At 67.4% G+C, this 114,402-nt stretch carries 108 protein-coding genes and 1 tRNA gene (2 of these 109 cut by a window edge); 32 read left to right on the top strand and 77 right to left on the bottom strand.

Going from position 1 to position 114,402, the window contains the following annotated elements; genetic code table 11:
- The 6 genes from MJ603_RS01705 to MJ603_RS01680 all read left to right on the top strand — a co-directional run.
- Positions 1–458 carry the end of an extracellular solute-binding protein gene (locus MJ603_RS01705; RefSeq protein WP_243061930.1) on the top strand. It extends 1,213 nt beyond the left edge of the window, so only the last 458 of its 1,671 coding nucleotides appear in the window; its start codon lies beyond the left edge, outside the window; it ends in the stop codon at positions 456–458.
- A 34-nt stretch (positions 459–492) separates the two neighbouring features.
- A complete protein-coding gene (locus tag MJ603_RS01700) occupies positions 493–1,143 on the top strand; it encodes a DUF624 domain-containing protein (RefSeq protein WP_243061929.1) in 651 nt (216 codons plus the stop codon).
- Positions 1,140–3,218 carry a beta-galactosidase gene (locus tag MJ603_RS01695; RefSeq protein WP_243061928.1) on the top strand — a complete coding sequence of 693 codons (2,079 nt, stop codon included), beginning with the start codon at positions 1,140–1,142 and terminating at the stop codon, positions 3,216–3,218. Before MJ603_RS01700 ends, MJ603_RS01695 begins: the two co-directional genes overlap by 4 nt.
- A gap of 70 nt (positions 3,219–3,288) precedes the next feature.
- Positions 3,289–3,951, top strand: a complete 663-nt coding sequence (locus tag MJ603_RS01690; RefSeq protein ID WP_243061927.1) for a DUF402 domain-containing protein — start codon at positions 3,289–3,291, stop codon at positions 3,949–3,951.
- A complete protein-coding gene (locus MJ603_RS01685; RefSeq protein WP_243061926.1) occupies positions 3,948–4,337 on the top strand; it encodes a hypothetical protein in 390 nt (129 codons plus the stop codon). Before MJ603_RS01690 ends, MJ603_RS01685 begins: the two co-directional genes overlap by 4 nt.
- A gap of 74 nt (positions 4,338–4,411) precedes the next feature.
- Positions 4,412–5,308, top strand: a complete 897-nt coding sequence (locus tag MJ603_RS01680) for a DMT family transporter (RefSeq protein ID WP_243061925.1) — start codon at positions 4,412–4,414, stop codon at positions 5,306–5,308.
- Positions 5,309–5,388: 80 nt separating this feature from the next.
- Here the strand turns inward: MJ603_RS01680 and MJ603_RS01675 are convergent, their stop codons facing one another.
- The gene (locus MJ603_RS01675) at positions 5,389–5,865 is read right to left on the bottom strand and encodes a hypothetical protein (protein ID WP_243061924.1); all 477 of its coding nucleotides are present in this window, start codon (positions 5,863–5,865) and stop codon (positions 5,389–5,391) included.
- 202 nt (positions 5,866–6,067) lie between these two features.
- Between MJ603_RS01675 and MJ603_RS01670 the strand changes: the two genes are divergently transcribed.
- Both MJ603_RS01670 and MJ603_RS01665 read left to right on the top strand, forming a co-directional pair.
- Positions 6,068–7,717 carry a SulP family inorganic anion transporter gene (locus MJ603_RS01670; protein ID WP_243061923.1) on the top strand — a complete coding sequence of 550 codons (1,650 nt, stop codon included), beginning with the start codon at positions 6,068–6,070 and terminating at the stop codon, positions 7,715–7,717.
- A gap of 57 nt (positions 7,718–7,774) precedes the next feature.
- The gene (locus MJ603_RS01665) at positions 7,775–8,374 is read left to right on the top strand and encodes a dihydrofolate reductase family protein (protein WP_243061922.1); all 600 of its coding nucleotides are present in this window, start codon (positions 7,775–7,777) and stop codon (positions 8,372–8,374) included.
- 18 nt (positions 8,375–8,392) lie between these two features.
- On the opposite strand, the gene MJ603_RS01660 is transcribed toward MJ603_RS01665, so the two are convergent.
- From MJ603_RS01660 to MJ603_RS01645, 4 genes are all read right to left on the bottom strand, one after another.
- The gene (locus MJ603_RS01660) at positions 8,393–9,328 is read right to left on the bottom strand and encodes an LLM class F420-dependent oxidoreductase (RefSeq protein ID WP_243061921.1); all 936 of its coding nucleotides are present in this window, start codon (positions 9,326–9,328) and stop codon (positions 8,393–8,395) included.
- A 49-nt stretch (positions 9,329–9,377) separates the two neighbouring features.
- Entirely contained in the window at positions 9,378–10,205 is an 828-nt protein-coding gene (locus tag MJ603_RS01655) for a hypothetical protein (protein ID WP_243061920.1), read from the bottom strand.
- Positions 10,206–10,464: 259 nt separating this feature from the next.
- A complete protein-coding gene (locus tag MJ603_RS01650) occupies positions 10,465–11,826 on the bottom strand; it encodes an LLM class flavin-dependent oxidoreductase (protein ID WP_243061919.1) in 1,362 nt (453 codons plus the stop codon).
- Between the two features lie 40 nt (positions 11,827–11,866).
- A complete protein-coding gene (locus MJ603_RS01645) occupies positions 11,867–13,255 on the bottom strand; it encodes an O-acetylhomoserine aminocarboxypropyltransferase/cysteine synthase (protein WP_308220554.1) in 1,389 nt (462 codons plus the stop codon).
- A gap of 131 nt (positions 13,256–13,386) precedes the next feature.
- Here MJ603_RS01645 and MJ603_RS01640 point away from each other — a divergent pair, with 131 nt between their 5' ends.
- A complete protein-coding gene (locus MJ603_RS01640; RefSeq protein ID WP_243061918.1) occupies positions 13,387–13,740 on the top strand; it encodes a hypothetical protein in 354 nt (117 codons plus the stop codon).
- Complete coding sequence (locus tag MJ603_RS01635) at positions 13,689–14,198, top strand: YchJ family protein (protein WP_308220553.1); 510 nt, start codon at positions 13,689–13,691, stop codon at positions 14,196–14,198. Before MJ603_RS01640 ends, MJ603_RS01635 begins: the two co-directional genes overlap by 52 nt.
- A gap of 143 nt (positions 14,199–14,341) precedes the next feature.
- Here MJ603_RS01635 and MJ603_RS01630 read toward each other — a convergent pair whose 3' ends face one another.
- The 11 genes from MJ603_RS01630 to MJ603_RS01580 form a co-directional block, all read right to left on the bottom strand.
- Positions 14,342–15,088: a PadR family transcriptional regulator gene (locus MJ603_RS01630; RefSeq protein WP_243061917.1), complete on the bottom strand. Its 747-nt coding sequence runs from the start codon at positions 15,086–15,088 to the stop codon at positions 14,342–14,344.
- Positions 15,089–15,635: 547 nt separating this feature from the next.
- On the bottom strand, positions 15,636–16,802 hold the full coding sequence (locus MJ603_RS01625; RefSeq protein ID WP_243061916.1) for a hypothetical protein: 1,167 nt from the start codon (positions 16,800–16,802) through the stop codon (positions 15,636–15,638).
- Between the two features lie 107 nt (positions 16,803–16,909).
- Positions 16,910–18,223: an RNA polymerase sigma factor gene (locus MJ603_RS01620; RefSeq protein ID WP_243061915.1), complete on the bottom strand. Its 1,314-nt coding sequence runs from the start codon at positions 18,221–18,223 to the stop codon at positions 16,910–16,912.
- A 2-nt stretch (positions 18,224–18,225) separates the two neighbouring features.
- The gene (locus tag MJ603_RS01615) at positions 18,226–18,561 is read right to left on the bottom strand and encodes a YciI family protein (RefSeq protein ID WP_243061914.1); all 336 of its coding nucleotides are present in this window, start codon (positions 18,559–18,561) and stop codon (positions 18,226–18,228) included.
- A 169-nt stretch (positions 18,562–18,730) separates the two neighbouring features.
- Complete coding sequence (locus MJ603_RS01610) at positions 18,731–20,176, bottom strand: MATE family efflux transporter (protein ID WP_243061913.1); 1,446 nt, start codon at positions 20,174–20,176, stop codon at positions 18,731–18,733.
- A gap of 98 nt (positions 20,177–20,274) precedes the next feature.
- Positions 20,275–20,718, bottom strand: coding sequence for a MarR family winged helix-turn-helix transcriptional regulator (locus MJ603_RS01605; RefSeq protein ID WP_243061912.1), 444 nt, complete (start codon positions 20,716–20,718; stop codon positions 20,275–20,277).
- A 108-nt stretch (positions 20,719–20,826) separates the two neighbouring features.
- Entirely contained in the window at positions 20,827–24,315 is a 3,489-nt protein-coding gene (locus MJ603_RS01600) for a DEAD/DEAH box helicase (RefSeq protein ID WP_243061911.1), read from the bottom strand.
- A gap of 57 nt (positions 24,316–24,372) precedes the next feature.
- A complete protein-coding gene (locus tag MJ603_RS01595) occupies positions 24,373–25,080 on the bottom strand; it encodes a purine-nucleoside phosphorylase (RefSeq protein ID WP_243061910.1) in 708 nt (235 codons plus the stop codon).
- 44 nt (positions 25,081–25,124) lie between these two features.
- Complete coding sequence (locus tag MJ603_RS01590; protein ID WP_243061909.1) at positions 25,125–25,817, bottom strand: NAD(P)H-hydrate epimerase; 693 nt, start codon at positions 25,815–25,817, stop codon at positions 25,125–25,127.
- Between the two features lie 43 nt (positions 25,818–25,860).
- Positions 25,861–27,009, bottom strand: coding sequence for a class I SAM-dependent methyltransferase (locus MJ603_RS01585; RefSeq protein WP_243061908.1), 1,149 nt, complete (start codon positions 27,007–27,009; stop codon positions 25,861–25,863).
- Positions 27,006–27,386, bottom strand: a complete 381-nt coding sequence (locus MJ603_RS01580; RefSeq protein WP_243061907.1) for a helix-turn-helix domain-containing protein — start codon at positions 27,384–27,386, stop codon at positions 27,006–27,008. Before MJ603_RS01580 ends, MJ603_RS01585 begins: the two co-directional genes overlap by 4 nt.
- Positions 27,387–27,484: 98 nt before the next feature.
- On the opposite strand from MJ603_RS01580, the gene MJ603_RS01575 reads away from it, so the two are divergent.
- Positions 27,485–28,336, top strand: coding sequence for an NAD(P)H-binding protein (locus MJ603_RS01575; protein WP_243061906.1), 852 nt, complete (start codon positions 27,485–27,487; stop codon positions 28,334–28,336).
- 7 nt (positions 28,337–28,343) lie between these two features.
- Here MJ603_RS01575 and MJ603_RS01570 read toward each other — a convergent pair whose 3' ends face one another.
- From MJ603_RS01570 to dnaK, 9 genes are all read right to left on the bottom strand, one after another.
- A complete protein-coding gene (locus MJ603_RS01570) occupies positions 28,344–29,729 on the bottom strand; it encodes an LLM class flavin-dependent oxidoreductase (RefSeq protein WP_243061905.1) in 1,386 nt (461 codons plus the stop codon).
- Between the two features lie 54 nt (positions 29,730–29,783).
- On the bottom strand, positions 29,784–30,506 hold the full coding sequence (locus tag MJ603_RS01565) for a hypothetical protein (RefSeq protein ID WP_243061904.1): 723 nt from the start codon (positions 30,504–30,506) through the stop codon (positions 29,784–29,786).
- Between the two features lie 78 nt (positions 30,507–30,584).
- Positions 30,585–30,857, bottom strand: a complete 273-nt coding sequence (locus MJ603_RS01560; RefSeq protein WP_243061903.1) for a glutaredoxin domain-containing protein — start codon at positions 30,855–30,857, stop codon at positions 30,585–30,587.
- Between the two features lie 73 nt (positions 30,858–30,930).
- Positions 30,931–32,115, bottom strand: a complete 1,185-nt coding sequence (locus tag MJ603_RS01555; RefSeq protein WP_243061902.1) for a glycine C-acetyltransferase — start codon at positions 32,113–32,115, stop codon at positions 30,931–30,933.
- Complete coding sequence (tdh, locus tag MJ603_RS01550; protein WP_243061901.1) at positions 32,112–33,155, bottom strand: L-threonine 3-dehydrogenase; 1,044 nt, start codon at positions 33,153–33,155, stop codon at positions 32,112–32,114. The genes MJ603_RS01555 and tdh overlap by 4 nt, the downstream gene beginning before the upstream one ends.
- A gap of 142 nt (positions 33,156–33,297) precedes the next feature.
- The gene (locus MJ603_RS01545; protein ID WP_243062700.1) at positions 33,298–33,732 is read right to left on the bottom strand and encodes a heat shock protein transcriptional repressor HspR; all 435 of its coding nucleotides are present in this window, start codon (positions 33,730–33,732) and stop codon (positions 33,298–33,300) included.
- A 76-nt stretch (positions 33,733–33,808) separates the two neighbouring features.
- Positions 33,809–34,813, bottom strand: coding sequence for a DnaJ C-terminal domain-containing protein (locus MJ603_RS01540; protein WP_243061900.1), 1,005 nt, complete (start codon positions 34,811–34,813; stop codon positions 33,809–33,811).
- 118 nt (positions 34,814–34,931) lie between these two features.
- Positions 34,932–35,666, bottom strand: coding sequence for a nucleotide exchange factor GrpE (locus tag MJ603_RS01535; protein WP_243061899.1), 735 nt, complete (start codon positions 35,664–35,666; stop codon positions 34,932–34,934).
- Between the two features lie 2 nt (positions 35,667–35,668).
- Entirely contained in the window at positions 35,669–37,546 is a 1,878-nt protein-coding gene (dnaK, locus tag MJ603_RS01530) for a molecular chaperone DnaK (protein ID WP_243061898.1), read from the bottom strand.
- A 393-nt stretch (positions 37,547–37,939) separates the two neighbouring features.
- On the opposite strand from dnaK, the gene MJ603_RS01525 reads away from it, so the two are divergent.
- Positions 37,940–38,872: an alpha/beta fold hydrolase gene (locus tag MJ603_RS01525; RefSeq protein WP_243061897.1), complete on the top strand. Its 933-nt coding sequence runs from the start codon at positions 37,940–37,942 to the stop codon at positions 38,870–38,872.
- 82 nt (positions 38,873–38,954) lie between these two features.
- Here the strand turns inward: MJ603_RS01525 and MJ603_RS01520 are convergent, their stop codons facing one another.
- Positions 38,955–39,857 carry a helix-turn-helix domain-containing protein gene (locus MJ603_RS01520; protein WP_243061896.1) on the bottom strand — a complete coding sequence of 301 codons (903 nt, stop codon included), beginning with the start codon at positions 39,855–39,857 and terminating at the stop codon, positions 38,955–38,957.
- 145 nt (positions 39,858–40,002) lie between these two features.
- On the opposite strand from MJ603_RS01520, the gene MJ603_RS01515 reads away from it, so the two are divergent.
- On the top strand, positions 40,003–40,950 hold the full coding sequence (locus MJ603_RS01515) for an MBL fold metallo-hydrolase (RefSeq protein ID WP_243061895.1): 948 nt from the start codon (positions 40,003–40,005) through the stop codon (positions 40,948–40,950).
- Positions 40,951–40,983: 33 nt separating this feature from the next.
- Here MJ603_RS01515 and MJ603_RS01510 read toward each other — a convergent pair whose 3' ends face one another.
- Entirely contained in the window at positions 40,984–41,286 is a 303-nt protein-coding gene (locus MJ603_RS01510) for a putative quinol monooxygenase (protein ID WP_243061894.1), read from the bottom strand.
- 37 nt (positions 41,287–41,323) lie between these two features.
- Positions 41,324–41,758: a hypothetical protein gene (locus tag MJ603_RS01505; protein WP_243061893.1), complete on the bottom strand. Its 435-nt coding sequence runs from the start codon at positions 41,756–41,758 to the stop codon at positions 41,324–41,326.
- 71 nt (positions 41,759–41,829) lie between these two features.
- Here MJ603_RS01505 and MJ603_RS01500 point away from each other — a divergent pair, with 71 nt between their 5' ends.
- Positions 41,830–42,003, top strand: a complete 174-nt coding sequence (locus MJ603_RS01500; protein WP_243061892.1) for a hypothetical protein — start codon at positions 41,830–41,832, stop codon at positions 42,001–42,003.
- On the opposite strand, the gene MJ603_RS01495 is transcribed toward MJ603_RS01500, so the two are convergent.
- Positions 41,984–42,940, bottom strand: coding sequence for a ketopantoate reductase family protein (locus MJ603_RS01495; RefSeq protein WP_243061891.1), 957 nt, complete (start codon positions 42,938–42,940; stop codon positions 41,984–41,986). The genes MJ603_RS01500 and MJ603_RS01495 overlap by 20 nt on opposite strands.
- A 77-nt stretch (positions 42,941–43,017) precedes the next feature.
- Between MJ603_RS01495 and MJ603_RS01490 the strand changes: the two genes are divergently transcribed.
- Positions 43,018–43,662, top strand: coding sequence for a TetR/AcrR family transcriptional regulator (locus MJ603_RS01490; RefSeq protein ID WP_243061890.1), 645 nt, complete (start codon positions 43,018–43,020; stop codon positions 43,660–43,662).
- Between the two features lie 373 nt (positions 43,663–44,035).
- Here the strand turns inward: MJ603_RS01490 and MJ603_RS01485 are convergent, their stop codons facing one another.
- The 4 genes from MJ603_RS01485 to MJ603_RS01470 form a co-directional block, all read right to left on the bottom strand.
- Entirely contained in the window at positions 44,036–45,112 is a 1,077-nt protein-coding gene (locus tag MJ603_RS01485; protein ID WP_243061889.1) for a DNA polymerase IV, read from the bottom strand.
- A 161-nt stretch (positions 45,113–45,273) separates the two neighbouring features.
- Positions 45,274–47,040, bottom strand: coding sequence for a hypothetical protein (locus MJ603_RS01480; protein ID WP_243061888.1), 1,767 nt, complete (start codon positions 47,038–47,040; stop codon positions 45,274–45,276).
- Position 47,041: 1 nt separating this feature from the next.
- Positions 47,042–49,879, bottom strand: coding sequence for an MMPL family transporter (locus tag MJ603_RS01475; protein ID WP_243061887.1), 2,838 nt, complete (start codon positions 49,877–49,879; stop codon positions 47,042–47,044).
- Positions 49,880–50,062: 183 nt separating this feature from the next.
- Positions 50,063–50,704 carry a TetR/AcrR family transcriptional regulator gene (locus MJ603_RS01470; RefSeq protein ID WP_243061886.1) on the bottom strand — a complete coding sequence of 214 codons (642 nt, stop codon included), beginning with the start codon at positions 50,702–50,704 and terminating at the stop codon, positions 50,063–50,065.
- Between the two features lie 91 nt (positions 50,705–50,795).
- Between MJ603_RS01470 and MJ603_RS01465 the strand changes: the two genes are divergently transcribed.
- Positions 50,796–53,039: a glycoside hydrolase family 3 N-terminal domain-containing protein gene (locus MJ603_RS01465; protein ID WP_243061885.1), complete on the top strand. Its 2,244-nt coding sequence runs from the start codon at positions 50,796–50,798 to the stop codon at positions 53,037–53,039.
- Between the two features lie 29 nt (positions 53,040–53,068).
- Positions 53,069–53,872, top strand: coding sequence for a sugar phosphate isomerase/epimerase (locus tag MJ603_RS01460; RefSeq protein WP_243061884.1), 804 nt, complete (start codon positions 53,069–53,071; stop codon positions 53,870–53,872).
- Positions 53,873–53,969: 97 nt separating this feature from the next.
- On the opposite strand, the gene MJ603_RS01455 is transcribed toward MJ603_RS01460, so the two are convergent.
- Both MJ603_RS01455 and MJ603_RS01450 read right to left on the bottom strand, forming a co-directional pair.
- Positions 53,970–54,692, bottom strand: coding sequence for an ABC transporter ATP-binding protein (locus MJ603_RS01455; protein ID WP_374230777.1), 723 nt, complete (start codon positions 54,690–54,692; stop codon positions 53,970–53,972).
- A 97-nt stretch (positions 54,693–54,789) separates the two neighbouring features.
- Positions 54,790–56,265 (bottom strand): ABC transporter permease, encoded by a 1,476-nt coding sequence (locus tag MJ603_RS01450; protein WP_243061883.1) that lies wholly within the window; start codon positions 56,263–56,265, stop codon positions 54,790–54,792.
- Between the two features lie 251 nt (positions 56,266–56,516).
- Between MJ603_RS01450 and MJ603_RS01445 the strand changes: the two genes are divergently transcribed.
- The gene (locus MJ603_RS01445) at positions 56,517–57,284 is read left to right on the top strand and encodes an alpha/beta fold hydrolase (RefSeq protein WP_243061882.1); all 768 of its coding nucleotides are present in this window, start codon (positions 56,517–56,519) and stop codon (positions 57,282–57,284) included.
- 31 nt (positions 57,285–57,315) lie between these two features.
- Here MJ603_RS01445 and MJ603_RS01440 read toward each other — a convergent pair whose 3' ends face one another.
- From MJ603_RS01440 to MJ603_RS01425, 4 genes are all read right to left on the bottom strand, one after another.
- Complete coding sequence (locus tag MJ603_RS01440) at positions 57,316–58,584, bottom strand: alpha/beta hydrolase (protein WP_243061881.1); 1,269 nt, start codon at positions 58,582–58,584, stop codon at positions 57,316–57,318.
- Between the two features lie 9 nt (positions 58,585–58,593).
- A complete protein-coding gene (locus MJ603_RS01435; RefSeq protein ID WP_243061880.1) occupies positions 58,594–59,841 on the bottom strand; it encodes an MFS transporter in 1,248 nt (415 codons plus the stop codon).
- Positions 59,842–59,960: 119 nt separating this feature from the next.
- On the bottom strand, positions 59,961–60,494 hold the full coding sequence (gene pyrE, locus MJ603_RS01430; RefSeq protein WP_243061879.1) for an orotate phosphoribosyltransferase: 534 nt from the start codon (positions 60,492–60,494) through the stop codon (positions 59,961–59,963).
- 72 nt (positions 60,495–60,566) lie between these two features.
- Positions 60,567–61,337, bottom strand: a complete 771-nt coding sequence (locus MJ603_RS01425; protein ID WP_243061878.1) for a ferritin-like domain-containing protein — start codon at positions 61,335–61,337, stop codon at positions 60,567–60,569.
- Between the two features lie 214 nt (positions 61,338–61,551).
- Here MJ603_RS01425 and mraY point away from each other — a divergent pair, with 214 nt between their 5' ends.
- A complete protein-coding gene (gene mraY, locus MJ603_RS01420; protein WP_243061877.1) occupies positions 61,552–62,631 on the top strand; it encodes a phospho-N-acetylmuramoyl-pentapeptide-transferase in 1,080 nt (359 codons plus the stop codon).
- Between the two features lie 29 nt (positions 62,632–62,660).
- Here mraY and MJ603_RS01415 read toward each other — a convergent pair whose 3' ends face one another.
- The 7 genes from MJ603_RS01415 to MJ603_RS01385 all read right to left on the bottom strand — a co-directional run bounded on the left by MJ603_RS01415 (position 62,661) and on the right by MJ603_RS01385 (position 71,918).
- Positions 62,661–63,431, bottom strand: a complete 771-nt coding sequence (locus MJ603_RS01415) for an alpha/beta fold hydrolase (protein WP_243061876.1) — start codon at positions 63,429–63,431, stop codon at positions 62,661–62,663.
- A 64-nt stretch (positions 63,432–63,495) separates the two neighbouring features.
- Positions 63,496–64,491: an ABC transporter ATP-binding protein gene (locus MJ603_RS01410; RefSeq protein ID WP_243061875.1), complete on the bottom strand. Its 996-nt coding sequence runs from the start codon at positions 64,489–64,491 to the stop codon at positions 63,496–63,498.
- The gene (locus tag MJ603_RS01405; RefSeq protein ID WP_243061874.1) at positions 64,488–65,516 is read right to left on the bottom strand and encodes an ABC transporter ATP-binding protein; all 1,029 of its coding nucleotides are present in this window, start codon (positions 65,514–65,516) and stop codon (positions 64,488–64,490) included. Before MJ603_RS01405 ends, MJ603_RS01410 begins: the two co-directional genes overlap by 4 nt.
- Positions 65,509–66,474, bottom strand: coding sequence for an ABC transporter permease (locus MJ603_RS01400; RefSeq protein ID WP_243061873.1), 966 nt, complete (start codon positions 66,472–66,474; stop codon positions 65,509–65,511). The genes MJ603_RS01405 and MJ603_RS01400 overlap by 8 nt, the downstream gene beginning before the upstream one ends.
- Positions 66,474–67,517: an ABC transporter permease gene (locus MJ603_RS18695; RefSeq protein ID WP_243061872.1), complete on the bottom strand. Its 1,044-nt coding sequence runs from the start codon at positions 67,515–67,517 to the stop codon at positions 66,474–66,476. The genes MJ603_RS01400 and MJ603_RS18695 overlap by 1 nt, the downstream gene beginning before the upstream one ends.
- Positions 67,505–69,193: an ABC transporter substrate-binding protein gene (locus tag MJ603_RS01390; RefSeq protein ID WP_243061871.1), complete on the bottom strand. Its 1,689-nt coding sequence runs from the start codon at positions 69,191–69,193 to the stop codon at positions 67,505–67,507. Before MJ603_RS01390 ends, MJ603_RS18695 begins: the two co-directional genes overlap by 13 nt.
- 64 nt (positions 69,194–69,257) lie before the next feature.
- Positions 69,258–71,918 (bottom strand): glycoside hydrolase family 27 protein, encoded by a 2,661-nt coding sequence (locus MJ603_RS01385; protein ID WP_243061870.1) that lies wholly within the window; start codon positions 71,916–71,918, stop codon positions 69,258–69,260.
- Positions 71,919–72,222: 304 nt separating this feature from the next.
- Here MJ603_RS01385 and MJ603_RS01380 point away from each other — a divergent pair, with 304 nt between their 5' ends.
- Positions 72,223–73,311, top strand: coding sequence for a LacI family DNA-binding transcriptional regulator (locus tag MJ603_RS01380; RefSeq protein ID WP_243061869.1), 1,089 nt, complete (start codon positions 72,223–72,225; stop codon positions 73,309–73,311).
- 4 nt (positions 73,312–73,315) lie between these two features.
- Here the strand turns inward: MJ603_RS01380 and MJ603_RS01375 are convergent, their stop codons facing one another.
- On the bottom strand, positions 73,316–74,599 hold the full coding sequence (locus MJ603_RS01375; protein WP_243061868.1) for an ROK family transcriptional regulator: 1,284 nt from the start codon (positions 74,597–74,599) through the stop codon (positions 73,316–73,318).
- A gap of 179 nt (positions 74,600–74,778) precedes the next feature.
- Between MJ603_RS01375 and MJ603_RS01370 the strand changes: the two genes are divergently transcribed.
- Complete coding sequence (locus MJ603_RS01370; protein ID WP_243061867.1) at positions 74,779–76,179, top strand: MFS transporter; 1,401 nt, start codon at positions 74,779–74,781, stop codon at positions 76,177–76,179.
- 63 nt (positions 76,180–76,242) lie between these two features.
- On the opposite strand, the gene MJ603_RS01365 is transcribed toward MJ603_RS01370, so the two are convergent.
- From MJ603_RS01365 to dcd, 4 genes are all read right to left on the bottom strand, one after another.
- Positions 76,243–76,794: a PH domain-containing protein gene (locus MJ603_RS01365; RefSeq protein ID WP_243061866.1), complete on the bottom strand. Its 552-nt coding sequence runs from the start codon at positions 76,792–76,794 to the stop codon at positions 76,243–76,245.
- Positions 76,791–76,958, bottom strand: a complete 168-nt coding sequence (locus MJ603_RS01360; protein WP_243061865.1) for a hypothetical protein — start codon at positions 76,956–76,958, stop codon at positions 76,791–76,793. The genes MJ603_RS01365 and MJ603_RS01360 overlap by 4 nt, the downstream gene beginning before the upstream one ends.
- A gap of 112 nt (positions 76,959–77,070) precedes the next feature.
- Complete coding sequence (locus tag MJ603_RS01355) at positions 77,071–77,589, bottom strand: hypothetical protein (RefSeq protein WP_243061864.1); 519 nt, start codon at positions 77,587–77,589, stop codon at positions 77,071–77,073.
- Positions 77,586–78,224 (bottom strand): dCTP deaminase, encoded by a 639-nt coding sequence (dcd, locus tag MJ603_RS01350; protein ID WP_243061863.1) that lies wholly within the window; start codon positions 78,222–78,224, stop codon positions 77,586–77,588. Before dcd ends, MJ603_RS01355 begins: the two co-directional genes overlap by 4 nt.
- 228 nt (positions 78,225–78,452) lie before the next feature.
- Between dcd and MJ603_RS01345 the strand changes: the two genes are divergently transcribed.
- A complete protein-coding gene (locus MJ603_RS01345; protein WP_243061862.1) occupies positions 78,453–78,935 on the top strand; it encodes a DUF6790 family protein in 483 nt (160 codons plus the stop codon).
- Positions 78,936–78,981: 46 nt separating this feature from the next.
- Here the strand turns inward: MJ603_RS01345 and MJ603_RS01340 are convergent, their stop codons facing one another.
- Positions 78,982–79,611, bottom strand: a complete 630-nt coding sequence (locus MJ603_RS01340) for a TetR/AcrR family transcriptional regulator (protein ID WP_243061861.1) — start codon at positions 79,609–79,611, stop codon at positions 78,982–78,984.
- Positions 79,612–79,744: 133 nt separating this feature from the next.
- On the opposite strand from MJ603_RS01340, the gene MJ603_RS01335 reads away from it, so the two are divergent.
- Together MJ603_RS01335 and MJ603_RS01330 are read left to right on the top strand one after the other, a co-directional pair.
- Entirely contained in the window at positions 79,745–80,500 is a 756-nt protein-coding gene (locus MJ603_RS01335) for an SDR family NAD(P)-dependent oxidoreductase (RefSeq protein ID WP_243061860.1), read from the top strand.
- Positions 80,501–80,680: 180 nt separating this feature from the next.
- Positions 80,681–80,751 (top strand) — tRNA-Gly (locus MJ603_RS01330).
- Positions 80,752–80,817: 66 nt separating this feature from the next.
- On the opposite strand, the gene MJ603_RS01325 is transcribed toward MJ603_RS01330, so the two are convergent.
- Both MJ603_RS01325 and MJ603_RS01320 read right to left on the bottom strand, forming a co-directional pair.
- Positions 80,818–81,831, bottom strand: a complete 1,014-nt coding sequence (locus tag MJ603_RS01325; RefSeq protein ID WP_243061859.1) for an aldo/keto reductase family protein — start codon at positions 81,829–81,831, stop codon at positions 80,818–80,820.
- A 183-nt stretch (positions 81,832–82,014) separates the two neighbouring features.
- Entirely contained in the window at positions 82,015–82,635 is a 621-nt protein-coding gene (locus tag MJ603_RS01320) for a TetR/AcrR family transcriptional regulator (protein ID WP_243061858.1), read from the bottom strand.
- A 159-nt stretch (positions 82,636–82,794) separates the two neighbouring features.
- On the opposite strand from MJ603_RS01320, the gene MJ603_RS01315 reads away from it, so the two are divergent.
- Positions 82,795–83,820, top strand: a complete 1,026-nt coding sequence (locus tag MJ603_RS01315; RefSeq protein ID WP_243061857.1) for an aldo/keto reductase — start codon at positions 82,795–82,797, stop codon at positions 83,818–83,820.
- 21 nt (positions 83,821–83,841) lie between these two features.
- Here MJ603_RS01315 and poxB read toward each other — a convergent pair whose 3' ends face one another.
- From poxB to MJ603_RS01290, 5 genes are all read right to left on the bottom strand, one after another.
- Positions 83,842–85,575 carry a ubiquinone-dependent pyruvate dehydrogenase gene (gene poxB, locus MJ603_RS01310; protein ID WP_243061856.1) on the bottom strand — a complete coding sequence of 578 codons (1,734 nt, stop codon included), beginning with the start codon at positions 85,573–85,575 and terminating at the stop codon, positions 83,842–83,844.
- A 95-nt stretch (positions 85,576–85,670) separates the two neighbouring features.
- Complete coding sequence (locus tag MJ603_RS01305; RefSeq protein WP_243061855.1) at positions 85,671–85,976, bottom strand: helix-turn-helix domain-containing protein; 306 nt, start codon at positions 85,974–85,976, stop codon at positions 85,671–85,673.
- Positions 85,973–86,335, bottom strand: coding sequence for a type II toxin-antitoxin system RelE/ParE family toxin (locus tag MJ603_RS01300; protein WP_243061854.1), 363 nt, complete (start codon positions 86,333–86,335; stop codon positions 85,973–85,975). The genes MJ603_RS01305 and MJ603_RS01300 overlap by 4 nt, the downstream gene beginning before the upstream one ends.
- Before the next feature lie 133 nt (positions 86,336–86,468).
- Positions 86,469–87,638 carry a hypothetical protein gene (locus tag MJ603_RS01295; RefSeq protein ID WP_243061853.1) on the bottom strand — a complete coding sequence of 390 codons (1,170 nt, stop codon included), beginning with the start codon at positions 87,636–87,638 and terminating at the stop codon, positions 86,469–86,471.
- Positions 87,639–88,061: 423 nt separating this feature from the next.
- Positions 88,062–89,312 carry a GAF domain-containing protein gene (locus MJ603_RS01290; RefSeq protein ID WP_243061852.1) on the bottom strand — a complete coding sequence of 417 codons (1,251 nt, stop codon included), beginning with the start codon at positions 89,310–89,312 and terminating at the stop codon, positions 88,062–88,064.
- Positions 89,313–89,492: 180 nt separating this feature from the next.
- Here MJ603_RS01290 and MJ603_RS01285 point away from each other — a divergent pair, with 180 nt between their 5' ends.
- Positions 89,493–91,895: an HAD-IC family P-type ATPase gene (locus MJ603_RS01285; RefSeq protein ID WP_243061851.1), complete on the top strand. Its 2,403-nt coding sequence runs from the start codon at positions 89,493–89,495 to the stop codon at positions 91,893–91,895.
- A 7-nt stretch (positions 91,896–91,902) separates the two neighbouring features.
- On the opposite strand, the gene MJ603_RS01280 is transcribed toward MJ603_RS01285, so the two are convergent.
- A complete protein-coding gene (locus MJ603_RS01280) occupies positions 91,903–92,364 on the bottom strand; it encodes a hypothetical protein (protein ID WP_243061850.1) in 462 nt (153 codons plus the stop codon).
- Between the two features lie 627 nt (positions 92,365–92,991).
- Between MJ603_RS01280 and MJ603_RS01275 the strand changes: the two genes are divergently transcribed.
- The 4 genes from MJ603_RS01275 (at position 92,992) to MJ603_RS18690 (ending at position 96,319) form a co-directional block, all read left to right on the top strand.
- Positions 92,992–93,693: a hypothetical protein gene (locus MJ603_RS01275; RefSeq protein ID WP_243061849.1), complete on the top strand. Its 702-nt coding sequence runs from the start codon at positions 92,992–92,994 to the stop codon at positions 93,691–93,693.
- A gap of 131 nt (positions 93,694–93,824) precedes the next feature.
- Positions 93,825–94,229 (top strand): hypothetical protein, encoded by a 405-nt coding sequence (locus MJ603_RS01270; RefSeq protein ID WP_243061848.1) that lies wholly within the window; start codon positions 93,825–93,827, stop codon positions 94,227–94,229.
- 9 nt (positions 94,230–94,238) lie between these two features.
- The gene (locus tag MJ603_RS01265) at positions 94,239–95,087 is read left to right on the top strand and encodes a hypothetical protein (RefSeq protein WP_243061847.1); all 849 of its coding nucleotides are present in this window, start codon (positions 94,239–94,241) and stop codon (positions 95,085–95,087) included.
- Positions 95,088–95,137: 50 nt separating this feature from the next.
- Positions 95,138–96,319 (top strand): OmpA family protein, encoded by a 1,182-nt coding sequence (locus tag MJ603_RS18690; protein WP_243061846.1) that lies wholly within the window; start codon positions 95,138–95,140, stop codon positions 96,317–96,319.
- Positions 96,320–96,396: 77 nt separating this feature from the next.
- Here MJ603_RS18690 and MJ603_RS01255 read toward each other — a convergent pair whose 3' ends face one another.
- From MJ603_RS01255 to MJ603_RS01200, 12 genes are all read right to left on the bottom strand, one after another.
- Positions 96,397–96,915 (bottom strand): DinB family protein, encoded by a 519-nt coding sequence (locus MJ603_RS01255; RefSeq protein WP_243061845.1) that lies wholly within the window; start codon positions 96,913–96,915, stop codon positions 96,397–96,399.
- 75 nt (positions 96,916–96,990) lie between these two features.
- Positions 96,991–98,349 carry a serine hydrolase gene (locus MJ603_RS01250; protein WP_243061844.1) on the bottom strand — a complete coding sequence of 453 codons (1,359 nt, stop codon included), beginning with the start codon at positions 98,347–98,349 and terminating at the stop codon, positions 96,991–96,993.
- A gap of 211 nt (positions 98,350–98,560) precedes the next feature.
- Entirely contained in the window at positions 98,561–99,844 is a 1,284-nt protein-coding gene (locus MJ603_RS01245) for an ATP-dependent RecD-like DNA helicase (protein ID WP_243061843.1), read from the bottom strand.
- Positions 99,841–101,865 carry a cytochrome c oxidase assembly protein gene (locus MJ603_RS01240; protein ID WP_243061842.1) on the bottom strand — a complete coding sequence of 675 codons (2,025 nt, stop codon included), beginning with the start codon at positions 101,863–101,865 and terminating at the stop codon, positions 99,841–99,843. The genes MJ603_RS01245 and MJ603_RS01240 overlap by 4 nt, the downstream gene beginning before the upstream one ends.
- A gap of 172 nt (positions 101,866–102,037) precedes the next feature.
- On the bottom strand, positions 102,038–102,325 hold the full coding sequence (locus MJ603_RS01235; RefSeq protein ID WP_146321257.1) for an HU family DNA-binding protein: 288 nt from the start codon (positions 102,323–102,325) through the stop codon (positions 102,038–102,040).
- A 477-nt stretch (positions 102,326–102,802) separates the two neighbouring features.
- Complete coding sequence (gene rpsN, locus MJ603_RS01230) at positions 102,803–103,108, bottom strand: 30S ribosomal protein S14 (protein WP_243061841.1); 306 nt, start codon at positions 103,106–103,108, stop codon at positions 102,803–102,805.
- 2 nt (positions 103,109–103,110) lie between these two features.
- Positions 103,111–103,278: a 50S ribosomal protein L33 gene (rpmG, locus tag MJ603_RS01225; protein WP_146321261.1), complete on the bottom strand. Its 168-nt coding sequence runs from the start codon at positions 103,276–103,278 to the stop codon at positions 103,111–103,113.
- Positions 103,278–103,514 (bottom strand): 50S ribosomal protein L28, encoded by a 237-nt coding sequence (rpmB, locus tag MJ603_RS01220; RefSeq protein WP_243061840.1) that lies wholly within the window; start codon positions 103,512–103,514, stop codon positions 103,278–103,280. The genes rpmG and rpmB overlap by 1 nt, the downstream gene beginning before the upstream one ends.
- A gap of 160 nt (positions 103,515–103,674) precedes the next feature.
- A complete protein-coding gene (locus tag MJ603_RS01215; protein WP_243061839.1) occupies positions 103,675–104,091 on the bottom strand; it encodes a Fur family transcriptional regulator in 417 nt (138 codons plus the stop codon).
- Positions 104,088–105,008: a metal ABC transporter permease gene (locus tag MJ603_RS01210; protein ID WP_243061838.1), complete on the bottom strand. Its 921-nt coding sequence runs from the start codon at positions 105,006–105,008 to the stop codon at positions 104,088–104,090. Before MJ603_RS01210 ends, MJ603_RS01215 begins: the two co-directional genes overlap by 4 nt.
- Positions 105,005–105,985 carry a metal ABC transporter ATP-binding protein gene (locus tag MJ603_RS01205; protein WP_243062698.1) on the bottom strand — a complete coding sequence of 327 codons (981 nt, stop codon included), beginning with the start codon at positions 105,983–105,985 and terminating at the stop codon, positions 105,005–105,007. The genes MJ603_RS01210 and MJ603_RS01205 overlap by 4 nt, the downstream gene beginning before the upstream one ends.
- 112 nt (positions 105,986–106,097) lie before the next feature.
- Entirely contained in the window at positions 106,098–107,024 is a 927-nt protein-coding gene (locus tag MJ603_RS01200) for a metal ABC transporter solute-binding protein, Zn/Mn family (protein ID WP_243061837.1), read from the bottom strand.
- 213 nt (positions 107,025–107,237) lie between these two features.
- Between MJ603_RS01200 and MJ603_RS01195 the strand changes: the two genes are divergently transcribed.
- Positions 107,238–108,206, top strand: coding sequence for a 5'-3' exonuclease (locus MJ603_RS01195; protein ID WP_243061836.1), 969 nt, complete (start codon positions 107,238–107,240; stop codon positions 108,204–108,206).
- Positions 108,207–108,352: 146 nt separating this feature from the next.
- Here the strand turns inward: MJ603_RS01195 and MJ603_RS01190 are convergent, their stop codons facing one another.
- The 4 genes from MJ603_RS01190 to MJ603_RS01175 form a co-directional block, all read right to left on the bottom strand.
- Entirely contained in the window at positions 108,353–109,777 is a 1,425-nt protein-coding gene (locus MJ603_RS01190; RefSeq protein WP_243061835.1) for a dihydrolipoamide acetyltransferase family protein, read from the bottom strand.
- 58 nt (positions 109,778–109,835) lie between these two features.
- Positions 109,836–110,795: an alpha-ketoacid dehydrogenase subunit beta gene (locus MJ603_RS01185; RefSeq protein WP_243062697.1), complete on the bottom strand. Its 960-nt coding sequence runs from the start codon at positions 110,793–110,795 to the stop codon at positions 109,836–109,838.
- 86 nt (positions 110,796–110,881) lie between these two features.
- Complete coding sequence (gene pdhA / locus MJ603_RS01180; RefSeq protein WP_243061834.1) at positions 110,882–112,075, bottom strand: pyruvate dehydrogenase (acetyl-transferring) E1 component subunit alpha; 1,194 nt, start codon at positions 112,073–112,075, stop codon at positions 110,882–110,884.
- A 5-nt stretch (positions 112,076–112,080) separates the two neighbouring features.
- Positions 112,081–113,187, bottom strand: coding sequence for a histidinol-phosphate transaminase (locus tag MJ603_RS01175; protein ID WP_243061833.1), 1,107 nt, complete (start codon positions 113,185–113,187; stop codon positions 112,081–112,083).
- Between the two features lie 110 nt (positions 113,188–113,297).
- Between MJ603_RS01175 and MJ603_RS01170 the strand changes: the two genes are divergently transcribed.
- The gene (locus MJ603_RS01170) at positions 113,298–113,690 is read left to right on the top strand and encodes a phage holin family protein (RefSeq protein ID WP_243061832.1); all 393 of its coding nucleotides are present in this window, start codon (positions 113,298–113,300) and stop codon (positions 113,688–113,690) included.
- A gap of 24 nt (positions 113,691–113,714) precedes the next feature.
- On the opposite strand, the gene MJ603_RS01165 is transcribed toward MJ603_RS01170, so the two are convergent.
- Positions 113,715–114,402 carry the 3' end of a hypothetical protein gene (locus tag MJ603_RS01165; protein ID WP_243061831.1) on the bottom strand. 704 nt of this gene lie beyond the right edge of the window, so the window shows 688 of its 1,392 coding nt (coding positions 705–1,392); the start codon falls outside the window, past its right edge; its stop codon occupies positions 113,715–113,717.

The following is a 114,402-nucleotide window of genomic DNA, read 5'->3' as shown; positions in this document are numbered from 1 at the left end:
AGGACGAGACCTACACGTACAAGAACGGAAAGTACGACGTGGCGTCCGGGTACAAGCTCGCAGCCTACGGATTCGGTGATCCCAACGCCAAGAAGGACATCCGTATCGACATGGGTTACAGCGGCGGCAACTTCATGTACGGCGGCACGACGCAGATCGTGCAGTCGACCATGGTGCCAGAGGAGCTCGCATGGCAGAAGACCCTCACCGACTACAAGCTCGCGAAGCCGTCGCCCGGAGTTCCGTACACGACGATCGAGGCCCAGCAGGCCGCACTCAAGCAGACCGCGATCATCGACTCGACCAACACGTGGACCCTCAACTTCATCCTCGGCAAGAAGTCGGTGTCGTCGGACTGGGCGGACTACGTCTCCGAGCTGAACGGCAAGGGTCTGAAGGCCTATGTCGACGGTGCCAACAAGGCGTGGTCAGACGCGAACTCGAAGAAGAAGGGCTGAGAGCACAGTGAGTGGGCAGGCGTCAAGGGAGTTCATGAGCGGACCGCTCTACCGGGCATCCGCCGCGGTGTACGACGTGCTAGGTCCCACCGCGTGCTTTCTTCTCGCCTGCCTGCCGTTCGCCCTTGCGATCGTCGTCGCGCCCAGCGCCGTGACGATCGCGGTGGCCGGCATTCTGATCGGTCCTGCGTGGACCGCTCTGCTCTATGCCACGAGCGTTCTGCGTTCCGACCGTGACCGCGGCCCTGTGCGCTCGTTCTGGCGCGGATACCGCCTGAACTGGCGTCAGACCTGCATGGTCTGGGTTCCGTACTGGCTGCTCCTCGTGGTCGCCGGCGCGGATGTCGTCACACCGACCACACCCACCGTGCTGCGCTGGGGCGTCGGGATCGTCGCAGCGCTGTCGATGGTCTGGATGAGCGCGGCTCTGCTGCTGATCAGCCGCTACTCGTTCCGCACCAGGGACGTTCTGCGGCTCGGGCTGTACGTGGTGGTGGTCGCCCCCCGCTCGACGACCACCAACCTCGCCCTGCTCGTGCTGGCCGGCGCGACCGTGTACTTCACATCCGAGTCCGTGCTCGGACTCCTCGCAGGGGTCTTCGCGTTCGTGACGGTGACCGCGGCGCGCGGCGCATTCGACCTCGTGGATGCCCGCTTCACGGTCGACACGGACGCGACCCGATGACGGCCACAGGCTCCGCGGCCGAAGCCGACGCATCCGGCCGCGACCGTATGGATGCCCTGCGCCGCCGCCTCGGCGGATTCGCATTCGGAGGCGACTACAACCCCGAGCAGTGGGACAGTGCGGTCTGGCGCGAGGACGTCGACCTCATGCGCCGTGCCGGCGTGAACCTGGTGACGGTCGGTGTGTTCGCCTGGGCGGCCCTCGAGCCGGAGCCCGGCGTCTTCACGTTCGAGTGGATGGACGAGGTGCTCGACCTGCTGCACTCGGCAGGCATCAGCGTCGACCTCGCGACGCCGACCATGGCGCCTCCCGCCTGGTTGTCGCAGAACTTTCCGGAGACACTGCCGATGATGGCCGATGGCGAGACGTTCGGGTTCGGCAATCGGCTGCACTACGACCCGTCGTCCCCGGTGTACCGCGAGCGAGCGGCGATCATCACGCGCGCGCTCGCCGAGCGCTACTCGGGGCATCCAGCCCTGGCGATGTGGCACATCAGCAACGAGTACGGGCCGACCGCCTACAACGAGCAGAGCTCCGTCGCCTTTCGTGCCTGGCTGCAACGACGCTACGGTTCGCTCGAGGCGCTGAACGACGCCTGGTACACGCGGTTCTGGAGCCAGACGTACACCGACTGGGCTCAAGTCGACGTGCCGGCGGTTCCGCGTTCGTGGATGAACCCGGCCCGCCAACTCGACTTCAAACGTTTCGTGTCGGATGCCCTGCTCGAGTGCTTCGTCGCCGAGCGCGACATCGTGCGCGAGTATCGCGACGACATCCCTGTCGTCACCAACTTCATGCGGTTCTACCGCAACGCCGACTACTGGAAGTGGGCGCGCGAGGAGGATGCCGTCGCCCTCGACATCTATCCCGACCCCGGCGACGAGGACTCCTGGGTCTCGGCCGCGCTGAACTTCGACCTGATGCGATCACTCAAGGGCGAGCCGTGGGTGCTCATGGAGCAGGCGGCGAGCGCGGTGTCGCAGTGGAAGGTGAACAACGTCAAGCGGCCCGGGATGATGCGCGCCGGCTCGTATCAGGCGATCGCGCACGGCTCCGACACAGTGCTCTACTTCCAGTGGCGGGCGAGCCGCGGCGGCCACGAACGCTTCCACTCGGCGATGCTGCCGCACTCGGGGACGGCGTCCCGCACGTGGGGCGAGGTCGAGGCGCTGGGCAACGAGCTGCCGCTGATCAAGGACGCGCTCGGCTCGAGTGCGCCAGCCGATGTGGCCGTGCTGTTCGACTGGGATGCCTGGTGGGCGCTCACAGAGACCCACGGTCTGCCGCGCAACGACTTCGACTACCCCGGGCTCGTGACCGACCACTATCGGCCGCTGCTCGAGGCGCACCACGCGGTGGACTTCGTGTCCTTCGACTCGGATCTGTCGCGGTACCGGATGCTCGTGATCCCGAACGCCTACCTCGTGCCCGACCGCTTCGTCGAGGCTCTGACCCGGTACGTCGAAGGAGGCGGGGTCGTCGTCTGCTCGTTCTTCTCCGGCGTCGTCGACGAGACCAATCAGGTGAGGCAGCCCGCCTACCCCGGCGGACTGCGGACTCTCATCGGCGGTTACATCGACGAGTATTTGCCGGCGCGGGCCGGCGAGACGTTCGAGGTGCAGTTCACCGGCGCCGCTGACGACGGTGCCGCAGGCGCCGTGACCGCCAATTGGTGGCAGGACAGCGTGCACGTCGAGTCCGCCACGGTTCGCGCGGTGTACGCATCCGGATTGCTGCAAGGACGCCCGGCCATGCTCGAGAACACCGTGGGCGAGGGGCGCGTCGTGTACCTCGGCACTCGGCTCGAGCCGGCCGCGCTGACACGGGTTCTGCTGGGCGAGGCGCAGCGGTCGGGCATCCGTGCGCTCGTGACGGATGCCCCGCCAACCGTCGAGGCGACGCTGCGCGAGGCGGACGGCGTGAGCTTTCTCTTTCTGCTGAACCATTCCGAGTCGCATGCCGCCGAGGTGCGGTTGCCCTTCGAGGGTCACGACCTGCTGACCGGTGCCTCGGTGACGGATGCCGTGACCCTCGGCCCGCTCGGGGTCGCGGTCGTGCGCGCTGTCACGCCGTGAATCAGCACTCAGCGTGCGAGGCGCTCCGAGGTTCCGCGCCTATGGAGAGTGACGCCCTAGGCTTTCGCGCATGACTCGGCACGAACCATGGAAACGCGGTGATGTCGTCGTGCACCGCAACGTCATCGAGGCCGACCCTGGACACCACGAGCGTCACGCCGGCTACGCGCACACGGCCCGTGTGATCACCGACGAGGACGACCTCGTTGTCCTGTACCAGCCGCCGAAGACCCCGCATCGCGAGCGCAACGGCGAGCGCGGCGGCCTGCGCGGACGCAACATGGTGCGCGGCGGGTGGGCCGGCACGCACTCCGAACGCGAGTGGGAGGGCGACGGCGTGATCTTCGTTCATCGCCGGCCGCAACCGTGGTCGGTGTGGCGCTGGGTGGATGACGTGGGCACCTGGTCGTCCCACTTCTACGTGAACTTCGAACGGCCGTGGACACGCACCCGCCTGGGCTTCGACACCGAGGATTGGGTGCTCGATCTCGTGGTGACAGGCGACGACCGCACGGTGACGGTGAAGGATGCCGACGAGCTCGAGTGGTGCGTCGCCGCAGGCACGATCTCCATCGAACAGGCCGAACTGACCAGGAGAGCTGCCGAGGAGATGACCGCGGTGGCCGCTGAGAACGCGTGGCCGTTCTCAGCCGACTGGTCGCTGTGGCTTCCGGATGCCGAATGGCGGGCGGCGCCGCTCCCCGACGACTGGGCCGAGCTGGAGACGCCGTGAGCGAGCCGATCCGTCGCGCCCACGTGAAGAATCTGCTTCCGCGCAACCAGTTCCTGGTCGTCGAGGAGGTGCCCGCATCCGCTCTGCGCGGCGGGCGATGGGTCGACGGCGAGCTGGGACTCACGGAGGAGTGGCTGGTCTTCGCGTCGGGTGACCCGCACGACGCACCGGACTTTCTGCTGCTCGACGCGGAGGTCGATGCCGAAGTGGTGGACAGCGCGGGCACGGGCATCCTCACCGTGGCCATCGCGCGAAGCGTGCACCGGTACCGAGCGGATGTCTCCACCTTGCGGCCGTTCGTGGAGGCGCTCGCGCGGTTGCGGACCGAGCCGCCGAGCGGCACGCGCCTCTGGCGCGGCGATGCCGGCGATATCCGAGCTCCCTGAGCACCCCAGTCCCCTGAGCGAGCGCTGGGGGGCTAGGCGACGGTGGGACTGCCGGGGACGAGTACGGTCGAGTGGTGACGGAACGACCGGGCAGCGACACCAGCGGTGACTCCCGGTTCGCGGCGCTCGTCGTCGCAGGCCTGATCTGTCAGGAGGTCGGCGCATCCATCGCGGTGCTGCTGTTTCCGCAGGTCGGAGCGCTGGGCATGGTCTTCCTGCGCGTGCTGTTCTCGGCGGTGATCCTGCTGCCGATCGCGCGGCCGACGCTGCGGGGCATCCGCGGCACGGCATGGCTCACGGTGATCGGCTTCGGCCTCGTGCTCGCGCTGATGAACGGCCTCTTCTATCTGTCGCTGGATCGCATTCCGCTCGGCGCTGCCGTGACGATCGAGGTGCTCGGTCCACTCGTGCTCTCGGTGGTCGCCGCCCGGCGGGCGATCGCGTGGCTGTGGGCGGGCCTTGCGGCCATTGGAGTCGCTCTGCTCGGCGAGGGCAGCTTCGGCGCCCTCGATCTCGTGGGCGTGGCCCTTGCTGCGGGCGCGGGAATCGCGTGGGCGTTCTACATCCTGCTGTCGCGCCAGACCGGACGCCGCTTCGCCAGGTTCGACGGACTCGCGATCGCGATGGCGATCGGGGCTGTCGCGTCCGCGCCGTTCGGCATCGCATCGGCGGGCGGCGCGCTTCTGCACCCCGAGGTGCTGCTGCTCGGCGCGGCGGTCGCGCTGCTCTCCTCGACCGTGCCGTACGGGCTGGAACTGCTCGCGCTGCGACACCTGCACCCATCGGCGTTCGCGATCCTGCTCAGCCTCGCACCGGCCATCGCCGCGCTCGCCGGACTCGTGCTGCTGCGGCAGACGTTCGACTGGGTGGGGGTGATCGCTGTCGTGCTCGTCATCTCGGCGAGCATTGGCGCGGTGTGGTCGGCGCGTGCACACGAGCCGGCACCGGAGTCGCCAGACGAGGTGGCGTGACGAGCCGGCTCCATCCCCGCTACTGCGCCAAATGCGCTTAACTGCGCCAGTACGAGTGGCGCAGTTAAGCGCATTTGGCGTTATTTCGGGGGTGGGGTCGAGCGCGCCCAGGCCTTCAGTCGCAGGTACTCCTCGTCGACGTGCTTCACGACCGCGGGCGCCGTGCCCACTCGATTGCCGAGGTTGAGCGCGGTGATGCGGGTGCTGCGGGGCCGGCCAGAGGCATCCGTCCACTCGATCGACGGCCGGTTCGTGACCTTCTGGATGCCCGCCCTCGGAACACTCGTCGTCACGAGCAGTCCGTGCACGATGGCGGCGTCCGCAGTGAGCTCGACGGCGAGCGACTGCCCGCGAACGGCCACGATCAGCCCGTACGCCACCAGCAGCACACCGATCACGGCCATCAGCCAGACAAGGGTCGAGCCGAATCCGACGATGAAGCCGAGCACCATGAGGAACGCGCCGATCACGGCGACGAACAGTCCGCCGACGAGGTAACCGCGACGCGTCACGGGCAGGGGGCGCAGCACGTCATCGTGCGGAACGGACTCGGGCACACGTGAACCCTACCCGGGCGGGCGAGCGTTGCCCGACGCGTCACCCATTCGCCCAGTACGGGCGAACTGCCGCGGCCGACGGATGCCCGCCACCATGCCACGACTAGCCTCGCGATCACACGGACCGGCCGGTCGTGGCCGCTGAGGGGCATCCGCGGTTCTGGCGATCCGGTGGCCGAGACCCGCGACGAGGAGCGAACCGATGCAGATCGTGCGACCGCTGTCCGGCCTCACTCCACACAATCTCGTGCGCGAGCTGCTCGCCGGCGTCACGTTGATCGCGATCGCCGTTCCGCTGAACATCGGGTACGCGCAGATCGCAGGGCTGCCGCCGACCGCCGGGCTCTATGCGCTCATCGTGCCCGCCGCGATCTACGCGCTCACCGTGTCGTCGCGCCAGCTGGTCGCGTCGCCGGATGCCGCGGCCGCCGCACTCGTGGCGTCCTCGGTCGGCGGGCTCGCCGCGGCAGGCAGCCAGAGCTACCTCACGATGGCGCTCGCGCAGGCGATCATCTGCGGCATCCTGTTCCTGCTGACGGCGGTGTTCCGGCTGGGATTCCTCGCGAACTTCTTGTCGAAGCCGATCCTGGTCGGGTTCGTCGGGGGCCTTGCGCTCGACATCCTGGTCAGCCAGATCGCCAAGATGCTCGGCGTCAAGATCGACTCGGGCGCCGAGTTCGTCGACAAGCTCGGCGACCTGTTCGGTCACATCACGACGCTGAACTGGTGGTCGGTACTGATCTCGGTGATCGCCGTCGTAGTGTTGATGGTCGGCAGGCGCATCGCGCGCATCGTGCCGTGGGCACTCATCGTTCTCGTTCTCGCGACCGTGGTGGTCGTTGTGACCCACCTCGACGCGTCAGGCGTTGCCGTGCTCGGCAAGGTGGATGCCGGCCCGCCCCAACTGACCTGGCCGATCCTGCCGTGGACGGCGTGGCTCAACCTGGTGCCCTCGGCCATCGCGCTGCTGCTGGTCACGATGGCCGAGGGGCTGCTCGTGGCCCGCAGCTACGGCGAGAAGCGCGGCTATCGCACGGAGCCGAATCAGGATCTGTTCTCGTTCGGCATCGCGAACGTCGCGGCCGGTGCCACAGGAGGGTTCGTCGTCGGCTCGTCCACATCACGCACCGCCGCGATGGACCAGGCCGGATCGCGCACCCAGCTGCCCTCCATCGTCACCGCCGTCGGCACACTGCTGCTCGTGCTGTTCGGCACAGCGTTGCTGGAGAAGATCCCTTCGCCGGCGATCGGTGCGATCGTGGGCGTCGCGGTGCTGCCGCTCTTGGGCATCCGCGATTTCGCACGGCTCTGGAAGCAGGACAAGGTCGAGTTCATCATCGGCGTCGTCTGCTTTCTCGTCACGCTCTTCGTCGGTGCGATCGCCGGCATCGTCGTCTCGTTCGTGCTCGCGCTCATCAACCTCGCGAGCCGGGCATCCAAGCCCGCGATCGACGTGCTGGCGGCGGACGACAACCCGAAGGACTCGCTCCTCGATGCCGCGCCCAGCGGCCAGGAGACCGCTCCGGGCATCGTCGTGATCCGGCTCGCGGCGCCACTGTTCTTCGCCAACGGAACCGTGTTCGCGGATGCCGTCAAGCGGGCCGTGCAAGCGGGCGAGCACCCTCCGGTCACTCACGTCGTGCTCGACCTGGAATCCGTGACGGATGTCGACGTGACCGCCGCCGAGACCTTCGAGGCTCTCAAGGACTGGCTGCGCGACAACCACGTGACTCTCGGCTTCAGCCGTGCAAGGCTGCCCCTGGTGAACCGGATGCGCCAGCTCGGCTTTCTCGACGACGAGACCTTCTACAACACGAACCGCGCCGCGCTGACAGCACTGGCCGGCTCGTAGGGATCTGGAGTAACGCAAAGATCTGGAGAAACGCGAAGATCTGGAGAAGGAGTACGCATGTCCGCTCGATTCGTTTACTGGATGAACGTCTCGCTCGACCTCTTCATCGAGAGGAAGGCGAAGGAGCACACTGACCTCGGTGGTCCCGAATGGGTCAGCATCGACGAGCAACTGCATCGCGAGTTCAACGCCCGCGCACGCGCGATGTCGATGCTGGTCGAGGGCCGCATCGTCTACGAGATGATGGATCCGTTCTGGCCGGATGCCCGCGCCGACGCATCCCTCCCCGACTACCTTCGCGAGTACGGCGAGATCTGGACGGACATCCCCAAGGTGCTCGTCTCGCGCACCCGCACAACGGCAGAGCACAACACGACCATCATCGGTGGAGACGACGCGATCGCGCAGCTGGCCGAGTTGCGTGAGGAATCCGATGGGGACATCGGGGTGGGCGGTGCGGCGCTTGCGACCCAGCTGCTGGCTGCCGACCTGATCGACGAGTTCCTGCTCTTCACCCATCCCGTGCTTCTCGGCGCAGGGCGACCACCGTTCGACTCGCTCGACCGCGAGCCGGTGTTTCTCGACCTGCTCGAGCAGAAGTCGTTCGACAACGGCGTGACGATGCACCGCTACGCCGTGCGGGGCGCTATCTCCTGACTGCTGACGCGATGAACTTCAGCGCACCAACGGTGAAAGAGCTTCGCCGATGGCCGTCACCACGCCGGGCACGTGTCCATTGAGCGGGGCATTGACGACGACGCCGTCGACACCCGCGTCCAGAATGGAGGCCTGGATGCGCTCGGCGATGACATCCGCCGTCCCGACGAAGGCGCGGTTGCGGCGGTCCTCCGGGATCCTCTCCAGGATCGCGTCGGCTTCGGCCTGGGTTTCCACGAGCCCGACGCTCGCCAGGTAACTCGTCCTCAGCGTCGACGGGTCGCGGTCGATCTCCTCAGCACGCTGGTTCAGGACCTGCACCTTGTGGGGCAGGTCCTCGATCGCACAGATGATGTTCATGTGGTCGGCATAGCGAGCCGCGAGGCGGAACGTCTTCCGTTCGCCCTGACCGCCCAGCATGATCGGGATGCTGTCGCGGAAGCGAGGCACATTCATCGCGCCGTGCGCGCGGTACCACTTGCCGGTGAAGTCCGGCCGTTCGTCGCGGAGCATCGGGTGGATGATCTGCAGAGCTTCGTCGAGCTTCTCGAAGCGTTCGGTGAAGGTGTCGAAATCGAAGCCGAGCTGCTGATGCTCGAGCTCGAACCAGCCCGCGCCGAGGCCGAGGATCGCGCGGCCGTGGCTGATGACATCCAGAGTCGTGACGGTCTTGGCCAGCAACGTCGGGTTGCGGTACGTGTTGCCGGTCACGAGTGCCGAGAGCTGGATGCTGCTGGTCGACGCCGCCAGCGCAGCCAGCGTCGAGTACGCCTCCATCATCGGCTGGTCGGGCGTGCCGATGCCGGGCAGCTGGTAGAAGTGATCCATCACGAGGACCGTGTCGAAGCCGCTGGCCTCGGCGTCGCGCGCCTGAGCGGCCACGGTGTCGAACAGTGTCTCCACGCCGCCGGGGTAGGTGAAGTTCGGGATCTGGTATCCGAGAGAAATCGTCACCCGACCGACGTTACGACACCGCCCCCGCGGGCGCGCGGCTCACCGCAATTCAGCCTGCGGTGGGGAGCACCTCCCAGCTGATCGTCCCATCGGTCTGCCAGGTCACGGTGACGATGGATGCCTTCCCGTCCATCGCATCCTTGGAGAGCGTGAGCCCCCTTCGCGCGATGTCGTCCAGGGTTCCGCACGTCTCGGCGGCCCTCTCGTCCTTCACGACCGCGACGAGACAGTACGTGTCATCGAGACGGTGAGCGGCATAAATGGAACTGCTCTCTTCTACCGTCACCGTGCCGGCCACCTCGTGGAACGAGGTCGCATCGAAACCTCTGGTCACGTCGGGAGGAAGGTTGTCCACACGTGGCGCACTCGCGAAGTAGTTGGCGACGGCCGCGAGCGTCGCTCCCTCGTCGCCCTGCCCTGAGCCCGCCGATGACACGGAGGCCGGGCCGGTTGTAGCCGGGCTCGCGCTGGGGACGCTCTGCAACGGCGATCCCAGGGCGCCCTCGATCCCGATCGCGACCGCGACGCCGAGCACCAGCCCGCCGACAGCCGCGAGGAACGGCAAAGCCTTGTTCATGCGGCGCGCCGGAGGCCTCGAGCCGAATGGCCGGTCATCCTCGGGGAGCGACCAGCCCTCTACGCCGACGCCGGGCGTCGCGGAATCGTGGTGGGCATCCGTCGACTCGGCGCGCGACTCGCCAGCCTCGGTGCCCTCATCATTGTGCGCACCGTGTCGACGGTCGTACTCGGCCAGCGCCCACTGGCTCGGCGTCATGCGGACGGTCTCGCCGGTGGCAGGATCGACGTGCTGCTCCGCGGGCTCGCTCGCACCCTCGCGCGAGTACGCGCGCTCGAGCAGCCGTCGTCGCTCGTCCATACTGCGCACCTCCGCCCCGAGGAACCGACCCGACCAGGCTAACCTCGCGGTCACGCTGCTGGTCGAGTGCACCGAACCCGCTGGTCGAGTGCACCGAACCCGCTGGTCGAGTGCACCGAACCCGCTGGTCGAGTAGCGCCGCCCGGAGGGCGACGCGTATCGAGACCGGGCGTGGGCCTCGATACGCGTGCCTGCGGCGCGCTACTCGACCAGCGGTTGCGGTTGGGAGCGGGTGCGGCGCTATTCGAATACCGCTGCGTCAGAAGTCGGTGAGGTTCACTCGCAGGCCACCCGGGGCGTAGGAGGTGCGCAGGATGCCGCGGCGACGCAGCTCGGGCACCAGATCGTCGAGCATGCGGTGCACCGTCACCGGGTGCAGGTCGCCGGAGAAGATGAAGCCGTCGTTGCCGGCATCCTCACCGAGCTCCTCGATGAAGTCGGCGAGCTGACCCGCCGTTCCGACGAATCCGGAGCGGTCCTCCACCGCGCCCTTGCGTGCCTTCTTCGCGAGCAGGTCGCGCAGCGGCTGCGCATCGAAGCCGGGCGCTCCGCCGAGCAGTCCGTTGATCGTGCCACGCGAGACGTGCGGTCCGAAGATCGACGGATCGAGCGGTTCGTCGAGGTCGAGTCCGGTCAGGTCGGTCTCGGAGTCGCTCGACTGTCCGAGGAGTACTGCGCGCAGCTCGTCGTCGGACGGATGCCTCGACGCCTCCACCACGCGGCGCGCTTCGTCTTCGCTCGCCACGACCTCCGGCTTGAACACGAACAGCGTCTTCACGTCGGATGCGCGCCGTCCGGCAGCCTCCGCCGCCTCGACGACCTTCGCGCGGTACGCCCGCACCGCGTCGACGTTCAGGAGCGCGAGGGCAAGCTGCACGTCGGAGTTCGCGCCAGCGAACCCGAGACCACGCCCGGACCCGCCGGGGGAGACGATCGCGGGGTCGCCGCCCGTGGTGCCGAAGGCATCCACTCCGGTGCCGGCCGACGGGCCGTCGAACGGGATCGCGTTCAGCGGCCCGTCGACCTTGAAGTACTCGCCGTCGTGGCGGGTGGGGCGGATGCGCGAGCCGTCCGCGAACCGCCCGGTGGCGGCATCCGCGATGTAGGCGCCGTCGTCCCAGCTGTGCCACAGCTCGCGCACGACGTCGAGCCACTCCTGCGCCCGGTCGTAGGCGGCGTCGTGGGCGAGCTCGTCGAGGCCGAAGTGCCGCGCGCTCTTCACGTCGGTGACGACGTTGATGCCGAAGCGTCCGTCGCTGAGGTGCTGCAGCGTCGCGGCCTGGCGGGCGGCGAGGTACGGAGGCGTCGCGCCCGCGTTGATCGTGGGGACGATGCCGATGTGGCTCGTCGCCTGGAACAGGTAGGGGGCCAGCAGCAGCGGGTCGTGCTTCGGACCGCCGTACGCCGAGCGCACACGCAGATCGAGGGTCTCCGGCGTGCCGATCGAGATGGCGTCTTCCATGATCACCAGGTCGAGGCCGGCTTGCTCGAGCTCGCGCACGGAGTGCTGGTAGAGGTCGGGCTTGGTCCAGTCGTATCCCCAACGCCAGTCAGGGCGACCCCAGCCTTGCGGACCGAAACCGCGCGAGAAGAACCAGCCGAAGTGCTGCTGTCGTGTCATGGTGTTTCCTGTCGTTGCGAGCCAGCGCCCTGAGTCGCAGTCATCCGGCCAGGGCCTCGGGTTGCGTGCGAGCGACGAGCGCTCGCACCGCGGCGAGGCCCCTGGCGAGGTCGCGGATCAGGTCGTCGGCATCCTCGATGCCGATCGAAAGGCGCAACAGACCTTGGCCGATGCCGGCCGCGAGCCGCTCGTCCTCGCTGAGCAGAGTGTGCGTGGTCGACGCGGGGTGCAGCACGAGGGAGCGCACGTCGCCGAGGTGCGTCATGCGGCTGAAGAGCCGCAGCTCGTCATAGAACGCGCGCGCCTCCGCCTCGCCGCCGACGAGTGTGAACGAGAACACGCTGCCCTGTCCGCGCGGCAGGTACGTCTCGGCGAGTCGCCGGTACGGGCTGGATGCCAGTCCCGAGTAGTCGACGGATGCCACCTCCGGCTGCACCTGAAGCCACGCCGCCACCGCGAGCGCATTGCTCGAGTGCTGGGCGACCCGCAACGACAGGGTCTCGAGACCCTGCTGCAGCAGGAACGCGTTGAACGGCGACAGCGTCGGACCGAAGCGGGATGCCACCACCTCGCGCGCGTACACGGCGTAGGCGGAGGGCCCGAACGCCTCGACGTAGCTCGTGCCGCGGAGAGCGCGCTGCGGGGAGTTCAAGTGGGGGAAGGCATCCGGGCGAGCGCTCCAGTCGAAGCGTCCGGCATCCACGATCACGCCACCGAGCGCCGCACCGTGCCCGGCGAGGAACTTGCTGGCAGAGTGCACCACGATGTCCGCGCCGAACTCGATCGGCCGAAGCAGGTACGGGGTGCCGAGGGTGTTGTCCACGATGAACGGGATGCCCGCCTCGTGCGCCACGGCCGCCACCGCTCGGATGTCGAGCAGGTCGTTCTTCGGGTTGGGGATCGGCTCGCCGAAGACGACTCTCGTGGTCGGGCGGATCGCGCGGCGCCAGGCATTCGGATCATGGGCATCCGTCACGAAGGACACCTCGATGCCGAGCCGGCCGAGGTTGTCGCGGAGCAGGCCGCGGGTGCCCTCGTAGATGCTGCTGGCGGAGACGACGTGGTCGCCCGCCTGCAGGATGCCCAGGAGCGCGACCGACAACGCGGCCTGCCCGCTGCCCACCACGATCGCTTCAGCGCCGCCCTCGAGCGCGGCGAGACGTCGCTCCACTGCGGCCGTGGTCGGGTTGCCGATGCGTGAGTACGTGTAGCCGTCGGCGTCGCCGGCGAAGCGGTCGCGGGCGTGGTCGAAGTCGTCGAAGACGAAGCCGGCGCTCAGGTAGATGGGCGGGATGCGCGCTCCGAAGCCGGCATCCGGCTCGACGCCGGCGTGGATCTGGGCGGTGGCGAAGCCGATGGGCTCATCGTCGAGCTCGGCATTGAGCTCGACGGGGTCTCCGGAAGCGGAGAAGGCGGATGTTGCGGTCACCGATCCATGGTGCGCGTGATCGAGCGATTCCCCTGCATCGGCATGAACCAGTGTTACCGCGCGCGGCGTAGGCTCGCTGCGTCGTCGCACCGAACGTCGCACCTGACGTCGCACGAAATGAAGGAGCAGCCGTGGCCGATCCGATCGCCTACACAGCCATCGAGAAGGGCGCCGTCGTGACCACGACCGGCGGCGAGCGCCTCGGCACCGTTGAGCACGTGCTGCAGGATGCCTCGCTCGACCTCTTCGACGGCCTCGCCGTGCGCACAGCCAACGGCCTGCGCTTCGTGGATGCCCGCAGCATCACCTCGATCACCACCGACGGGGTCGCCACGTCGATCGACCAGACCGAAGTGGCCGGCCTGCCCGCGCCGGACGGCACCGCCGTTCTGGATGCCGACCCCGAGCAGTACGAAGGCGAAGGACTGACCGCATGGTGGGGTCGCACCTTCCGCCGGTCGCACTGGCTGCGCGAGAAGGACTGACCGTGGCGGCCGACGCGGGAAGCATCGATTCCGAGTCCACCGCCTCCCACGTCGCCGACGCCGATCGCTGTCCCTGCCTGAGCGGCGACGCGTTCGGAGACTGCTGCGCTCCGCTGCTGCGAGGAGCGGCCGTCGCCGTGACGGCCGAGCGGCTGATGCGGTCGCGGTACTCCGCGTTCGCGGTGGGGGATGCCGTCTATCTGCTGGCGACGTGGCATCCGTCGACGAGGCCGGGCGAGCTGGAGCTCGACGCCGACGTGCAGTGGCGGCGGTTGGACATCCTGAACACGGTTCGCGGCGACGTCGCCGACGACACGGGCGAGGTGGAGTTTCGTGCCTACTGGCGCGTGCTTCGGCGGCCGGGTCGCGCACGCGACGGTGGTGTGCTGCACGAGCGCAGCAGCTTCCGCCGGGAGAACGGCAGATGGTTCTACGTGGACGGCACGATGCTCGGCTGACCTGCGCCAGCGCATCCTCACCCAGCCCACATGCGTCGAACCGGCACTGAATCGCCGAGCCCACCCCCGAATTCACGTGAATTCAGGGGCGGCCCGACGAGACAGTGCCGGTTCGACGAGATGACGCGGAGGCGACCCGGAGATCACTCCGCGAGGATGAGGTACAGCGCCTTGCGCAGCTCGTCGATCTTCTCGACGGCCTGCTTGCGCTGCTCATCGGTCGACGCGAAACGGAACTGGTGCACGACGCCCATCAGCTTGCCGATGGATTCGTGCAGCGCGGCATCCGCCTCGGTGCGTCCGGGGGTGGCCTTCCAGGCCGCGTCGAGCTCCGACTGGTGCTCGGCGACGTAGGCCTTGCCCGCATCGGTGAGCTCGTAGTCGGTGCGCCGGCCATCGCCGGTCGCCTCCACGAGCTCCTCGTCGACGAGCTGCTGCAGCGTCGGGTACACCGAGCCGGGGCTCGGCTTCCAGAGGCCGTCGGTCTTCTCGGCGATGGCCTTGATCAGCGCGTAGCCGTTCTTCGGTCCATCGGCGAGCAGGGACAGGATGGCAGCACGGATGTCTCCGCGCGACGCACGCTTGCGTCCGCGGGTTCCGAAGGCGGCGAGCACGGCGGGGTCGAACCCGCGCGGATCGAACGACGGACCGAATCCGCGACGGCCGAAGCCACCGGGGAAGGGGAAGTCGCCCTGGTCAGGCGACCCCTGACCGTCGTGACGCTCGTGGTGCTCGTGGGGTGCACCGTGACCGGAACCGTGGTGCCCGGCACCGTTGGCGTCGTCGTGGTGGAACCGGTGCGGCCCATGGCCGCGGCCGCACTGGTCTGCGCGGTCCTGATACGGGTGGTGGCGACGATGGGCGTCGCCGGGGAAATAATCGTCTCTCATGAAAACTCCTTATGTTGACTATCTAAGACAGGTCAACGATATATCGTTCAAAAGTATTCCGCAAGTGGTGCCTCGGGTTGGCGCTCTGCACCCGACGCGAGATCGGGACTGCGCCCGCCCCGATGGGGTGGCATCCCGATGCGACGGGTGGGCATCCCGCCCCGTCGGGCTGGCATGTTGGCGCGCAACCGCTTTTCAGGAGATCTCGGCCGTATGTCCACCTTTTGTCGATGCCTCGCCTCTGCGCCTGAAAACGGGTGGCTGCACCGAGTTGATGGGGCCGCGCCAGGCCCGTGCCCGGCACCCGCAGCACGCTCCGCTCCGCCGCGCTCTGCGGCTGGCTTCGCTCCGCTCCGTAGCACCAATTCAGGAGAAATCGGCAGTACGGCGACGCTACGTCGATGGGATGCCCCGCAGCCTGAATTAGTGCTGCGCGGCGGCGCGGGCCGCATCTGCGGGGCAGGTTGGTGGCGGAACGGGGCGAACGAGGAGTGGGATCGCCGGGCCGGAGTGGGGCCCCCGACCCGCATCGGGAACCGCGACGCGGTCAGCTGCCGAGCAGGCTGGTGCCCTCCGCGTTGCCGAAGTCGATGTGCACGTGGTTGCAGGTGTCGTCGATCTGCTGGAAGTGCGCGAACGACATGCTCGAGCGGCACTCCTCCTGGCCGACTGTCGAGTCCGTCGGCACGACGGCATCGAGGTCTTCGATCAGCTGCAGCGAAGCCGGGTCCCCGCCGGTGAGCGATTGGCCGTTGAGCAGGTAGAAGTCGACGGCGTGACCCCCGCCGTTCGTGTAGTGCGGCGAGTCGACACCGGCACCTTCGATCTGGCCGGTGCAGAGACGGTTGATGTCGCTGACACCCACCGAGTTGAACTTCGTGAGAGCGAACGCGATGGTCTGCAGCACGCGATAGTCGATGCCGCAGTCCGGTACGACCTGACCCTCTGCGAGGTAGCGGATCTCCGGGATGTGATCGGGTGTGCTCCCGACCAGCCTGCCCTGCGCGACGGCCGTCATGAGTTGCTGCGCGAGGGCCTGCACCTCGGGCGCAACGACCGTTCCGAGCGTCGAGTCGAGGGCAGCGGATTGCGTGTGGGCACCGTAGTTGTCGCGGGAGATGGAGCCCGACTGCACCGTGCCGACAGCGAGGGTCTGGGCGCGTCCGGCCGCGATGTCGACCACCGTCGGCACGTCGAGCCTCGCGTACGCGGGAACCGCTGTGGTGGCGACCATGCCGATGGCCGTGACCATGATGCCGACCTTCGCGATCACCCTCGCGAGCGCCGACTTGCGACGCCTCTTCGGGGCTGCGACCGGCGCTGGCCTCACGATGCGACGACGCGACGCGGATGCCAGTCGTGCGGATGCCGCCGATGCGGAAGCCCTCGAGACACCCGGCTGCACACCGGCGAGTCCCTCGGTGCGAACCCGCACCCGGCCCGTCTGCGGTGCGGCCTCCACCGGCTGCACACGATGGGAACGAGCGGCGTGGGTGGAGCGACGCGCCTCGTCGAGGCGGGCATCCGCTGCTCGAACGTCGTCGGCAGCGCCCTGTGTCTCGCTCAGCGCATTCGCCTGAAGGGTGCCGGCGGCCGCATCACGTGCTGCCTGCTGCGCCTCTTCGTATGCCCGGCGCTCTCGCCTGCTGCCGAAGGCCTGTTCGCCCGTGTTCGATGGCGCAGCCGAACCCTCTGGCGGGCGGGATGCAGACATCGAGTTTGACACAGAGGCGTTTTCGGGGGCAGAGACGTTCGGCGGGCAGTCCTATGACGCGGTTGGCGGCACGGCGTTGCCCATGTTATCCGTCTGTTATCTGGAAGTCATCCGAATGCAGAGAATCCGCCCGCTGCGCCCCGCTGTCTGCGCAAGTGGTCCTGCTCGCGTTTGTTGCCACTCAACGCGATCGCCTCGTCGTACGCCGCGACGGCTTCGTCGCGCCTCCCGAGCCTGACGAGCATGCCGGCACGCGCAGCCTGGAGATACGGATACCTCACGAGGCTCGGCTCCACCGCGAGCCCGTCGAGCAGGTCGAGACCGCTCTGCGCACTCTCGGCGAAGCCGATCGCGATGGCCCGATTGAGCTCGACGACCGGCGATGGCCACACCGCGAGAAGCGTGTCGTAGAGCAGGGCGATGCGGCGCCAGTCCGTCTGCTCCCAGGTGGGGCTGCAGTCGTGCACGGCGCCGATCGCGGCGAGCACTGTGAGGCGGGAGGGCGCTGCACCGTCCACAGCGGTCGCCAGCAAGGCGAGCCCTTTGTCGATGTACGCACGGTCCCAGCGCGATCGGTCCTGGTGCTCGAGCATGACCTCGTCGCCGTCGGCATCCGTTCGGGAGGCCCTGCGCGCCTCGGTGAGATAGATCAGCGCGAGAAGACCCGCGACATCCCGGTCTTTCGGGAGCAGCAGCCGCAGTAGTTCCGAAAGCTCGATGGCCCGTTCGGTCAGATCCCGCCGCGACAGCGAAGTGCCCTCCGGCGCGGTGTGACCGGTCGTGTAGACGAGATGCACGACGTCGATCACGCCGGCGACCCGCTCACGGATGTCCGCTTCCGCCGGCACCGCATACGGGATGCCGGCCGCCGCGATCTTGCGCTTCGCCCGCGTGATCCGTGCCGCCATCGTCGGCTCCGACACGAGGAAAGCCCGCGCGACCTCCGTCGTCGTGAGCCCGCACACCATGCGCAAGGTCAGCGCCACCCGCGCTTCGAACGCGAGCGCCGGATGGCAGCAGGTGAAGATCAGGCGGAGCCGGTCATCGGCGACGACGCTGTTCTCGGCGTCGTCGGCATCGGGGGCATCGCGAGCACCGAGCGGACTCGGCGGAGCGGATGCCGCGGCCCCCTCGATGCCGACCAGCTTCGGGAGCGCGCGGCGCGAGACATCCGCTCTGCGCAGCAGGTCGAGGGCCCGGCGCTTGGCAGCGGTCGTCAACCACGCCCCTGTGTTGGCCGGGATGCCGCGGGCCGGCCAGGTCTCGAGGGCACGGGCGTAGGCATCCTGCACCGCCTCCTCCGCGTCGTCGAGATCACCGGTGACGCGCACCGTCGCCGCCAGCACGAACGCCCACTCGCGTCGGTGCGCATCGGCGACAGCCGCTGCGACCTCTGCCGCGGTGTTCGCGCCGGCGGACACGGTCAGTTCCGCACCATGACGGGCCGGATCTCGATGCCTCCTCGGTAGGCCGGCACATCCTTCGCGACGGCGATCGCCGCATCGAGGTCGGGGACGTCGATGAGGTAGTAGCCGCCCATCACCTCTTTGCTCTCGGCGAAGAGGCCGTCCGTGACGACGGCATTTCCTGTGCCGTCGGTGCGCACGGTGGTGGCGGTGTCGGATCCGTACAGTCCGGCGCCTCCGAGGATCACGTCGGCGTGCCGCGCGCGGAACGCATCGTGGTCGGCAGTCATGTCGATGTCGGTCTGTGCGTAGACCGACTCGTCGGTGTTGATCAGGAGCAGGTATTCGGCCATGAGGTCATCCTCGTCTCTTCTGTGGCGAATGGGCCCGGTCTGGGCCTCACTCATACCGACGCGCACGGTGGCGCGAGATCGACAGCCGCCGGTTGCTTCTCACTTTGAGCAATCGCAGCGACTCGTGCTGGCTGCCGGCCGTCCGCAGACGGCCTGCGGCCGGGCGCCGTCAGCCCTCGGCCTGCTCGAGGGCGAGCTCGGCGCGCTCCGGGCTGCCGTCGGCGAGTCCTCGAACGATCGCCCCTCGCGATGCGAGCCACAGCACGATGCCGACGATGAGCACGATGATCTCGGTCACCGTGAGCGCCCAGATGATGCCGGTCAGCCCGAACCAGAGGTTCGCGACGATCACGATCGGGATGAACAGCACACCCTGCGCCATCGACAGCACGATCGCCGCGGTCCCTCGCCCGGTCGCCTGCAGCAGAGAGGTGATGAGGCCCGTGAAGCCGTTGCCGATCATCGCCACGAGCTGGGCGGTCAAGATCGTGACGCCGATACCGAGCAACGACTGGTCCGACGAGAAGATCGAGAACAGCTGATCACGGAACAGGAAGACCAGCACGAAGAAGAAGGCCGCTATGCCGCCGACGGCGACGGAGGAGGCACGCAGTGCAGACGAGAGTCTCTTGGCATCGCCCTTGCCGAACGAGTAGGCGAGCAAGGGCAGCACTCCGATCGTGATGCCCATGATCAAGAACTCGGGCACCTGTGCGATGCGTACGGCAACGCCCATGGCCGCAAGCGGTCCGTCTCCGTAGTGCACGGCGAGGTTGTTCAGCACCAGGCTGGTGACGATGAGGAAGGCCGACTGGAGCAGCTCGCCCATTCCGACGCTGAAGACCGGCTTCAACACGGATGCCCGCAGTGTGAACCAGCGCGGTGCCAGGTTGATGTGGTCGCTGTGGCGTTGCAGCCACGTCATGTAGTACACGACGCTGACGAGGTTCGACAGTCCGATGGCGAGCGCTGCACCGGCGACGCCCCAGTGCAGCACAAGGATGAAGAGCACGTCGAACACGAGGTTCGCGATCGTGGAGGCGATCAGGCCGATCATGGACTGCCGGGCTGCACCCTCGGCGCGCACGAGCTGTTCGAGACAGAACGCGACGGCGAGCACCGGCACGAAGCAGAGGAAGACGGCGACGTAGGCGCTCGTGGCGGGCACGGCGGCGGCATCCGCTCCGAGCAGCGACACCAACGGGTTCAGGAAGATCAGGCCGAGGATGCCGAGGATGACGCCGACGATGACCGAGCCCCAGACCGCGAACGACGAGACGTGCTTGATCTCGTCGGCCTGGGAGGCATCCTTCTCGGATGCCCCGAGCAGCCGCGAAATCAGCGCGCCGCCGCCGACGCCGAAGACGCCGCCGACCGCCATCACGAGGCCGAGCAAGGGGGTTCCGAACGTGATGGCCGCGAGCAGCACGGAGTCGTGCAGGGAGCCGATGAATCCGGCGTTGATGACGTTGTAGACGGCGCCGACGACCATTCCTGCGGCCATCGGCACACACAGGTGCACGAGTGCGCGAACGATCGGCGCGACGGAGAGGTACCAGCGGTTCGATCCGACGACGTCGGACTTCGGTGGGATTTCGATGGTTGCGGTGCTCATGATTGCTCCCTTCAGGGCATGACGACATGGCGTCGGAACGCGCCGACGCGACGAGGTGGGTGCGTGACTAGGTGAGTAGTTGGTGGACGGCTGCGCCGCTACGGGCGCTCGGGTTGCGGAAGCGCCGCCGTGATCTTCTTCAGCAGCGAGTCGAGCTGGTCGCGCTCGTCCTCGTTCAGGGGCGCGAGGATCGTCTCGTCGGCCGCGAGCATCGCGTCTTCGAAGCCCGCGATCAGCTCGGTGCCCGCCTCGGTGGCATAGACGCGTTTACTGCGCTCGTCGCCGTTTTCGGTACGTCGCTCGATGAGACCTCGGCGTTCGAGCCCTTGCAGCATGCTCGACACGCTGGCGGCGCTCGTGCGGGTCATCTTGGCGATGTCTCGCTGTATGGCACCGGGATCCTGCTCGAGATAGCCGAGCACGAAGCCCTGCTCCATGCTGATTCCGCGTTCGCGAACCCAGTCTTCGGCTGCCTTGCGCTGGGCCCAGCCGATCCAGCGCAGCAGCTGCAGACCGCTGAATCTCTCGTTCTCCCGTGCCATGTTTCAAACTCTAACAGTTAGAGCTCTAACAATCAACCATCTAACTAAAATTGCCGTCACGGGCGGTTGCAAACCGATTCGCGACCATCGGGTCGGCCGGGGTCGGGTTCACTCCAGCAGGGCGCGGATGTCGTCGGCCGAGAGCGTCGACGAGAAGGCGCCGTCGTCGTCGAGCACGGCGTCGAACAGCTCCGCCTTCTGCTGGGCGAGCTGCACCACCTTCTCCTCGATGGTGTCGGATGCCACCATGCGGTACACGATCACCTGCTTCGTCTGTCCGATGCGGTGAGCGCGGTCGATCGCCTGGGTCTCGGCAGCGGGGTTCCACCACGGGTCGAGCAGAAAGACGTAGTCCGCTTCGGTGAGGGTCAGCCCGAATCCGCCGGCCTTGAGGCTGATCAGGAAGACCGGGGCGTCGCCCTCGCGGAACCCGTCGATCACATCCGCCCGCCGCCGCGTCGATCCATCGAGGTAGGCGTACGGGATGCCCGCCTGATCCAGCCGCTGCTCGACCTTGCCGAGATACGACGTGAACTGGCTGAACACCAGGGCGCGGTGTCCCTCCGCGACGAGGTCGCCGAGCCGCTCGAGCAGCGCGTCGAGCTTGGCGGAGGGCACGTCGCGGGCATCCGGATCGATGAGCGAGACATCCAGCGCGAGCATTCGCAGCAGGGTGATCGATCGGTACACGATGAACCGTTGCCGGTCGAGGTCGTCGAGCAGCCCGAGCACCTTCTGCCGTTCGCGCTGCAGCCACGTGTCGTAGACGCGGCGGTGCTTCGGGTCGAGATCGATGCGCAGCACCTGCTCCTGCTTCGGCGGAAGCTCGGGCGCGACCAGGTCTTTGGTGCGGCGCAGCAGCAGCGGGCGGATGCGCCGCCGCAAGCGCCTGAGGCGGATCGCGCCGTGTGCGGCATCCGTTCCGTGCACGGGGCTGGCGGCCGCAGCGATCGGCTTGACGTACTCCTCGGTGAAGGCCCGCCGCGACGGGAAGAGCCCTGGCGCCACGATCGAGAACATCGCCCAGAGCTCGAGCAGGTTGTTCTCCAGCGGGGTACCCGTGACGGCGAGCTTGAACGGCGCGTTCAGGTCGCGCGCGAGGCGGTGAGCCTGCGACGCGTGGTTCTTCACGAACTGCGCCTCGTCGAGCACGAGGCCCGACCACGGCAGCGCGGCGAAGTCGGCGTTGTCGAGCCGGAAGACGGTGTACGTGGTGATCACGATGTCGATGCCGTCGGCCAGCTCGGCCAGCGGCGCGCCGCGCTTGCGTCCCGTCGCGGTGACGGATGCCACGCGCAGCCCCGGCGTGAACCTCGCCGCCTCGCTGACCCAGGTGCCCACCACCGACGACGGCACCACGACGAGAAAAGGCTCGCCCTTCGACTCGCTGCGCTCGCTCGGGGAGCTGGAGGGTGCGGACGCAGCCGACTCGCGGGCGTGAGCGATGAGCGCCAGGGTCTGCAGGGTCTTGCCGAGGCCCATGTCGTCGGCCAGCACGCCGCCGAGTCCGTGGTTCCAGAGGAACACCAGCCAGTCGTAGCCGTCGCGCTGGTAGTGCCGAAGGTCGGCGGCCAGCCCCTTCGGCAGCGGGGCGTGTTCGACCAGGGCGGTGCCGGCATCCGTGTCGGGCAACTCGCCGCCGGCCGGCCCAGCGGACAGCGCCAGCAGCCCCTCGACGCTCTCGCGCCACTCGACGGCGGGGAGCGAGGCATCCGCGAGGTCTTCGAAGTCGGCCCAGAGGGTCGCCTGGTACCGGCTGATGCGCGGGCCGGTCTCCCATTCGGCGAGTCCCTCCGCCTCGGTGAGCAGCTCCTTCAGCCGGTCGAACACCGGCTGCTTCAGCGACAGGTAGCTGTGATCGACGAGCAGCAGCTTCTGCCGTCCGGTCGCCAGAGCCCTGAACAGCGGCATGAACGGGATCGAACGCCCTGCGACCGTCACAAGCACGCCGAGGTCGAACCAATCGCGTTGATCGGTCGGCACCGTCGTCACGGTGAGCTCGGGCGTCTCGGTGAGCTCGGTGTAGTCGATGCGCTCACCGACGACGTCGATGCGGATGCGCTCCGCCTCGCCTTCCGGCACGCCGGCGATCATCGACTCGATCTCGGGCAGCACGTTCGCGACCCACTCGGCCGCGTCGATGCCGGTCAGCACGCGGTCGACCAGGGCTGGCTCTGCATCCGCCAACGCCTCGCCGAAGCCGTTCTCGATCGCGGCGCGCGGGGCCACCTGCGGCACGGCAGCGAGCAGCCCATCGACGGTGTCGCGCTCGGCGCGTTCGTCACGCAGACCCCGAGCGGATGTGCCTCCCGCCACCGGAATCGACGTCACCTTGCCGCCGGCGGCGTACTCCCACGTCCAGGTCAGTGCGACGGTCTGCCGCTTGCGGAATTCGGCGCTCAGCACGAGCGTCGGCGGGGCGAGTTCCGGGAGCTTGGTCGAGGCATCCGCTGCGCGCACGCCGACGGTGCGGGCCAGCGCGGGGTAGGCATCCCGCGTGAACTCGGCGACCTCGTCGGCCGGCACGTCGATCGTTCCGCCGCGCGCCAGCGCGAGCAGTTCGGGCGTGAGAGCGGCCGCGGTCGGCGCGAGCGTGATGCTTGCACCGGGTTCCGCGCCGGAGGGTGTCGAGTCGGTCGGCCAGTCGACGACGGCGATGCCGTGGTCGCCGATCGGATGCACCCTGGCGGCGTCCGTCTGCGCGCCGTCCACCACGATGCGCGGCCGCAGCGTCAGCGCTCCGTCGGCATCCGTGCTCGCCGCCAGCTCGAATTCAGCGTTCGCGGCGAGCGCGACCGCACCGTTCTTGTCGCCGGAGACGATGCGGATGCCGCGGGCCGGGGCATCCGCCAGCATCTTCCAGAGCAGGGGGCTGGCGAACTCGACGAGGGTCATCCGCGTGCCGTCGCCCGTGAAATAGCGGCCGGGGGCCGCGCGGGCGAGCGTCTCGAACTCGACGAACCAGCGCAACTGCGCAGGGTCGTAGCCGAACTCGTAGGTGCGGTAGTTGAGGCTTCCCCAGCCGACCTGCGCGTTCACCCAGCCGCGCTTGCCCGGGGCGCCGACGCGCACGGTGACATCCAACCGGTCGGATGCCCGTGTCGCCGCCTGGAACGCCTCCGCCGTTCGCGCCCAACGGCCCTGCGACCGGCGGCGAACCCGCTCGCGCACCTCCACGATCAGGGCGAGCGGTGTGAACTCTCGCGACGTGGCGGCGCCGGACGTGAGCGTGCGCACGGCCGACCGCCATCCGCCCCCGTCGGCGGTGAGAGCTTTCGTCGCCGCACTGGATCGTTCGCGGCTGGCGAGCATCGCGGCCGCCACGTGCTTGCACTTCGTGCCGACGGGGCACGAGCATCCGCTCGCCGTCGGCCGGTAGCCGGCTCCCTTCCCGGTTCCGGCAGGAGGAAGGAGCGTGACCCAGCAGCGGTAGGGACTGCTCGCCGTTCCGACAACGGTGGCCTCGAGAGTGCCGGCCTTCCACGCCAGCTCGAGGACGGCGTCTGACGCGTACGACCTCGCGCGTTGCAGCACCGCGTCGCCGACGTATGCACGCACTGCTCCCAGCTCCACGAGAGGAAACCAGGAGCCGGGCACTCGCACATGCTCTCACGGGGCGCCGACGGCGGCCGACCACTGCTCAGGCTGCCCCGCTCACGAGAACAGGGCCTCGACGGCGACCTCGACCATCGGCGCGTACCCGGTCTCGCGCTCCATGGCGCTCAGCTCGCCGCCGTCGAGCACGTGGTCGGTGACGGTGAGAACGGTGAGCGCCTCCCTGCCTTCCGCTGCCGCGATGGCATACAGCCCGGCCGATTCCATCTCGACGCCGAGCGTTCCCACGGCTGCGAGCGCCTCGAACTTGGCCCGACTACTGCCGTAGAAGGTGTCGGAACTCAACACCGGGCCGACCCGGAACCCGAGCGAACGGGTGCGCGCAGCGGAGACGGCGGCTTCGAGCATCCTGTAGCTGGGCGTGTGGCTGAGGTTCACACCGGGGATCTCCAGGCCGGGCAACGACGAGTCCGTGTGGGCGGATGACGCGATGATCAGTTCGCCGAGCGGCTGGCCGGGAGCCATACCTCCGGTCGTTCCGACCCTCACGATGCGCTGCACGTCGTAGAACCGGAACAGCTCTGTCGCGTAGATGCTCATCGACGGGATGCCCATACCCGACGCCAGTACCGTGACGGCACGCCCACGAATGCTTCCGGTCCAGCCCTCGATGGAGCGCACGTCGGTCACGAGCCGCGGCTCGTCGAAGAACTGCTCGGCGATGCGCCTGCCCCGTCGTGGGTCGCCGGGCATCAGTACCAGCGGAGCGATCTCACCGGATTCCGCGGCGATGTGGGGTGTGGACATGGCATCTCCTTCGATGGTCGCGGATGCAGGCGGGGCAGGCGAGTTCAGCCGACGATCAGCGGCTCGACACCGTCGAGATCGGGCAGCAGGCCGATGTCGACCAGCACGACGCGGCCGGCGTACATCGCGCCCGGGTTGCGCAGGAGCCCCGCCTTGTACGCACCGAACGTGACGGTCACATCGGCGGGGAGCACTGTCTCGTCGGGGAGTGCACCCGTGTCCGGATCGATTCCGCTCGGCAGATCGACCGCGACGACGCGTCGCCGAGGGGATGCCGCAAGCGGTCGCAGCGCTGCGACCGCCTCGCGCGCGATCCCTCGCAACGCCGGGCTGCGATACGCACCCGTGCCGAGGATGCCGTCGACGATCACGTCAGCATCCGTCGCTGCTTCGGTCACCGCTGTCACGGGGTCGTCGCCCAGGTCGACGATCGTGGCGCCGGCGTCGAGCGCGGCGGCCAGCCCGGCAGCGTGCGTGCGCGATCCGAGTTGCGCGAAGGCGACACGGCATCCGGATGCCGCCAGCTCGGCCCCGGCGAACAGCGCGTCGCCGCCGTTGTCACCCGATCCGACCAGGAGCAGCACGCTCGCGCCTGTGCTCGAGTCCTCCATCTCGGCGAACTCCTCGCGAATCGCGACGGCGAGCCCTGCCGCCGCGAGTTGCATGAGCGGTTCGCCCGCGGCCAGATGCGGCGCCTCCGCCGCCCGGATCTGTTCGGCCGAGTACCCCCACATCATGCTCGCGACGATACGCCGCGCACCGCGCGCACGCCCGGATTCACTACCGCTTCGTCGACGCCGCGATCGTGAACTTCGCGTTGCGGCCGACCTGGCGCGTGGGTCCGACCTCGGCGCGCAGCGCCGGCTTGTAGTCGAGGTGCGAGTTGTAGACGGTCCAGAGCTCGCCGCCGGGGGCGAGCAGGCGCGCGGCGGCGACCACGAGCATCCGTCCGACGCGCAGGTCGAGGGCCGCGCCGTTGTGGAACGGAGGGTTGAGCAGCACCAGGTCGGCGCAGGCATCCGGGATGCCCTCGCCCGCGTTCTCCCTGCGCACCTCGATGCGATCGGCGACATTGTTCGCGTTCGCGGTCGCCCGAGCGGATGCCGCAGCCACCGCCGACTGGTCGCTCGCGATCACGCGCAGGTGCGGTCGCCGCAGCGCGAGGGTCGCTGCCAGCGCACCGGTGCCGCATGCGAGGTCGATGGCGAGCGTGGCGCGCGGCGCCGCGTTGTCGAGGTGCTCGATCAGAAAGCGGGTACCGATGTCGATGTGCGCCCCAGCGAATGCCCCGCCGTGCGCGCAGACCCAGAGGCCGGGTGCGATGTCGGCGTGCATCTGCCGGCGCGGCCACTCGGTGGATGCCGCGCGCGCCGCCTCCGCCCTCGGCCCGGTGACGGTGAGCACACGGGCCTTCTGCCGTGCGAGCCCGACATCGATGCGCTCGAACCACCGCGCGAACACCTCGTTCATCGCCACGGCCATGTGCTTCTGCATGCCGCCAGCGATGACGGTTACAGATGAATCGGCGTGGGCCGCGACGAGGCGGGCGATCTCGTCGAGGGCATCGAGACTCTTCGGCAGTCGCAGTAGCACGACCGTCGCGCCGCGAACGAGGTCGGCATCCAGCGCAGACGACCGATACGCTCCGGCGAGCCCCAGCCTTTCGGCGTTGGCGGCGAGGGCCTGTTCGGCCACGACGGCATCCTGATGCACTCGGATCGCGCCGCCGACGGCACCCCGCACAACGGCGTCCGCGGCAGCCAACGTCAGCGCACCGTACACGTCACCCACCACGACGACGTCGCGGCCGATCGTGGCGCGGAGCGCGGATGCCGCGGTGTCGACGATCAGCCGATCCGCGGCATCCGATGCGAACAGGTTGTCGGCCTCGGCGTCGGGCCACCGGCGCAGTGCGGAGTAGTCGATCACGGCTTCGGCTTGCCAGCCACGTCGTAGTCGCCGCGGGCATCCGCGACCTGGTCGAGGTGTTCCTGCGCCCACACCGTCAGCGTCGAGAAGACGGGGGCGAGGCTTCTGCCGAGCTCCGAGATCTCGTATTCGACCCGCGGTGGCACCTCGGCATGGTAGACGCGGCCGACCAACCCGTCGCGCTCGAGTTGCCGCAGTCGTTGGGTGAGCACCTTCGGCGTGATGTCGGCCAGACGTCGTTCGAGCTCGACGAAGCGCTGGGTGCCGAACTCGTTCAGGGTCCACAGGATCGGCGTCGTCCATCTGCTGAACACGATGTCGACGACCGGCGAGATGGGACACGGTGCAGCCTCGGGATGCCCTGCCGAGCGCGCCATGCCGACCTCCTCGAGAGTCACTATCTTCTAGGTACCTACTATATGCACGATGGTAGCTTCGCGATCGTATCGAGAGCCCTTCAACGATCGGAGAGAACATGACCACCATCGCAATCACCGGAGTCACCGGTCAGGTCGGCTCCGCGCTCGCCGACCAGCTCGCTGCTGACGGGCATACGATCCTCGGGCTGGCGCGCTCGGCCACGTCGACCACGGCGCAGGGCCGCTACCTGCCGCGCGCCGTCGATCTCGACGATGCCGCGGCATTCTCGTCAGCCGTCGTGGGAGCGGATGCGCTCTTCCTGCTCGCAACGGGAGAGCACCCTGAACAGGTGGTCTCGGCCGCAGCCTCTGCGGGCGTGCGCCACATCGTGCTGCTGTCGTCGCAGGGCGCAGGAACGCGACCGGATGCCTACCGCGGCGCATCCGCATTCGAGTCGGCCGTGCGCGCTTCGGGCCTGTCGTTCACGATCTTGCGTCCGTCGGGTTTCGCCTCGAACTCCTTCGGGTGGGCGCAGCCCATCCGCGACGGCGGAACGGTTTTCGCCCCGTTCGGCGACACGGCGCTGCCCGTCATCGATCCGCGCGACATCGCGGCGGTCGCGGCCGCCGTGCTGTCGTCGCCGGATGCCCATGTCGGCGCCGTGTACGAACTGACCGGCCCCGAGGCGGTCACCCCTCGCCAGCAGACGGATGCCATCGCTGCGGCGATCGGCCGCCCGCTCGACTTCGTCGAACTCACCCGCGAGGACGCGCTCGCCCGGCTGAGCACAGTCATGCCAAGCGAGATAGCGGACGCGACCCTGGGCATCCTGGGCGGTCCGAGCGTGCGCGAGAGCTCACCGACGGATGCCGTCGAGCGGCTGACCGGCCGCCCCGCGACCCCGTTCTCCAGCTGGGCGGCAGACCACGCGACCGCCTTCGGCGGCGGCCTTCCCTCAGTCGCGTGAGGCGACCTCAGAGACTGCGCTCGAACTGGCCTACGCGGTAGCGGGCGCCGCGGTGGGCATCCGGCAGGCGGTCACCCGCGCCGTGCAGCTTGTTGCGCAGCGTGCCGTCGGCGTACTCCGTCGGGTAGGCGCCGCGCTCCTGCAGCACCGGGATCACGTGCTCCACGATGTCCTCGAACGTGCCGGGGGTCACGACATACGCCAGGTTGAAGCCATCGACGTCGGTTTCGTCGACCCACTGCTGCAGCGTGTCCGCGACCCTCTCGCCCGAGCCGACCACGAACGGGCCGAGGCCACCGATCGCGCTGTGCCGGGCGATGTCGCCCACCGTCCATTCGCGTCCGTTGTCGTTGGTCTCCTGAAAGCTCGCCACGACCGACTGGATCGCGTTCGACTTCACGTTGCCGATCGGCTCGTCGAGCGCGTACTGCGAGAGGTCGATGCCCATCCAGCCCGACATGAAGACGAGCGCGCCCTCCTCACTCGCGTAGCTGAGGTACTCCTCGTACTTCGCTTGGGCTTTCTCGTCCGTCTCGTCGGTGATGAGGGTGAGCAGGGTGTAGATCTTCGCGGCGTAACGGTCGCGACCGGCAGCCTCGAGGGCATCCCGGATCTTCTTCACGGTCGAAGCGACGACCGACTTCGTCGGGCCGGCGATGAAGATCGCCTCGGCGTTCTCGGCCGCGAAACGCATACCCCGCGAGGATGCCCCCGCCTGGTAGATCACGGGCGTGCGCTGAGGCGACGGCTCGGCGATGTGGATGCCCGGCACCGTGAAGTGCTTGCCCTTGTGGCCGATCTCGTGCACCTTCGCCGGATCCGTGAAGATGCCGCGCTCGGCATCCTTCACGACAGCGTCGTCTTCCCACGAGCCCTCCCACAGCTTGTAGAGCACTTCGAGGTACTCATCGGCGTGGTCGTAGCGGTCGTCGTGCTCCGCCTGGTCGTCGTGGCCCATGTTGCGGGCGGCGGACGGGAGGTATCCGGTGACGACGTTCCAGCCGACGCGGCCCTTGGTGAGATGGTCGAGCGTCGACATGCGGCGCGCGAACGGGTACGGATGCTCGTACGCCGTTCCCGCCGTCACCCCGAACCCGAGATGCTCAGTGACATATGCCATCGGAGGAATGACCAGCAACGGGTCGTTCACGGGCACCTGGGCGCCGTTGCGAATGGCCGCCTCGTTGTTGCCGCCATACACGTCGTACGTGCCGAGCACGTCGGCGATGAAGATGCCGTCGAACCTGCCGCGCTCCAGCAGCTTCGCGAGCTCGGTCCAGTACTCGATGTCCTTGTAGTGGTCGGCACGGTCGGCCGGGTGCTTCCAGAGCCCGGAGGTCTGGTGGGCGACGCAGTTCATGTCGAAGGCGTTGAAGCGGATCTGTCGTGGCATCCGTCCATGGTCGCCGAGGCAGGGCAAGAGTCCGTAACCCGGCGCAACACGGCGTCATACGCGCTCTCGTTGGTCGGGTAGCGCGATGGGGCGATCCGCGAACGCCAGCCGCAGATACGGCAGCACGTCCCGGTCGAACACGGCGGTGAGCATCCGATCGCCTAGGTCGGCTGCGACTGCATACACGTACGGATCCGTGTCGATGCGAATGCCGTCGACCGCCCGGCCGTTCACCTCAATCTCGAACCCGTGCTGAACGTGCGACTCGCGCACGCGCTCCCATGCCTCGCGCCGTGTCACGCCATCCGCGTCGCGGTCGCCGGGCTCGGGATGCTTGTTCACCAGAATGTTGTTCGCATGCTGCGCCAGTTCTTGCTCGAGAGCCGGTCGCCCGTTGTACCGATCGGGGGAGTACCAGGCTGTGCTGACAGCATCCCAGAGGAACGGGTAGCGCATGAGCCGCCGGGTCTTGACGATCCATTCGGGCAGCCGCACCGGCGGTGGGGTGTCAAGCGATCGTCGCATGTCGTCGGTCAGCTCTGCGAGGTTGCGGGGATCATCCTTGTCCTCCGGAAACCGCCACAGCGTGTATGAGATGCGCACCGATCGCTCCAGTGTCACGCCGTTGCTGGTCTGCGCGTTGCTACCACCGCCGAACTCTTCGACGGACGACTGTTGCACCAGCCCGAGCACCGGCACCGGGATGAGTGCCGCCCAGTCGTCGATCGATGGAGGTGGCGGACGATCTGCCGGGTCCTTGGTGCGATCTACCCACATGCGACCACACTGGCGCGCCGCCTTCAGGCGGTCAAGGGCTGCCTGGCCGCACCCCGTCGGTCGAGTAGCGGCGGGCGGCTACGCGCCGATCGCGTCGAGCTTCTGCTGCAGCTCGGCATCCGTCGGCTCGACGAAGTGCGTGCCGTCAGGGAAGACGACCACCGGGATGTTCGTGCGCCCACTGATCGCGTGCGCCTTGTCGGCCAGCTCAGGGGTCGCCTCGAGGTCGAGGTACTCGTAGTCGGCGCCGACCCGGTCGAGCAGCGACTTCGAGCGGCGGCAGTCGCCGCACCAGGCCGCACCGAACATGGTGATGCGGTCGACGGGGGCTTCGGTGAGGTTCTGAGGCATCACACCAGGGTAAGACGGATGCCTGAACTCGTCCTGGGCCTCGGCGCCCGTCTGCGCGCAGCAGCCCGCGGCCCTACGCCGCGACCGTCTCCCTCGAGTCGACGAACGCGCGCACGCACCGCTCGATCTGGTCGTGGGTGTGTGCCGCCGACAGCTGCACGCGGATGCGCGCCAGCCCCCGCGGCACCACCGGAAAGCTGAACGCCGTCACGTAGATGCCGCGCCGCTGCATCTCGTCGGCGACCTTGGCCGTGAGCGCTGCGTCGCCGAACATCACCGGAACGATCGGATGCTCGCCGGGCAGCACCTCGAACCCCGCCTCCGTCATCAGACGGCGGAACAGCTCGGCGTTGCCACGGAGGCGCTCGCGCAGCTCGCCTGATCCCTCGAGCAGATCGAGCGCGGCGAGCGTGCCGGCGACGATCGACGGAGCCAGCGTGTTGGAGAAAAGATAGGGCCGCGCTCGTTGCCTCAGCAGGTCGACGATCTCGCGATGCGACGACACGTACCCGCCGGAGGCCCCGCCCAGCGCCTTGCCGAACGTTCCCGTGTAGATGTCGACGCGTCCCTCGACGCCGCACAGCTCAGGGGTGCCGCGACCGTGCTCGCCGATGAAGCCGACCGCGTGAGAGTCGTCGACGAAGACGAGGGCGTCGTAACGGTCGGCCAGGTCGCAGATCTCCCGCAGCGGTGCGATGTAGCCGTCCATCGAGAACACGCCGTCGGTGACGATCACGCGGAACCGCGCGTCGGATGCCTCGACCAACTGCGCCTCGAGGTCCGCCATGTCGCGGTTCGCGTAGCGCAACCGCCGCGCCTTGGAGAGACGGATGCCGTCGATGATCGACGCGTGGTTCAGTGCGTCGGAGATGATGGCATCCTCAGCTCCGAACAGAGTCTCGAAGACCCCGCCGTTGGCATCGAAGCACGACGAGAACAGAATCGTCGCGTCCGTGCCGAGGAAGCGCGAGACACGACGCTCGAGTTCGAGGTGCTGCTCCTGCGTGCCGCAGATGAACCGCACGCTCGCCATGCCGTAGCCCCACGTGTCGAGAGCGTCTCGCGCTGCGGAGACCAGGCGTGGGTCATCCGCTAGTCCGAGGTAGTTGTTCGCGCAGAAGTTCAGAACCTGATCACCGTCCGCCACGATCTCGGTCTGCTGCGGGCCGCGGATGCCGCGCTCGCGCTTGGTGAGCCCCGCCGCCTCGATTCCGGCGAGCTCGTCGGAGGCGTGCTGTCGATATGCGCCGTACGTCACAGTTGCGTCCAATCCAGGATGACCTTGCCCGTGCCGCCAGCTGCGGCGGCCTCGAAACCGCGCTGCCAGTCGCGCGCGGGGAAGCGTTCGGAGATGACGGAGGCGATGGCATCCCGCAGCACCGAACTGGACTGCAGCATGGCGCCCATAGCATTCCACGTCTCGAACATCTCGCGACCGTAGATGCCCTTCAGCGTCAGCATGTGCGTGACGACCTTGCCCCAGTCGATGGAGAACGGTCCGGATGCCAGCCCCAGCATCGCGATGCGGCCACCGTGCGTCATGTTCTCGATCATCTGCGGCAACGCCGTCGGCGCTCCGCTCATCTCGAAACCGATGTCGAAGCCCTCGCGCATGCCGAGCGCGACCTGGGCGTCGGAGATCGGCGACGTCGAGACATCCACCGTGTAGTCAGCGCCCATCGAGCGCGCGAGCTCGAGCCTCGCAGGGCTGACGTCCGTGCCGACGATGAACCTGGCGCCCACGTGTCGGGCGACGGCGATCGCCATGAGGCCGATCGGTCCGCATCCGGTCACGAGCACGTCTTCGCCGACCAACGGGAACGCGAGCGCGGTGTGCACTGCGTTGCCGAGCGGGTCGAAGATCGCACCCACCTCGGGGTCGATCGACGAATGATGCACCCACACGTTGGCGCCCGGAAGCGTGAGGTATTCGGCGAACGCTCCGTCGCGCTGCACGCCGAGTCCTTCGGTGCGGATGCACATCTGGCGGCGGCCCGCGCGACAGTTGCGGCACATGCCGCACACGATGTGCCCCTCGCCCGACACCAGGTCGCCGATCTGCACGTCGTGCACGAGCGGCCCTACCTCGACGACCTCGCCGAAGAATTCGTGGCCAGGGATCAGTGGGGTGCTGACAGCGGATGCCGCCCAGTCGTCCCAGCGCAGGATGTGCAGGTCGGTGCCGCAGATTCCGGTGCGAAGCACGCGGATCGTCACCTCGTCAGGGCCTGCGATCGGGTCTGGCCGGTCTACGAGTTGCAGTCCCGCGCCGGGTTCGGGTTTGAACAGTGCTTTCATGCTGTGGCTTTCCGCTCTTGTGCTTCGGTCGTCCTCGCTGTGGCTGCGGCGTTGTGCGCCGCATGCCACGAGAGAATTGTGCCCCACCGAAGAGACCGAACACAGCGGCTGCGCGTCGTATTACGCACTGGCGCCAGCTCCCTCACCGATCCAGCGGCCGCCAGACCACCACCTGATTGCTGCGCCGCACACGAGTGCCGGCGCGCAACGACACGACCTCGCCCTCCGACCCGGCGGCGAACACGCGTCGCCCCGGACGGTTCAGCATCTCGTCGGCGAGCGCGGACTCGAGTTCGCGCACCCGATCCGTCAGGCGTCCGACCTGGTTCTCGAGCTGCAGGATGCGCCGGATGCCTTCCAAGCTCACGCCCTCGGCGCCCAGCCGCGCCACTTCGCGCAACTGAACGACGTCGCGCATCGAATACCGGCGCGATCGGCCGGCCGTTCGCCGTGGACTCACCAGCCCGAGTCGGTCGTACTGGCGCAACGTCTGCGGGTGCATGCCGGCCAGCTCGGCGGCCGCGGCGATCGCGAAGACCGGAGTCGTCTCATCCAGTTCCACTCTCACCACCCCCATCAACTCTGACGGCCGAAGCCGCGCTTGGTGCGTCAGCATGCCGCAGCCCGGTGCCTATCGTGCCGCAGCGCTGCGCCTATCGCGCCGCCGCTCTGGCCTTCGCCAGCAGATCCTCGCGCGGATTCTCGTCGGGAAGCGTCGCTTCGAACGCCTTGAGAGCCTCTTCGCCCTCCTTGCTGAGGTGCGACGGCACCGCGACCTGAACGACAGCGAGCAGATCACCCGTGCCCTTCTTGGTCGAGACGCCGCGACCCTTGACGCGCAGCACGCGACCGCTCGGCGTTCCCGGTGCCACCTTGAGGCGCACGGTGTCGCCGCTCAGCGTCGGCACCTCGATCGTGGCGCCGAGAGTCGCCTCGGCGAACGTCACCGGCACGTTGACACGCAGGTTCAGACCGTCGCGCTCGAACACCGGATGCTTGCGCACCGTCACCGTGAGATAGAGGTCGCCGCGCTCGCCGCCGTCCGGCGACCGCCGGCCCTTGCGCGGCACGCGGATGCGCTGCTTGTCGGCGACACCCGCCGGGATGCGCACCTTCACGGTCTCGCCGTCGACGGTGAGGTGCACCGTCTCACCGGAGACCGCGGTCTGGAAGTCAATGGTGGTGGATGCCGAGACATCCTGCCCTGGCGTCGGCCCGCCATATCCGCGGTACCCGCCGGTCGTCTGGCCGAAGCGCCCGTTGCCGAACAGGCCGCCGAGCAGGTCGTCATAGTCGGCGCCGCCACCGCCCTGCTGGTACGTGTAGCTCTGGCCGCGGCCGCCCTGGTTGAACATGCCGCCGAAGACATCCTCGAAGCCGCCGGCGCCTGCGCCCCCGCCCGGTGCCGTGAACCGGGCACCGGTGCCCATGGCGCGCACCTGGTCGTATTCCTTGCGCTGCTCCTCGTCGGAGAGCACGGAGTAGGCCTCGCTGATCTCCTTGAACTTGCCTTCGGCCTTGGCATCGCCCGGGTTCGAGTCCGGGTGATACTGACGCGCGAGCTTGCGGTAGGTCTTCTTCAGGTCCGCCTGCGGCACGTCTTTGGAGACGCCGAGCACCTTGTAGAAGTCCTTGTCGAACCAGTCCTGACTGGCCACCCGGCACCTCCTTTCTGTCTGTGTTGAACACCCCACCCACGTTCAGGTCGCAGAAACTGGGCGAATCGGGGGTCCCGAATACCAGTTTGTGCGACCTGAACGGAATGGTGATGCGACGTTACTGCGGAACCGCCACGACCACCTTGGCCGCACGCACCAACGTGGACCCGAGGGTGTAGCCGAGCTCGACCACGTCGATCACGGTCGGCTCGGTCACACCGGCCGTCGGCTGCTGGAAGATCGCCTCGTGCACGTTGTGGTCGAACGGCTCTCCAACCGCCCCGAACGATGCGAGCCCGAGCTTCTCGGATGCCGCACGCAGCTTGGCCGCGATCGTCGCGAACGGACTGTCGACGCCGAGATCACCGTGCTTCTCGGCACGGTCGAGGTCGTCGAGCACAGGGAGGATCGCCTTCGCCGTGTCGGCGACGGCGCGCTCCCGCTCCACCTCGCGGTTGGCCTCGGTGCGCTTGCGGTAGTTCGCGTACTCGGCCGTCACACGCTGCAGATCGGCGAGTCGCTCCGCAGCGAGCTCCTCGGCATTCGACTGTCCCGACAGGAAGTCGAGGTCGGCGTCGGAGAACGAGGTCTCGACATCCGGACCCTCGAAGCCCTCGCCGGTATCCACAACCTGCTCGTGCTCGAGGTCGGCTCCGTCCCCCGAGTCGGGGCCGGGGACCCCAGCCGAAGGGTCGCCATTCGCGGACCCTTCGACTGGCTCCGGGAAATCGGAACCCTGCGGCCGACGGACCTTGCCCGTCTCGGGATCGATCCTGCGCTTATCGCGCACGACCGGCTCGTCCGGCTGCTCGTCGGGCCCACGGCCCTTCGAAGGGTCGTCGTTCTTCGCCATGACTACTTGGCCTGCTCTGAGCTCGTCGAGGGGTCTTCGTCGTCCACGACCTCGGCGTCGACCACGTCGTCCTCCGACGGCGTCGACTCCGATTCGCCCGACTCCTCGGACTGCGGGGCGGAGCCTTCAGACTGCGCCGACTGGTAGATCGCTTCGCCCAGCTTCTGCTGGCTCGCGTTCAGCTTGTCGAACGCCGTCTTCACGGCCTCGTCATCCTCACCGGCGAGCGCGGACTTCAGCGAGTCGACATCACCCTGCACGTCGTCCTTCACGTCGGCGGGGAGCTTGTCCTCGTTGTCCTTGATGAGCTTCTCGATGGAGTAGACGAGCTGCTCGGCACCGTTGCGGGTCTCGGCGGACTCGCGGCGACGCTTGTCGTCTGCCGCGTGCTCCTCGGCCTCGCGCACCATGCGGTCGATGTCGTCCTTCGGCAGCGACGAGCCGCCGGTGATCGTCATCGACTGCTCCTTGCCCGTGCCCTTGTCCTTCGCGGACACGTGCACGATGCCGTTCGCATCGAGGTCGAAGGTGACCTCGACCTGCGGGATGCCGCGCGGCGCCGGCGCGATGCCGGTCAGCTCGAACGTGCCGAGGGGCTTGTTGTCGCGGGTGAACTCGCGCTCGCCCTGGAACACCTGGATCGCAACGGACGGCTGGTTGTCGTCGGCCGTGGTGAAGGTCTCGCTGCGCTTGGTCGGGATGGCCGTGTTGCGCTCGATGAGCTTGGTCATGATGCCGCCCTTGGTCTCGATGCCGAGCGAGAGCGGGGTGACGTCGATAAGCAGAACGTCCTTGCGCTCACCTTTCAGTACACCGGCCTGCAGAGCGGCACCGACGGCCACGACCTCATCGGGGTTGACACCCTTGTTGGGGTCCTTGCCCGTCTCCTGCTTCACGAGCTCGGAGACGGCCGGCATGCGGGTCGAACCACCGACCAGCACGACGTGTGCGATGTCGCCGACCTTGATGCCGGCTTCCTTGATCACGTCCTGGAACGGCTTCTTGGTGCGGTCGAGCAGGTCACTCGTCATCTGCTCGAACTGAGCGCGCGTGAGCGACTCGTCGAGGTTCGCCGGGCCGTTCTCGGTCAGTGACAGATAGGGGAGCTGGATGCTCGTCGACATCGAGCTCGAGAGCTCCTTCTTCGCCTGCTCAGCGGCTTCCTTGAGGCGCTGCAGCGCGATCTTGTCGCCCGAGACATCCACACCGGTGGTGTCCTTGAACTTCTTGATCAGCCACTCGACGACGCGCTGGTCCCAGTCGTCGCCACCGAGACGGTTGTCACCGGCGGTCGAACGCACCTGGATCGTGGAGAAGTCGTCGTCTTTGCCCACCTCGAGCAGCGAGACGTCGAAGGTTCCGCCACCGAGGTCGAAGACCAGGATGAGCTCGTCCTCCTTGCCCTTGTCGAGGCCGTACGCGAGAGCGGCGGCGGTCGGCTCGTTGATGATGCGCAGCACGTTGAGGCCCGCGATCTCACCGGCCTCCTTGGTGGCCTGGCGCTCGGCGTCGTTGAAGTACGCGGGAACCGTGATGACGGCATCCGTCACCGTGTCGCCGAGGTACTGCTCGGCGTCGCGCTTCAGCTTCTGAAGGATGCGCGCCGAGATCTCCTGCGCCGTGTACTTCTTGCCGTCGATCTCCTGGGTCCAATTGGTACCCATGTGACGCTTGACCGACGAGATGGTGCGGTCGACGTTGGTGACGGCCTGACGCTTGGCGGTCTCGCCGACGAGCACCTCGCCGTCCTTGGTGAAGGCCACCACCGACGGGGTGGTGCGGAAGCCTTCCGCGTTGGCGATGACGACGGGCTCGCCGCCCTCGAGCACGGAGACGACGGAGTTGGTCGTTCCGAGGTCGATTCCTACTGCACGTGACATGTGTGTGTTTCCCTTCCTCGGGTGCGTGTGACACCCAGATGGCCCGGCGCCTTCTGCACCTGCGGCCGAAGCCTGTGAGCGAGACTTGAGCCTCGCAGACTCAACTTATGCGAGCGCCCGGATGCCTGTCAAGTTCACCTCGTCAAAGTTGAGCACACTCATATCAACTTTGCAGCATGTCCCTCTATTCCTGGCGCGTGATCGGCGACTGCGCGCCCGCTGCCACACTCCGGGTGACCCCCGGAATCGACGGGGGAATCACGTCGGGGAGTCGGAGGGGCTGCCCCATCGTGCGGGCCGCCGTGTGCCGCGACGCTGGAGAACGTCGCAGATCCTCCTCGGATCGATGCCGTCGAAAGGCGACGCGACCCGTCACTCGAAAGGGCTCATCCCATGACCGACCACAACACACGTCCCCGTCGTCTTCGCCGCACCGCGTTCGCCGCAACGGCTGCTGCGCTCGTCGTCGGAGGGCTGGCCGCCTGCACCGCGTCGCCGGCATCCGCATCGACACCGGCATCCGGTCCGGCGCACAGCATCACCGCCAAGAGCGCCTCCGCAGCTCCCGGTCTGCACATGATCAGCCACGACGGACACAAGATCGCGTTCCACGTCACGGCCGGACACCAGCCGGCGATCGTGCTCGAGGCGGGTGGCGGCAACGACTCGACGTATTGGAAACACCTGGTTCCCACGCTGGCGAAGAGCACCGGCTCCGAGATCATCACGTACGACCAGGCGGGGATGGGCCGAAGCGAGGCGGTGCCCGGACCATACAGTGCCGAGGTCGCGGCATCCGATCTGGCTGCCGGGCTGAAATCGCTCGGCGTCACGCACGACGCCGTGCTGGTGCCGCATTCGGAGGCGGGGGAGGTGGCGACGTATCTCGTGAACGATGACCCCGGTCTCGTGGCCGGTGCCGTGCTCGTCGACGCGAGCCTCCCGCAGTTCTACACAGCGGACGAGACCGCACGCGTCGTGGCAGCCAACGCGCCGGGAGTCGCCGCCCTCGAGAAGCAGAAGAAGCTCACCAAGGCCGATCGTCAGCTCATCGCGATGGCCGCGAACTACGGTCCGGCGCACACTGCGTACCACCAGTTGTCGTGGCCGGCCGACGTTCCCGCGATCGCGATCGTGTCCGCCTCGACTCCGTTCCCGACGGCGCTCGACGCCGCCCGCTGGCGTGACGCGCAAGCGGAGTTCGTGAAGGCCGCGCCCGCCGATCGACGCCTGGTGACCGCGGCGCACAGCTCGCACGACATCCCACTGGATCGTCCCGCCCTCGTCATCGACGAGGTGAAGCAGCTGTTGAAGGAGGTGCGCTGACCGCTCGGATTCTCGAGCCGCGGATGCCCGGCCGCCGGATGACGATGTCGTCCGGCGGTCGTCGGCGCGCGGGCCTTCGCCTTCAGCCGGCCGACACGACGGGCGAGGGGTCACGGGCATCCGCTCGCGGGCCGCCCACGAGCTGGGCGAGGAGCGTCAGCCCCTCGGCGGACGGCGAGCCGGCCGGAACCGTGTGGGTCACCAACGCCTGGTCCGGCTGGTCGATCGACCGGAGCGTCTGCTGAGTCACGACGAGGTTTCCCACGAGTGGATGCCGCAGTTCGTAGACCGCCGTCGCGCACGGCCGCACCCTGTGGTCGGCCCACAGGGATGCGAACTCGGGGCTGGCGACGCTCAGCGAGCCGATCAGCGCGGCGAGCAAGGGGTCGTCAGGATGCTTCCCCGCGACGAGTCGCAGGTTGCCGACCACGGCGCGGCTCTTCGCCCGCCAGTCGACGTAGAGCTCGCGGGTATCGGAATCGAGGAAGACGAGGGTGGCCATGTTGGGACGTGTCGAGGAGACGAGCGGCGACGCCGGGTCGAGGTGCGGGGCGAGCAGCGCGTGCCCGAGAGCGTTCCACGCCAAGACGTCGCTGCGGCGGCCGAGGATGACCGACGGCACGTCACCGAGAGCGGCCACGAGTTCGAGGAGCGCGGCATCCGGCTTCTCCACCGGCGGCTTCTTCGCCGGCCTACGCTGCTCGCTCAACGCGGCGAGATCACGCAGGTGCGCGCGCTCGGTCTCGTCCAGTCGCAGGGCCGTCGCGATGGCATCCAGTACCTGCGTCGAGGCGCTGCGGGACTGCCCCTGCTCGAGTCGCGTGTAGTACGACGGGCTGATTCCGGCGAGCATGGCCAGCTCTTCGCGGCGGAGCCCCGGCACGCGGCGCCGGTCCCCGTAGAGCGTGAGGCCGGCCCGCTCGGGGGTGATGCGAGCGCGGCTGGCCTGCAGGAAGTCGCCGAGGACTCCGTTCTCGTGTGCCATGCGTACAGCTTCGTCGGCCGGCCACGCCTCTGCCTACCCCTGCCGGGGTCAGGAACGCGAGGGATAGGAAAACCCGGCGCTGTCACGCGCCGGGCCGCGCGACGACTCTGGTCTCCATCCCCACCGAACGAAGGACGACCACGACATGAGCACCATCGCACCTCCCGCCCTGACCGCACCCGCCCTCACGTTCGGCGACGTCAGCGTTACGCGCGTCGTCGAGAGCGTGGGCAGCATCGGCATGACGCCCGACCAGTTCTTTCCAGGCACCGACGAGTCGGCCTGGACCGATGACGTCGACGCGCTGCGCCCGCACTTCCTCGAGTCGGATGGCGCGACCCCGATGGCGAGCACGTCACGCGTCGCGATGCAGACGTGGGTGCTGCGCAGCGGCGACAAGACGATCCTCATCGATGCGGCCATCGGCAACGACAAGGACCGGCCGGATGTCCCCGCCTGGTCCCACCTGCAGACCGCGTTCCTCGAGCGCCTCGCCTCGGCGGGAGTCGCGCCGGAAGACGTCGACGTCGTCATCAACACGCACCTGCACGCCGATCACATCGGATGGAACACGCGGTTGGTGGACGGTGAGTGGGTTCCGACGTTTCCGAACGCGGAGTATCTCCTGCCCGCCGAGGACCTCGCGTTCTGGGATCCGGCGAACGGCAACGCGACGATCATGGGCGCCGGAGCGCACACCGCCTGGGCCGACAGCATCGCCCCGATCATCGCCGCCGGTCAGGTCACATCGTGGAGCGGGAGTCATCGCATCGACGACGCGCTGATCCTCGAAGCCGCCCCTGGGCACACGCCGGGAGCATCGATCCTGCGACTGGTCTCCGGCGGCGCGGAAGTGCTCTTCATCGGCGACACCCTGCACAGCCCGGCGCAGGTGCGTGATATCCACACGTCGAGCTGCTTCGATGAGGATGCTGTCGAAGCGCACCTCACGCGCGACCGGATCTTCTCCGAGGCGGCCGAGAAGGGCATCCTGATGTTCCCCGCGCACTTCGGCGGACACAGCGGCTTCAAGGTGGAGAAGCGCGACGGCGAGTTCCGGATCGTGGAGTGGGCGCCACTCGACGCGATCTGACCGTCGTCGCTTCGGCGGCGGCACGCGGCCCGTTCAGTCGCGCAGCGGCGACCCCACGACGTCGAAACGGAACCCGCCGAACGTTCCGGAGAGCAAGGGCCGCGCCGCAGCGATCGACGCCTGCACCTCCGGTCGCGTGAGCGACGCCTGGTGCGCAGCCGCGCTCTCCCACAGCTCGATGACGAAGACGGTGTCGGGTTCGTCGTCGTTGACTCCGACCTCGTAGGCGAGACACCCGATCTCTCTGAGGGTGTCGCTGTGCTGTGTCAGGTGCCGCACGAGCTCGTCGCGCTTTCCGGGAACCGTGCCCAATGAGCCGGCGTTTGCGAAGGTCATGGGGTCACCGTACCGAGCGCCTCCGTCATCGCGTACCTCAGGGTTCAAGCCGATACGACGCCCATTCCGCTTCGGAGTTGAACCAGATCACAACCTCGATCTCGGCACGCCCCAGAGCGCGCAGCGCCTCTACCCGGTGGCTGCCGTCGGCAAGCAGAAGCTCTGACTCGCCGACGTACTCCGCAATCAGCGGCGGGACATCCCATGCCGCCGCTATCGCGCGGATGTAGCTCGGCAACCCGGCCTCCCACTCGTCGGCAGGCACTCGGTACTCCATGCCCTCTTCGGGCCCGGTCTTGCGCCTGAGGAGCCCGGCCGGGACCATGACGGGTCCGAGCCACCACCTGGGCTGCAACGCAAGACCGTCGGCGAGCGGGCGGTTGTCGCCCGAGCCGCGCATGAACTGATGCACCCACTGCTCGATCCGCCCTGCTGCCGCGGCTCGACGTGCGCCCGTCCCCGTGAATTCCATTGCACGATCATCTCCTTCTTCAGACGCGGGCATGATCCATCGAGCGCGCTGCGGCGCGTGCTCGGATCGTCGTGAACGACGCGGTCGTGGCTCACCGCGGCGCCCACCTGGCTGCGCTCATCGGCTTTCAGACCGCTGGCGTCCCGGTCGACGGCACTCTCATCGACCGGTTGCGCGAGGGCATCACGGCCGACTCCGCCGTCCGCGTCCGGGCTCCGAACCGGCTCACGTCGTCGTCTCAATGAATCGTGGTTCCACGGCTTCAAGTCGCGGTGCGGGGACACCCAGGCGTCGCGCTTCGGCAAGGGTGTCGCGGCAGACGGCCCGTGGCTCCTCTGCGGTGGGATCGGTGTGCGCCCGCAGGGAGCGGCTGATCGATGTCAGGTGTGCCGTTACCCACGCGAAGGCGGTGGAGCTCAGCCGAACGGGCAAGCGGTAGAGAAGCACGCTTCGCCGATGTTCGCTGAGGTCGATACCGCGCGCGGTCAAGAGCGGGAGCAGCTCCCGCGTCGTGAGCAGCGCTTCGCGAAAGCCGCTGGTCGACCCGACGAGCTTGGAGAGTGAGCCGGCCATCAACCCTTGAGAGTGCATGCCCGCGTCGGCTATGAAATGGATCCAGAGCCAGGCGGTGACGTCCGGCTGTTCGCTGATCCGGAATCCGGCCTGGTGGAACATCCGGCGCACTTCGTGTCCCTGTTCGCTGACGTGTCCGTCGAGGGTGCCGAGGATGACTGAGCGCAGCAGCATCCCACGGAGCACGCCGTCCTCATCGAATCCGCCGCCGGCCTGGGGGAAGCCCCACGCGAGACGATCCGTGGGCAGGCCCGCGACCGCGTCCAGTGGCTCTGCCCAGATGTTGCCGAAGACGAGCACGGTGGCCCGGCCGACACGCGAGGCGAGGAACTCGGCGGCCTCGGGGAGACGATGATGACCGACGCTGAGCACGATCAGGTCGAAGTCGTGGTCCGCCGCCAGAGTCTCGCGGTAGCGCACGGGCCAAGCATGGCGGACCTGGCGCCCCCGTATGCCGTGTCGGGCGTCGATGATGTCGAGGTCGATGGTGTCTCCGTAGGCTGCGGCACGGCCGGGTCGCACATAGAACTCGACGTCGTGCCCGGCCTGCTCCAGTGCCCAGCCGTAAATGGTCGAGATCACACCGCGACCGAACATCAGGATCTTCATGATCCGCCTCCATTTAAATGTACGAAACGGTATCGTACACTTATGGCATGCCAAGTGATGCTCCACGTCGTTCACGGATGTCTTCTGAGCGTCGTGCCGAACTGTTCAGCGTGGTCCGCGAGCTGCTGCTGACGGTTGGTTATGAACGGTTGACCTTCGACGCGGTTGCGTCCGGCGCCCGAACGAGCAAGGCCACGCTCTACAGGCAATGGGACAGCAAGTCCGGACTGGTCCTGGCCGCTCTGACGCAGGACGATGCCCAACACCCGCCTCTGATCGACAACATCGAAACGATCTCGCTCGACGAAGCATTCACGCAGCTGGCCTCGTCAGAACGCTTGTCGGATCGCGACCTGCGCATGGGAATCCTGCTCTTGCAGGCGGGATCGAGCGACCCGGACTTCGCCACCCACCTGCGCAACGAGATCATCATGCCCCGCCTGGACGAGCTCGCCGCTCTTTTCGAGAACGCTGCGGACCGCGGCGACATCGTGCGCGACTCGCCCCTGTTCACGCGGTTGGCCTACGTCATCCTCACCGATCTCGCCTTCTTCTCCCTGATCGACGGCCGAGAAAGCAGCCGCGCAAGCAGAGAACAACTGTTCCGCACGGTCATCCGACCCGCGCTCACGTTCACGGATGGCCACGCAACGGAAAGCTCTGCGGGCTCCTCAGCCAGTGATCGGCTTGTTCGGGGTCAAGCATCAATGGGAGCCCGATAGCTCCGCGGGGCGGTCCGCTGCCTCACTGTGATGCTCCGCAACCCATACTCCTCGCCACGGCGAGAGGCACGCCACCGCAACTCCTGAGGCACCACTACGTTGATGGCCAATGCCCCGACTTCAGGAGCACCCGCGTCGGTCGAACCTTATTCGCCCATCTCCTGATCGTCCCATGTCCGCAAAACCATCCGCCTTGGGCACAGTGCTGGTGCTTGAGTGTTACGTCAGTAATGGTCGGATCATTCGTCGGGCCTATCGGTTCCAGCGGACGCAGACCGTTGCCCCGTAGCAGTCCCGCCTGCGCTGGCAACGAACGCCGTCCGGCGGCGCGGCGCGGCGCGGCGCCGGATCGTCCGGGCATGTGGACGTGTGCTTACCACCCGCTGCGAGTGGGCGTGTGTCCCTGGCGGGCATCATCCGGCATCGCCATCTCCGCCCGAACGCCGAGGAGGCGCAGCGGGCGGTCGGGCTCGATCTTGTCGACGAGCTTCATCGTCTCGACCAGGACCGTGTCGCGCTCGAAGGTGGGCGCGATCTTGTGGACGAGTGTCGTGGTCGTGAATGGTGCGTACCGCACCTTGAGGCCGACACCGACGACCGGTCGGCCCTCTGCAACCACGTCTTCGAGCACCCGCGCGACCAGGTCGCGTGCCGCCTGCTCGATCTCGGAACGATCGACGAGATCCTGCTGGAAGGTGGTCTCGCGGCCGTGACCGTGCGCGACCCAGGGCGTGTCATCCACCACCGACGAACCCTCACCGCGGCCGAGCTGACCGAACCACGGCCCCATCTTCGGCCCGAACTCCGCCACGAGCACGGCGTCATCCGCGCTCGCGAGTTGCGCGACGGTCAGGATGCCATGCGCTGCGAGCCGCTTCGAGATCTTCGAACCCACTCCCCACAGGGCGATCGTCGGCTTGTCGCCCATGACCTCCATCCAGTTCTCGGCTGTGAGCCGGAAGGTGCCGCTCGGCTTTCCGAAGTCGGTCGCGTTCTTGGCCCGCACGAGCGTGTCGCCGATGCCGACGCTGCAGTGCAGCTGCGTCCGTTCGAGCACCGCCTCCTGAACACGTCGCGCGTACGCCTCAGGATCGTCAGTGGTCACACCGAGGAAGGCCTCGTCCCAACCAAGCACCTGAACGACCGCGCCTGGCTGCTCGCGAAGAGTGACCATCACCTCCTCCGACGCTGCCGTGTACACCGGTGCGTCCACGGGCAGGATGATCGCATCCGGCGCCTTGCGCGCAGCGATGCGCAGTGGCATCCCCGAACCGACTCCGAATGCGCGAGCCTCGTAGGACGCCGTCGAGACCACGGCCCGCTCGGTCGGATCTCCCCTGCCACCGACGATCACCGGCTTGCCGGCAAGCTCGGGCCTGCGCAGCACCTCGACAGCCGCGACGAACTGGTCGAGATCCACGTGCAGCACCCACCGGCGTGCGGGAGTCATAGTTCCAGTGTGACGGCAGCATCAGCCGATTCACCCTTCGACAAGGCGCGGATCACGGCTCGGCCTCACGATGCGCTCGGATTAACAGGCGCCGGCCGAGGATGGACCCCTCACCTCGATCAGTGCGCGCGGCCTCCCGTGCACCTCCAGCAGCCCGCGCCTCACACCACGCGAAGCCGCCGTCGCGCAACGACGCCGGCGAACACGAGCGCGATCCCCCCGATGCCCCAGAGCACAACGAGCACTCCGGCCTGCACGGCGAGCGCCGGTTCGCCCGTGACGGCACCACGAAGCGCCGAGAGCGCAGGTGATGTCGGCAAGGCGGCCGCGACACCGGCCAGAGACGCAGGCACCGTCGACGAGATGCCCACGGCGAGGGCCACGACGCCGACGAGCACGGCGAGCAGGCGTCCGACCGCACCGAACGCGGCCACGAGACCCTGGTTCACGACTGCGAAGACGGCACCGACAAGCACCGACGTACCCAGGTATCCCGCCCACACACCAGGCGCGAGACCCAACCCGAGGAGCACCACGGCTCCGAGCACCAGTCCCTGGGCGGCGCCGAGCGCGGCGCCGATTCCGGCCGATCGTGCAGCAAGCCCGAGCGACGGTGCGCTGGTGAGCAGCCGGGACTGCGGTACCGACTTGCGCACCAGTGCAAGCACCAGGCCGCCGATCCACAACCCGAGCAGCGTGAACAACGGTGCCGCCTGGATGCCCGACGGCGCAGAACGCGGATCGATCACGACCGGCTGCGACGCGGTCGACGACAGCACCTGGATGTCCGAATCGGAGTACGACGGAATCTTGTCGACCGCCTGCGCCAGCCCCGAAGCGAGCTGGTCGGCACCACTGGCGACCTGATCGGCACCCGACGCGAGGCTCGCCTCACCGCTCGCCAGCGACGAGGCACCGGACGCCGCCTGATCGATGCCGCCCACGAGTTGTGGCATCGCTGCCGCGAGTGCCGACGAGCCGGATGCCACGGCTCCTGCCCCCGACGCGAGTTGGCTCGCGCTCGACGACGCGCTCTGCAACTTCGCGAGCGCCGCCGTCGCCTGGTCGCACACCGCCCCCGGATGCTGGCAGATCTGCGCCACGACGGGTGCGAACGACGACGCGGCAGACGAGACCGACGACGAGATGCCTTGCGTCGCCGCACTCACTTGGCCCGCGCCATCCGCCAGCTGAGCGGTCTGATCCGGCAGGCTCGCGGATTGCGACGCGAGCGTGTTCAGGCCGGACGACAGCGACTGCGCGCCCGAGTTCAGCTGTTGCGCGCCGCTCGACACCGAGTCCGCACCGGATGCCACCTGCGTCGCCCCCGACGACGCCTGCGCGATCTGGTCGTGCACAGAGTTGAAGCCCTGGTAGACGCCCTGCAGATACTGGTCCACGATCTGCTGGTTGAGCTGCGCGGTGGCGGTCGCCGTGACCGCTTGCACGAGCGCGGGATCCAGAAGCGCGGCCGACGGGCTGGTCCTCACCTGGACCAGCGTCGGCACCGCGCTCTGCGCCGGCCCGGACAGCGAGCTGATCGACGTGGAGAACGCGCCGGGAACGGTCACGACCGCGGCGTACCGTCCGCTCGCGAGGCCGTCGGAGGCATCCTGGTCGTTCGTCAGCACCCAGTCGAAGTTCGAGCCGACTCGGGTGGCCTGGGTCGGGGCGTCCTCGTTCGGACTGGAACCGGCGATCAGCCCCGCCGCGAACTGGCGGCCGAGCGGTGTCGTCGTGCCGTTGATCGTGACGGGCACGTCGTCGTTCACGATCGCGGCCTGAACGCGGTCCAGGTGCAGCGCCGGCGTGGAGAGCCCCCACGTGAGCATCATTCCGATCAGGAGGGGTAGAAGGACCACCACGGCGAGCATCACCGTGCGGGGCCGCTCCGTTCCCGACAGCGCAGACAACGGATTCCCGGACACGTCAGCTCACCCCCGCTTGCACAGCAGACTCCGCGGGCTCCGCGCCGGTCGGCGCCCCACCGATCGGCGACCCACCGATCGTCACTTCGTGCACGCCCTCGGTCCCGAGCACGTCCGTCACCGGGGAGTCCGCAGCGCAGGATGCAACAACGGTCAGGCTTCCCGCGCCGGCGGCACGGGCATCCTGCAGCAGCGCGGCCAACGCGGCACGATCGCGACCACCTGCGACAGCGTCGATGTCGCAGAGCCCGATCAGCGCGACCCCGCTGCGCAGCACGATTCTCGCCCGGTCGACCGGTCGGAGCGCGCCGCGCAACGGCACGACGCCCGACCGTCCGCGTACGGCGCCGCTCCTGGATGGCAGAACGTATCCATCGACCTTGAGCCTTCCGGATGCCGCCGGCCGGCGACCGCAGATCGCCGCGACGAGCGCCGCCCCCGCCATACGGTCGTCCGATCGCACCACCAGCACGTCGCCGTACGGCACGCGAGCGCTGAAGCCGGTGACGACGTCGAGGCCGGACCTCTGGATCGAGACATCCGATGCGGCGATCGCGAGCTCGCCGGCATCGTTGGGCCAGTTCGCGAGCTCGAGTTCGAGGGCGATCCCTTCACCCTCCGCGTCGAAGTGCGGCAGAACGCGGTCGAGGCTGTGGGGCATCCACCAGGCGTGTCTTCCGAACAGCGTGAGCACGGCCGGGATGAGCGTCATGCGCACCACGAACGCATCGATTGCGACGCCGACCGCGAGGCCGAGCGCGATCGGCTGGATCGACGCGTCGCCTTCTGGCACGAACGCGGCGAACACCGCGAACATGATGATCGCCGCGGCCGTGACCACGCGGGCCGAGCCGAGGAATCCTGTGCGGATCGCGGAGTGCGCGTCGCCGTGGCGCACGTAGTCCTCGCGCATGCGGCTGACCAGGAACACCTCGTAGTCCATCGCCAGTCCGAACAGCACACCCATCAGGATGATCGGCATGAAACTGATCACGGACCCGAGGGATGCGACGCCGAGCGGCCCTGCGAGGAACCCGTTCTCGAAGACCAGGCTGGTGAACCCGAAGGCGGCACCGATCGAGAGCAGGTAGCCGAGCGCGGCCGTGACGGGCACGACGATCGATCGGAACACCATCGCAAGCAGCACGAGCGACAGCCCGACGACCAGGATGCCGAACGGCAGCAGCGCCTGCCCGAGCCGCTCCGACACGTCGATGCCCGCCGCGGTGTATCCGGTGACGGAGAGATCGACGCCGTACTCCTTCTGGAACGTGGTATGCATGGCGCGCAGTCGCGCGACCAGCTGCTCGGTCGCGACGGAGTCGGGGGAACCGTTGGGAATGACCTGCACCACGCCCGTATCGCCGCCCTGGTTCGGCGTGGAGAGCGGCACAGCGACCACGCCCGGCACCTTCGCGATGCTCGCGCCGAGGTCGTTCATGAGTCCGACCGGATCTTTGCTCTGGATGATCGACCCGGTCATGATCAGCGGCCCGTTGTATCCGGGTCCGAAGTGCTCGTCGATGAGGTCGTACGCCACACGTCCCGGCTCGCCGGCCGGTAGCGAACCCGCGTCGGGGAGGGCGAGCCGCAGATGCGTCATCGGCAGAGTGAGCAGGCCGAGCCCCGCGACGATGACCACGATCGTGACCACCGGCCACTTGGTGGCGCCGCGCACCCATCCGAGGAAGAATCGCGGCGGGCGCGTGGCTTGGCCCTCCGCGGCGGCGTGCGCGGCGGCCTGCTCACGGCGTGCCTTGCGCGCTTGCGCTCGCTTGCTGCGGGGCATCCGTTCGCTCTCGCCCGGCCGATATCGACGACGCACGACGCGCCATCCCGCGAAGCCGAGCAGCGCAGGGGTGAGCGTGAGCGACACGAGCACTGCCAGTGCGACGGCGCCGGCGGATGCCACCCCCATCGTCGTGAGGAACGGGATGCCCGCCACGCTCAGCCCGAGCAGGGCGATGATCACCGTGACGGCGGCGAACACCACCGCGGACCCCGCCGTCGCGACCGAGCGCGCGGCAGACTCCTGCGGATCGACGCCGTGCCGCACCTGGTCCTGATGTCGTGAGGTGATGAACAGCGCGTAGTCGATGCCGACGGCGAGGCCGAGCATCAGGGCGAGCAGTGGCGTCGTCGACGTGATGGTCGTGATGGAGGTCATCGCCAGGATGACGGCCAGCGCCACCCCGACGCCCAGCAGCGACGTGATCAATGGCATCGACGCCACGAGCAGAGAGACGAAGGTGAGCGCGAGAACGCCGAACGCGACGGCGATGCCCAGCAGCTCCGTCACGCTGATGCCCGCGGCGGTCTGTGAGAAGAGTTGGCCGCCCATGGCCGTCTGCGAACCGGCAGGGAGCTGTTTCTGCAAGCGATGGGCCTCCGCCTGCAGCGCGTCGGCCGTCGACGGCTTCACCTGACTCTGCACGACCGTGAGCTGTACGGGAACGATGGCTGCCGAGGCATCCGAGCTGATATTCGCGCTCGACGAGGATGCGTACGGCGACGTGACCGACGCGACCTGCGGAATGGCGGCGAGTCGCTTCACGCTCGCGTCGACCGCCGATTCGAACGACGACTCCCGCACAGTGGAGTCCTTCGGCGCGACCACGACAAGCTGCGCCGTCGCCCCGCTCATCTGCGGAAAGGTGCGGGCCAGGGAATCGAGCGCCTGCTGGGATTCCGTGCCCGGAATCGCATAGGTGTTCTGCGTGCCGGTGCCGAGAAGCGCCGCACACGCGATCGCGACGGCCAGCACGATCAGCCAGCCCGTGAGCACAAACGCGCGGGCACGGTAGGCCCATCGCCCGACACTGTAGAGAAAGGACGACATGCTCGGCCCCCTTGCCGCAGCTTTGCGCTGAATGTATGCCGCAGGGATGACCGCCCGCTCGCCCCCGTGTAAGGGGTGATAAAACCTTACATCGGCAGGTTTTTGCCTGTACGATCGTTCGTGAACGACGACGAAGGGGTGCTGGGCATGTTCGTGACGCAGCGATGTCGCGTGTTCAACGGGTCAGTCGATAGAGCGCTCGTCGCCGGCCGGAGCGGGCAGGATGCGCTCCAGCAGCGCCAGAGAACGCCGCACGTCCACGGTGTCCGGCGCGAGCAGCCACTGCACCTGCAGACCGTCGGAGGCTGCGATGACCAGGGCTGCGGCATCCGCCGGGTCGATGTCGCCCGCGATGCGTCCCGCCGCCTGGTCGTCGCGGATCCGCTCCGCCAGCACGGTCCTCAGACCCTCGAAACGTTCCTTGATGAACGCCTCGGACGCCGGATGCCCTTCCTGCAGGGCATCGGTCGAGAGCGTCGCGTAGAGGCGCACGAGTCCCGGGATCGACCGGTTGCGCTCGGCGCTCGCGGCCATCACCTCGACGGCTGTCGCATCGTGCTTCGCGGCTTCGAGCATCTCGCCGACCGTGCTCTGCTCGTGCGCCCGGTAGACCTCGACGAGCAGCTCGTCACGCGAGGCGAAGTAGTGCCTCAGCGTGGCGTGCGAGACCCCGATCGCATCGCCGAGCGTGCGCAGCGACGTGCCGTCGACGCCGTGATCGGCGAACTCCGCAATGGCGCTCTCGATGATCTGCTTGCGCCGAGCGATGCCCTTCGCGTACGACCGACGCGGGGCGGCATCCTCGCTCGCCCGACCGTCGCTCATCCTGACATCGTAGGCCGCCCAGCCAGCGGGACTCCCTCGCCGACGCTCGCCGCGCAACTGCGCCATTGAACACCACTACGAAAGGACCCGCATGACCGAGAACGCCGCCGCCGGCCCGCGCATCGAGCAGCTGCTCGCCGACCTCACCACGAAGGAGAAGGTCGGCCAGCTGATCCAGTACTTCTACTTCTCCATCCCGGCCGGAGCGGAGGGCGTGGACCCGTTCATGGCTCGTCAGCCGCAGGCAGTCGAGGCCGCGCTGGCCGAAGGCTCGGTCGGCTCACTGCTCTTCGTCACCGATCCCGAGCAGACGAACCGGCTGCAGAAGCAGGCGATCGAGGGCAGCGTGCACGGCATTCCGCTGCTGTTCGGGTTCGACGTCATCCACGGGCTGCGCACGATCTTCCCGGTGCCGATCGCGCTGGCCGCGTCGTGGGATGCCGACACCATCGAGCGCGCGCAGGCCGTCGCGGCGAAGGAGGCGCGCGCCGTCGGCATCCACTGGGCGTTCGCGCCGATGGTCGACATCGCGCGGGATCCGCGCTGGGGACGCATCATCGAGGGCGCCGGCGAGGACCCGCTGCTGGCATCCGTCGTCGCGGCCGCCCAGGTGCGCGGCTTTCAGGGCAGCGAGCTCGGAGCACCCGATCACATCGTCGCCGGCCCGAAGCACTTCGCGGGCTACGGGGCGGCGCTCGGCGGCCGCGACTACGACGAGGTCGACCTCTCGGACCAGGAGTTCTGGAACACGTATCTCCCGCCATTCAAGGCCGCGATCGACGCGGGCGCCGGCAACATCATGTCGGCGTACATGGACCTGAACGGTGTTCCCGCCTCCGGGAACCACTGGCTGCTCACCGAGGTGCTGCGCGACGAGCTCGGCTTCGAGGGCTTCGTCGTCACCGACGCCAACGCCGCCAAAGATCTGCAGACGCACCACTTCGCCGCCGACGCAGCGGATGCCGCGGTGCGCGCTCTGAACGCGGGCGTCGACATGGAGATGGGCGTCTTCCAGCCGGCGTTCGAGACCCTCGTCGCCGCTGTCGACGACGGGCGGGTCTCCGCAGCACGCCTCGACGAGGCGGTGCGGCGCGTCCTCGTCGTCAAGGAGAAGCTCGGACTCTTCGAGCAGCCGTACGTCGACGTGCAGGAGTCCGTGCGCGTGCTGGCGGATACCGGGCACCGCGACGAGTCGCAGCGCGCGGCCGAGCGCTCCGCAGTTCTGCTGCGCAACGAGGGCGTCCTGCTGCCGCTGAGCGCTGAGTCGCTGACGAAGGTCGCTGTGCTCGGACCCCTCGCTGGATCGAAGCGCGACACCATCGGGCCGTGGGTGTTCGACTTCGATCTCGACGAGACCGTCACGGTGGTCGACGGCATCCGTGAGCGGCTGGCGGGCACGGCATCCGTCACGTACGAGCAGGGTGTGGCCGAACCGAAGCGCACGTTCCCGTCGATGTTCGAGGCGTTCGGCGACAGCAGCCCGTCGGCGCCCGCCGACTTCGACGCGGATGCCGCGTTCACGCGTGCCGTCGAGGCGGCAGCCGACGCCGATGTCGCCGTTATCGTGCTCGGCGAGCAGCAGGACATGATCGGCGAGAACGCGTCGCGCTCCGACCTCTCGCTGCCCGGCGATCAGCAGAAGCTGCTCGAGGCCGCCGTCGCCACCGGAACTCCGATCGTGCTGCTGCTGATGAACGGGCGCCCGCTCGACGTGCGGTGGGCGGCACAGAACGTGCCGGCGATCCTCGACATCTGGTACCCGGGCACGCGGGGCGGCTCCGCCGTCGCCGCACTGCTGTTCGGCGATGCGGCTCCGGCGGGCAAGCTGCCCTTCACCTGGCCGCGCAGCGTCGGGCAGGTGCCGATCCATCACGCTGCGACGCGTTCACACGCACCGGATGCCCAGGGCAAGCGGTACTGGGATGAGGAGAGCACCCCGCTCTTCCCGTTCGGCCACGGACTGACGTACACGTCCTTCGAGTACAGCGAGGTGCGCGTCGACCGCGACGGCTCGGGTGTGAATGACACCGTCACGGTGTCCGTCAATGTGACGAATGCCGGCGATCGCGACGGCGTCGAGGTCGCGCAGCTGTACTTGCACCAGCGGTTCGGGACATCCTCACGGCCGCTGCGCCAACTGAAGGCCTTCCGTCGCGTCGAGGTCGCCGCAGGCGCGACGCAGACCGTGACATTCGAGGTCACGCCCGAAGAGCGTCGATACTGGAGTGCAGCGCCGCACGACTGGGTGCTCGATGCCACGGTCTTCGATGTCTGGGTCGGCGGCAGCGCCGATGCCGACGCACATGCCGAGTTCACCGTCGCGGTCGACGCCTGACGCGACCAATTCCAACGAAGGAGCAATCTGTGTCCAACCCCTCTGTGCAGCTGTACTCGGTACGCGATGCCATCGACGCGGATCTCGACAGCGCGGTCGCCCGCGTCGCCGAGATCGGCTTCACCAAGGTCGAGCCCTACGCGTTCCACCTGCGCACCGCCGACTACGTCCGCGCGTTCGCCGCAACAGGTCTGACCGCCCCGTCGGGCCACGCTCCCGTCATCGATTCGGATGACGCGGGTGCGATCTTCGACGCGGCATCCGAACTGGGCATGACGACCGTCATCGACCCCTTCATTCCGACCGATCGCTGGCAGACCGCCGACGACGTGCGCCGTCTCGCCGAGCGCGTGAACGAGCTCACCGAGCAGGCGAAGGCCGGCGGCCTGGAGTTCGGGTACCACAACCACCAGTGGGAGTTCACGAACAAGGTCGACGGCCGCCCGGTCTACGAGCTGTTCGTCGAGTTGCTCGGTCCAGACACCGTGCTCGAGGTTGACACGTTCTGGGCCACCGTCGGCGGCGCCGACACCCCTGCCGTGCTCCGCTCGCTCGGCGACCGCGTGCGCGCACTGCACATCAAGGACGGCACGATCACCGACGACATCCTGAACGTGCTGCCCAGCAGCGAGAGCGCGCTGATCGTGCCCGAGGCGCTGCAGGCCGCGTTCGAGAATCAGAAGCCGGCCGGCCAGGGTGACGTCGACGTGAAGGCGATCCTCGAGGCCGCCCCGAACGCGCTGCGCGTCGTCGAGTTCGACGCCTACAAGGGCGACGTGTTCGAAGGCATCGCGGAGTCCTTGGCCTGGCTGAAGGAGAACGACAAGGCCTGAGCCGCTCTCAGCGCCGTCACGCTACACAGATCGGCATCCGCTACCGAGTTGTTCAGTAGCGGATGCCGATTCGTGTAGCGCGGCACGTGGTGCGCGATCACACCTCCTTGATCGCGCCGTCTTTGATGCGCAGCCGACGCTCCGCCCGCCGCGCGACAGCCGAGTCGTGCGTGACGATCACCACTGTCAGCAACCGCTCGTGCCAGACCTTCTCGAGCAGCGCCATGATCTCGTCGCGCGTTCCCTCGTCGAGAGCGCCCGTCGGCTCGTCCGCCAGCAGCACGGTCGGCTCCTTGACGAGCGCCCGTGCGATGGCAACACGCTGCTGCTGACCGCCGGAGAGCTCGGCCGGCAGATGGTCCGCCCGATCTTGCAGGCCGACGGATGCCAGTGCCTCCGCACTGCGCCGCCTGCGCTCGGCCCGCGGCAGCTCGTTCGTCGCGAACGCGGTCTCCACGTTCTCCGCTGCAGACAGCGTCGGTATGAGGTTGAAGCCCTGGAAGACGAATCCGATCTCCACCCCGCGGATCTTCGCCAGCTCCTTGTCGTTCGCCGTCGACAGGTCGTTTCGACCCATCTGGACCGATCCGGATGTCGGCCGGTCGAGCGCGCCCAGCATCTGCAACAGCGTGGACTTGCCGCCGCCGGTCGGGCCCTGGACCGCCACGAGCTGACCGCGTGGAATCTCCAGGTCGATCCCGCGCAGCGCCTGCACCGTCCTGCCCTTCTGCGTGTAGGTCTTGGTGACTCCGCGCAGCACGTAGGCGTCGCCGATCGACTGTTCTTCTGGTGCGCTCGGCATGGCGAGTGTGTCGGTCATCGGTGTGCTTCCTTGTCGTTTCGGTGCTTGTCGTCTCGGTGCTTGTCGTCTCGGGGATCGTCGCTTCGGTGATCGTTCGGGTGGCGTGGGGCGGGCATCACGCGACGCTCCTGAAGGCTTCGGCCGGGCGAAGTCGAGCGGCACGCCATCCGCCGAACGCTCCGGCGATGAGGCCGCCGAGCACGGCCAGCCCGACGGCGATCAGCACGATGCCGCCGGTGAACGGAATGTGCAGCGAGATCGCTGTGGCCGCCGAACTCGCGGCTTGGGCCGCACCAGGTGCTCCACCGCCTCCGCCTGGTGCTCCCGCCCCGCCGGCCGCACCCGCTGTCGCCCCGTCTGTCGACAGCGTCGGGGAGATGAGGTTGACGATGACGATGGCGGCGATGCCGACGACCGTGCCGATGGCGCCACCGATCAGCCCGTTGACGAGCGACTCACCGGTGACCTGGCGCACGATGCGTCCGTTGCTCCAGCCGATCGCCTTCAGCGTGCCGAACTCCTTGGTGCGCCTGCCGACGCCCGAGATGGTGAAGAGCACCGCGATCAGGAATGCCGCGGCCAGCACGAGCAGTGAAAGCCAGGTGCCGAGGTTGGCCACGAGCGTCGACACCGTCGACAGCGAGCCGGAGATGCTGGATGCCAGGTCGGCCTGCGTGTTGACGGTCACGCTCGGCAGCACCTTCTCGAGCGCCGTCTTCAGTGTTGCGACGTCGCCGGCGGATGCCGCGCTCACGTAGATGTTCGAGACCTTGCCGTCGAGATCCGCGAGCTTCTGCGCGGTGTCGAGCGGGATGTACGTGTTCGATGCTGTGGTCGAGTCGGAGGACGTGGACTTCACGATGCCGACCACGGTGAACTTCTTGCCGCCCATGGTCAGGGTGCTGCCCACCTTGAGGCTTTCGCTCTTCGCGTAGCTGGCATCCAGAACGGTCACGTACGTGCCGTCGTCGCTCGCCTTGAGGTAGCGGCCGCTGCTCAGCTCGGTCGAGCTCATCGGACCGACCTTGGTGGTGCCCGGCGTGATACCGGCGACTGAGAAGGAGTCGACGTTGAACGAGCTCGGGCCCGATCCGCCCGTGCCGGACGCGCCGGAGGGAGCTCCGCCGCCGGCCCCGGATTGACCCGTCGTGCCGCCACCGGATGTGCCCGAGCCCTGGGCGATCTGCCCAGAGAAAGTGCTGTTGCGCAGCGACAGGGTCGCGGTGGCGGCGGAGACGCCGTCGACCGCCTTTACCTTCTTCAGTGCGCTCGAGCTGTAGGTCGCCGTTCCCATGGCCGCGGCCAGGGTGCTCTGCGACAGCTTGGTGCTGCCGTCGCTGGCGCTCGACTGGTCGCCGGAGCCGAAGGCGAACCTCTGGTTGCCGCTTCCCGGCTTCGCCGTCTTGCTGATGGTGATGTCCGTGCCGACACCGTTCACCGACGAGAGCGCGGTGGTCTCGGCGTCTTTGACGGCGGCCGACACCCCGTTCACCAGGATGACGAGCGCGATCGCCAAGGCCATGCCTATCGCGATGATGATGCTCTGTTTCTTGCGGTTGCTGAGTTCACGTCTCAAGTACGTGGCGAACATGGATGCTCCTTGCGGCTGTCAACGGTCCACTCGGCGCGAATCGACCAAGTACTCGTCGACCGTAGGAAGCGGCATTTTCCGGCAGCAGTCGGAGGCTGTGGAGCGGCCTACGAATTCACCGAGTCAATGCGGCGGTTTCGCTCAGCTCTGCCATAGCAAACGGCAAGCTCTGCGCGTAGGCCAGGCAGCTTTGGCCCGCGCACGACGATGCGAGCAGAACCGCCTCGCCTTGGTCGGGATACCGTTGGCGCATGAGCGATGACGTCGTCCGCACGTTCGCGCATGACGGGCGATCGATGGTGTACACCCGCAGCGGGGCCGCGACGGGAACGGCGTTCGTGCTCGTGCACGGCATCGGCATGGGTCACAGAGTCTTCCGCGATCTCGCTGAGGAGCTCGGCAAGGCCGGCCCCGTCTATGCTGTCGATCTTCCGGGCTTCGGCGACTCGCCCGAACCACCCGACCCGTTGGATATGCCATCCAGCGGAGACTTCCTCGCCGCGTTCGTCGCGTCGCTCGACGTCGTCGACCCCGTGCTCGTCGGGCACTCGATGGGCACGCAGGTGGTCAGCGAGGCGCTGGTCAGGCATCCGCAGATCGCGACGCGCGCAGTGCTGATCGCCCCGACGGTGAACCCCGCCGAACGCACCGCTCGGCAGCAGGCGTGGCGCATGATGCAGGACCTCGCCGACGAGAGCCCGCGGGTGCTCTGGCTCGGCACCGTGCAGTATGCGAAGGCCGGGCCCGCGTGGTTCGTGCGCAAATTGCGCCAGATGCTGGCGCACCATGTCGAGGACGTTCTGCCCGACGTCAGAGCCCGCACCCTCGTGCTCCGCGGCGAAGTCGACAGGGTCTGCCCGCGGCCATGGGTTGCGCGGGTCGCAGAGCTGATTCCGGATGCCCAGATGCGCGAGATCGCCGGCCGCGGTCACGAGGCGATGATCCGCAGCCCTCAGCCGGTGGCATCCATGATCATCGCCCACGCAACCGGTGTCGAGTCGGATGGCGGCATCGCCTGACCCGCTCGCTCACGCGGTCGAGACCGGGCGCTCAGGTCAGCCCACGGGTCGGATACCGCACGGTCGCGGTCGCCGTGTTCGCGAGCGACTCGGTTCCGGCATCCAGATAGCCGAAGGTCGTCACATGCTCGCCGTACTTCTTGGCGAGCGCCGTCATGTCGCTGAACTTCGCGTAGGCGGCCGAGGTGGGGTCGTTGTTCCAGTTCGAGTGCTTGATCGGCTCGTGGTTCGTGACCGGCAGCTTCGTCGCCGTGCCTTCGACGTGCAGAATCGTCGCTCCGAACGATGGCGCACGCGGGTCGCGCCGCGAAAGCCTGCCCCACTGCGCCTGGGTGTCACCGGATGCCTCGCCCGCGTACACGTGCTTCGCGTGCAGCGCGCGGGCATCCCGAATGCTCTCCTCGACGCCTGCCGACCCGAGCATCACGAACGCGAAGATGCCGAGGTGCACGGATGCCAGCGCGTTCGCTGCGGTCGTCGTGCCGTATGAATGCGCGACGACGCTCAGATCGACGTCGGGATCCCCGCTCCTGCTCGCGATGAACCCTTCGAGCGCTGACACCAGACGCGGCGCACCCTGTGCCGCGTACTCGCCGAGCGTGGCGTCGATGCCCGGCGGAGGCGTGACGTATCCGATCCACGCGACGACCGAGCGCTCGGCCGGAGCACCCGCCTTCCCCTGTTCGTCGTACACGTTCTGGGCGGCCTGCGCCCACAGCTGCATGTCGTCGGAGTACGTGCCCATGCCCGGCACGTCGAACGTGACCTGTTGCGCGGTGTCCGGGTCGCCCACCGCGACCGCCGCCAAGGGTCTCGGGGCAGGCGTGAGCTCGACGAGATACCTCCGCGGTCGGTGCGTTGCGCGCAGGGATGCCTTCACCGCCTTGAGCGCCCTCAGCCTGAACTGTGCGGCCTCGTCCCTGGGCTTCGCCGCGACCTTCTTGGTCGTGGCCTTCAGCGCCTGTGCGAGGTAGAGCCGGTTCGCACGGTCGCGATCGGTGTAATCGACACCTTCGAGGTTGCCGATCAGCTCCGGCGCCGACTTCAGCGCTTTGCGGCGCTGCTTCGGAGTCGCATCGTTCCAGAGCTCGTCGACATAGGAACTGTCGGAGTTCGCGAGGTCGACGGCCGTCTCAGGATGCTTGAGCAGATATGCCTGCGCCTGCTTCGGCGTCATCGTCCAGAGTTTGTCCAACTCGGTGTTCGTCACCGCGTGAGCTGCCGTCGGCGCGGTCACGATCGCGATCGCCGCGACGGCGGCGACAGCGACGACCCCGATGGCTCGCCCCCAGCCGATCATGGGGAGATTCTAGGATCGGCCGGGCTCCCCACCGCCGGCTTGCCCCGTACTGGGGACAGGCGCACGTCCGACGGTCTTGAATGCCCGGAGCCCCATGAGTACCAGCAGGATCGGCACAACGGACGAGCATGCGACGACCACGAACGCGGTCCGCGGGCCGGCCGCGTCGTTGATGAGGCCGCCGGCGAACGAGCCGATGGACATCCCGCAGATGACGAACGTGTTCAGCCACGCGAGCGCCTCTGTGACGATCTCGGGCGCGACGATCTCCTGCGCGATGTGGTTGACCGAGATCATCAGCGGGGCGATCGTCGCGCCCGCGAAGAAGCCGAGCGGGTAGAACCACCAGATGCTGGGGGCGAGCGCGAGCGATGCCCAGGTGATGAACAGTGCCAGCGATGTGCCGACGAGCATCTGTCGCGAGCGCAGCCTGGTGGACAGTGCGCCGAAGACGAACCCGCCCAGGGCGCTGCCGATGGAGTAGACAGTGAGCACAGTGCCCGCGAGTGCCGGCACGCCGCCGGCCGTCGCGAGCGAGACGATCGACAGGTCGTTGATGCCGAAGCCGATTCCGGTTGCGAAGCTCGCGACCAGGAGGATGACGAAGGGCGCCGAACGCAAGAGCTGGTCGGGTCGATGGGTGTGCTCGGTTCTGGGCAGCGGTTTCGCGTCTGGCATCATCCGCAGGAAGAGAGCGCCGAGCGGGCCGATGATCCCGGACAGGATGAGCCCGCCCGCCGGTGCGACTCCAGCGGCGAGGAATGCGGCGACCGCCGGACCGAACACCCAGACGATCTCGTCTGCGACCGCCTCGATGGCGAACGCCGTGCGCAGCAGGAACGTGTCCTCCACGATCGTCGACCAGCGGGCGCGCATGAAGGCGCCGACGGGTGCGACCGTGACGCCGCAGAACACCGACATGATGACGAGGCCGACCATCGAGCCGAGGTAGCCGCTGGCGACGGCGCCCGCGACTGCGAGCGGATGCGTGATCGCGGATGCCAGCAGCAGCTGCCGCTGCCCGCGCCGGTCTGCGACGCGTCCGGCAAGCGGCCCGACGAGGCCCATCGAAGCGATGGCGAGGCCGGAGGTGAGACCACCGAGAGCATACGAGCCGGTGCTCGCGTGGGCGAAATAGAGGAAGCCGAACCCGAGCACCGCGATCGGGGTGCGCGCGAGCAGGCCGGCGACCACCATCAGCGTGCGGGAGGGTACCGAGAGCAGCTTGCCGTATGCCCTGAACCCGAGGTCGCTCACAGCGCGATCCGAGCGCGCACGTGCCGCTCGATCACCGTCTCGTCGCGCCCAGCAGCCATAGCCTTCTACGCTATCGCGCCGGCGGGCATCCGCTCATCCGCAGCCACGCGTGCGCCGCGCTATGCGCGTGCGTCGTCGAGCATCCTCTTGGTCAAGACGGATGTGGTGGTCAACCCGATCGACTCGAGGACGTTCTGGCCGGGCTCGGATCGGTCGATCGCGCAGACGACGGTATGAACCCGTGCGCCGAGAGTGCGAAGGGCGATCGCGGCGTTCCGCACCGCGCCTCCGGTGGTGATCACGTCCTCGATCAGGGTCACTCGCGCGCCTTCCACATCATCGCCCTCCGCGAGCTTCCTCGTGCCATATCCCTTCGGTTCTTTCCTCACGAACAGGGCGGGCAGTCCGGTCAAGGAACTGACCATCGTCGCGATCGGCACCCCGCCGAGCTCCAGCCCTCCCAGCACTTCGGTGTCGGGTGGCAGGAGCGGTACCATCGCGGCGGCCACGCGGCACAGCAGAACAGGGTCGGTCTCGAATCGGTACTTGTCGAAGTACTCCGTGGCGATCAAACCGCTTCTGAGCGTGAACTCGCCGGAGAGCCGGCATGCCGCATCGATATCCCGAGCAAGTTCGCTGATCTGAGTATCCACAGCACGATCATTCCATCGCCCCGCCCCGCCTCCGTTCGCCGAGCCACTGAAGATGCCGCGCAGCTCGATGCGTCAGCGGGAAGGGGCCTGCAGCACTGAGTCGGCCGGCAAACTGGGGCCGAGCATCCGTGACTCCTTGCCGAAGGCAGCCGAAGCGGCCCGCGCGAAGGTGCGGAGTCCGTCTGACCAGTACCCGTAGAGGCTGAAGCCCACCGCCCTCAGGGCGGCTCGGTGATCCACGACCAGCACCGTCGCCGCTCCGGCCGCGACCACCGACAGCGCTCCTCGCGCCGCGAACCGCGCAATGCTCGTGGAGCCGGCGAATCCCAGACGCAACCGATCGATCTGGAAACGCACGTGTTCGACCTCGTCCGTCACGATGCGCTCCCCGATTCCGCGGATCACTTCGTCAGGACCGTGCTCGGCGAGCCCACGGAAATAGCCGAGTGCAACGGTTTCGGCGACAAGGAAGAGGCCGATCTCCGTGCGCAAGCCGAGCGCATGCCGCAACGCCGTGAAGGCACCATCGGACCAATGAGCCGGCAAGCTGGATGCGCCCATGTGGCGAAGCCCTCGCCCGAAGAGAGCAGAGTGCCGCTGCTCCTCGACCACAAGGCCTTTCAAAGCTTCCAGGTACTCCGGGTCGCCGGCACGCGCCGCCTTCCGCAGCAGTTCGTGGCCCTCACCGGACTCTCCCAGTTCGAAGCGCTGGAACGATCGAACCAGCGCGGCACGCTCGTTTTCCGTCATCGAGCACGATGCGTCCCAGTCGACGCCGGCCTCGATACGCTCCTGCCGCCCGCGATTGCGCCGGAAGTACGTCACCCACTGGTCGAAACTCATCACACAACCCCCCCCTCGTCCTTTCCGGGCGTTCGAGCAGCCCGTCCTTTCGACGCTAAGGTCCGCCGGTTGCGCCCGGCATGTATCCAGGGTGACAAACCGCCGTTCGCGCCCGCGGCCCAGGTCGACGTACCGATCGCACATCCTGAACGAACGACACATCTACCGCTCGAAGACCTGACCTGTGTCGGCGACTCCTGGAAGCATCGTCCGCGTGAGGACGCTTCTGACCGCCGGCGCCCTCGCTCTCGTCTTCTCCCTCTTCCTCACTCCGCTCGTCGTCCGTCTGTTCAAGCGGTGGGGACTCGGCCAGTTCATCCGCGACGATGGTCCCGAGTCGCACCACGCGAAGCGTGGCACGCCCACGATGGGCGGCCTCGTGATCACCCTGGCGGCCCTGTTCGGATTTTTCGTCTCGGCGCTGCTCAATGGAGGCGACGGTATTTCTGCATCATCGCTGCTCATCCTGCTGATGCTCGTCGGCATGGGCGCCGTCGGATTCGTCGACGACTTTCTCAAGGTGCGCAACCAGCGCAGCCTCGGCCTCACCGGCTGGGCCAAGATCGCTGGACAGGTGATCGTCGCGACGGTGTACGGCCTGCTCGCGATCCAGTTCCCGAACGAGCATGGCTACACCCCCGCGTCGATGGCGATCTCGGCCATCCGTGACATCCCGGCCCTCGACCTCGCGAAGATCGCGACCGCCGTCCCGTTGGTCGGGGTCGTCCTCTACCTGCTCTGGATCAACGTTCTCGCCGCCGCAGCGACCAACGGCGTGAATCTCGCGGACGGATTGGATGGCCTCGCTGCAGGAGCATCCATTCTCGCGATCGGCTCCTATGTCTTCATCGGCTTCTGGCAGTTCAACCAGCTCGGCTGCAGCGTCATGTCCGACAGGAGCACGTGTTACACGACGAACGATCCGCTGTCGCTCGCGATCGTCGCTGCGGCGATCTGCGGCGCACTCATCGGCTTTCTCTGGTGGAACACCAGCCCGGCGAAGATCATCATGGGCGACACCGGATCACTCGGCCTCGGCGGCGCGCTGTGCGCTCTCGCGATCGAAACCCGCACGGAATTGCTGCTCATTCTGATCGGCGGCCTCTTCGTCATCGAGGCCGGATCGGTGATCGTCCAGCGCGCGTACTTCAAGGCGACGCACGGCAAGCGCATCTTCCTCATGACCCCGATCCACCACACCTTCGAGCTGATGGGCTGGCGCGAAGTGACCATCGTCGTGCGGTTCTGGACCATTGCCGGGCTGCTCGTCGCGCTGGGTCTCGGCGCGTTCTAGCTCAGCGGCTGAGGCGATGGCACCGAACGTCAGCCCGCCACTGCGCCGAGGAACTCCGCGACGATCCGGTTCACCAACGCGGGCCGCTCCATCATCACCAGGTGGCTTGCGCCGGGCACGATGCAGAGTTGCGCGTGCGGGATGCCCTCGGCGATCCGCACCGTGTGCTTGGTCGTGATCGAGTCATGGTCGCCCGCCATCACCAGGGTCGGCGCCGTCACGCTCGCAAGACGCGCGACCGGGATGCACGGCTCGTTCTGCCAGAGCTGCGCCAGCTTCTCGCGCATGACCTCGGCGTGCTCCGGACCGTCGGGGCTGAGCCGGTCGTAGTCGGCCTGCATCTTCTGCTCCAGTTCGCGCACGAGCGGATCGGCCGGCACGTGACCGTCCGCTCCCGACTTGTCGATCGCGTCGTCGCCCTCGACGAGTCCCGAAGGATCGAGGTTCGCGCCGATCGCCACGAGGGACCGAACCCGCTCCGCGCGATCGAGGGCCAGCAACAGGCCGGCGATGCCGCCATCGCTGAAGCCGAGCAGGTGGGCGTCCGCCAGGCCGACGGCATCCATGTAGCCGATGATGTCGGTCACGATGCCGTCGAACGTGATCGGCCCCTCGCGGTCAGCGGTGCGACCGTGACCCGGCCGCTCCGGTGCATAGACCCGATAGGCACGCGACAGGTCATCGATCTGAGCCCGCATCGTCTCGATCGAGCAGTACCCGCCGTGCAGCAGCAGCAACGGCGGACCATCGCCGGCCACCTCGTGATACACGTCGGCCCCCGACACCGTGATGTACGCCACGACGACGCCTACCGCAGCCCTGTGCGACGCATGGCCGGCATAGGCACCCCGACACCGCGTGCCATCACGCTCCGCGCTCCGCACTCGAGAGCACGCGCAACGGCAGCGGATGGTGGCATGCGACCGCTCGCCCGCCCTCCTCATGCAGCACCGGATGCTCGGTGCGGCAGATCTCGGTCGCGGCGGGACAGCGCGGGTGGAACGGGCATCCGCTCGGCTTGTTCGCGGGGCTGGGCACGTCGCCGGTGAGGACGATGCGCTCGCGTTCCGGCTCCGCCTCGCCGTCGAGCTGCGGGATCGCCGACAGCAGGGCCGCCGTGTAATGATGCGCGGGCGACGCGTACAGTTCCTCGGCATCCGCCAGTTCGACGATCTCGCCGAGGTACATCACGGCGACCCGGTCGGAGACGTGCTCGACGACGCCGAGGTCGTGCGCGATGAACACGTAGGTCAGCCCGAACTCATCCTGCAGGTCGGCCAGCAGGTTGAGCACCTGTGCCTGCACCGAGACGTCGAGGGCCGAGACCGGCTCGTCGGCGACGAGCACGCTCGGGTTCAACGCGAGCGCTCGCGCGATGCCGATGCGCTGCCGCTGACCGCCGGAGAACTCGTGCGGAAACCGGCCGGCCATACTCGCGTCGAAGCCGACACGCTCCAGCAGATCGGCCACCCGAGCCTGAATCGCACGCCGGTCACCTGTCTTGTGGATGCGCATGGGCTCGGCAACGATGTCGCCGACGCGCATGCGCGGGTTGAGCGACGAATATGGGTCCTGGAACACCATCTGCAGCCGGCTTCGCACCGGCCTCAGCTGCCTGCGCGACAGCTTCGAGATATCGGTGCCCTCGAACTGAATCGTTCCGCTCGTCACGTCGACCAGGCGCGTGAGGCACTGCCCGAACGTCGACTTGCCACAGCCGGACTCGCCGACGATCCCGAGCGTCTCTCCGGCCTTCACCTCGAGGCTGACCCCGTCGACCGCCTTGATCGTTCCCCTGTGCCTGCCGCGCAGGGCGAACTGCTTCACCACGTCGTCGGCGCGCAGAATGGTCTCGCTCATGCGATCTCCCCTCGCAATGACTTCCTGGCATCGCCGGACAGCCAGCAGGCATCCAGATGGTCCGCGGCCTCGCCCGTAGCGCGGAGCTGCGGCATCTCGGAGCACTCGTCCATGGCGAAGCGGCAGCGGGAGCGGAACGGACAACCGATCTGGTCGTCGTGCGGTCCGGGCGGTAGCCCTGGAATGGTGGCCAGCCGCTGTCCCCGCTGACCGGGTCGCGGTATCGCTCCGAGCAGACCCCAGGTGTACGGATGCCGCGGCGAGCGCACCACCTGCGACTTGCCTCCGAGCTCCACGGCGCGTCCCGCGTACATCACGATCACCCGGTCGGCGATCTCGGAGATCACGCCCATGTCGTGGGTGATCATGATGACCGACGATCCGTACTTGGCCTGCAGGTCGCGGATGAGTTCGAGGATCTGCCGCTGCGTCGTCACGTCGAGCGCCGTGGTGGGCTCGTCGGCGATCAGGAGCGACGGATGACACGCCAGCGACATCGCGATCATCACGCGCTGGCGCATGCCTCCTGAGAACTCGTGGGGGTACGACTTGGCGCGGCGGGCGGCATCCGGGATGCCCACCTCGTCGAGCAGCGCGATCGCCCGCTTCCACGCTGCCTGCGATGACACCTTCTCGTGCGTGCGGATCTGCTCCACGATCTGCCACCCCACCGTGTACACCGGGGTGAGCGCTGTCATCGGGTCTTGGAAGATCATCGCGATGCTGCTTCCTCGCAGACGGTTCAGCTTGGGCAGCGGCATGCCGATCAGTTCCGTGCCCTCGAACCGGGCCGACCCGGTGACCGTCGCGTTCGGATTGTCGAGCAGGCCCATCATCGAGTACATCGCCATCGACTTACCCGAGCCGGACTCGCCGACGATGCCGAGCACCTCGCCGCGGCCGACGGTGAAGGACAGCCCGTTGACGGCGTTGACGACACCGTCGCGGGTGCGGAAGGCGACCCGCAGGTCGTCGACCTCGAGCAGCGGGGCAGCGGGCATGGCATCTTTCTCGCTTTCAGGCACGACGCACCCTCGGATCGATCACGGCGTACAACAGGTCGACGATCGCGTTCGCGGCAACGACGAAGAACGCCGCGTACAAGACGCACGCCATGATCACCGGCAGGTCGAGGTTCTGCAGCGAGTCCCAGGTGAGCTTGCCGATGCCCGGCAGTCCGAACACGACCTCGGTGAGCAGTGCGGCGCCGCCGATCAGCGAGCCGAGGTCGAGCCCGAAGAGCGACACGACCGGCGACAGCGATCCGCGCAGCGCGTGCCGCCACAGGATGCGCCGCTCGGAGAGCCCCTTCGCCCTGCCGGTTCGCACGTAGTCCTCGCCCATCGCGGTCACGAGTTCGGCGCGCAGCACGCGCGCGTAGATGCCGCCGTAGAGCAGTGCAAGCGTCAGCCACGGGAAGAGCAGATGCAGGGCCCATTGCCCGGGATTCTGCGCGAACGGCACATAGCCCAGGGGAGGCACCCAGGAGAAGACGCTGTCGTGAAGGCGGTCCTGGGTGATCAGATTCACGACCTCACCCACCCAGTAGGCGGGCAGTGAGACGGCCGCGATGCCGATGACCATGATGATCGGGTCGACCACGCTGCCGCGAAAACGCGTGGCCAGGATGCCTCCGCCGAGTCCCAGCACGATCCAGATGACGGCTGCGCCGAGCACGAGCGACAGGGTGACCGGCGCGGCCTGCATGATCTGCGGCACGACCTTGTCGCCGATGTTGACGTACGAGGTGAGGTCCCGGGTGACGAACAGGTGGTCCATCATCAGCACGTATCGAACAGGAAGCGGCTGGTCGAAGCCGAACGCGTGCCGCACCTGCGACAGCACCTCGGGGGATGCCCCGCGACCCGCGAGCCTCGCCGCCGGATCGACGCCGGGTGTGGCGAAGAAGATCAGGAACACGACGATGCTGATCGCGAACATGACGAGAAGGGCGGAGCCGAGCCGCTTTGCGACGAACAGCATCAGGCGGCACCCCGCAGCTTCGCCTTCGGGTCGAGCGCGTCGCGCACCGCGTCGCCGAGCAGGTTGAGCGCGACGGCGGTGATGACGAGCATGATTCCCGGGGCGATGGCGACGGCCGGCCGGGTGTACAGCAGGTCGAGTCCGTCGTTGATGATCGTTCCCCAGCTGGCGTTCGGCGGCTGAACGCCGATCGAAAGGAACGACAGCGCCGACTCTGTGAGCATGTTCAACGCCATCATCAAAGGAATGAAGACGATCACCGTCGGCAGCACGTTGCGCAGGATCTCAATGCGCAAGATGCGCCAGTCGCTCGCCCCGAGGCCGATGGCGGCTTTCACGAATTCCCGGTTCTTCAGCGAGAGCACTTGCCCGCGAATCGGGCGTGCAACGTAAGGCACGTAGATGAGCGCGATGATCAGGATGGGCAGCAGCAGGTTCGATGGACCGATCACGATGGGCCCGAGCCTCAGGCCACCGGTGAGCAGCACCACCGAGAGCGAGATCGCCAGCAGATAGACCGGGAACGCCCAGATGATGTCCATCAGTCGCGAGAGCACCCAGTCGACGGGACCTCCGAAGTAGCCGGCGATGATGCCGACCAGTGCACCGAGCGCGCAGCAGATCAGCGCGGACGAGAAGCCGATCAGCAGGGTGGTACGGCCGCCGTAGAGCAGACGCGCGAAAACATCCCGTCCCTGACTGTCAGCTCCAAGGAAGTAGTTGGAGATGTTCCACGTCGGACCGATCGGCTCGACGCCCAGGCCGAGGCCCTGCGTCTGCTGCTGAAGCACCGCCACCGAATGCCCGTCGATCACCGTCGTGCCGTTGATGTTCGACTGGAACGGATCGGTATGAGCGATGAACTGCGCATACAGCGGAGCGGCCAGGCAGACGGCGACGATGATCACCAGGGCGATGGCGGAGCCGACTGCGACGGGGTTGTGCGCGATCTGGGTGAAGGCGACGCGCCACGGGCCTGCCGACCGTCGCGATCGTGGCGTCCCGCGTTCCGACGTCGCGATCGCCACGGTCACTTCAACCACAGCTGGTCCACGAGCATGTAGTACTGATCGCTGAACTGGTAGTTCGAGACGCGGTTCGAGGTGAAGTCGATCAGCTTCGGGTTGAACAACGGCACCAGAGGCGACTCGGACATGTACGCCTTGTCGATCTCACCCCATGCCGCGTTCGCCGCCGTGGGATCGGTCAGTCCTTCGTCGTCTGCCTTCGCCATCTGGGCATCCAGCCCGGTGTTGCAGTAGCCGGCGATGTTGATCGAGCTGTCGCTGTTCGGGTGGAACGACGCGCACGAGAGCAGCACGCGCAAGAAGTCGGATGCCGCCGGGTAGTCCTGATACCACTGCGTGAGGCTCATCTGAACGTGGTTGCCGGTGTTCTGGATGTAGTTGTACTGGATGTTGTTCGACAGTGCCTTCAGCGTCGCCTTGTAGCCGAGTTGGTTGAGCAGGCTCACCAGGTAGAGGCCGATGCCCTTGTTGACGCTGTCGTTCTGCACGACGACGCCGACGGACTGGCCGGCGGTTCCGGACTGCTGGATGAGCTGCTTCGCCTTGTCGACGTCCGCAGCGGTCCACGTGTTGCCGCCGTTCTTCGTGTAGTCGCAGAAGTCCGCGTGACCGGGGAAGTCGGGCGGCAGGATGGTGCACGCCGGCGAGGCGAGCGAGGTGCCGCCGTAGAGCTTCACGACGGCGGAACGGTCGATCGCCCAGTTGATCGCCTGCCTGGCCTTCTCGTTGTTGAAGGGCGCGATGTTCGTGTTCAGCCCGAGGTACCAGAGAGCCGTCAGCGGCGTCACGTGCGTCTGGGAGGCGTACTTCGACGAGATCTCGGAGAGACGGTCGGACGGCGGGGTGTCGTACATCCAGTCCGCCTGGCCGTTCTCGATGGCCGTCACCTCGGCCTCGGCGGTAAGACCGAACGTCTCGTCGATCTCGTCCGGGTACCCGACCGGGGCGGCTTCGGCGGACCAGGACTTGAAATGCGTGTTGCGCTTCATCACGAGCGCCTTGTTCGGCGAGTAACTCGCGAAGTAGTACGGCCCCGTCGTGGGGATGGGCGTGGTTCCTTCGTCCTTCGCCTTCGTGTCCGCGGGCAGCACCGATGCGAACGGCATGGCCAGCTGCGCCTCGAACTCCGGGTCGGCCTGCGTGAGGTTGAAGGTGATGGTGTTCGTCGACGCGTCGGCGACCACGCCGCCGTTCAGCGTGCATGACGCGGGCGTCTTGAGGCAGGCATCGGCCCCGACGATCACGTTGTACCAGGACCCGGCGTTCGGGCTCGACACCTTGAACAGGCGCCGGAACGAAGCGACGACATCGTCCGTAGTCACGGTCTTGCCGTTGGAGAACTCGATGCCCTTGCGCAGCTGGAACGTGTAGGTCTTGCCGTTCGTCGACACCTTCGGCATCGCGGTCGCGAGGTCGGGCACGATGTCCTCCGACTTCTTGCCGCCGACCCTGGCGTACGTGAGCAGCCCGTCGTAGGCGCCCTGATACAGCTGCCAGTACTGCAGCGTGTAGTTCACCTGCGGGTCGAGCGTTCCTCCGGCTGACTGAGCCGTGAGATGCAAGGTGCCGCCGGTGTGCTGCCCGCTCGAGCCGCCGCCGCTGTCCGTGCTCGTCTCGCTGCTGCACGCCGCGAGAACGAGAAGCGAAGCCGCCGCGATGACGGAGACCAGGGTCTTGGTGATGGTTCGCATTGCATTCTTCCCATCGGGATCGTGGGGTCTTCGGGTAAGGGGATGCTGCCGTTTTCAGCCGTGGTCAGTCTGTGAGAGGCGAGCGCCAACGCACCGGCTGGTCGACGAGAGTCGAGTGCGAGACTCCGAGACCGGTTGGAGCGAACGTGACCTCGCGACCACCGAGGTCGACGGCGACGCAGACGGATGCCGTGACGCACGTCACCGACTCGAGCCCGGTGCCGCTCCCGTCGATCATCACCGCTCCCGATGCGGCGACGACGCCGGTCGCCGGGTCGAAGGCGACCGCCTTGCCGCTGAGGTCGACCGCGACGCAGTGGCCGGCATCCATGCACGACACCGACTTCATGACGCCGAGTCCGGCCGCCAGGTCGGCGCCCTCGAGCGCGACGGGTCCGCTGCCGACGACCGTTCCGGACGAGGGCACGAAGGTGACTTCGTCGCCTGCACCGTCGACGACCGTGCATTGGCCGACGCTCGGGCACGAGACCGCCGAGACGCCGTTGACCGTGTCGGCGTCGATCGAGGTGACTCCCGCAGTCGCGACAGCACCGGTCTTCGGGTTGAACGTCACCTCGGTGTCACCGTTGTTGCCCCCGCCGCCCGCTGCCGTGCATTGCGTGGAAGAGGGGCACGAGACCGCCGCGAGGTAGGTGTTCGGGTCGACCGAGACGCCGCCGCGGCCCACCGTGCGGCCGTTCGCCGGGTTGAACGTGACCTCGACGCCCTTGCCGTCGACCACCGTGCACTGGCCGTCTGTGATGCAATCGATCGCGGTGGGCTGTCCGCCCTGGTCGATCGCATGCCGTGAGACAGGCCCGCGTCCGGAGACTCCGAACGTGAACGTCACGCCTCGGCCGTCGACCGCCGTGCAGTCCGCTCCGTTCTTCGGGCAGGAGACAGCTGCGAGTGTCTGGCCGGGGTCGATCGACAGTCGTGACGCCTTCGACGGATGCGCAGGGTCGAAGACGACGGCCGCACCGTACTCGTCGACGCCCGCGCAGCGAATGGCGCTCGCGCACGACACCGACGTGAGGTTCGCCGGGACGGTGGCGGTGGAGCCGTTGGCGGCTGAGCCCTCAGTGGTCGAGCCGACGTTGGTGGGGTGGGTGCTGGACGCCCGGGCGGCCGTCGCGGATGCCGCGTCACGGGTAGCGCCGATGCCGGTCCCATGCGAGCCCGTGACCGGTGAGATGCGGTACATCACCGTCTGGGTCGGAGCGACCGTCGCCGAGATGGCACCGGTCGAGGTGGTCGTCGCGCCCGTCCACAGATCCTGCACGCTGTAGCGCGAGGCCGAGGGCAAGCCGAGGTCGGCCGCCGTCGCTGACATGGTCGCGGCATCCGTCGTGCTCTCGTTGAACATCGTGACCGCGACGTCGCCGTTCTTCAGCTTCCTGGTCATGGTCAGGTGCGTGCCGTCGAAGGTGCCGGCGATGTGCGCGGGAGACCCGAGGGCATCCTGATCGACGGCGATCACGCGTTTGTTGCCGAAGACCGAGACGGCGAGCGCGAGCTGGGCCTTCGTCGCAGGCGTGGTGTCGGGACCGCAGTTACCGGGGCACAGGTTCGTCGACATCAGCAGGGGCTCCGCCATCTCGGAGAACATCGACATCTCGGAGCGGTCCTCCGCCTCCGTGAGCGATCCGTTGCCGACCTCCATCGCGTCGGGATCGACCCAGTGGCCGGGACCGGTCAACGACTCGTATGTCTGCGCATCGGCGTTGACGATGCCTACGACGCTGCCTGCCGCGTGCTTGCCGGTCACGGTGAAGTTGGCGTTCGCGTCTCCTGTCGGCCTGTCGAGGTCGCCGAGCGCGAGACCCCAGGTCTGCGAGTCGACGGTTCCGGCGCCGGCGATGCTGACCGTGATCGGGCGTTTCTGCGCACGGATCGCCTTCACCAGCGCTGTGTACATCTTGATCTGCGTCTGCTCCTGGTTCGTGTCGTACGCGGAGTTCGTCGAGAAGGTGGGTCCGCCGAAGCCCTCGTTTCCAGGCGCGGCGTCGATGCCGGTGTATCCGGATGGGGCGTTGCTGGCCGGCGGTACGAGGTCGTCGCCGCATCCCCAGTCGAGCTTCACGTAGTCCGCGCCCCACGACGAGAGGGTCGCGGCATCCGTCTGATCGAAGCCGTAGCTTCCTGGAATCTCCTCGCAGTTCCAGTTGTTGCTTGCGTCGTAGTAGAGGCCGAGCTTGAGGCCGAGCGAGTGCAGGTCGTCCCCGACGAGCTTGAAGCCGTCGTTCGCGCAGGGTGCGCTCGGTGGAAAGTCGTAGGAGTTGACGTAGAGCTCCCCGTCGGGAAGGCGGCCGTTGACCGCTCCGCAGGTCTCGGCGTTCTGGGCGATCGGGGCCGTGATGCCGTAGGTGTTCGGGCTGCCGAGGCTCTCCAGGTCGTCGTAGCACCCGTCGCTGTTCACGTACGAGTAGCCGTCGGCCTCGAGTCCGGAGTCGTGGATGAACTTCGCCACGGCCTCCATGTTCTGTGCGCCGTTGTCGCAGGCGTAGGCGTTGTAGCTGTTCCATCCCATCGGCGGCGTCGCGTCGGAGGCGGAGCGGATTGCAGACGTGCTCGCCGTGGCGGAGACGGTTGCGGATCCTGCGCTGCCGGTCGCGGCCCGTGCGGAGATGACGGGTGCAGCCGCGGCCGGCGCTGCGGTGCCCCAGGCTGCGGCCGCCGCGAGCGCGGCGGCGAACAGCACGCTCAGTGTCGTCGAATTGCGCATCTTCGGGTTCCTGTCTCCTCATCCTCGAGGGAGCATGTACGTACGACGAGCGGGTCTCGCCAAATGTGTACGTTCACACGGTACGAGTACGGAATCGGATTTGTCCAGCGATATTTCTGCTCGAATTGCCTGATTTGGTCGGATAGCATGGAGATATGACCGACATGTTGCGACGGGGAAACGTTCACTTGCGAGCGCCTTTGTCCATGACGATCACACTCGGTGGCGCGATTCGCGGGCTCCGAACCGGCCATTCCGCGGCATCCGCCGGCAGCGAACCACGACCGACAAGGGGTGACGTCGCATGACGAGCAAGGGCGACGAGTCCGGTGCGAGGGCGGAGGCCGTCAAGGATGCCCCCGCGCGCGCAGGCAGGCCCCCGTCGATCGTCGACGTGGCGGCCCTCGCCAACGTGTCGTACCAGACGGTCTCGCGGGTGCTGAACGGGCACCCCAGCGTGCGGCCCGCCACGAGGCTCGCCGTTCTGGGTGCTGTGGACGAGTTGGGCTACCGCCCGAGCAACGCGGCTCGCACCCTGGTGACCGGCCGCTCGCGCACACTCGGCGTCCTCGTGCTCGACGTCGCAGACAGCGAGGGACTGACACCCCTGTACGGCATCGAGCACAGCGCCCGTGAACTCGGCTACTTCGTGGGCATCGGCGCGGTGGATGCCGTCGACCGCACCTCCGTGCAGGCGACCGTCGGTCGTCTCGCCGAGCAGTCCATTGCCGGCCTGCTCGTCATCGCACCGATCGACGCGACAGCGGATGCCCTGGCCTCCGTTCCCCCCGGCCTCCCGGTCGTCGCGATCGAAGGCGGTGCAGGGGGAGACATCTCGACGGTCGGCATCGATCAGACCGCCGGCGCCAAGACGGCGACCGAGCATCTGCTCTCACTGGGTCACGAAACGGTCTTCCATGTACGCGGCCCTGCAGAGTGGATGCAGACCCAAGATCGCCTGAACGGATGGCGATCCGCCCTCGACGCCGCCGGCGCGGAGGCGCCGATGCCGATGGTCGGAGACTGGACGGCGCGCTCGGGCTACGAAGCGGGACAGGTGCTCGCGCGCATCCCAGAGCTGACGGCCGTCTTCGCCGGTAACGACCAGATGGCGCTCGGCCTCATGCTGGCTTTCAGCGAGCGCGGTCTCTCCGTTCCGAACGACGTCAGTGTCGTCGGCTACGACGACGGGGATGACGCCCCGTACTACAACCCGCCGCTCACGACCGTGCAGCAGGATTTCCGCTCGGTCGGGCGTCGCGCCATCGAGATGCTCGTCGCACGCGTCGAAGGGGGAGAGCAGCAGACCGAGCACGCCCTGCTCGACCCGACGTTCATCGTGCGCAAGAGCACTGCGAAAGCCAACACACAGCGGGTCGACGCGAAGGGCTGACCCCTCACGCGAGCGGCTCGGCGGCCTGCGGGTGGGTCGCCGCAGCGGAACGCGCTCGCACCCCGCCGCTGTGGAGGAACTCCGCGACGGGGAGGGTCGCCGCTCCGAGGGCGACGGCATCCGTTCCGAGCTGCGCGCGCACGAGGTCGAGCCGCTCGAACGGACGGGCGAGTGCATTCTCGCCGACGGCGGCACGGATGCGTGGAAGCACCGAGTCGTCGAGCGCGTGCCCCAGCCATCCGCCGATCACGATGCGCTCGGGTGTGAACAGGTTGACGAGATTGCCGAGGCCGACGCCGAGGTACTCGACGAGTTCGTCGACCACCTGGGTCGCCACGTGATCCGAGTCGGCGGCGGCGAGGATGGCCAGCGTGCGCTCCTCGACCTCGCGCGGGTCCGCTGCACGGGTGCGCCGCTTGAGGTGGTCATAGCGGGAGACGATCGCGTCCGCTCCGGCGTAGGCCTCCAGACACCCCTTCGCGCCGCAGACGCACTCACGTCCGCCCGCGACCACCTTGGTGTGGCCGAGCTCGGCGGCGAACGCGCCGGTGTCGCCGTCTGGCGTGGAGACGATGCTCGCGCCGACGCCAGCTCCAAGCAGCACGATGATGGCGTTGCCGCGGTCTTTGGCAGCGCCGAACCAGCGCTCGGCCTGCCCCAGTGTGTTCGCGCCGTTGTCGACGACGAGGGGGAGCGCGGTGCGGTCGCGCAGCATCCGTTCGATCGGCACGGTGCCCCAACCGATGCTCTGGTCATAGACGACGGCCTCGGTGGCGCCCGCGACATCGTGTGCACCGACATCCGCCGGGCGTCGCTCCACCAGTCCCGGCACGCCGACGCCGACGCCGAGCACGTCGGACTCGTCGACGTCCGACTCCGCGACGACCGCCTCGATACCTTCGATGACCTGCTCGACGACCTCGTCGGGGTCGAGCCGGCTGTGCCTGGTGAGCGAGCGATGGGATGCCAGTGCCCGCATCCCGAGATCGAACAGTTCGACCATGACCGCGGTTTCACCCACGTCGACGCCGAGCACGTAGCCGAAGTCCGACCTGATGTGGAACAGCCCGCGCGGCCGTCCGCCGTTCGACCCCTCGGAGCCCACCTCGACGACGGCGCCGGTGCGCAGCAGGTCGCCGATCACGTTCGACACCGTCGCCAGACTGACGCCGGTGGCGGTCGCCACTTCCTGGTAGGTGAGCGGGCCGTGCAGGTAGAGCGCCCAGAGCGTGCGCGACCGGTTGCTTCTGCGCAGGTCGCGCACCGTCGTTGAACGAGCTGACGGCATCTGTCCACCCTGACTTCTCCTGCGACCGTTCAGGTACGGGCGGGACGACCCGCCGAACAGTCTGCTGCACCCAATTCTAAGTCGTGATGGAAGTCCCGAGCGAGGCGTGGCGTTCTCGCACGGCCCTCTCAACGACGCGGCGACGATCCTTGTTCGCAGCCTCCCAGTAGGGTGTGCGCATGACCGACCACCCGAGCAGTGCGGGCAACGATGCCCCTGCAACCCTCGATACCGCCGGGCCGGATGTCGGGCCCGTTCCCCGCAAAAAAGTGGTCGCGTGGGCCCTATATGACTGGGCTGGCTCATCCTTCAACGCCGTCGCGACCACATTCGTCTTCACCCGCTACCTCACGAGCTCAACGTTCGGCGATACCGACGAACTCTCCGGCCAGCTCGGGCTCTGGCTCGGGCTCGCCGGCCTGCTCGTCGCGCTGACAGCTCCAATCACCGGGCAGCAGTCCGATGCCGGCGGCCATCGGAAGCGATGGCTGGGCGTGTGGACCGGGATAACCGCGATCGCCCTCCTAGCGATGGCGTTCGTCTTCCCTGATCCTCAGTTCGTGGTTCTGGGGTTCTTCGCGCTGTCGATCGGCACAATCTCGATCGAGCTCGCAAACGTCAACTATTACGCGATGCTCACCCAGGTGTCGACGTCGAGGAACGTCGGACGGGTGAGCGGCTTCGGCTGGGGCATGGGCTATGTCGGCGGCATCGTGCAGTTGCTCATCCTGCTGTTCGCATTCATCGACCCCGAGCTTCAGCTCGGGCCATTCCACTATGTGCAGTTGTCGATGATGGTCGCGACGCTCTGGTACGTCGGCTTCTCACTCCCGGTCTTTTTCGCTGTCGGCGAGAACAAGCAACCTGCCTCCGGCGGCGTGACGCGCGCTGGCCTCCTTGGTGCCTACGTCGAGCTCTGCCGTTCGATCGCTCGGCTGTGGACACGCAGCCGAAACACCGTGTGGTTCCTCATCGCGAGCGCGATCTTCCGCGATGGACTCACCGGCATCTTCACCTTCGGCGGTGTGATCGCCTCTGGCACTTTCGGCTTCTCGCCGAGCCTCGTAATCTACTTCGCCGTGGCAGCGAATCTCGTTGCCGGCATCGCGACTATCGCCACCGGTACCCTCGACGATCGGTTCGGCCCACGACGCGTCATCATCACCTCGCTCGTGGGTCTTCTGGTATCCGGCGTCGCGGCGTTCGGACTGGCACTCGGGTTTTTCGACCCGATGGCCGGTCCGATCCAGTCAGACGGGTCTCCGAGCGGCCTCGCACCCGCTTGGATCTTCTGGATCTTCGGCCTGTTCCTCTGCCTGTTCGTCGGGCCGGCGCAGTCCGCGTCGCGAAGCTTCCTCGCACGGATCATCCCGGTCGGCCACGAGGGCGAGGTGTTCGGGCTCTACGCGACGACCGGGCGCGCGGCGACCTTCCTCTCGCCGCTGCTGTTCAGTGCGTTCATCGCGATCGGCGGCAAGCAGATCTGGGGGATCGTCGGAATCATGATCGTCGTGGCCGTCGGTCTCGTGTTGATGCTCCTGGTGCGCGCGAGCGCCGGCAAGCTCGATCTGAGTCGTTGAGCCAGACCGACGCCTCCGCGCCAGACTCGACATCCGGGCAGGTAACTTACCTGCAGACTCGCGTCAGCGGTCCAAGCTGCCGTCCGGGACCGCTCCCTCGGGGTTCGACCACCTGTCGGCGTATCCGCGAAGACCGGCCCGCTGAATCACGCGCTGGATGGTGAGTCCGCGCTTGTCCGGGGCGCCCACGTACCGGATCTCGCGCAGTCCCTGCGCCTGGGCGGCCGATTCGAAGACGAAATGCCCGTAGCCCAACATGCGCCCGAGAACCGGCTTGTACACCGAGATGTCGAGAATGCGGGCGAGCGGCATCGTCGCCACCTGCTCCGACAGGATGCCGTGGATGCGGAAGACCCGCATGTTCGTGATGACGAAGTGGTCCCGCCGTCGGGCGAGGATGCGCCACGCCGCGTGCAGGATCACGCCGAGGCCGACGATGACCGGCAGCCACCAGATCTTGGGAACGGCCATCGCCAGAAAGACAATGACCACGCCGGCCACGAGTTCGAGCGCCGGCCCGACCAGCGCCGCCCAGTGTTTGCGCACCTCGTCGATGACCACCTCACCCTGATCGGCGATGAGGTGCTTTGCGGTGCGCGGATCGACCTCCGTCATGAACCGGCTAGCGCGGTGAAGAAGTTCATGACCGCGGTGCCGGCAGCGAACACGGCTCCTACGGCAACTTGTACCGCGTTCGCCGCATCCTGCGGGCGGGCGATGATGTAGAAGAGGGCGAAGGCGATGATCAACACCATGACAACGCGTCTGACGATCTTCACGGGGAGATTCCTTTCAGCCGGTCAGCGAAGCGATCCCCCCGAATTGCCCCCACGCTGTTCTACCCCGCCCCCGGTCGATCCACCATCAGACACGCCAAGGCCGGCCGCGAGGCTACGGGATCTTGACGCCCTCGAGATGTTCCACGAGCTTCCACGTCGTGCCGTCGTCGTCGCTCACCCAGCCGTCCCACTCGTAGGACTCGTCGGTGATCGAGCTGAAATTCCAGCGGATCGGCCTGCCGTCGTTCTGCGAACCGTCTTCGCGGATGCCGTCGCGCCAGCCCTGCGCGACGAGGTTCGCGTACTGGTTCGTCGCGGGGGAGAAGTAGCTCACCCGCACGAGCCCGGCCGACGGATCGTGAACGCGCAGCGCGACCGCCGTGGTCACTCGTCCGTCTGCAGTGTCGACGGCCTCGAGGTCCTCGATCGCGTGGCCGTCCATCACCCATTGCACGATCCACGTGAAGTCGCGGTCGGACCACTCGCCCGTCGCCTCGTCGAGCCGCGTGCCGTGCACCTTCCACGAGCCGACGAGCTGCCCGAATCGCGTCATGCGCTTCGGGTGCTTCGGCGACGGACCTGCGCTGATCAGGGCATCCGCGAAGTCGTTGTGGTCGGACTGTTCGGTCATGACGTCACCTTCTCGACGGGGCCGCCGCCAGCCTGCGCGGGGTCGCCGACGGTGGAGCCGCTGACGTCCGTGCGGTGGAAGTTCAAATAGGAACGGGATGCCGTCGGCCCGCGCTGCCCCTGGTATCGGGAGCTGTATGCGGCAGAACCGTACGGCTTCTCGGCGGGAGAAGACAGCCTGAAGAAACACATCTGCCCGATCTTCATGCCGGGCCAGAGCTTGATCGGCAGGGTGGCCACGTTGCTCAGCTCGAGGGTGACGTGCCCTGTGAAACCTGGGTCGATGAATCCGGCCGTGGAGTGGGTGAGTAGGCCGAGCCGACCCAGCGAACTCTTGCCTTCGAGCCTGGCAGCGATGTCGTCGGGCAGCGCAACGCGCTCGTACGTCGACCCGAGCGCGAACTCGCCGGGGTGCAGGATGAACGGCTGGTCGCCGTCCACCTCGACCAGGTGAGTGAGCTCCGGCTGGTCTTCCGAGGGATCGATGAAGGCGTACTTGTGGTTGTCGAACAGCCGGAAGAAGCGGTCGAGGCGCACGTCGATGCTCGACGGCTGGATCATCTCCGGCTCGTAGGGCTCCAGAGCGATGCGCCCTTCGCCGAGTTCGGCCGTGATGTCGCGATCTGAGAGCAGCACCTCGTCAGACTACCGGCGATTGAGGCGGGGTGAGCGGGAGCTTGCTCACGCTCACCCCGCCGATTGAGTCGGTCGAGCGCACAGCGCGAGCATCCGACAAATGTTTCGTGGTCATCGCCGTTCGTGCACGGCGCAACGCCCGTAGAGACAACCGTCGTGTTCACCCCGTCGGCGCGATATTGTCGCCCCAGCCGAGCGATGAGCGCCGGCCCTTTCGAGAGGAGCGACATGTACTGGGTGATGGTCATCGGACTCATGCTCGTGCTGCCCGTCGCGTCGGTGCTCATCGAGGGCTTCGTCTCGGGATGGATGCCCGACGCGCTCGCACTCATCGGCAAGTGGTTCGTGTTCTGGGCGATGGGCGTTCGCTTGTTCATCGCGGGAGTCAGCCAGATCGTCCGTCCCTCGTTCACCGCGGAGAACATCCTCGGACGCGGCGCGGACGAGAATACGAACCACGTTGTGCAGGAGCTCGGATTCGCCAACCTCGGACTCGGTGCCGCGGGAATCGTCGCGCCGTGGATCGGAGGCACGACTCACGGCGGGTGGACGGCCGCCGTGGCGGTCGCCGGCGGTGTCTTCCTGTTCGCCGCCGGCATTCGTCACCTCTTCAAGGCGGGCAAGGGTGGCAAGGAATGGCTCGCGTGCTGCACCGATCTCGTGGTCGGCATCGTGCTGCTGGTCTTCGCGATCGCGAGTCTCGCGAGCTGAACGTCCGACGGCGAATGCTCGCGGCATCTGCCCGGGCCGACCGATGTCAGTTGATCGGCGACGTTGCGCCGAAGGCCTTCTGCAGTTCGGCCAGCGCCGCATTGACCGCCTCGGCGGGTGATCGCTCGTCGCCGGATGCCCACCACACCAGCGCCGAGAACGAGGCGGCGGAGACGGCATCCGTCAGCACGTGCACGAGCAGCGATTCGCGTGCGAGACCCTCGCGCTCGGCGATGAACGAGGCGAGGAGCTCGCGCTGATCGTCCAGCTGGCCGCGTACTGCGTCGTAGAGCGACGGATGCCGCTGGATGAGCAGCAGGCGCCTCCTGGTGGCCTCCCACTGGTCCTCGCTGAAGTCGAGCGCCGTCGCGTACGCGGCCCGCAGCGCGTCGATCGTGGATGCCTCGGGCCGAGCCCGCGCGAGAGCCCCGCGGATGTCCGTCTGCGCCTCCGCCGCACCCGACCAGACGAGGTCGGCCTTGCGCGGAAAGTACCGGAAGAGCGAGCGCCGGCTCATTCCCGCCGCTCGGGCGACGTCCTCCATCGACACCTCGTCATAGCCGCGCTCGTCGAAGAGGCGTAGCGCGATGAGCGCCGCCTGCTCCGGTTGCACCTCGACGGGGCGCCCGCGGCGCGGAGCCGCGTCGCTCGATTCGGATGCCTGTGTTGCCGTCACGACGCAAGCTTAGGCTCTCAGCCCATTTATGGCACTGAGTGTTATAACTGTGTCAGCAGGCCACCACGTTGGTGGACAGGATGCCGCGCGCGGCGTGCGCGAGGCGACAACACGACAAGTGAAGGAGTCGGTGATGACCGAGGTTTCGGACCGTTTCGCGGGCAAGACGATCATTGTGACGGGGGCAGGCAGCGGCATCGGCAAGGCGACGGCGACGCGCCTCGCACACGAAGGCGCACGAGTGATCGGCACCGACGTGGTCGCCGAACGTCTCGCCGACCTCGAGAAGGAACTGAACGAGTACGACGTCACGACGGTGACCGGCGACGTGGCATCCGCAGAGACGATCGACGCGATCATCGCCGCCGCCGGCGACAAGGTCGACGGCCTGGCGAACGTGGCGGGCATCATGGATGCCTTCCTCCCGCCCGCCGAGGTCGACGACGCCACCTGGGAGCGCGTGCTGAACGTCAACCTGACGGGGCCGATGCGTCTCGCACGTGCGGTGCTTCCCCTGATGCTGGGTGCCGGCAAGGGCGCCATCGTGAACGTTGCGTCGGAGGCCGCGCTGAAGGCGTCCGCCGCCGGTGTCGCGTATACGGCGTCGAAGCACGCCGTCGCCGGTCTGACCAAGTCGATCGCGTTCTTCTACGGCAAGCAGGGCATCCGTGCGAACGCGGTCGCGCCCGGTGCGGTGGCGACCAACATAGAGTCACCGTTCAAGTCGGAATTCGCCGCGAGCATCGTCGGCCCGATCATGCAGACGAATATCCCCGGCGTGGCTCAGCCGGAGCAGCTCGCCGCAGCGATCATCTGGCTGCTGAGCGACGACTCCGCGAACGTGAACGGCGCCATCTTGCCGAGCGACGGCGGCTGGTCGGTCGTCTGACGCCGACAGCGACGCGCACCGATCACGCGTGCGCTTCCCGCAACCCGCAAACCCGAACAGCGCCATTTGCGCTTAATCGCGCCACTACGACTGGCGCTGTTAAGCGCAGATGGCGCTGTCGCGGGGGCGAACGTGCCGAGATCGCCGGTTAGGATGGTCGTTGCTCGCTCAGGCGGGCACGCCGATGTAGTTCAATGGCAGAACTTCTGCTTCCCAAGCAGAGAGCGCGGGTTCGATTCCCGTCATCGGCTCTGACACGAATGGCGGCACCTCGAGGGGTGCCGCCATTCGCATTCAGCGGGTGACGCCGAGCCTCTCTACGCTTCGCGCTCCTTCGGCGAGCGGCTCGCCGTGTGCGCAGAGTCGCGTTCGATGGCATCGCCGAGAACCTCGTCGATGCTGGCCGATAGCTCGGCGGGAATAGTGACGCCGGATGCCCTCACGTTCTCTACGACCTGCTCGGGACGGGATGCCCCGATGATCGCGGATGCGACGTTGCCGTTCTGGAGAACCCACGCGACGGCGAGCTGTGCCGGCGTGAGGCCGAGCTCCTGCGCGATCGGCTTCAGCCGTTGCACCCTCGTGAGAACGTCATCGCTCAGCCATCGCGAGATGGCCTGCGCTCCGCCGCCCTTCTCATCCGTGGCCCTGCTGCCTGCCGGAACGGGCGCACCGGGAAGGTACTTGCCGCTGAGCACGCCTTGGGCGACCGGGGACCAGACGATCTGCGAGATGCCCAGCTCCCTCGAGGCCGGAACGACGTCCGACTCGATGACTCGCCACAGCGCTGAGTACTCCGGCTGGTTCGAGATCAGCTGCACGTTCAGCTCCTTCGCGAGCGCCGCCCCGGCACGCAGCTGCTCGGCGGTCCACTCGCTGACGCCGATGTAGAGCGCCTTGCCCTGACGGACGACGTCGGCGAAGGCCTGCATCGTCTCCTCGAGCGGCGTATGGAAGTCGAAGCGGTGCGCCTGGTAGAGGTCGACGTAATCGGTCTGCAGCCGCGTCAGCGACCCGTCGATCGACTCGAGGATGTGCTTGCGCGACAGACCGACGTCGTTGTGGCCCTTGGGGCCGGTCGGGCCGAACACCTTGGTGAAGATCTCCAGCGACTGGCGGCGCTCCCCCTTGAGAGCCTCACCGAGAACGGTCTCCGCCGCCGTGTTCGCGTACACGTCTGCGGTGTCGAACGTGGTGATGCCAGCGTCGAGCGCGGCCCGCACGCACGCGGCCGCGGTGTCGTTCTCGATCTGCGAACCATGGGTGAGCCAGTTCCCGTATGTGATCTCTGAGATCTTGAAACCGGAGTTGCCCAGGTATCTGAACTGCATGAGTTGGCCTTTCGATGGTGTGACGACCTCGCCCGCGTCAAAGGCGGCAGAGGTGGCTTTCGGCGTGACACCGTGAGGCGGATGCCGCGGTCGATGCTAGATCGCGGCGTTCATCAACTCCAACAGTGGATTCCTCTCACATTCAGCAACGCAGTCGATGAATGCGAGACGGCAGGAACAGCCCTACCGCAGTATCGAGGGCTCGGCTCGCAGCCCGGCCAACAGCAGTTGCACCATCCGCTCTGCGCGGCCGGAGCTCTCTTTCCCCGACGGGTCGCCGCCGTGGCAGAGGTTGGCGACGGCGCCGAGGAATTCGGATGCATCGACATCCTGAGTGATCTCGCCCGACTTCGCAGCCGCGGCGAGCAAGCGATCGAGGGTCGGCGCCAGATGCGTCGAGAAGTAGTCGGCGAGCGGCTCGTAGGCGGGGTCGCCCGAGTGCAAAGCCGCGGCGAGGCCGCGTTTCGTGGCGACGAACTGCGTGTAGCGCATGATCCACAGATCGAGCGCCTCACCTGGTGGGTGGTTCGCCTCGAGCTCGGGCGCCGCGTCGATGCAGGCATCCATCTCGTGCCGGAAGACCGCTGAGATGAGATCGGACCGCAGCGGAAAGTGCCGGTAGAGCGTGCCGACGCCGACGCCCGCCCGCTCGGCGATCGATCGCACCGGCGCATCCACACCGGACTCGGCGAACACCGCCTTCGCCGCCTCCACCAGCGCGACGACGTTCTGTCGCGCATCAGCTCGCATCCGTCGCGACTCGGAGTCGGCCTTGCCCACGCCGGTGCTCGAGATCACGGGCATGCAGCAGCTCCTCTAGCGAACGGAACGGCGTTCCGTGTACAGTCTGTACTAAACGGAACACTGTTCCGGAAATGAGCCCCGCTCATCCGGAATGATGTTCCGATTAGTCGATCATACGACACGACGCTGTCGCGGTCATCACCCACAGGAGCAGGCAACATGCACTACAGAACCCTCGGTCGCACCGGCATCAAGGTGACCCCCTACGCGCTGGGCGCGATGATGCTCGGCTCGCTCGGCAATCCCGACCGGCAGGACGGCATCCGTATCATCCATCGGGCGCTCGACGCCGGCATCAACTTCATCGACACCGCCGACCGCTACGGAGATTCGGAGGAGGTCGTCGGCGAAGCCTTGAAGGGACGCCGCGACGAGGTCGTGCTCGCGACCAAGTTCTGGGGACCGGTGGACGACGACATCAACCACCGCGGTGCATCCCGTCGTTGGATCATGGAGGCCGTCGATCGTTCGCTCCGCAATCTGCAGACCGACCACATCGACCTCTACCAGCTGCATCGCCCCGACTCTGACACCGACATCGACGAGACGCTTTCCGCGATGACAGACCTCGTGCGGCAGGGCAAGGTGCGCGCGATCGGCACGTCGTCGATGCGCGGATCTGAGATCGTCGAGGCGCAATGGATGTCCGAGCGCCGCGGCTTCGAACGCTTCCGCACCGAACAGCCGAACTACTCGATGCTCGACCGCGAGATCGAGCGCGAGATCCTCCCGGTCGCCCAGCGCTACGGCATGGGCACTCTGGTCTACAGCCCGCTGGCCGGCGGCACTCTGACGGGTCGATACCGCTCAGGTCAGGAGAACGACAACTTCCGATCTGCACGCACGGGCATGCGTCACTTCAGGGACGAGCGACGTCTCGCCGCCGTCGAACAACTGATCGCGCTCTCCGACGAGGTCGGCGTGAAGTTGACCCACTTGGCGATGGCCTTCGTCATCGCGCATCCCGGAGTCACCTCCGCGATCGCGGGGCCGCGCACCATGGAGCAGCTCGAGGACACGCTCGCGGGCGTCGATGTCGCGCTCTCCGATGAGGTGCTGAGCCACATCGACGAGATCGTGCCGCCCGGGGAGAGCATCGGCGCGATGGACATGGTCTATCGCGGCCCGGAGGTCGGCGAGCCGGCTCTGCGCCGACGCCCCGTCGTGGAACGGTCAGCGGCGTAACACTGGGCCTGCGGACATCCCTCAGCGCAGCAGTCGGCGCAGAACGTTCGTGTCGGCGAGGTCGATGAGCTCGTCGCCGCGGCCCGACATCACCGAGCGCAGCGCCCAGAGCGAGAAGCCCTTCGCCTGTGCAGCGGTGATCGAGGGCGGCAGCGACAGCTCCTGCCTCGCCGTGACGACGTCGACGAGCACGGGCCCGTTGTCGCTGAGAGCTGAGCGCAGCGCCGCCTCAAGGTCCGCACCCTTCTCCACTCGAATGCCACGGATGCCCACTGCCTCGGCCACCGCAGCGAAGCTCGGGTTCTCGAGACTCGTGCCGTAGTTGACGATGCCTGCCGCCTTCATCTCGAGCTCGACGAAGTCGAGGGACGAGTTGTTGAAGACCACGATCTTCACCGGCAGCTTGTTCTGGTGGATCGAGATGAGGTCGCCCATCAGCATGGCGAGACCGCCGTCGCCGGCGAGCGCGATCACCTGCCGCTTCGTGTCGACCGCCTGCGCGCCGAGTGCCTGAGGCATCGCGTTCGCCATCGATCCGTGCGTGAACGACCCGATCAGGCGTCGCTCTTTGGTCATGCTCAGGTAGCGGGCCGCCCAGATCGAGGGGGTGCCGACATCCGCAGTGAAGACGGCGTCGGCATCCGCGAGGCCGTCGATCAGACGGGTGACGTACTGCGGATGCAGCGGCTGCTTGCCGTCGTCGTTCGCCAACTCGTCGAGCTCCTTGCGTGCCTTGCGATAGCGCGCAACGCTCTCGTCGAGGTGACGCGAGTCGTCCCGCTTCTTCAAACGGGGCACCAGCGCCTTGGCGGTGTCACTCACGTCGCCGACAAGGCCGAGATCGACGGGGGTGCGACGTCCCAGCTGCTCGCCGCGGATGTCCACCTGCACGATCTTCGCCTTGTCCGGGTAGAACTGCCGATACGGAAAGTCGGTGCCGAGCATCAGGAGCACGTCGCATTTCTCCATCGCGCGATATCCGGACGAGAAGCCGAGAAGGCCGGTCATCCCCACGTCGAACGGATTGTCGTACTCGATGTGCTCCTTGCCGCGCAGGGCGTGCACGATCGGAGCCTTGAGTCGGTCGGCGAGCGCGAGCACGTTGTCGTGCGCGCCGGCGACGCCTGCACCGGCCAGGATGGTCACCCGCTTGGCTTTGTCGAGCAGCTTCACCGCGGCATCCAGCTCGGCATCCGCCGGCACGACGTGCGCAGGCGATTTGCGGATCGGTGCGGATGCCCGCCGGCCAGGCGCATCCGCGAAGAAGACGTCGCCCGGAACGACCACCACGGCGACGCCACGCCGTTCGACGGCCGCGCGCATGGCGATCTCGAGCACCCACGGAAGCTGCGACGGATCGCCGACCAGCTCGCTGTAGACGCTGCACTCGCGGAACAGCTCCTGCGGATGCGTCTCCTGGAAGTAGCCGCTGCCGATCTGCTCCGACGGAATGTGCGAGGCGATCGCGAGCACGGGCACCCGGCTGCGCTGGGCGTCGAACAGCCCATTGATGAAGTGCAGGTTGCCAGGGCCGCAGCTACCCGCGACGACGGCGAGCTCACCGGTGATCTCGGCCTCGGCGGCAGCGGCGAACGCACCGGACTCCTCGTGTCGCATGTGCATCCAGCGCAGGTGCCCGTCGCGCCTCAGCGCATCGGTGAACGCATTGAGCGAGTCCCCGGGCAGACCCCAGATGCGGCTCACGCCCGCCGCGCGCAGGGTCTCGACGAACAGATCGGCGACGTTCTTCGGCATGGCTCCTGCTTTCCAGCGGGCACGAACGCCGGCAACAGCGCGGCCCCCACGCGATCGATGCGGTTGGGTTCCAGCCTATTGCGGGCGCGGCGGAGTCAGGCGATCTTCGCGAGCTGGTTGTCCACCGTGATGAAGAGGCTTGGCTCTAGGCCGATGCCACGCAGGTAGCGACGCAACGTGTCCACCTTCAACATCTCGACATCGCCTCGCTCGATCTGTGAAATGCGCTTCTGACTCACACTGATCACGGCCGCAAGTTCGGCTTGGGTGAGCCCCGCCGCTCGGCGCAGTTCGCGCAGACGCCACGCACGAGCCTCAGCGCGGAGACGTTCGGAATCGGCGATGCGCTGCTCCTCCGAGATTCCGAGACGCTCGGCCATCTGCTCCAGCGAAACAGTCATCTCGCACTCCCGTTTTTGAGGCTGATCAGGTGCTCGTCGAACAAGTCGTCGGCGACCGAAATGTTCTCCCGGTACCAACGCTTCCAATTCCCTGCCTTGTTCCCCGCAAGTAGAAGGATCGCCTGCCGCCGCGGGTCGAAGGAGAACAAGATTCGGATAGCAGCAACTGTGTTCGACGACGTGCGCAGTTCCTTCATGTTGTTGTGCCGTGAGCCCTCGACTGAGTCGACGAGCGGCCGACCGAGTTGTGGACCGTCTTGAGCAAGAACAGTTGCTGCCGCAATCACCCGCCGCTGTACCTTCGGGTCCTGCGCCTCAAGCCAATCGGCGATCAGCTCGAACTCGACGTGCCAACTCATTCGAATATACCTTAAATCTAGTATGAACGGACTCAGAGCCGTCGTACTCCGGGAGATGATCGCCCGTCGAGCCGACAATCTGCCCGTTCACACAGCGACTCGATGCTGGGGCCGTGCTCATGTCCCGAAGTCATCACGCCGCAGACTGAAGATCCTGACGGTGTTCGGAGGCCAGCCCAGCAGACCCTCCTGCGCACCCGTCGCCAAAGACAACATCGAGGAACGCGGCAGACTTCAACTGCGACTGGACTAGGAGCCGTGCTACGGCAGCACCTCCCAGCCTCAACGCGCCGCGAGGATGCCACCACGAGGACTTGCGCGAAGCCCTGGTCCGCATCGTCAGCGCAAGCATCGGAAGGCCGCACGGCACCAGCACATAAATTCCGGTCAGCACTATGACCCATGCCGGCTGGTCACTGGCGATTCCCGAGCCGACCATCGACAAAGTCGCGGCCAATGGCAAAAGCAGAAGAATGGCAACCGCGATCCGCGTGATCACTCTTACCCACGAAGACTCTGTGCGTCTTGCCGCCCATATAAGCGCTACGGCAAACACACCCCAGGCAAAAAATGATATCGAAATTGCAATTACGTCAGCGATGAGTGGTCCCCAGTTCTGTCTCGCCGCGTACTCGCCCGCCCACAGTGCGCCGATGTAGAACGCGCTCAGCGTCGCCACCGAGATCAATATCGCCCACGTCCCACAGGCCACAACGCAGCCGACGAGAACAAGTGCCGGGCGGCGCAAGTTGAGGTATTCCTGCCTCAACGATGACTCGATGCGTCTGATGCCTTCTCTCGCACCGCTACGCAACTCTGCACGGCGGTCGACGCGCAGCACGAGCGACGCGCCATCAGCCGCGAAGAGCACTATTCCGACAACCGCCAGTGTGACGATCAGAAACTCACCTGGGTGGTTCGCTCCAAACGATTTGAGGAAGATGAGCCACGAAATGATTGCAGCAGCGCCAGTAAGCACGGCTGCACCGACAAACCGTCGATACCTGACGCGGGTTATCGCGTCATCGCTCTGGCGATCAGACCACACGGCTATCTGCATGGCAACTACGAGCGCGGCCAGGATGCCCAGAAACGCCCAGGCGTCTCCTACAGAGACACCACGGCTCAAGCTCACGACATGACGCAGCTGGCCCTGCCCTCTTTCGAAAGCGAGCATCGGGACCGTCACCAACTCGGCAGCCAGGAGAACCACCAGAATCATGAGTCCGATACGGGAAAGCAGGCTTCCGACGCCGAACTGGGACGACCTCTCACCCGTGCGATTAGTTGCATCCTGTGCCATGTCTCGAGCGTGCACGAATCCACTGACACTTGTAGTCGACGTACGTTTGTGCGCTCATTCCTCGTCGTGCGCCGCTCCACAGCCGAAGAGTGCAGCACCCTCACGCTCGCCAACGGCTAGGCCGTGCGCGGAGCCAGTTTCGGCAGCGTAGCGGTATACAAGCGCCCGGTCGAGATCGGCTCCGGCGCAACACGCTTAACGGGATCGTGGGGCGGAAGAACCCGAACTCCCGCCCCACCTTTCCCCCATTACAGGCGTCGACGCACCCCCACAACGCGTCGACGACTTCTCTTACGGTGCCCCAACTCCCTCGGCGAGACTGAACGCGATAAGCCGTCGAGCGAAAGGGTAGACGAAGGTATGTTGCAACCCGTTGCAGGCGATCGCATGCCCCTGCTCGCACCTCCGCCGAAGCGTCGACGCTCAGCCCTCGAGCGCCTCGATCTTTTCCACGATCGTGAGTCGCTTCGGCGAGCGCGGCGGCAGCAGGCGGAGCGCTTCACGCAGCACCTCGACGTCGTCAGCGGCTTCCGGCATCATCGCGTACTGCACCAGCACGTCTGCGGATGCTTCGCTCAGCATCGCGTCCCGCAATCGTCGCAGCACATCGCGCCGGATCTCCCCAACTCCGGGCGCCGTGCTCGCCGGCAGCACGGGACCCTCGTACGCGGCGAGTGCCGCCCGATGGGCACCGCGCTGCACGAGTCGCAGCACGTTCTTCGCGTCGAGCTCGACGGCGCGGTCGAAGCGGTAGGGATTGGACAGGAGCCCGAGCGCGATTCCGGATGCCTGCAGCACCTTGCGCAAGCGAGCCAGCTCCACGCGTAGCGTCACGTCGGCGCCGCCGTCTGCGTACACCGCCTCGCGGAGCGCTTCGGCGCTCAGCCCTCGTGCGTGCCATGCCAGAACGGCGACGATGGTCGCGTGCCGCGTGCTGAGCGGAATGACCGTGTCACCGCAGACGAGCTCCCCGACATCTCGGCCTGACACGTGTAGCACCGGGGCGGGCGAGGCCTGGCGGAGCACGGGCATCCGAGTCGCCGTCTTCATGCGGGGCTGCTGGGCGAGCCGCCGAACGGTGAGTTCTGACTCGGCTGCGGCCGCCGTCGCCTGCAGCAGGGTCATGGCGAAGGGGTCGACGGCACGGCTGTCGCCTGTGATGTCGATGACGCCGATCGGCTTGCCGGTCTGCGGATCGTGCAGTGGAACGGCGGTGCAACTCCAGCCGTGCACGATGGTTCCGAAGTGTTCAGCGTCGTGGATCTGGATGCCGTGATCGAGCGCGAGTGCCGTTCCCGGTGCCGAGGTGCCGACGGCATCCTCCGACCAGTTCGCTCCCGCGACGAAGACCAGCCCTTCTGCACGACTGCGTGCCGCGGAGTCACCCTCCACCCAGAGAAGCCGCCCGCGCTCGTCCCCGACGGCGACCAGCAGGCCGGAGCCTTCGACATCGCTGACCACCAGCCGTCTGATCAGCGGCATGAGACCGGCCAGCGAATGCTCTTCGCGAAACTCGCGGAGGTGCGAGCCCTCGATCGCCAACGGCGGCAGAACGGTGTCCGGATCCAACGACAGTGCGAGCGAGCGGCGCCACGACTCGGCCACGACGCGCCTCTGAGTGGGCTGCCTGCCCTCCGGCGAAGCGAGCCATTCGTTGGCGTCATTCGCACGCATGCCGTCGCCACCCTCGGTCGACGTCGCTGACTACCGCGACCTCTCTATGGTACGTGCACCCTGCGCAGGGGACATCGAAGCATCACCGGTGTCTACTAGGCTCGCAAATCGCGGTCGGTGCGCGCGACCGAATCCATTCTGAGCCGGTTCATCGGCGCGAAACGGGGGATGCGATCGAGGATGACCGACACGTCTGACGTGCTCCACGGTCTCACCGACGCCGAGGTCGTCGAGCGCGTCGAAGCCGGCAAGACCAACGCGTACACCGACCAGACCAGTCGGTCGGCGTGGAGCATCATCCGCGCCAACGTCTTCACGCTCTTCAACGGCATCATCGTCGCCTGCTTCGCGGTGCTGCTCGGGCTCGGCAGGTGGCAGGACGCCCTGTTCGGCCTGAGCGCTGTCGCGAACACCATCATCGGATCGGTGCAGGAGTTCCGCGCCAAGGCCGCACTCGACAAGCTCGCCCTGCTGCACGCACCGAGCGCGCGAGTACTGCGCGACGGGGAGCTGCGCGAGGTGCCGGTCTCCGCGGTCGTGCTGGACGACCTTCTCGTGCTGCGCGCCGGCGACCAGGTTGCCGCCGACGGCGTAGTGCTCCACTCCGCACGGCTGCAGGTCGACGAGTCGATGCTCACGGGCGAGTCGGATGCCGTCGACAAGCTGCCCTCCGACGAAGCACTGAGCGGGTCGATCGTCGTCGGCGGTGAGGGTGCCGCCCGGGTCACCCGAGTGGGCGCCGACTCGTTCGCCAACAGGCTCGCGAGCGAGGCGAAGCGATTCTCGCTGGTCTCCAGCGAGCTGCGCCGTTCGGTCGGCAAGGTGCTCAAGTTCCAGGCCTGGATCATCGGCCCGATCGCCTTGCTGGTGCTCAACGCCCAGATCTTCGTGTTCGGCGGCTGGCCGGACGCCATCAAAAGCGGTGAGTGGCGCCAGGCGGCGGTCAACGCGATCGCGGCGGTGATCGCGATGATCCCGCTCGGCCTCGTGCTGATGACGAGCATCGCCTTCGCGGTCGGTGCCGTAAGGCTCGCTTCCCGCCAGGTTCTCGTGCAGGAGCTGCCGGCCGTCGAGGGCCTCGCACGCGTCGACGTCATCTGCCTCGACAAGACCGGCACGCTCACCGAGGGCGAGATCGTGTTCGACGAGGCGCATCCTGTGACGGATGCCTCTCCTTCAGGCTGGCGCGACGCGCTCGCCTGGTACGGCGCCGAACCGGATGCGAACGCGACGGCGCGCTGTCTCAGGCTCGCCTATTCGGTGGACGGCGGGCTCGAGCCGCAGGGACGCATCCCGTTCTCCTCGGCTCGCAAGTGGAGCGCAGTCTCGTTCGCGGATGCCGCACGGGGCACCTGGGTCCTCGGCGGACCCGAGATGGTGTTCCCTGGTGCGGATCACGAGGACCTGCGGGCGCGATCGGCCGAGCTGGCGGCATCCGGTCGCCGGACTCTGGTGCTCGCGCATTCGCCACTCACGCTCACCGAGAGCGAGATCGATGGGGAGCGGCTGCCCGCAGGGCTCGAGGCAGCAACGCTGCTCACGTTCCGTGAGCAGGTGCGCTCCGATGCACGCGAGACGCTCGGCTACTTCGCGTCACAGGGCGTCGACGTCAAGGTCATCTCCGGCGACAACCCGCAGACCGTTGCGGCGATCGCGCGCGAGGTGGGGCTGGATGCCCCGACGGGCTTCGACGCTCGCGAGCTGCCCGACGAGACGGATGCCCTCGCTGAGGCCCTGGAGCAGCACACCGTGTTCGGGCGGGTCACCCCCGACCAGAAGAAGGCGATCGTGCAGGCACTGAAGTCGCGCGGGCACACCGTTGCGATGACCGGCGACGGCGTGAACGACGCACTGGCCATCAAAGAGGCCGACATCGGCATCGCGATGGAATCCGGATCGGCGGCGACCAAGGCCGTCGCCCGCATCGTTCTGCTCGACGGCAAGTTCGAGCACCTTCCCGGCGTGGTCGCCGAGGGACGTCAGGTGATCGCGAACATCGAGCGCGTCTCGATGCTGTTCCTCACGAAGACCGCGTACGCGACGGTGCTCGCGATCGTCTTCGGCATCACGATCATGCAGTTCCCGTTCCTGCCGAGACAGCTTTCGGTGATCGACGGGCTCACCATCGGCATTCCGGCGTTCTTCCTCGCGCTGATGCCGAACCCGCGCCGCTACATTCCGGGCTTCCTGCGCCGAGCGCTCACCTTCGCCATTCCCGCCGGCGTGATCGTCGGCCTGGTGCTGTGGTGGTACGCGGCCGCGGCGGCCGGTGCGGGTGTTCCGCAGGCCGAACTGCGCACCGGTGCGACGCTCATCCTGACGATCGTCGGGCTGTGGGTGCTCGTCGTGCTCTCCCGCCCGATCGATGGCTGGAAGATCGTCATCATCGGGGCCATGATGATCGGCCTCGTGCTGGTCTACGCGGTGCCGATCGCCCGCACCTTCCTCAACCTGGTCGACCCGACGCTGATCGACACGCTTCTCGTGATCGGCATCTCGATCGTGGCGATCGTGGGCATCGAGGTGGTGCGCTTCATCCACCGCCGTTACGTGCGCAGGCACGGAGCCACCGGCGACTACTGAGCGTGCGTCACATGCCGGTCCTGCGGGCCGCGGCATCCCGTTCACTGACGTGCGCGAAGTACGCCCGAGGACGCCCGACCCAGAGCGCGAGCACGATCAGCACGCTCACCACGATCAGCAGTACCTCGAACCACACCGAGTCTGCGTCGACGATGAGCGAGATCACGGCCAGGGCCGTCTCCACGCCGAGGGCGATCGTGAGCCCTACCCGGGCGTAGTGCTTGCCGCGGCTCAGGGCCGACGCGAGAGCGATGATGAACAGCCCGAACAAGATGACGCCCGCCCCGATCAGCGTCACCCCGAACTGACCGCCGAGCGTGGCGATGTCAGCGACATAGCGCAGCAGGATGAACAGGATGCCCACCCCGATGGAGAGGAATCCGGCCACGTAGGTCAGCACCACGATCAGGATGAGCTCGGCAGGGGGCTTGTGCCGACGGTGCGGGTTCGCTGGAGTTCCCGTGGTCATGGTCACACCCTAGGAGCCGCCCGACCCCATCGGCGAGACTGCACGCCAATGGGAGAGGCGCGATGTAGGCCGGCACACCGTGTATTCGGCCGAATGGGCGGCGTGCCGGCCGAGACCGTCGCGGATGAACCACGACGGGCGGGCCCCGTCAAGAGTCGGGAGGGGTCCAGGACGCGCCGCCCGCCGACGTGGCTGACCGCGCACAGAAGACAAAGGAAGGGGGGCCATTGGGCGCGGTTGCGGCCCCCGCGGCATCCGCGCCCATGGCATCCCCACATGAACCCTGCGCTGGGGCAAGCCCCCCGGCTTTACGGCCTCCGCGCATGTGACTCATGCGATCATCTTGCACCCGTTGCGCGTCACTGGGTAGAGCAGAAACAGCCCTGTCTGCGACCAACGGCCCAACCTGCCCGCCCCAGTTAGAGGCACACCACCTCGTACGACTCGGCGATCGATGCGACTCACGACCGTGTAGTGCCGGTATTCCTACGGAAATACGGCCCGAGGCAAGGCTGCAGGAGACGACCGGTCGCCCCACATCGCGTTCATGGCGGACTGTCGGCTGGCCAACCTACGGTGGGACTCCTCGACCCGCCAGGGCCGACCACGATCAGGAGGAGGACCACCGTGTCCGATGCTCGCGCTCTGCGCCCACCGCGCTCCCCGCGCTCGCCGCTCCGCGTCGGCGTGTTCACCCGCGCACACTTGAACCGTCTTGCGAAGCGGGATGCCCGCGCCGGTGTCCCGCGCGCCGCCTACGAAGCCGAGCCGGTCGGCGAGCCGACCCCTACCGTGCAGGTGCTGCAGGCCCACGCCGCGACCTACACGCAGCGCGAGGCTCAGCGCTTCCTCACCGATGTGCGCACCCAGTGGGTGGAGCACGAGGCGCTCTCCGAGACGATCGTGCGGGAGCAGCACGAGTTCGCCGAGCGCACCAGTGCGCTGGAACGTGCCGCAGCGACCGCGGTTCAGGATGCCACCAGCCCGGCAAACGAAGACCTCCGCCGCCTCGAGCGCCGCATCCAGCGCGACCTGCGCCGTTCAGCCCATCTGAAGGCGATCATCCACACGCGGTTCACGGTCGCGCGCTTGCGGGCCAGGCGTTACTTCGACTACTCCGATGAGAAAGTGGCGCTGTACTGGGGCACATTGCGTCGCAGGCATCCGGCAGCCGAGAACATCAGCGATCGTCCGCCGGCACTGGAGCGCCCATCGTGGCTGACGGTCGATGACAATTACCGCGCCCTCGACCTCTGGAACGGCAGCACCATCTTCAGCGGCGCGGTCGAGGTGGGGCCGCAGGCCGGCCTGCCTCCGCAGCAGACATAGCAAAGGTCCACCGACCGTTCAGCAAACGGCAGGGCGGGGCACGCAAGCTTGTTGCACCGTCGTGCGCCGAAGGTGCGCACCACGCGGCAGGGGGCCGGGTCGGAACATCCGATCGGAAGCAGGAGGGGAACATGGCAGCACGCAATCGGCAGGGCGCCGTGGTCGGCATGGTCGACACGCACGACGCGTTCGGCCTCGAAACCGTTGAGTACACGTTGCCCAAGGTTCGACGGCTGTATCGCCGGCTGAGCTGGCGGCTCTGGCGTATGAGGAGGTCGCTCGACGTCGAAACCCTCGACGTCTTCGAGCACGAGATCTCGGCATTCGAGAACGTGGGGCTCTCCGATCTCGCCCGGCAACGCACGCGGCACGAGGCGACGATCGAGGCGCTGCAGACCATCGCGAAGTCCAGGGTCGAGCTCGTGAACGGCGCGCTGAAAGGCGCATACGCCGACCTCGCCAAGGCGGAGGCCGACGCTGCGATGCTCGAGCGCAAACTGGCCGACCGTGATCCGCAGTTCCACAGTTACGCGTAAGGGGGAGCCATGGCACGCGACATCGTCATGAGACCGCCGAGCGGCGGACCCCGGCTCGGCCGGCTCGCGCCCGTGACGCACGTACTGGTCTACGTGCTGCTGATCGGCATGATCGCCGTCGACTACTACCTGCTGTCGCAGACGCTGACGCTGCTGTTGCGCAACGACAGCCAGTACGGGTCGATCGGCGCATTGATGTACATCATCACGGCCGGAATCTCCGCCGCGATCGTGACGATTCCGCACATCATCGCGGTGCTCGTGCGCCGCATCGAGAGCGGAATCAGCACGCGCGGCTGGGTAGCCGTAGCGATCGGACTCGGCATCCTGTGGGCGGCGATCCTCGTGGTCATCACTCTCGCCCGGGTCAAGGCCGGACTCGACGCGCAGACCGCAGGTGGTCTTTCCGGTCTCGTCGGTGCGACGTCGACGGCCACCACGGGCTTCTCCTGGACCGCGCCGGACACGCTCATGGCGTTCCTCATGCTCGGCGTGCTCGTGACCTCCGGCGCCCTGAGCTTCGTCACCGCCTGGCTCACGACCCGCCCCCTGGTGACCGCCGTCGAGCGCGGATGGCACCGGGTCGCCAAGTTGCGTCGGTACCGCGACCGACTGCTCGCCGAGCAGCTCAAGGCAGCGGATGCCATCGCTCAGCAGGCCGCGCAAGACGCGTCAGACCTCGCGCGCTACGACATCGCCCAGGACGTGCTCCGCTCCCGGTTGGAGCAACTGCGCGCCCGGCTCGCGATGCAGCTCGCAGAGCGGCAACGCGACCCGCAGGGCACGAGCCAGATCATCCACGAGCTGCAGCTCCGCCGCGAACCGGAACCGAACCCTCAGCCGGCTCCCGCCGACTGAGCTCCGTCGCCGCTCAGCTCCTCCACCTCCCCACCATCGAGAGGATTCCCGTGCGCTTTCCACTCCGCATCATCGGGCCGATCGTCGCTGCCGGCCTCGTCGCCGTCGCACTCACCGCGTGCTCCTCATCATCTGGCGCAGGCACGTGCAGCCAGACGAACAAGCGCAACATCGGCGTCGTCGCCGGGAGCACGGCCAACGAGCCGGCGACCCGGCTGTCGACATCCGCCACCGCCCAGCTGAAGGCAGCAGGGCAGACCAACGGCAGCGTCACCATCGTCGTCCCGTCGGGCAAGCCGCAGGCCATGGGAACCACGCTGCTCGGGTCGACCGCGAACGACGCGATCGTCTGCCGCAGTGACCAGAGCAACAAGCTCACCCAGGTGACGGGCTACATCAACGGGCTCAAGGCATCCACCGGCGAGGTCGACTTTCTCGACTCCATCGACCAGGCTGCGCGCGGACTCGGCAAGAACTCGATGGGCGTCGTCGTCGTGGGAAGCGGGCTGCAGACCGTCGACCCTCTGAACTTCGCCGTGAGCGGGTTGCTCACGGCCGACCCGTCGACGGTGGTCGCCGACCTGAAGTCGAAGGGCGAGCTGCCGACTGATCTCTCCGGCATCACCGTGTACTGGTCCGGCCTGGGCGACGTTGCCGGTGACCAGCAACCGCTGACCATCACCGCGCGCAGCAACCTCCAAGCGATCTGGAGCGCGATCATCAAGGCGGCGGGCGGCACGCTCTCGGTGCTGTCGGAGACGGCATCCGGCTCGGCCGCCAGCGGTCTGCCTGCCGTGACAGCTGTGCCCGTTCCCGCGACGGCGACCAACACGAACTGGACGCAGCCGATCGTGGTGCGCGACGGCGACCTGCTGTTCGTCAAGGACACCGCGACGTTCTCCGATTCGTCGACCGCGCAGAAGGTTCTCGCCGGACTCGTGCCCTCCATCGAGCAGAACGGGCAGGTGATCACGATCACGGGCACCGCTTCGAAGGATCAGGCGACGAGCAACACGGCAGACCTCACTCTGTCGAAACAACGAGCGGATGCCGTCAAGCAGGCCCTCGTCGCCCTCGGCGTCTCCGCGTCACTGCTCACCACAGCCGGCGTCGGTCACGAGTGGTGCGGGTTCAAGACCGAGACGGATGCCTCGGGCACGTACTCCGACGCCCTCGCCGAACAGAACCGCACCGTCATCCTCACCTCGCCGGGCGTGGCCCTCTGCGGATAGCTCCACACCCAGGCGATCGAGAGCCGAGTAGAAGGCCGCCTTCGACGCGGTCGCGCTCGCCCAGGGAGCTGTACACCTCAGTGCGAGACGTCCCAGAGGTGATGCAACGGGTCGTGGATGTAGTACAGCGCCAGCGTCTCGACCGTGAACACCGAGCCGTCGCTGCGGCGGCCGGTACGACCGAGGGCGGCCTGCGGAACGCGCTCGAAGGCATCCGCCAGTGCAAGTCCGGCGTTACGCAGGTCGAACGCGACCTCTGCCGGGTTCTGCTCGGCGTACCGTTCGGCGATCGCCGTGGCGTCCTGGTCCCAGTTCTCGAATTCGGGGTCGTCTTCATCGAGCATGAGCCGCAACCTTCCGGCGAAGACGCGGAACACGTCGCGAACGTGCGCCGAGTACTCCAGCGGAGACCATGTGCTCTCGTCGGGTCGCACCCGCACGTCCGCGCGCTCGAGCACTGGAATCCAGGCCGTGACGTTGTCACGCGTGATCCTCGGCACGTCGGCGAACGCGATCAGCCCGGCGTCGAACCCGCAGTCGGGGCAGGGGCGTTCGAGCACCCACGTCCAATTCTTGGTGTCCGGCACGATAGGCATGCGTAGAGCCTAGAGCCGAAGACGGCTCGACGGCCGAGCCCGGTTCGAAGGAGGCGCTCAGATCGATGGAGGCGCTCAGTTCGAAGGAAGCGGCTGGTAGACGGCCGGCGCAGGCTTCGGCACGGGTGCCGGCTTCGGTGCAGGTGGCGAACCAGGTGCTCGGCACACCGCGAGCTGGTTGATCGAGGCGGCAGCGGCATCCGCCGTCCACGGCAGTTTGATGCTCGGCGCCTTGTGGCCGGCCGCCGGTGTGAAGGCGGCGGCGATCGCCGCGAGCCGCATGGCGAGCGCCTGGGCGTAGGCGGCGCCCGACGTCGAGTCGTTGAGCATCACCACGACAGTGAGTCCCGAGCTGGGATCGCTGAGCATCGACGTGATGAATCCGGGGACCGACCCGTCGTGCCCGCGCATCGGGCCGAGCTGGATACCGCCCATCCCGTAGGCCTGCCACGCGGCGACATTCGCTCCGAGCGGCACCGTCTGCCACGCGGCCTTCTTCTCGTCGCCCTTCAGCAGTGATGTCGTGGCGAACGACTGCGCGAACGTCTTCAGGTCCGACAGGTTCGAGACGACGCCCGATGCGGTCCACGCCGAGCTCGGCGCGAGCCGCGTGTCATCCATCACCGTTCCGCACTTCGGATCGCCCGTGATGGCATCCAGCGAGGTGGCGTAGCCGTGCAGTTTCGACCCCGGTATGTCCGTGCCGCTCGGCAGCATGGACGACGTCATGCCGAGCGGGCCGAACACCTCGCTGCTGTACAGCGACTGCCAGTCCTTTCCGGTCGCCGCTTGCAGCGCCATGCCGAGCAGGACGTAGCCCGCGTTCGAATACGACCAGCGCTGACCGGGCGTTCCGGCGCGGGGTTGACCCATGCCGTCCGAGAGCAACTCCATCGGAACATACGTGCGCAGCGGGTTGTCGACGAACTGCGGCCCGAGAGCGCTCATATAGTCGCCGAGCCCCGACGTGTTCTGGCACAGCTGCCCGAGCTTCAGCCCGTCGATGCCCACGACGCGAGGCAGGTACTTCGAAACGGGGTCGTCGAGCGAGACCGTGCCCTTCTGCGCGAGCGAGAGCAGCACGGTGCAGGTCATCGACTTGGTGACGGAGCCGACCCGCCACGGCATGTTCACGCCGACGGGCACCTTGCCCTTGACGGTCGTCGTGCCGATGCCCGCTTCGTAGCTGCCGGCCCACGGAGCCCACACGCCGACGATCGCGCCCGGCGTCCCGACGAGCTTCATGGCATCCGTCACTGCGGTCTTGATCGAGTTGGACTCACTCGACGGAAGCGTCACGGATGCCTGCGACGGCTCGGGCGTTCCGCCCACCTCCTGCGTACACCCCGCGAGGGCGAGCGAGGTCGCGAGCACTGTGCTCAGCGCTCCCGCGATCAGCGTCAGCCGACGGCTGCGCCCCCTTGGCCGTGACATACATCCCCCCGCGGTCCCCCCGGATCCTGTTCTTCAGCCTATGCGTGCTTCCGCCGTTCACCGGGAGTCAACGGTAACGAGACGGCAACTTCCGACCGGAAATCATCCGTTCGGATGACTCTCGCCCGACTGTGGTCTGACCACAGGCGTGGACTGATGGGTCTGCGCCGACGTCCACCCCGCGGCCGGGCTACGTTCCGGCAGCGACGGTTCAGTCCTCGCGATTGCTCATGAAACGGTCGACGTCACGGTCGACGAGCACGTCGCTCGGCCTGAGCGGCCGGGTCAGGTAGAGGCCCTCGAGCGAGGTCAGCCTGCTGAGCGCGACATAGGTCTGTCCCGGGCTGAACGCCCGTGCGCCGAGGTCGACGATCGCACTGTCGTAGGTCTTCCCCTGCGACTTGTGGATCGTGACCGCCCATGCCAGCCGCAGCGGAAACTGCGTGAACTCGGCGGCGATGTCTTTCGTGAGCTTCTTGGTCAGCGGATTGTAGGTGTACTTGAATCGCTCCCACACGGCGGGTTCGACATCGTGCACATCGCCGTCGACATCGACGAACACGGTCGAGTCGATACGCACCACGGTTCCGATGGTTCCATTCACCCAGCGCGGCCAGTCGCCGCCCTGACCGCTGTCGTTGCGCAGGAACATCACCTGCGCGCCCACCTTCAGCTCGAGCGTCTCGTCTGCAGGAAAGTTACGTGTGCCGAAATCACCTGAGACCTCGGCCTTGGCAGTGAGTGCTCGCCCTGGCAGCTTCGCCAGAGCGGATGCGTTGATGCGGTTCACGGAATCGTTGCGCGTCGCGAGCGTGATCGTTCCGTCATCGGGCGCCGGGCGCGCTCCCATGTCGTTCAGCCGGTCTGCGATCTCCTTCGTGACCCGCCCGTGGCGCACGGCGTTGAGCATGAGCTTGAAATCGAGCTCGTGCTGCCGGTGGATCTCGCCGAGCTCGAAGCGGTGCAGCGTCGTCTCCTGCCACACCTTCGCGTCGAAGAACCACATCGACCGGTAATGGTCGGCGAAGTAGGCCCGCTCCTCCGAGTCGCCCGGTACGGGAGCGAGCTGGTAGGGATCGCCGAAGAGCACGATCTGCACGCCGCCGAAGGGTTCGAGTTTGCGCTGTCTGGCCTGGCGCAGGGCGCGGTCGATGGCATCCATCAGGTCTGCGTTCACCATCGAGACCTCGTCGATCACGAGCGTGTCGATGGTGTTCAGCAGCTTGACGAGCTCGCGGGGCTGGTCGAGATCGTGGTCGGCGATGACGCCGATCGGCAGGCGCAGCAGAGAATGGATGGTCTGGCCGCCGACGTTGAGCGCCGCCACTCCGGTCGGTGCGCTGATCACGAGCTGCTTGTCGGTGTTCCAACTGAGGTGATTCAGAAGCGTCGACTTTCCGGTACCCGCACGCCCGGTGACGAACACGTGGTCGCGCGTGTGCTCGATGGCGTCGTACACGGCGGACTGCTCGGCAGTGAGGTTCACCGCGCTCAACGCTGGGGCTCCTTCGCGACATCCGACGGGGCGTTGGTCCCGGTGCCCTCGCCTCCACCATCGGGGTCGGTGGATGCCATGCGCTGCAGCATCGCGTTGTAGGCGACGAGATCGGCGTCGCCGTCGCGATCGGCTTTACGATCGCTGCGCTTGCTCTCCTTCGCATCGCTGCCGCTCCACTGCACGGCCACGACGATGGCCAGCACGAGGGTCGGGATCTCGCCGATGCTCCAGGCGATGCCACCGGCGAGCTGCTGGTCGCCGAGCGGCGTCGAGCCCCACGTTCGGCCCATAGCCCCGAACCAATCGGCGAGGAACAGGCCGTTCGTGGTGAGGATCGACAGACCGAAGAACGCGTGGAACGCCATCGTGGCCAGGAGCAGCACGAGCCGCAGCGGATACGGGAATCGGTAGTGCACCGGGTCGATGCCGATCAAGGATTGAACGAACAGATAGCCGACGATCAAGAAGTGGAAGATCATCCACTCGTGTCCGATGTGATCGGTGGTCGCCCAACTGAACAGCGGTGAGTAGTAGAAGACCCAGAGGGAGCCTGCGAACAGCACGGCGGCCGTGAGCGGATGCGTCAGTACCGTCGCCACCCTCGAATGAACGACGAGCAGGATCCACTCACGCGCACCGCGGGATCCGTCGCTGCGTTTCTTGATCGTCCTGAGCGCGAGCGTGACCGGCGCGCCGGGAACGAGGAGCAGGGGCACCGCCATCGTGAGCAGCATGTGCGCGAGCATGTGGCTCGAGAAGAGGTACTTCTCGTACACGTTGATGCCGCCGTTGGTGACCCAGAGCAGCAGCAGGATGCCCGCGATCCATGCGATCGTCCGCCCGACCGGCCACTTGTCGCCACGTCGATGCAGCCGCACGACGGCGGCGATGTAGAAGAAGAGCGCGAAGCAGCATCCGATCAGCCAGAGCGGATCGACGTTCACGCCGAAGACATAGCGGGCGAGCGTGAGTGGGGCGGGTAGTGGTTCGCCGGTGAGCACCTCTGCGGGTGTCGGGGCGGACACCGGGACGTCGGCGACCGGCGTGGCGGTGCGCGCCAGGGCTGCGGCAACGCCTTCGGCGATCCCCATGAAAGCAAGCTCTGCGGAGACCAGCCACCAGAAGAGCTTGCGGCCGCCGGTGCGCTTGAGTCGGCCGATCAGATAGCGCCGCTGGAACATTCCGAACAGGCCGAGGGCGACGAGCGCAAGGGTCTTGACCAGCACGAGCACGCCGTAGGAGGTGAGCAGGTTCTGCAGCGTTCCGATGCGCAGGTCGGCGTTGATGATGCCCGAGAACGCGACGACGACGAACGAGATGATTGCGAGGGTCGAGTAGCGCTCGAGCACGGTGACGAGCCGCTCACCGTGCAGGGTCTTGCGGATGAGCACCATCGTGAGCAGGCCGCCGAGCCAGATCGCGGCGAACGCGATGTGCAGCCCGAGCGACGTGATCGCCTGGTCGTGTCCTGCCGTTCCGGCTGCATGGCCGCTCAGCGCCATCGGCAGCAGAGTGAAGAACGCGAGGATCGTGACGAAGACGAGGGCGGTCTGGTTGCGCACGGCGAAGCACAGCACGGTGGAGACCGCCGCGATCAGCGTGATCGCCAGCCAGACCTGCCCGATGGAGATCTGCGTGGCGAACTGGCTGATGCCGTCGCTGAACGACTGATCGAACGAGAGTGGCGACCCCGTGACGTCCAGGTAGGTGAGCACCCCGGTGATGGCGCTGACGATCGTCATGACCGCGGCGGAGCCGGCCGCGACATCCAACGCCCTGTCGTATTCGGGCTCCTTCGGGCTGAGCGCGAAACACGCCAGCACGAGGGCGCCGATCATGCCCGCGGCGCTGAGATTGACGAAGAGGTTGGCGATCGGCAGACCCCAGCGCACGATCGGCCCCGGGTCGAGCAGGGCAGGAGCGGACGCACCGCCGCCGTACCCGAGTGCGACGAGAATTGCGATGAGTCCGAAGACCACGAGCGCGACGGGACCCGCGACGCGCTGCACTCTGCTCACCCATCAAGAGTAGTCGCGCGATCCTTGACATCCGGCGAGACGAGGATGCCTGTGGCAGGCTCCGCCGCCGACGTCAGCTGTGGACGCGGTGAGGGCGCCGGCACAACGGGCGCAGATGCGAAAGAGGGAATGCCGGCGAACCGGCATCCCCTCCTTGCGTGAGGCGCTGAGACTACTTGACGGAAGCCTTGAGCTTGCTGCCCGCGGTCAACTTGACGCGGTGGCCGGCCGGGATCTTGATCTCGGCGCCGGTCTGCGGATTGCGTCCGGTGCGCGCAGCCGTCGACGTACGCTCGGCAGCGAGCCAGCCCGGGATTGTGACCTTGCCCCCGCCTGCGACGGTCTCGGCGATGGTCGCGAAGAAAGCGTCGACCACAGCCCCCACGGCAGCCTGGCTCTGACCGGTCGACGCGGCGACTGCCGCAACGAGCTCGGTCTTGTTCAGCGACTTGTCAGCCATTGAGTGTCCTCCTCGGACGTCCTGCTGCTGAGCAGCGATTGGTGTTGAAGTTCACGGCTATGAGCCGCATGGATTCGGTGAGCGGGAGTGCCCCGCAAACCGCCCTCAAAGTACCATTCGGCCCCATAATTCCGCGGATTTCCGGGCTTTCCGACCGGATCTTCACCCGATCATGGGGCCGAAACGCCTTCTCGGCGGGGTTATGCACAGGCATCAGCCAGTTATCCCCAGGACACAGCCGCCCTCGCCGACGTGCCTACCCACCTCTTCGTGGCCCTCACGCGCCCTCCCATCACCCCAGCGAGACTCGGTTTTTGCCGAGGCTGGGCTTGACAGCGGAAGCCTCAGCACGAAAGCGAAGTCTCGGTGATGGGATCGGCCGCGGCGGCAGGGCTGACCGCTCCGACAGCGCTGACCGCTGGCGCACGAAGGGGCGCCGACCCGAAGGACGACGCCCCTTTCGAAGGTGCTTGCTGCTTACCAGCTCGACTTGGTGATGCCGGGCAGCTCGCCACGGTGCGCCATGTCACGGAAGCGAACACGGGAGATGCCGAACTTCGTCAGCATTCCACGCGGACGGCCGTCGACAGCGTCGCGGCTGCGCAGACGCACAGGCGACGCGTTGCGCGGCAGCTTCTGCAGGCCGACGCGAGCGGCTTCGCGCTCTTCGTCGCTGGAATTCGGGTTGATCAGGGCCTTCTTCAACTCCATGCGCCTAGCGGCATAGCGGTCGACGACGTCCTGGCGCTGCTTGTTGCGCGCGATCTTGCTCTTCTTGGCCATACTTACCGCTCCTCGCGGAATTCGACGTGCTTACGCACAATGGGGTCGTACTTCTTGAGCACGAGGCGGTCGGGATCGTTGCGACGGTTCTTCTTGGTCACGTAGGTGTAACCGGTGCCGGCCGTCGAACGAAGCTTGATGATCGGGCGGATGTCCTGCTGCTTGGCCATCAGATCTTCTCCCCACGGGCAAGGATGTCCTTGACCACTGACTCGATGCCGCGGGCGTCGATCACCTTGATGCCCTTGGCGCTCACGTTCAGCGTGACGTTACGGCGCAGGGACGGCACGTAATACGTCTTCCTCTGAACGTTCGGGTCGAAGCGGCGCTTGGTGCGCCGGTGCGAGTGCGAGATGCTGTGACCGAAACCGGGTACGGCTCCCGTCACCTGGCAGACTGCTGCCATTGGATCCTCCATCAGTACCGAGAGGCGGATGCCTCTCCCAAGATCTCTTGTCGGCACACACAATCGCTCATCGCTTTCGCGAGAAGGGGATTGTGTGGGCGAACCGTGCAGAGGAGTCTGCACAGACAAACGGTTAGTCTACGCGACCGGGCCGGTCTGCTCAAATCGGCGGTGCTGAAGCGGATGCCGCTTCGAGCGCCGTGCAGGTCGCGCAGAGGCCGAAGACGTCGACGACATGGCGGGCATCCGTGAAGCCATGCTCGGATGCCACTCGTTGCGCCCACTGCTCCACGTCGTCCGCCGCGATCTCCACCGTCGTGCCGCACCTGCGGCAGATCAGGTGATGGTGGTGACCGCTGGTCGAGCACGCGCGGTACAGGGCCTCGCCCTCTGGAGACTGCAGGGAGTCGGCCTCGCCCTCCGACGCCAGATCGGCGAGGGCACGGTAGACGGTCGCGAGCCCGATCGGCGATCCGTGCTCGCGGAGCCCTGTGTGCAGGCTCTGCGCACTCACGAACCCGTCGTTGGAGGTCAGCGCCTCGCGCACGGCCTCGCGCTGCCACGTATTGCGCTTCATGGCGCCTCCACCGGCGCGGGGGTGCGCCGCGGGGCGAGGGCGGGAACGGGCATCCGTCGACCGCTGATGCCTCGGCGTTTGCGAGCCCACGCGATCACGCGACACACCACGTAGATGAGGAACGAGATCGTCGTGACGTACGGGCTGATCGGCACGCTCCCGCCGAGCGCCAGCATGATGCCGCCGACCATCGACACGACCCCGAACACCACGCTGAGCACCGGGACCCAGAGCGGGGACGACGTCACCTTGAGCGCGGCGGCGGCCGGCGTGACGAGGATCGAGAGCACGAGCAGCGCACCGACGATCTGCACCGATACGGCCACCGCAAGGCCGAGCAGCAGCATGAACACGATCGACAGGGCGCGGGTCGGAACGCCGCGGGCGGCCGCGACATCGGCATCCACGCTCGCGAACATGAGCGGGCGCCACACGACGGCCAGACCGAGCACCACGACGATCGAGATGATCAGCAGCGCACCGATCTGCGGGTTGTCGATGGCGACGATCTGCCCTGTGAGCAGCCCGAACTTGTTCGCCGATCGGCCAGGGTAGAGGGCCAGGCACAGGATGCCCAACCCGAGCCCGAACGGCATGAGCACCGCCGTGATCGAGTTGCGTTCTCTCGCCCGCGAACCCAGCAGCCCGATCAGAAGCGCCGCGATCAGCGACCCCACGATCGACCCCTGCACGACGCCCACCCCGAACAGCAGGCCGGCGGATGCCCCGGCGAACGACAGCTCGCTGATGCCGTGCACGGCGAATGCCATGTCGCGCGACATCACGAAGACGCCGATGAGACCGCCGACGACGCCGAGCACAGCGCCGGCCAGGATCGAGTTGCGCAGCAGAACGAGCAGCTGGCCATAGTCGGTGAAGTTGAAGATCTGCGACCACCAGTCGACGGCATCCGTCACGGTTCCTCCGTCCCGTCGTCACTACTGCGCCATTTGCGCTTAACCGCGCCAGTCGAAGTGGCGCTGTTAAGCGCAAATGGCGCTGTTGCCTCGGCGTCGTGCGCCGGGTCGTGCTGCTCGTCGTGGTGGGCGTGAGATCCGTCGGGGTGCGCGCCGGGGGCATCCGACGTGCCGACGACGACGATGCGGCCGCGGGTGCGGATGACGTCCACTGGCGACCCGTACAGCTCGCTGAGCACCTCGCTGCGCAGCACCTGGTCGGGTGTGCCGATGCGGAAGCGTCCGCCCGCGAGGTAGAGCACCCGGTCGACGAGGTCGAGCACCGGGTTCACGTCGTGCGTGACGAAGAGCACGCCGAGCTGACGCTCACGCCGGTGCCGGTCGATCAACTCGCTGACCGCACGCTGGTGCGCGAGGTCGAGCGAGAGCAGAGGCTCGTCGCAGAGCAGCAGCCGCGGGTCGCCGGCGAGCGCCTGCCCGACACGCAGCCTCTGCTGCTCGCCGCCGGACAGCGTCGAGATCGGGACCTTCGCGTACGAGGCCGCGCCGACGGCATCCAGCAACTCGTCGATGCGCTGTTTGCGCTTCTTCGACGGCCACGGAACACCCCAGCGGTGCCCATCGACACCGAGCCCGACCAGGTCACGTGCGCGCAGCGGCGTGCCCTCATCGGCGAGCTTCTGCTGAGGGATGTATCCGATGCGGCGATTGCCACGCGTCACCGGCTCACCGCCGAAATCCACCGAGCCCGACTGCAGCTTCTGCTGGCCGAGGATGACCTTGAGCAGGCTGGTCTTGCCCGACCCGTTCGCGCCGAGCACCGCGATGAACTCGCCGGCGTGCACGTCGAGGTCGAGGCCGGACCACAACGGGCGGTCCGCGAAGCCCAGCGTCGCGTCGCGCAGGCTGAGGACCGATTCGAGGGATGCCGCCTGCGGCGCCGCCGAAGCGCGAGCCGTCACATCCGTGGAGTCCATGGCGCCGGCAGGCTGTGCCTCTGTCGTCGGCCCGGCTTCGGTGGTCACGAATCCGGACACTACGCCACGTTCGTCTCCACGCGTTCCTGTCACGCTCATCGCAGTGCTCGGATCATCGCGACTTCTTCAGCGCGGCGCCGATGTTGTCGAGATTGCTGCGCATCCAGGTGAGATAGGTCTTGCCGTCTGGCAGCGTCTCTGTGACGGGCACGACGGGCACGTCGTTCGATTTGGCCGCGCTGAGCACCTGCTGGGTCTGCGCGCCGGTCGTCTGCTCGTTGTAGGCGAGCAGGGCGACGGAGCGGGACGAGAACAGCGCGAGGGTCTGCTCGAGAACGGAGGGGGCGACATCCGTGTCGTTCTCGATCGCCTCGCTGAACTTCTGCGGCGTCTTGTCGACGAGTCCGATGGCGTTCAGCATGTAAAGCGGAACGGGCTCGGTGATGGCCGCCCCCTTGCCTGCGTACGTCTGCTTCAACTGGGCCTCTGTCGCGGTGAGCTTCGCGACGGATGCCTCGAACTTCTTCTCGTTCGCAGCGAACGTCGCCGCATCGGCCGGCCTGGCCTTCGCGTAGGCCGCCGCGATCTTCGAGGCGACCTTGTCGACGGTGGGGAAGTCGTACCAGAGGTGCTCGTTGAAGTCGCCGTCGGACGGATGCTGGTCGTACCCGGAGATGGTCGCCGCGTTCAGCTCGGTCGGCGACGTGTTCGCGGCCTTCACCATGGTGGTGACGAAGTCGTCGTATCCGCCCCCGTTGGTGATGACGATCTTCGCCTGTGAGATGGCGAGCTGGTTGCGGGCGCTGGCCTGGTAGTCGTGCGGGTCTTGGTTCGGGTCGTCGATGATCGACGTGACCGAGACGTGGTCGCCGCCGATCACACCGGCGATGTCGCCCCACACATTGGTGGAGGCGACGACCTTGATCGGGCCGGATGCCGCGCCCGACGAGGCTGGATCGGCGCCGGCTGCTGAGCATGCGGTGAGGAGGAGTGCGGTTGCCGCGATGACGACGGGAAGGGCGAAGACGGAACGCTTCATCGGGGGGTGTGCCTGTCTAACTCGTAAAGAGCGTCGGAGATGCGAACTGCTGAACACGGCCTGACCCCGATGGGCGGGCCGCGGGCGCCGGCATCCTGTCGGCGCTTATTGATAATGATACTCAAAAGCAGCAAGGCGTGTGCGCACCTTTCGCCGGTCGAGTAGCGGAGGCGGCGCTACTCGACCGGCAGGGCTAGTGGGAGGATCGGGGGCATGGCCGGCCGATTGATGCTGCTCGACACCGCTTCTCTGTACTTTCGCGCGTTCTACGGCGTGCCAGAGGGGGTGAAGTCCCCGGACGGGATGCCGGTCAACGGCATCCGCGGACTCCTCGACATCATCGCGAAGCTCGTGACCCAGTTCGAGCCGACCGAGCTCGTCGCGTGCTGGGACGATGACTGGCGACCGGCGTGGCGCGTCGAGAAGATCCCGTCGTACAAGCAGCACCGCGTCGAGCGGGCGGTGCCCGGTGGCGTCGACGTCGAAGAGACGCCGGCCGGGCTCGTGCCGCAGATCCCGGTGATCCGCGAGCTGCTGGGAGCACTCGGCATCGCCGTCGTCGGCGCGGTGCAGGCCGAGGCCGACGACGTCATCGGATGCCTGGCCCGCCGCGCCGCGCACGTCACATCCGTCTCGCACGAAGCGCCCGCGGTCGATGTCGTCACGGGCGACCGCGACCTGTTCCAGCTCGTCGACGACGCGGCGGGCATCCGCATCATCTACACGGCACGGGGCATGAGCAAGCTCGAGCTCGTGACGGACGCGGTCGTCGAGGCGAAGTACGGGATCTCGCCGCAGCAGTACGCAGCCTTCGCGGCGCTGCGCGGGGACCCGTCAGACGGGCTTCCCGGCGTCGCGGGCATCGGCGAGAAGTCGGCGGCCGGACTGCTGCGGGAGTTCGGCGACCTCGACGGCATCCTCGCGGCGGCAGCGGACCCGAGCACGCCGATGGCGGCGGGTATCCGTGCGAAGCTGGCCGCGGCGTCCGACTACCTGGAGCGCGCGGTGCCCGTCATCGCGGTGGGCGAGCGGGTGGAGCTGCCCGAGGTGGACGCGACGGTTGCGCCGCTGGACGCCGCGGCGCAGGCATCCGTGCGCTCGATCGGCGAGCGCTACGGCCTGGGCGGAGCGCTCGACCGCGCCCTGAAGGCGCTGACTCCGCTCCGCGCAGTAGGGCAGTAGGTCAGTAGGTCAGTAGGTCGCGCTCCCACCTCCCGAAAACAGGCAAATCACGCGAGAACAGGCCAAATCTGCCTGTTCTCGCGAGGAATGCGCTTACCAGCCTGTTTTCGCGTCAAGAGGGGGCGCGCCGGGCAGGAACCGGCGCGCTAATCCAGCAGCAGCGCCGGCTCCTCGATGATCGCGGCGACGTCGGCGAGGAAGCGGCTGGCGACATCCCCATCGACGACGCGGTGATCGAAGGATGCCCCGAGCGTCGTGACGAAGCGCGGTCGCACCTCGCCGTCCACGACCCACGGCTTCTGCTTGATCGTGCCGAGTGCCACGATGCCCACCTCGCCCGGATTGAGGATCGGCGTGCCGGTGTCCATGCCGAAGACGCCGATGTTCGTCACGGTGATCGTGCCACCGGCCATGTCGGAGGGCGGCGTCTTGCCGTCACGAGCCGTGATGGTCAGCTGCTCGAGCGACCGGGCGAGCTCAAGCATGCTCATCGACTGCGCCTCCTTGACGTTCGGCACGATGAGTCCGCGCGGGGTCGCCGCTGCAACACCGAGGTTCACGTAATGCCGCACGATGATCTCGTCGTCTGTCCACGTCGAGTTCACGGTTGGATTGCGGCGCACCGCCCAGATCATCGCCTTCGCCATGATGAGCAGCGGCGACACCTTGATTCCGGCGAAGTCGGTGGATGCCTTCAGCCGCTTCACGTACTCCATGGTGCGCGTCGCGTCGACGTCGACGAACAGACTCACGTGCGGCGCACTGAACGCACTCGTGCTCATCGCGGTGGCGATCGCTTTGCGCACCCCCTTCACCGGGATGCGCTCCTCGCGCTCGTCCGCCCACGCCGGCGTCTCGATGTTGCGGAACACGCTCGCCTGGCTGGCCTGGCGCACGACGTCGTCACGCGTGATCTCGCCGGCCAGACCGGTGCCCGCGACAAGGTCGAGGTCGACACCGAGATCTTTCGCGAGCTTGCGGATGGGCGGCTTCGCGATCACGGGAGACGCCTTCGCCGCCGGTACCAGATCGGCGGTGGACGGCACATGCCTCCCGGCAGGATCGACCCTGCCGCGACCCTGCCGCCTGCTCGCACCGTGTCCCGCTGAACCGTAGCCGACGAGCACGGCGCCCGGCTTGGGGTCGTCGCCCTCGCGCTCGACCAGAGCGGATGCCGTCGCGTTCGCGAACTGCTCGGCCGCGGCATCCTGCGCCGCGCGCTCCCCAGCACCGCCGTCGTCGACACCGGCGTCGGCCGCACCGTCGGGCGCCTCGTCGACATCGATCACGTTGTCGAAGCCCTCGCCGCCGGTCGGAAGGCCGCCTGACGCGCCCGCGCCGACAATGATGATCGGCGTGCCGACCTCGACCGTGTCACCCTCGTTCACCAGAAGCCGGTCGACGACGCCCTCGAACGGCGACGGCAGCTCGACCAGCGACTTGGCGGTCTCGATCTCGCAGAGCACGTCGTTGAGGTGCACGGGGTCGCCCGGTCCGACCTTCCACGAGACGATCTCAGCCTCGGTCAGGCCCTCGCCGACGTCCGGCAGCAGAAACTCGGACTCACTCATGGCACTCCTCGCGGCCTGTGGAAACTTCAACCAGCTGTTGGGTCGATGCGGATGTACGTCAATACGCCAGTGCGCGGTCGACGGCTTCGAGCACCCGGTCGGCGTCGGGCAGGTAGAGGTCCTCGAGCTTGGCGGGCGGGAACGGGGTGTCGAACCCTGCCACGCGCAGCACCGGCGCCTGAAGCGAGTAGAACGCCTTCTCTGCTATCGTCGCCGCGATCTCGCTTCCGAGGCTTGCGAAGCCCTGCGCCTCCTGAGCGACCACCAGACGCCCGGTCTTGCGCACCGACTCCAGCAGCGGGCCGAAGTCGATCGGGGACAGCGACCGCAGGTCGACGACCTCGAGGCTGGTGCCCTCCTCCTGCGCGATCTCGGCCGCGCGCAGCAGCACGCTCACCATCGCTCCGTGGCCGACCAGCGTGGCATCCGTTCCGGTGCGCACGACGCGGCTGGCGTGCAGCGGCGCTGCGCTCCCCTCGAAGTTCACCTCGCCCTTCGGCCAGTAGCGGCTCTTGGGCTCCAGGAACACCACCGGGTCGTCGGACGCGATCGACTCCTGGATCATCCAGTAGGCATCGTTCGGGGTCGACGGACTCACGACGCGCAGACCTGGGGTGTGCGCGAAGTAAGCCTCCGGGCTCTCCTGGTGGTGCTCGACGGCGCCGATGTGACCGCCGTAGGGAATGCGGATGACCACGGGCATCCGCAGCGCGCCCTCGTGCCTGGCTGTGATCTTGGCGAGCTGCGTCGTGATCTGGTCGAAGGCCGGGAACACGAACCCGTCGAATTGGATCTCGCACACCGGCCGGTAGCCGCGCATGGCCAATCCGATCGCGGTGCCGACGATGCCGGCTTCGGCGAGCGGGGTGTCGATCACTCGCTGGTCGCCGAACTCTGCCTGAAGCCCCTCCGTGATGCGGAAGACGCCGCCGAGCGGCCCGATGTCCTCGCCCATGAGCATGACGTGGTCGTCGTCGGCGAGCGCCTGGCGAAGCCCCGCGTTCAGTGCCTTGGCCATCGGCAGGCTCTCGACGCCGGTGCGGAACGGCGTGCGCTGCGGAATATCGGATGCCTGTGCAACGTGCTGCGCGGTCGTCACGTCGGTCATGCCGCTCCTCCCTGCGTCGAAGTCGTCGAGCCGGCCGGGACATCCGCTTCGAAGGAGCGCTCGTAACGCTCCAGCCATGCGCGCTGCTCCGCCATGCCGGCGTGCGGCTCGGAGTAGACGTGGTCGAAGATGAGCTCGGCCGCCGGTGCGACCAGCTCGAGCGTGCGCCGGCGGATGTCCGCCGAGTAGTCGGCGGCCTCCTCGTCGATGGCGTCGAACCATTCACCGCCGACACCGCGACCGGTGAGGAACGCGCGCATGCGCGCGATCGGGTCGCGGCCGCGCCAGTGCTCATCCTCGTCCGACGTGCGGTACCGTGTCGGATCGTCGCTCGTGGTGTGCGCACCCATGCGGTACGTGACAGCCTCGATCAGGCTCGGGCCGTGGCCTGCGCGCGCTTCGTCGAGCTGCTTGGCGGTGACCGCGTAGCTGGCCAGCACGTCGTTGCCGTCGACCTGCACTCCCGGAATGCCGAAACCGCTGGAGCGCAGATAGAGAGGAGTGCGCGACTGAGTCTTCACCGGCACCGAAATGGCCCACTGGTTGTTCTGCAGAAAGAAGACCTGCGGCGTCTGATAGCTGCCGGCGAAGACGAACGCCTCGCTGACGTCGCCTTCCGAACTCGCGCCGTCGCCGAAGTAGACGATCACCGCTTCGTCGGACTGCGCGCTTCCGGTCCCGGCCTTGCCGTCGAACTTCACACCCATGGCGTAGCCGGTCGCGTGCAGCGCCTGCGTGCCGAGCACGAGCGTGTAGACGCGCACGTTGCCGTTCTTGGGGTCGGTTGGGTCCCAACCGCTGTTGGTCACGCCGCGCATCACCCGGATGATGTCGAGCGGGTCGACACCGCGGATCGTCGCGACGACGTGTTCGCGATACGACGGGAAGATCGTGTCTTGGGGCTTGGCCGCGTACGCAGATCCGACCTGCGCGGCCTCCTGACCGCTGCTCGGCGGCCAGAGGGCGAGTTGCCCCTGGCGCTGCAGGTTGGTTGCCTCGGTGTCGAACCCGCGCACCACGACCATGTCGCGGTAGAAGCGGCGGAAGTCGTCGTCCGTCAGCGAATCGAGGTACGGCAGGTACTCGGCCGCGGCATCCGTCGGCTCGAAGCGTCCGTCTTCGGTGAGCACTTGCACCGTCGCAGCGGAGAGTCCAGCGGACGTGGCGAATCGGTCGTTCGTGGCAGACATCCCAACTAACCTAACTGCCCGGTTCGGGGGTTCTTCCGTAGGGTGCCGACAAGCTCTTTCGTGATCTTTAGCACCGACTCGACAGATTCGGGCTCTCCGACACTGATACGGATGCCGTCGGGCGCGAACGCGCGAACCGCGAGCCCTGCATCGAAGAACGCGTCTGCCGCGGCGGCCGTGTTCTCCCCGGTCGGGAGCCAGAGAAAGTTGCCCTGTGCTGTCGGAATGTTCCAACCCTGGTCGATGAGCTCGTCGCGGAGGGCATCGCGGCGCGCGCCGATCTCGGCAACACGTGCGAGCAGTTCATCCTCCCGCTCGAGGGACGCCAGCGCCGCCGCCTGCGCGTTATCGGTCACACTCATCGGGATCGCTGCCGCCCTCGCTGCATTCAGCAGGCGCTCGGGTCCGACCGCGTAGCCGATGCGCAGGCCTGCCAGGCCGTACGCCTTCGAGAACGTGCGCAGCACGACGAGGTTCGGGTAGCGCCCGATCAACGTGCGGCCGTCGACGCGGTCGGGATCGGTGACGAACTCGCTGTACGCCTCGTCGAGCAGCACGAGCCGGTCCGACGGAACGGATGCCATGAATCGCTCGAACTCCGCCGCCGTCACGATCGGCCCCGTCGGGTTGTTCGGTGTGCACACGATGATGACGCGCGTACGGTCCGTGATCGCCGCCGCCATCGCGTCGAGGTCGTGACGTGCGTCGGGCAGCAGCGGCACCGTGACGCTCGATGCCCCTGACACGACGACGAGCCCCGGATACGCCTCGAACGACCGCCACGCGTAGAGCACCTCATCGCCTGGCCCGGCGGCGGCGTTGATGAACTGGGAGAGCAGGGCGACCGACCCCGCGCCGAGGTGGACCTCAGCGGTGCCGACGCCGAAGCGGTCGGCGAGACGATCGCGGAGGGCGAGAGCAGCGCCATCGGGGTAGCGGTTCAGCGCGTTGGTGGCGGCGACGGCATCCAGTACTCCGGGAAGCGGATTGAACGGATTCTCGTTGCTGGAGAGTTTGAAGCCGTCGTCGCTCGGAGTGCGGCCCTGCGCGTAAGCGTTGAGGGCGGCGATCTCCGGGCGCAGAAGTACCCGGTCGACGTTCTGGAGATCCACACCGCTAACTTACGCGCCTCCATATGCCGCGAGCAGAGTGTGCGGCCAGAGTGGGACGGCGCGCGCCGCCGACGCTAGGCACAGCCCCGGGCGCCTGAGACACTGTTCCCATGAGGTTTCTGCTGAAGCTGATCATCAACGCGTTCGCGCTGTGGCTCACGACGCTGATCGTCAGTGGCGTGACCGTGAAGTCGTACGACCCGAGCGGCGGCGAATTCCCGCTGCTCCTCACCTACCTGCTGATCGCGCTGATCTTCGGTGTGGTGAACGGCATCGTGGGCACTGTCATCCGCATCGTGGCGTTCCCGCTTTACGTGCTGACGCTCGGCCTCATCTCCCTGGTCGTCAATGCGCTCCTGCTGCTGATCGTGTCGTGGATCAGCGACGCGATGGGCTTCGGCCTGCACGTCGACGGATTCTGGGACGGCGTCTGGGCGGCCCTGATCTTGGCGATCATCAGCTGGATCCTCGGCTTGATCTTCCGGCCCGTTCTGCGCCACTGAGGCAGGTCAAAGGCAGACACCCGCTCAGTCACGGATGCCCCTATACAGGTTCGCGTCTCCGCCGCCGGCCGGAAGTGCGGCGAGCGCGGAAGCCAGTCGCGGGTCGGTCGACGCATCCATGCGGTGCGCGGTGATCGTGTATTCGCTCATGAGATGAGCGTCGATCGGCGACGACCCCTCAGGGATCTCGCCGCTGAAGGTCTGCCTGCTGACCACGATACGGTCGCCTCCGCCGTTGTCGAACTCTCGCGGCTCGCCGCCGAGCGCAGGCACGAGGTCGTCGGTGTGCTCGACAGCGACGTCGACGGTCGACGACGGCACGTCGATGCCCGCGGTCGGCGAACCGAAGGTGACGAGAGTCGGCACGTGGTACTGCCCCGACGTCGCGATGCTCGTGGCCACGATGCCGCCCTGCGAGTACCCGACCGGGATCACCGTGTCGCCTTGCTGCACGCCCGCCTGCTGCATGGCGAGTTCCGTCGCGCGCAGCGAGGCGGGGCCGAGCCCTGCCACACCGGTCAGATCGCTCGTGAGATCGAACGGCTCGTCGCCGGCGACCGCACTCGTATCTACTGTTCCGCCGACGTAAACCATGTAGACGGGCTTGCCGTCCGCGCCGTCGTAGTGCTCGACGCGTATCTGCGGCGCGTCGGTGCGGGACGGCGGGATGCGCTGGGCGATCTCCTCGTAGCCGGCAGGCGGGGCCGTCTGA

The organism is Humibacter sp. RRB41 (assembly GCF_022761015.1).
Classification (GTDB): domain Bacteria; phylum Actinomycetota; class Actinomycetes; order Actinomycetales; family Microbacteriaceae; genus Humibacter.
Note: the sequence above shows the minus strand (reverse complement) of the source record. Positions and strands in the feature narration are given on the sequence as shown.

Coding starts and splice junctions, on each gene's coding strand:
- MJ603_RS01380 (WP_243061869.1), top strand. CDS start 72,223: ATGACGAGCAAGGGCGACGAGTCCGGTGCGAGGGCGGAGGCCGTCAAG.
- pdhA (WP_243061834.1), bottom strand. CDS start 112,075: ATGTCTGCCACGAACGACCGATTCGCCACGTCCGCTGGACTCTCCGCT.
- MJ603_RS01170 (WP_243061832.1), top strand. CDS start 113,298: ATGAGGTTTCTGCTGAAGCTGATCATCAACGCGTTCGCGCTGTGGCTC.
- MJ603_RS01545 (WP_243062700.1), bottom strand. CDS start 33,732: ATGGGGGTGGTGAGAGTGGAACTGGATGAGACGACTCCGGTCTTCGCG.
- MJ603_RS01610 (WP_243061913.1), bottom strand. CDS start 20,176: ATGAGCACCGCAACCATCGAAATCCCACCGAAGTCCGACGTCGTCGGA.
- MJ603_RS01580 (WP_243061907.1), bottom strand. CDS start 27,386: ATGGCGCGCTCGGCAGGGCATCCCGAGGCTGCACCGTGTCCCATCTCG.
- MJ603_RS01570 (WP_243061905.1), bottom strand. CDS start 29,729: ATGCCACGACAGATCCGCTTCAACGCCTTCGACATGAACTGCGTCGCC.
- MJ603_RS01635 (WP_308220553.1), top strand. CDS start 13,689: ATGGTGGGGTCGCACCTTCCGCCGGTCGCACTGGCTGCGCGAGAAGGA.
- MJ603_RS01255 (WP_243061845.1), bottom strand. CDS start 96,915: ATGCCTATCGTGCCGGACACCAAGAATTGGACGTGGGTGCTCGAACGC.
- MJ603_RS01595 (WP_243061910.1), bottom strand. CDS start 25,080: ATGTCCACACCCCACATCGCCGCGGAATCCGGTGAGATCGCTCCGCTG.
- MJ603_RS01215 (WP_243061839.1), bottom strand. CDS start 104,091: ATGAAGCGCAATACGTGGCAGCGCGAGGCCGTGCGCGAGGCGCTGACC.
- MJ603_RS01615 (WP_243061914.1), bottom strand. CDS start 18,561: ATGGCCGAATACCTGCTCCTGATCAACACCGACGAGTCGGTCTACGCA.
- MJ603_RS01525 (WP_243061897.1), top strand. CDS start 37,940: ATGACCGACCACAACACACGTCCCCGTCGTCTTCGCCGCACCGCGTTC.
- MJ603_RS01270 (WP_243061848.1), top strand. CDS start 93,825: ATGGCAGCACGCAATCGGCAGGGCGCCGTGGTCGGCATGGTCGACACG.
- MJ603_RS01490 (WP_243061890.1), top strand. CDS start 43,018: ATGTCTTCTGAGCGTCGTGCCGAACTGTTCAGCGTGGTCCGCGAGCTG.
- MJ603_RS01560 (WP_243061903.1), bottom strand. CDS start 30,857: ATGCCTCAGAACCTCACCGAAGCCCCCGTCGACCGCATCACCATGTTC.
- MJ603_RS01695 (WP_243061928.1), top strand. CDS start 1,140: ATGACGGCCACAGGCTCCGCGGCCGAAGCCGACGCATCCGGCCGCGAC.
- MJ603_RS01535 (WP_243061899.1), bottom strand. CDS start 35,666: ATGGCGAAGAACGACGACCCTTCGAAGGGCCGTGGGCCCGACGAGCAG.
- MJ603_RS01700 (WP_243061929.1), top strand. CDS start 493: ATGAGCGGACCGCTCTACCGGGCATCCGCCGCGGTGTACGACGTGCTA.
- MJ603_RS01300 (WP_243061854.1), bottom strand. CDS start 86,335: ATGAGTTGGCACGTCGAGTTCGAGCTGATCGCCGATTGGCTTGAGGCG.
- MJ603_RS01290 (WP_243061852.1), bottom strand. CDS start 89,312: ATGCGTGCGAATGACGCCAACGAATGGCTCGCTTCGCCGGAGGGCAGG.
- MJ603_RS01605 (WP_243061912.1), bottom strand. CDS start 20,718: ATGGCACGGGAGAACGAGAGATTCAGCGGTCTGCAGCTGCTGCGCTGG.
- MJ603_RS01375 (WP_243061868.1), bottom strand. CDS start 74,599: ATGCCGTCAGCTCGTTCAACGACGGTGCGCGACCTGCGCAGAAGCAAC.
- MJ603_RS01485 (WP_243061889.1), bottom strand. CDS start 45,112: ATGACTCCCGCACGCCGGTGGGTGCTGCACGTGGATCTCGACCAGTTC.
- MJ603_RS01195 (WP_243061836.1), top strand. CDS start 107,238: ATGGCCGGCCGATTGATGCTGCTCGACACCGCTTCTCTGTACTTTCGC.
- MJ603_RS01590 (WP_243061909.1), bottom strand. CDS start 25,817: ATGATGTGGGGGTACTCGGCCGAACAGATCCGGGCGGCGGAGGCGCCG.
- MJ603_RS01455 (WP_374230777.1), bottom strand. CDS start 54,692: ATGACCGACACACTCGCCATGCCGAGCGCACCAGAAGAACAGTCGATC.
- tdh (WP_243061901.1), bottom strand. CDS start 33,155: ATGAAAGCACTGTTCAAACCCGAACCCGGCGCGGGACTGCAACTCGTA.
- MJ603_RS01305 (WP_243061855.1), bottom strand. CDS start 85,976: ATGACTGTTTCGCTGGAGCAGATGGCCGAGCGTCTCGGAATCTCGGAG.
- MJ603_RS01665 (WP_243061922.1), top strand. CDS start 7,775: ATGTCCGCTCGATTCGTTTACTGGATGAACGTCTCGCTCGACCTCTTC.
- MJ603_RS01425 (WP_243061878.1), bottom strand. CDS start 61,337: ATGAGTTTCGACCAGTGGGTGACGTACTTCCGGCGCAATCGCGGGCGG.
- MJ603_RS01365 (WP_243061866.1), bottom strand. CDS start 76,794: ATGACGGAGGTCGATCCGCGCACCGCAAAGCACCTCATCGCCGATCAG.
- MJ603_RS01355 (WP_243061864.1), bottom strand. CDS start 77,589: ATGACCGAACAGTCCGACCACAACGACTTCGCGGATGCCCTGATCAGC.
- MJ603_RS01465 (WP_243061885.1), top strand. CDS start 50,796: ATGACCGAGAACGCCGCCGCCGGCCCGCGCATCGAGCAGCTGCTCGCC.
- MJ603_RS01625 (WP_243061916.1), bottom strand. CDS start 16,802: ATGTCTGCATCCCGCCCGCCAGAGGGTTCGGCTGCGCCATCGAACACG.
- MJ603_RS01575 (WP_243061906.1), top strand. CDS start 27,485: ATGACCACCATCGCAATCACCGGAGTCACCGGTCAGGTCGGCTCCGCG.
- MJ603_RS01505 (WP_243061893.1), bottom strand. CDS start 41,758: ATGGAATTCACGGGGACGGGCGCACGTCGAGCCGCGGCAGCAGGGCGG.
- MJ603_RS01655 (WP_243061920.1), bottom strand. CDS start 10,205: ATGGACGAGCGACGACGGCTGCTCGAGCGCGCGTACTCGCGCGAGGGT.
- MJ603_RS01265 (WP_243061847.1), top strand. CDS start 94,239: ATGGCACGCGACATCGTCATGAGACCGCCGAGCGGCGGACCCCGGCTC.
- rpsN (WP_243061841.1), bottom strand. CDS start 103,108: ATGGCCAAGAAGAGCAAGATCGCGCGCAACAAGCAGCGCCAGGACGTC.
- MJ603_RS01320 (WP_243061858.1), bottom strand. CDS start 82,635: ATGCCCGTGATCTCGAGCACCGGCGTGGGCAAGGCCGACTCCGAGTCG.
- MJ603_RS01450 (WP_243061883.1), bottom strand. CDS start 56,265: ATGTTCGCCACGTACTTGAGACGTGAACTCAGCAACCGCAAGAAACAG.
- MJ603_RS01235 (WP_146321257.1), bottom strand. CDS start 102,325: ATGGCTGACAAGTCGCTGAACAAGACCGAGCTCGTTGCGGCAGTCGCC.
- MJ603_RS01185 (WP_243062697.1), bottom strand. CDS start 110,795: ATGGCCAAGGCACTGAACGCGGGGCTTCGCCAGGCGCTCGCCGACGAC.
- MJ603_RS01385 (WP_243061870.1), bottom strand. CDS start 71,918: ATGCGCAATTCGACGACACTGAGCGTGCTGTTCGCCGCCGCGCTCGCG.
- MJ603_RS01650 (WP_243061919.1), bottom strand. CDS start 11,826: ATGACACGACAGCAGCACTTCGGCTGGTTCTTCTCGCGCGGTTTCGGT.
- MJ603_RS01295 (WP_243061853.1), bottom strand. CDS start 87,638: ATGGCACAGGATGCAACTAATCGCACGGGTGAGAGGTCGTCCCAGTTC.
- MJ603_RS01495 (WP_243061891.1), bottom strand. CDS start 42,940: ATGAAGATCCTGATGTTCGGTCGCGGTGTGATCTCGACCATTTACGGC.
- MJ603_RS01280 (WP_243061850.1), bottom strand. CDS start 92,364: ATGACCACGGGAACTCCAGCGAACCCGCACCGTCGGCACAAGCCCCCT.
- MJ603_RS01630 (WP_243061917.1), bottom strand. CDS start 15,088: ATGAGAGACGATTATTTCCCCGGCGACGCCCATCGTCGCCACCACCCG.
- MJ603_RS01285 (WP_243061851.1), top strand. CDS start 89,493: ATGACCGACACGTCTGACGTGCTCCACGGTCTCACCGACGCCGAGGTC.
- MJ603_RS01470 (WP_243061886.1), bottom strand. CDS start 50,704: ATGAGCGACGGTCGGGCGAGCGAGGATGCCGCCCCGCGTCGGTCGTAC.
- MJ603_RS01315 (WP_243061857.1), top strand. CDS start 82,795: ATGCACTACAGAACCCTCGGTCGCACCGGCATCAAGGTGACCCCCTAC.
- MJ603_RS01410 (WP_243061875.1), bottom strand. CDS start 64,491: ATGAGCGAGACCATTCTGCGCGCCGACGACGTGGTGAAGCAGTTCGCC.
- rpmB (WP_243061840.1), bottom strand. CDS start 103,514: ATGGCAGCAGTCTGCCAGGTGACGGGAGCCGTACCCGGTTTCGGTCAC.
- MJ603_RS01190 (WP_243061835.1), bottom strand. CDS start 109,777: ATGAGTGAGTCCGAGTTTCTGCTGCCGGACGTCGGCGAGGGCCTGACC.
- MJ603_RS01370 (WP_243061867.1), top strand. CDS start 74,779: ATGACCGACCACCCGAGCAGTGCGGGCAACGATGCCCCTGCAACCCTC.
- MJ603_RS01520 (WP_243061896.1), bottom strand. CDS start 39,857: ATGGCACACGAGAACGGAGTCCTCGGCGACTTCCTGCAGGCCAGCCGC.
- rpmG (WP_146321261.1), bottom strand. CDS start 103,278: ATGGCCAAGCAGCAGGACATCCGCCCGATCATCAAGCTTCGTTCGACG.
- MJ603_RS01475 (WP_243061887.1), bottom strand. CDS start 49,879: ATGTCGTCCTTTCTCTACAGTGTCGGGCGATGGGCCTACCGTGCCCGC.
- MJ603_RS01690 (WP_243061927.1), top strand. CDS start 3,289: ATGACTCGGCACGAACCATGGAAACGCGGTGATGTCGTCGTGCACCGC.
- MJ603_RS01510 (WP_243061894.1), bottom strand. CDS start 41,286: ATGACCTTCGCAAACGCCGGCTCATTGGGCACGGTTCCCGGAAAGCGC.
- MJ603_RS01390 (WP_243061871.1), bottom strand. CDS start 69,193: ATGCGAACCATCACCAAGACCCTGGTCTCCGTCATCGCGGCGGCTTCG.
- MJ603_RS01670 (WP_243061923.1), top strand. CDS start 6,068: ATGCAGATCGTGCGACCGCTGTCCGGCCTCACTCCACACAATCTCGTG.
- MJ603_RS01345 (WP_243061862.1), top strand. CDS start 78,453: ATGTACTGGGTGATGGTCATCGGACTCATGCTCGTGCTGCCCGTCGCG.
- MJ603_RS01250 (WP_243061844.1), bottom strand. CDS start 98,349: ATGTCACGGCCAAGGGGGCGCAGCCGTCGGCTGACGCTGATCGCGGGA.
- MJ603_RS01325 (WP_243061859.1), bottom strand. CDS start 81,831: ATGCAGTTCAGATACCTGGGCAACTCCGGTTTCAAGATCTCAGAGATC.
- poxB (WP_243061856.1), bottom strand. CDS start 85,575: ATGCCGAAGAACGTCGCCGATCTGTTCGTCGAGACCCTGCGCGCGGCG.
- MJ603_RS01335 (WP_243061860.1), top strand. CDS start 79,745: ATGACCGAGGTTTCGGACCGTTTCGCGGGCAAGACGATCATTGTGACG.
- MJ603_RS01565 (WP_243061904.1), bottom strand. CDS start 30,506: ATGTGGGTAGATCGCACCAAGGACCCGGCAGATCGTCCGCCACCTCCA.
- MJ603_RS01400 (WP_243061873.1), bottom strand. CDS start 66,474: ATGCTGTTCGTCGCAAAGCGGCTCGGCTCCGCCCTTCTCGTCATGTTC.
- MJ603_RS01205 (WP_243062698.1), bottom strand. CDS start 105,985: ATGGACTCCACGGATGTGACGGCTCGCGCTTCGGCGGCGCCGCAGGCG.
- dnaK (WP_243061898.1), bottom strand. CDS start 37,546: ATGTCACGTGCAGTAGGAATCGACCTCGGAACGACCAACTCCGTCGTC.
- MJ603_RS01515 (WP_243061895.1), top strand. CDS start 40,003: ATGAGCACCATCGCACCTCCCGCCCTGACCGCACCCGCCCTCACGTTC.
- MJ603_RS01445 (WP_243061882.1), top strand. CDS start 56,517: ATGAGCGATGACGTCGTCCGCACGTTCGCGCATGACGGGCGATCGATG.
- MJ603_RS01440 (WP_243061881.1), bottom strand. CDS start 58,584: ATGATCGGCTGGGGGCGAGCCATCGGGGTCGTCGCTGTCGCCGCCGTC.
- MJ603_RS01200 (WP_243061837.1), bottom strand. CDS start 107,024: ATGAAGCGTTCCGTCTTCGCCCTTCCCGTCGTCATCGCGGCAACCGCA.